The sequence below is a fragment of the Vibrio sp. 1249-1 genome, from assembly GCF_033340495.1.
On record NZ_JAWOWJ010000017.1, the window covers coordinates 1 to 81,738 of the forward strand.

Below are 81,738 nucleotides of genomic sequence, written 5' to 3' on the forward strand. Positions count from 1 at the left end.
TCAGCGAGGTGGCATTATAGAGATTGCGATCACATTGGCAAGCCCTTTTTCTCGTTTTTTTTGATTTTTTTATCGTTCGGATAAATTTGCATCAAAAGCGGTCAAAAGAGCACGTTATTTCTACAGTTCTCTGAATTTATCTGCGAAAAGAGCCACTTTTTCCCAATTGGTGTACTCCACCTCTTTGGTCGTATCAGTTTCGCCACCCGTCATCGACATAATGAACCTAATCATAGTTCTGTCGAACCAGCTGTAACGTGGGTAATAAAGTGCACCAGCAAAAACACCTATTAGCGTTGGTTTCCAAGGCGACTTAATTAGGAACTTGTGAATGTAGGCACTACCTTCAGGTGTATCCTTTCCTTGGTCCTCTTTACGAGCGGTTAGGTTTACGCAGAAAAATGCCACTTTATTTTGCTCCAATTGATTGAGGTTTCGCTCAATAAACTGGTATAGCTTTTTATTAAGATGGCCATAGCGAATAGAGGCGCCTATCAATACTCTGTCGTATTGGCTGAAGTCAATCGTCTCGACATTATGTAAATCCACCAGCTCACAATCGAAGTCTGGAAGTTGTTCATCTATATAGTGGAGAATTTTTTTAGTCTGCCCTTCGCGGGAAGAGTATAGAAATAATGCTTTTGCCACGATTTCCCCTTAGCTACGCCAAAACGTCGGCGTAAGTAGAATAAGTAAGGTAAAGATTTCCAAACGACCAAACAGCATAGAAACTATCAATACCCATTTTGCTTTGTCGTTAACATCACCAAAGTGCAGCGCTACTTCTCCCAAGCCAGGACCGAGGTTGTTCAGAGTCGCAGCCACCGCCGAGAACGCACTGAGCTCATCCATTCCTGTTGCAATCAACCCCAACATACAAACCACAAATACCAATGCGTATGCGGAGAAGAAACCCCAAACTGCATCGACAACACGTTGCGGTAGGGCACTGCCACCCACTTTGATGGTGTAAACCGCACGAGGGTGCACCAAACGTTTTAGTTCACGCGCACCTTGTAAGGTAAGAAGCAGGATACGGATCACTTTCATGCCGCCGCCTGTTGAACCAGCACAACCACCTATAAAGGAAGAGAACAATAACAGCACAGGTAAGAAGAGCGGCCAATCCGCAAAACCTGTTGTCGTAAAGCCCGCTGTTGTGGATATTGATACAGTTTGGAACAGAGCCTGATCGAAAGCATCGTATGTCGATGTGTAAGAGTGATGTTTCAGTAATAATAGAAAGCAAATGATAAATAGCAGCACTTGAATAAACAAGAAGGCGCGAAACTCAGGATCTTTCCAGTAATACTTGGGATGTACGCCACCTGATGCAAATGCAGCAAAGTGCAGTGTGTAATTACATGCAGATATAAGCAGAAAAACCACCGTAATCAGGTTAATCGCGTAACTATCAAAGTATCCGATGCTGGCATCGTGGGTAGAGAAGCCACCAATGGCAATGGTGGAAAAGCTGTGACTGATGGCATCAAATGGCGTCATACCAGCTAACCAAAAAGCCGAAGCACAGGCGATAGTCAGGCTCAAATAGATGTACCAAAGCGCCTTAGCAGTTTCTGCTATGCGCGGCGTCACTTTAGTATCCTTGACTGGACCTGGGATCTCGGCGCGGTAAAGCTGCATACCACCGATGCCAAGTACTGGCAAAATCGCCACCGCTAATACGATGATTCCCATACCGCCGAACCACTGCAGTAACTGTCGATAGAATAGAATCGCTTTAGGTAACTCATCCAAACCAACAATAACGGTCGCCCCGGTCGTCGTGAGAGCAGAAAACGATTCAAAAAACGCATCTGTCACTGAGACGTTCGGATTGTCAGCAATGAGAAAGGGGATCGAGCCTGCACTGCCAAGTACTGTCCAGAATAAGACGACAATAAGAAAGCCATCTCGAGCTTTAAGCTCGTGCTTATACCTGCGGTTTGGGTACCAACAAACGGCCCCACAAAACAGCAGAACAAAAAATGTCGTGACAAAAGGCACACCAGCACCATCTCGATAGATCAGCGCAACGAGTGCTGGCGCAAGCATAGTGACACTAAAGAGTGCGAGCAGTAGCCCGACGATTCGAATAATTGAACGAAATTGCATGGATAAATTGACTAGCGAAGCTGTCCCTGTTGCTTCCTGTTTTTCATTATTGTCCGTCTAGCGGAGTGACAATTGCCTTTGCCCCGCTTTTATTGATGATTGCTTGGGTAAACGCGCTCACTTCTCGAAGCTCAATTTCCACCACTAATACGACCTGATCGCTGTATTCAGCCTCGACTTCTATCGCACCAAATTGCGGCATGATTGATTGTGCGATAGGCATAAACCCATAGTCTAACGTTAGTCTGAGCTTTGTGGTTATTTTTTTCTCAATAGTTTGAAGCAGCTTGAGCGCTTGTTGAACCCCACCCCCATACGCTTTAACCAAGCCGCCTGTACCTAACTTGATTCCACCAGAGTATCGCGTGACCACAGCCGTGATCTCCCCCACCCCAGATCCAGACAGCTGCGCCAGGATTGGTTTGCCTGCCGTACCTGAAGGTTCTCCATCATCACTAAAGCCCCACTTCATCGAATCTTCTGGTCGACCAGCAACAAAGCCCCAACAGTTATGTCTAGCATCAGCGTGTTTAGCTTTGATTTGATCAACAAATGCTTTTGCAGCTTCGATACTTGGCGTGTGTGCCAAATAAGTAATGAAGACGCTCTTTTTAATTTCTTCTTCAAATTGAGCGGGCTCTGCTGGAATCAGATAAGGCTTGTCATTCATAGGATTATGGATTCATGTCTATTTGCCTGAAGTCTATCACGAGTGTGATTTACCCGTCGCATAAGATCTGCCACAGCGCACAATGTTAAACACTTGTTTAAAAAATGTATTGAAATTAAACAATCCACGATCCAAACTAACTTTACTGGTCAAACCAGAACAAAAATAAAACGACTTCCTCGATACCTATTTGCCGAGGTACACGGCGTCGTTGAAATAGGTATACAGACAATCCACGATTGTATGTCATGGAGATAGACAATGATTTACCAAGCCGAAACCCTACAGGTAAAGGAAATACAAGATGGTATTGCAGAGCTAAACTTCTGCTCTCCAAAATCCGTCAACAAACTCGACCTAGCGACATTAGAATCGCTAGATAAAGCTCTTGATGCGCTCATTGCCCATCAAGGCCTCAAGGGGTTGTTGCTCACTTCAGATAAAGACGCATTCATTGTAGGCGCGGACATTACCGAGTTTTTAGGTCTGTTTGCTAAAACGGATGCCGAGCTCGACCAATGGCTGCAATTTGCTAATAGCATCTTTAACAAATTAGAAGACTTACCCGTTCCGACCATCTCAGTGATCAAAGGCCACGCTCTTGGTGGCGGTTGTGAATGTGTGCTAGCAACAGACATGCGTATTGGTGACAAAACCACCAGCATCGGCCTACCAGAAACGAAACTGGGAATCATGCCTGGCTTTGGTGGTTGTGTACGCTTACCTCGCGTTATTGGCGCAGACAGCGCAATGGAAATAATCACCCAAGGTAAAGCATGCCGAGCTGATGAAGCATTGAAAATTGGCTTACTCGATGCAGTTGTAGAGCCTGATGCTTTATACGAATCAGCACTACAAACTCTTAACTCTGCAATTAACGAGAAACTTGACTGGCAAGCACGCCGAGCACAGAAAACATCTCCGCTAACGCTGAGTAAGCTTGAATCAATGATGAGCTTCACCATGGCGAAGGGTCTGGTGGCACAAAAAGCAGGTCCTCACTACCCTGCCCCAATGACAGCCGTTATCACGATTGAAGAAGGTGCTCGCTTTGCACGTAATGAAGCGTTAGACATTGAACGTAAGCACTTCGTGAAACTGGCTAAATCGGAAGAAGCAAAATCACTCGTTGGCCTATTCCTTAATGATCAATACATCAAAGGCATTGCGAAAAAAGCAGCGAAGTCAGCAAGTAAAGACACGCGACGTGCAGCCGTATTAGGTGCAGGTATCATGGGTGGCGGCATTGCTTACCAATCAGCGCTAAAAGGTGTGCCAGTCTTGATGAAAGACATCGCACAAGCGTCGCTCGACCTAGGCATGACTGAAGCATCTAAGCTGCTGAATAAACGCTTATCTCGCGGTCGCATTGATGGCTTTAAGATGGCGGGTATTTTAGCGTCAATCACACCGAGCTTACATTACGCAGGTATTGAGAACTCTGATGTGATTGTTGAAGCTGTCGTTGAAAACCCGAAAGTAAAAGCAGCAGTTTTAAGTGAAGTTGAATCCCATGTCGGTGACGACACCGTTATCACCTCAAACACCTCAACGATTCCTATCAACCTATTGGCAAAATCACTAAAACGCCCAGAAAACTTCTGTGGTATGCACTTCTTCAACCCAGTGCATCGTATGCCTCTTGTTGAGATCATCCGTGGTGAGCACACCTCTGATGAAACCATCAATCGTGTTGTGGCGTATGCTGCGAAAATGGGCAAATCACCAATTGTCGTTAATGACTGCCCAGGGTTCTTCGTTAACCGCGTATTGTTCCCATACTTTGGCGGCTTCAGCATGCTACTTCGTGATGGTGCTGACTTTACGAAAATCGACAAAGTCATGGAGCGTAAGTTTGGCTGGCCGATGGGACCGGCGTACTTGCTTGACGTAGTCGGCATTGATACCGCGCACCACGCACAAGCTGTGATGGCTGACGGTTTCCCTGAGCGTATGGGTAAACAAGGTCGTGATGCGATTGATGCACTGTTCGAAGCAGACAAATATGGTCAGAAAAATGGTAATGGCTTCTACAGCTACACCATAGATAAAAAAGGTAAGCCGAAGAAAACCTTCTCCGAAGCGATCTTACCGGTACTTGCTGACGTTTGTGCCGATAAGCAGGACTTTGACGATCAGACCATCATTCAACGTATGATGATTCCAATGATCAACGAAGTGGTGCTGTGCCTACAAGAAGGCATCATCGCGACTCCGCAGGAAGCAGATATGGCATTGGTTTATGGTCTTGGTTTCCCTCCATTCCGCGGTGGCGTATTCCGCTATCTAGACAGCGTGGGTATTGCTGAATACGTTGAAATGGCAAAACAACACGCCGAGCTAGGTGCGATGTACCAAGTACCGCAAATGCTGATTGATATGGCGGCGAAAGGTGAAAGCTTTTACGGTGCACAACAGCAAGGTTCTATCTAAGGAGGGATTCTAAAATGACTAATCAAACAAGAAATGTTGTCGTAGTCGATTGTCTACGTACTCCAATGGGTCGCTCTAAAGGTGGTGCTTTCCGTCATACACGAGCAGAAGATCTATCTGCGCGCCTAATGACAGGCATTCTTGCGCGTAACCCACAAGTGAACCCAAGCGAGATTGAAGACATCTACTGGGGCTGTGTACAGCAAACACTAGAGCAAGGCTTTAACGTTGCACGTAATGCCGCGCTACTCGCGGGCCTGCCGATTGAAATTGGCGCCGTGACGGTGAACCGCTTGTGTGGTTCATCCATGCAAGCGCTTCACGACGGTACACGTGCCATCATGACTGGCGATGCTGAAATCTGCCTAATTGGTGGTGTTGAGCACATGGGGCATGTGCCAATGAACCACGGTGTAGACTTTCACCCAGGTATGTCAAAGAACGTAGCAAAAGCTGCGGGCATGATGGGCTTAACGGCTGAAATGCTTGGTAAATTACATGGTATTAGCCGTGAGCAACAAGACGAGTTTGCCGCTCGCTCTCACGCTCGTGCGCACGCAGCAACCGTAGAGGGTCGTTTTAAAAACGAAATTCTACCAATTGAAGGCCACGCAGCAGACGGCACACTGTTCACTCTGGATTACGACGAAGTGATTCGCCCTGAAACATCCGTTGAAGGTCTATCTCAACTTCGCCCAGTGTTCGACCCAGCAAACGGTACAGTAACAGCCGGTACTTCATCGGCGCTGTCCGATGGTGCATCAGCGATGTTGATCATGAGTGAAGAGAAAGCCAATGAGCTTGGTTTGAAGATTCGTGCACGTATTAAAGGCATGGCCATTGCGGGCTGCGATCCTTCTATTATGGGTTACGGTCCTGTACCTGCGACGAAAAAAGCGCTCAAGCGTGCCGGTCTTTCAATTGAAGACATGGATGTGGTTGAGCTAAACGAAGCATTTGCCGCGCAGTCTCTGCCGTGTGCTAAAGACTTAGGCCTACTTGATGTTATGGATGAGAAGGTCAACCTTAACGGTGGTGCGATAGCATTGGGTCATCCACTAGGCTGTTCTGGTTCACGTATCTCAACAACGTTGATCAACCTAATGGAAGCGAAAGACGCGAAATACGGTCTGGCCACCATGTGTATCGGTTTGGGTCAGGGCATTGCGACAGTATTTGAACGACCATAACAGTTCAAGACGTTGTTGTAGTGATCGAGCCAACAATCATAAGCAAATGAACTAATAATAAAATTTTTAGTATTACACTTAAGGGCGACAATTGATGTCGCCCTTTTTGTTTTACATCAAACATGCATGAAGAGCATACATTAAATGCTCAAGTTTCATTTTATTCATAGACAAAGAAGACATACACTTAGACCAGTTGATATCTTGCTGCATGTGACCCAGAGTCATGCTACCGCACAATCGGAGAACCTTATGTTTAATGCTCTAGTTCTAAATCAAGAAGACAAACGTACTATCGCTAACATCGAGCAAATCGATGAAACACAACTGCCTGAAGGCGACGTTCTGATTGACGTTGATTACTCATCGTTAAACTACAAAGACGGTCTTGCGATCACAGGTAAAGGTAAAATCATCCGTAACTTCCCGATGGTGCCAGGTATTGACCTAGCAGGTACGGTAGTAAGCTCAGAAGACGACCGCTACCAAGCTGGTGACAAAGTTGTCCTTACTGGTTGGGGCGTGGGTGAAAACCACTGGGGTGGTATGTCTCAGCGTGCTCGTCTAAAAGCGGATTGGCTAGTACCACTACCAAAAGGTCTAGACAGCAAGAAAGCAATGATGGTTGGTACTGCTGGCTTCACTGGTATGCTGTGTGTTCAAGCACTGCTTGATGCAGGCATCAAACCTGAAAATGGCGAAATCCTAGTAACTGGCGCAAGTGGCGGTGTAGGCTCAGTCGCAGTAACGCTTCTAGCACAGCTTGGCTACAAAGTTGCTGCAGTGACAGGTCGTGTAGAGAAAAATGGCCCGCTACTTGAAAAACTAGGTGCTAGCCGCATCATCGACCGTACTGAATTTGAAGAACCAGCACGTCCGCTTGAAAAACAAGTATGGGCAGGTGCGGTTGATACTGTAGGCAGCAAAGTACTAGCAAAAGTATTGGCGCAAATGGATTACAACAGTGCAGTTGCAGCTTGTGGTCTTGCAGGTGGTTTTGATCTACCAACCACAGTGATGCCGTTCATCCTACGTAATGTTCGCCTACAAGGTGTGGACTCTGTTTCATGCCCATTTGAAAAACGCACTGCAGCGTGGGAAAAATTGGTTGAGCTACTACCAGACAGCTACTTCGAGCAAGCGTGTACTGAAGTTGCTCTTGCTGAAGCACCGAAATATGCAGAAGACATCACCAACGGTCAAGTTACGGGTCGTGTGGTTATCAAGCTATAAACACTGACTCAGTGTAAATAGACGAAGAGCCGGCATTGCTGGCTCTTTTTTGTTAGCAGTTCAGTCCCATATCTTCGATACGTTTAGCTATCAGACGGCTACACTCTTCACGCACAATCGTTCTTAACCATTCTTGAGCGGGAGAATGTTCGCAACGCGCATGCCAAATCATCGAGTATTCAAACGGCGTGAATTGGAATGGTAATGGTTTCACCACCAAGTCATAACGCTCGGCAACCAGATACGCCAAATCCGCTGGTACTGTGATGATAATTGGCAAGGTATCCATGATCGCCAATGCGGCTTCTAAATGATAAGCCCGCAGAACCATTTTACGCTTAGGTTTCTCCATCAAAGCTTGTTCGATCAGTGCCTTAACACCATCACTGATGGCGATCATGGCATGTGGATGACTCAGATAATCATCCAAGCTCATTTCTTTATTCGCTAATGGATGCTGTTTTGAAAGCATACACAGCACCCCCACTCGCCCCAACACTTCACTGCGTAGAGGCTCCACCGGGCCTGTCGGGCGACAAATCGCTAAGTCTGCACCTTCATAAGTGAGCTGATCTGATAAACGGTCGTGTTGCAGTGGTAAGAAGTTGAAAGACACGTTTGGTGCTTCTTGGTAAATTCTCGGCAAAGCGAACGGTAAGATCGTTTGCATGGCATAATCGGTGGTCACGATGTTGAAAGTCTGTACGCATTGCAATGGGTCAAACTCAACCGGAGATAACAACTGACGTAAAGACTCTAATGGTTCGCCCAATGAGCGATCGATCTCTAACGCTTTCTGAGTTGGGATCAAATGCTGTCCCTGACGAGTAAACAGCGGGTCTCCCAATAAGTCGCGTAGACGACCAAGCACACGACTCATTGCCGATTGACTCAAGTTCAGACGTGTTGCCGCCTTACTGACACTGTTTTCTTCTATCAGTACTCGCAACGCAACCAGTAAATTTAAATCTCGGCGATAGATGTCTTCCAGTTCCACGAATTAGCCACTTATTTTGTATGTGTTTGGGTAAATTGTACTCTTTAGGCAAAAAAAATCCCGCCTTTCAGCGGGGAAGCCCAAGAAAAATGGGGATAGTGTCGGAATGAAGTGTCGGTAAAAATAGATGAGCGTTATTAAAAGCATTCTGATCCAAGCAAGAAGCGCTAATTTTCTTGCTCAGATGCGCCAGACCATCTGCGCATCTCGATCCAAATCCCAATAATAGTGGCAACCATGCCTACTAGAGGCGTCAAAGAGGTGTCAGCTGGCGTCCTGAGCACCAATGCACAAAACGAGATAAAACACAGCACTGAGTAAATCGTAAGTCTGTCTAACGCTGTTAACATTGCCTCTCCCTTGTCAGTTGTTACCAAATTGTTAATTTAAGGTAAAACAAAAAATTCGGTTTGCCAAGTGGTTATTGAATATTTTTTCAACGAAAGTAAAATTCAACGCTCAGTTAGTTACGAGAATCACACTATGAGCTTTAATCCTGAACTGGCAAACAAGACATTAGAGGCGGAAGGACTGCGCTGCCCAGAGCCAGTGATGATGGTCAGGAAGACAATTCGCAACATGCAAGATGGTGAGATTTTGCTGGTCAAAGCAGACGATCCATCCACGACTCGAGACATTCCGAGTTTCTGCCGCTTTATGGACCACCAGTTAGTTGCGGCACAAACGGAGCAAGTTCCGTATCAGTACCTGATCAAGAAAGGATTGGAATAATCTGGTCGAACTAAAAACGGCAGCCTATATTGGCTGCCGTTTGTTTATTCGTCGTATTCGAGTGTGCGAACTTCTGATTGGAGCTTGTTAAGTTGTTTCTTCATTGCCCGCATCTCTTCATGCATAGGAATGATGTGAGCGACACGAATCCACGCTTCTACTGTCAATCCAGTAAGAACGAACGATCCTGCTACAATCGGTAACCACATATCAGTTAGCACCATCGCTAGTAAACACAGCGCTAAACCAAAAGTGAATAAATAACTCTGACTCTTCGGGGACATCCCCATGTAACGTGTAAGCATAAACTTGCCCTCTCGCTATCATTCACACCATTAAACTACCATGACAAGTATGACACTTATATGTCATCCGTCACGCAACGGAACGATTTAGAGTCAGAGTTTGAACTCGCGCAGCACGCTACTAATGATTGATAACTCACATCATTTCACGTGCAAAAAATCAGAACAGTGCAGCCCCTATTGCCAGAGCAATAAACAAAAATGCGGTGATTTTACGGATCAGCCCTAAAGGCATCTTGTCGGCCGACAATTTACCAATCAGGACCACAGGTACATTCGCCAGCAGCATACCGATTGTGGTACCGATAATCACCAAACTTAACGCATCCGCGTATTGCGCCCCTAAGATGGAAGTGGCGATCTGAGTTTTATCGCCTATCTCCGCAACGAAGAACGCGATAAAGCTGGCAATAAATGGGCCTCGATTAGAAATCTGCTCGTCATCATCCAGTTTGTCCGGGATCAGAACCCAAGCCGCCATCGCGACAAAACTGACCACCAGCACCCACTTTAAAATCTCAGGTGATAGATAGTCTGCGACAACCACACCTAACCATGCAGCCAAAGCGTGGTTGGCAATAGTTGCCAAAAAGATTGCTGCAATAATTGGGATTGGTTTTCGGTAACGACTTGCGAGTAATAGAGATAGCAATTGGGTCTTATCGCCAATTTCTGCTAACGCTACAGTAGTAATTGAAATAGCTAAAACGCTCACGACATGCTCATTGGGGCAGGGATTATTATTTTTAACCGAAGACAAACCTCACGCCCCTACCCCGGTTCGTGATGATTTGTCTAAGGTCTTGCTAAACTTGAAAGGCTTCAAGTCTCGAACGCCATGGTGATTTTGCACCAATTATGTTGACGGACGAACCAGATGAAACAGAAACTTCATCAGGTAAGCTACTCCCCAAAGACAGGCGCAATTCTAGCCACCTTTGTTGCGCTTCTCAAGAGCCAAAGCAGGCGAAAACTCCCTTTTAGGAAAAATACAGCAGATAACGCGGTAAAAATTCATTAAAGGAGAAAATCGCCCACGAATTAATCAAGATTAGCTCTACTCCCATGCTCAATATCTGGTTATACTAGATTGTTAATTTATTCAACCGTAATTACTCTTTATCGCCGTTGTTAGAGTTGAAAAACTCGGCATAGATGACGAATTAACGAGTAACAAGAGAATCGCGCGAACCTGACTTATGCAAAAATACGATATCAAAACCTTCCAGGGAATGATCCTCGCGCTGCAGGATTATTGGGCTCAAAATGGTTGTACCATTGTTCAACCGCTAGATATGGAAGTGGGTGCGGGTACCTCTCACCCAATGACCTGTCTACGAGCGCTTGGCCCAGAGCCAATGTCGACAGCTTACGTACAACCTTCACGTCGTCCTACTGATGGCCGTTACGGTGAAAACCCTAACCGTCTTCAGCACTACTACCAATTCCAAGTAGCGCTAAAACCATCGCCTGACAATATTCAAGAGTTGTACCTTGGCTCCCTTGAAGTTCTTGGTATTGACCCTCTTGTACACGACATCCGTTTCGTAGAAGACAACTGGGAAAACCCAACACTAGGCGCATGGGGTCTAGGCTGGGAAGTTTGGCTAAACGGCATGGAAGTGACTCAGTTTACTTACTTCCAGCAAGTTGGCGGTCTTGAGTGTAAGCCAGTTACTGGTGAGATCACTTACGGTATCGAACGTCTAGCAATGTACATCCAAGAAGTAGACTCTGTTTACGACCTAGTTTGGAACATCGCACCAGACGGCAGCAAAGTGACTTACGGTGACATCTTCCACCAAAATGAAGTAGAGCAATCGACTTACAACTTCGAGCACGCAGACGTGGAATTCCTATTTGGTTTCTTCGAACAGTGCGAGAAAGAGTGTAAAGAGCTGCTTGAGCTTGAAAAGCCACTGCCACTACCTGCTTACGAGCGCATTCTAAAAGCTGGTCACGCATTCAACCTACTAGACGCACGTAAAGCGATCTCAGTAACTGAACGCCAACGTTACATCCTACGCATCCGCAACCTGACTAAAGCAGTTGCAGAAGCATACTACGCATCGCGTGAAGCTCTAGGCTTCCCAATGTGTAAGAAAGAACAAGCGCAAGGGGTAGAGTAACATGGCAAAAGAATTTCTAATCGAGCTAGGTACAGAAGAGCTACCACCAACGCAACTTCGCACTCTAGCTGAAGCATTCGCAGCAAACTTCGAAGCAGAACTAAAAGGCGCTGAGCTTGCTCACGAAGGCGTTAAATGGTTCGCGGCACCTCGTCGTCTTGCACTTAAAGTCGCAGCACTAGCAGACAGCCAGTCTGACAAAGTTGTTGAAAAACGTGGTCCTGCGGTTTCTGCAGCGTTTGACGCGGAAGGCAACCCAACAAAAGCGGCTCAAGGCTGGGCACGCGGTTGTGGCATCACGGTTGACCAAGCAGAGCGCATGGTAACAGACAAAGGTGAATGGCTACTGTTCAAACAAGAAGTGAAAGGTCAGCCAACGTCTGAGATCGTCGTTGAACTTGCAGCGAAAGCACTAGCAAACCTACCTATCGCAAAACCAATGCGCTGGGGCAACAAAACGACTCAATTTATCCGTCCAGTTAAGACGCTAACCATGCTAATGGGCAGCGACCTAATCGAAGGCGAGATCCTTGGTGTTGCTTCTGACCGCACTATCCGTGGTCACCGCTTCATGGGTGAGCAAGAGTTCACTATCGATTCTGCTGAGCAATACCCTGCGATTCTAGAAGAGCGCGGTAAAGTAATGGCAGATTACGAAGCGCGTAAAGCAATCATCCTAGCTGACGCACAAAAAGCGGCAGCAGCGGTTGGCGGTATCGCTGACCTAGAAGATGACTTAGTAGAAGAAGTAACGTCTCTGGTTGAATGGCCAGTAGTACTAACAGCGAAGTTCGAAGAAGAGTTCCTAAAAGTGCCTTCTGAAGCGTTGGTTTACACCATGAAGGGTGACCAAAAGTACTTCCCTGTTTACGACGAAAACAAGAAGCTACTACCTAACTTCATCTTCGTATCGAACATCGAATCAAAAGAGCCTCGTTACGTAATCGAAGGTAACGAGAAAGTAGTTCGCCCTCGTCTTGCTGACGCAGAGTTCTTCTTCAACACAGACCGTAAGCGTCCGCTTATCGACCGTCTGCCTGAACTAGAGCAAGCGATCTTCCAAAAGCAACTGGGTACGATCAAAGACAAAACAGACCGCATCACAGAACTTGCTGGCTACATTGCTGAGCAAATCGGTGCTGACGTTGAGAAATCAAAGCGTGCTGGTCTACTAGCAAAATGTGACCTAATGACCTCAATGGTATTCGAATTCACGGATACTCAAGGTGTTATGGGTATGCACTATGCTCGCCACGATGGTGAAGCAGAAGAAGTTGCAGTAGCACTGAACGAGCAATACATGCCTCGTTTCGCAGGTGATGAACTGCCATCAAACGGCGTTTCAACAGCAGTTGCAATGGCAGACAAGCTAGACACTATCGTAGGTATCTTCGGTATTGGTCAAGCGCCTAAAGGCAGCGACCCATTCGCACTACGCCGCGCATCTCTAGGTGTACTACGTATCATCGTTGAATACGGCTACAACCTAGATCTTGTTGACCTAGTAGCGAAAGCGAAGTCACTATTTGGCGATCGCCTAACCAACGACAACGTTGAGCAAGACGTTATCGAGTTCATGCTTGGTCGTTTCCGCGCTTGGTACCAAGACGAAGGCTTCAGCGTAGACATCATTCAAGCAGTTCTAGCGCGTCGCCCTACGAAACCAGCAGACTTCGACCAACGAGTTAAAGCGGTTTCACACTTCCGTGAACTAGAGGCAGCAGAGTCTCTAGCAGCAGCGAACAAACGTGTAGGTAACATCCTAGCGAAATTCGACGGCGAGCTAGCAGCAGACATCGACCTAGCTCTTCTACAAGAAGACGCAGAGAAAGCACTAGCAGAAAGCGTTGAAGTAATGACTGAAGCGCTAGAGCCAGCATTTGCTACAGGTAACTACCAAGAAGCCCTAAGCAAGCTAGCTGACCTACGTGAACCAGTTGATGCGTTCTTTGATAACGTAATGGTAATGGCAGACGACGAAGCACTTAAGAAGAACCGTCTGACACTACTGAACAACCTGCGTAACCTGTTCCTACAGATCGCAGACATTTCTTTGCTTCAAAAGTAATTCATTACTCTTCGAAGTGATTAAGAAATAACTAAAAGGGAAGCTGATGCTTCCCTTTTTTGTTGCCTTCAAACCGATGAAGGTGACGCTTATTATTCATTTTGTGAACAAGACTAAAATTTGTAGGGTGAGACGCGTTTAATTTGTTGGTGTAGAGCTCGGATTGTAGAGGCACAGTTTTGCTATAACTGGACTGTTTATTCGGGGGAAGGACACAATGAAAAAAACAATTCTCGCACTCTCTATCGGTCTACTGAGCGCCTGCAGCCAGATACCAGAAAATGCCATCGTATTAAACGTTGGTGATGACACTGCTGTTTTTGAGGAAAACTCACAAGGCTTACTTGTCGCTGAGCAAAAACTCGAAAAAGGCAGCTACACCTTTACCATTGCCGACAGTAATCAAAGCTGTGGCAGTAGCTTTGCCTTAGCAGAAGAAGATCGCATCAAATTCAATCGTCCATTAAAAATGGATAACTGCGCCACTGACGCACAAATGCCGCTGCGCATCTTCAAAGCCAATACCTATCAATTTACGCTCAATCCAACCACCAATGAGCTGACGGTAAAAATCAAACCAAAACAGAGTCAGGACATCACCTACTCTTGCCCTGTCGCAACTGACACGCCAAAAACCATCAACGTTGCCCAAACCTTTAATGATGGCACTGTCGTTCGTGATGCCTTAACCGGACAAGAAACCACTGTCGCCAATGGCAGCGTCACCATGCAACCGGGTCCTATGAGCCAAGGTCTATTGCTGCTAGAAGAAGTTGAACAGCAAGCCGACAAACCGTTCAGTTGGGACAATGCGACGGTGTACTTCGTCATGACCGACCGCTTCTACAATGGCAACCCAGACAACGACAACAGCTACGGTCGCAGCAAAGACGGAAAATATGAGATTGGTACCTTCCACGGTGGTGACTTATCGGGTCTAACGAAAAAACTCGATTACATCGAATCACTTGGTGTCAATGCTATCTGGATAACCTCACCACTGGAACAAATCCACGGCTGGGTTGGCGGCGGCGATAAAGGCGACTTTAAGCACTACGGCTACCACGGCTACTATCACCAAGATTGGACCAAGCTTGATGCCAACATGGGTACCGAAGATGAACTCAGAACCTTCGTCGATACTGCCCATAAGAAAGGTATCCGCGTGATTTGGGATGTGGTCATGAACCACACAGGTTATGCGACATTAGCAGACATGCAGGAATTCGGATTTGGTCAGCTTTACCTTGATGACCAAGAAGCCAAAGAAGTCCTTGGTGAAAAATGGACCGACTGGCAGCCAAAATCAGGACAAAGCTGGCACAGCTTCAACGACTACATCAAATACGGTGATAGCGAAGCGTGGGATAAATGGTGGGGCAAAGATTGGATCCGCACCGATATTGGCGACTACGATGCTCCGGGCTACAACGACATCACCATGTCTTTGAACTACCTACCGGATCTAAAAACCGAATCGACTCAGAAAACCGGATTACCAAACTTCTTCCGCAATAAAAACACCAATGCGCAAGATGAGCTACAAACCCCACGTGAACACCTGATTACCTGGTTATCCGATTGGGTGCGTGACTATGGCATTGATGGCTTCCGCGTTGACACTGCAAAACACGTTGAAATGGAAGCGTGGGCAGAGCTGAAAGCCAGCACCACCCAAGCGCTTGCTCAATGGAAGCAAAACAACCCGGACAAAGCCTTGGATGACCTACCTTTCTGGATGACAGGTGAAGTGTGGGCACACAGCGTAGTGAAGAGCCCGTATTTCGATAACGGCTTCGATTCCATCATCAACTTCGAGTTCCAATCTGATGTAGCACCAAAAGCGCTGAAGTGTTTCGCTCAACTTGATAATGATTACCGCCGCTATGCAGAGCGCATCAATACCGATCCTGAGTTCAATGTGTTGAGCTACCTGTCTTCACACGATACACAACTGTTTTGGTCAGCTCGCAGCCGCAGCTTTGATGACCAAGCACGTGCGGCAAATGCTCTGATGCTGGCTCCGGGTGCAGTACAGATCTATTACGGTGATGAGATAGCTCGTGATTTTGGCATTACTGGTTCAGACGCCCACCAAGGCACACGCTCAGATATGCCATGGGATAAGATTCATGGCGAACGAGAAGATCTACTGCAACATTGGCAAAAGTTGGGTGAATTCCGTAAACGCCACCCAGCAGTTGCTCAAGGTAAGCACATCACTCGCCACCAAGAAGGTTACTACGCGTTTGAACGCCAATACCAAGACGACAAGGTGTTGATTGTTTACACCGGTGAGTAAATCACACTCTCTCCACCAGCAAGGGAAGCATAAGCTTCCCTTTTTTATTGTTCTTTTTGCCCTTTTGTCTCGTTCCTCTGGTCTGATGACGCACTTTTTTCTTTTTCGGCTTAATTCACACTTTGTGTTAATTACACATTGAGGTAAGGTCAAGGATTACTCGATAAGCCGATAAAACATCGGCATAAACATACACAAAGCAATCACAATGAATTAGGTATAAGTCAGCATGCAGTTCTCAAAGTTTGGTGAAAAATTTAATCAGTATTCAGGTATTACGCAGTTAATGGACGATTTGAATGATGGTCTGCGCACACCAGGTGCCATCATGCTCGGTGGAGGTAATCCTGCCGCCATTCCTGCCATGCTCGATTACTTTCACCAAGCCAGTGAGGAAATGCTCGCCAGTGGGGAGCTCGTCGCCGCCCTCGCCAACTACGATGGCCCGCAGGGTAAAGACGCGTTCGTCAAAGCGCTAGCTCAGTTATTCCGTGAAACTTACGGCTGGGATATTTCCGAAAAGAACATCAGCCTAACTAACGGTAGCCAGAGTGGCTTCTTCTACTTGTTCAACTTGTTGGCAGGTAAACAGCCAGACGGTTCGCACAAGAAAGTGCTACTGCCTATCGCACCTGAATACATCGGTTATGGTGATGCTGGCATTGATGAAGATATCTTTATCTCTTACCACCCAGAAATCGAGCTGTTAGATAACGGTCTGTTTAAATACCACGTCGATTTTGAGCAGCTAACCGTCGACGACTCTGTTGCGGCAATCTGTGCATCTCGTCCAACCAACCCAACGGGTAATGTACTGACAGACGAAGAAGTACGTAAGCTGGACAAGCTAGCACGTGAGAACAACATCCCGCTGATCATCGATAACGCCTACGGTCTACCTTTCCCGAACATCATCTTTGAAGATGTCGAACCGTTCTGGAATGAAAACACCATCCTATGCATGAGCCTATCTAAGCTTGGTTTACCGGGCGTGCGTTGTGGCATTGTGATTGCGAGTGAAGAAATCACGCAAGCATTAACCAATATGAACGGCATCATCAGCCTAGCGCCGGGCAGTGTTGGTCCAGCGCTGGCAAACCATATAATTGGCAAAGGTGATCTGCTTAAACTGAGTTCAGAGGTGATTAAGCCGTTCTACAAGCAAAAATCACAACGAGCGGTTGAACTGCTCCAACAAGCAGTTACCGATGAGCGATTCCGCATCCACAAGCCGGAAGGCGCTATCTTCTTGTGGTTATGGTTTGATGAACTGCCAATCACAACAATGGAACTGTACCAACGCTTGAAAGCGCGTGGCGTATTGATTGTCCCTGGTGAATATTTCTTTATTGGTCAGCAAGACGAGTGGGATCACGCGCACCAATGCCTGCGTATGAACTACGTTCAAGATGATGAGATGATGCAAAAAGGCATTGCGATTATCGCTGAAGAAGTGGAAAAGGCTTACCGCGCAGGTAAATAGACGGATTGAACTCAGCCGTTCTTCTCTTTGAAATTACAGCTTTAAAATAGCGGATTTGAAAACCCCAAACTAAAAAGAGCGCCCATATGGCGCTCTTTCTCATTCTATAACCGGGTGGTTAACTGATTAGTTGTTCTCAATCAGGTTGTTGCCACCGATAGCAATCTTACGTGGTTGCATGGCTTCAGGGATTTCACGAACTAAATCGATATGAAGCAGACCGTTTTCCATTGATGCACCCACGACTTTTACGTAATCCGCTAGCTGGAATTTACGTTCAAAATCACGTTCTGCAATACCTTGGTAAACGTAGTTTTTGCCTTCTTCTGCTTTACGTTCGCCCTTCACAATCAACATGTTTTCGTTTTGAGTCAGATCGAGCTGTTCTTCAGCAAAGCCAGCAACGGCCATAGTAATACGGTAGTTGTGCTCGTCTTTTTGCTCAATGTTGTATGGAGGGTAACCGCCAGAAGTATTTTTCGCTGTATTCGCTTCCATCAGGTTTAGCAGACGATCAAAGCCAATTGCATTACGGTATAGTGGTGAGAAATCTACATTACGCATAAATCTATCCTCTTAATTAAGCAATAGTCTTAGTTCAGATGAGTTCAATCCTACTGGCGTGTTTATGCAAAAACCAACGCCGAACTAAGAGATTCTTATCATTCCACTGGCCTTGGTTTGGCTCGGAGACATGATATTGAATCTAAAGGTTTAAGTTGTGTGCTAAAACGCCATATCCTCTTCTGAGCGATCTCGTTTTAGCGATTTCAGAGGGCTGGTCTTCTAGTCTCTAGCAAGCCAGTCACCCTCTTCATAACTAGATATAAGGTCGTCAAAAATGACTTTCAAGGGAAAAAACAAAAAATTTTTAAAGCATCCACAATCCCCTTGAACAGCTTAGTTCCTCATCACTTCGCGATCAGTGATAAAAAGCCCGCCGTTCTGGAGGGCTCAATCTACACTTTACTTGCGGGAGGATTTACGCGCTTTTACAACGCCCTTTTCTGCCGCCTTTTCCTGCTTTAGTTTGCGCTTTTCTTTTAGACTCAACTGCGGTTGTTTCTTTTCTTTCTTACTCATGACTTCACCTCTATTTATTGGCACAACAGACAACCACACAGCATTTTCTGAGCTGGTGGTTGCGATTGATGAACAATTTCAGTAATCACAAAGCAGCGTCGCTGATTAAAAATTTCCACTTCGAGCGCATCATTTTTAGCTCGACCTAATAGTCGAGACCCCAAATAAGAATCGACCGCGAGCATACCTGTCATGGGTTGCCCCTTGCGCGAGCTGACCAATGTCATGCGATATTGATAGGCGCGTTCAACATCCACTAAGCGAACCGTGTCCCCAACCGCAATACGAGTTCGGTTACGGCAATGGGCTTGTTGCTCGCAGGTTTCAAATAGCGATAACAACCTTAGTGGTGATTGATAGGTTAAAAAGCGACTGGTTAACCACCAAGTTCGCAGCGCCAAGCAGTACGCTGAGAACCAGCGTTCAAACATGATTATTTCCTTCTTAATGCCTTGTCTTACAAATAAATTCAGTGCATTGAACCGGAAGTGCATCACTTCCGGCTTAGTTCAGGAAAGTCATCACCATTTTCTTAGTCTCCTTAATCATCAGCTCTTCAGCACTATAGCGAGCAGAAAAAAGAAAGCAAAAGCGCTCAAGCGAACAAAATGGCGAGAAAAAAAGAAAACAGATATAAAATGGCAGGCTTGATCGGGTTGTTGGCAGTTAGTACCAGAAAAACATCCGCTTTAGCAGAAAGTGGCGATTTTAGCTGGTGGTACAACAAAAAAAGCAGCGATTTCTCGCTGCTTTTTACTATCACGAAAAGTGTCGTTATACGTCTAGGTTCGCTACTTTCAGTGCGTTCTCTTCGATGAAGTTACGACGAGGTTCTACTTGGTCACCCATTAGCGTAGTGAACAGTTGATCTGCGCCTACCGCATCTTCAATCGTTACCTGCATCATACGACGAGTTTCTGGGTCCATGGTGGTTTCCCAAAGTTGGTCTGGGTTCATCTCACCTAGACCTTTGTAGCGCTGACGGCTTAAGCCACGCATTGACTCTTTCACTAACCAGTCAAGCGCTTCTGCAAAGTTTGCCACTGGCATAGTACGCTCACCACGTTTGATGTACGCGCCTTCTTCCAGAAGTCCATCAAGTGCTTCTGATAGATCAGCCAACTTGCCGTACTCTTTCGAGTTTAGGAAGTCGATGCTAATTGCATGTTCGTGCGTCACGCCGTGAGTACGAACCACAATCTTAGGCAAGTTTAAGCCTAGCTCTTCGTGCTGCTCAACTTCGTAGCTGTACTGGCTTGCACCCACTTCTTTCGCATTCAGCTGTTCAATAAGCTGCTTCGTCCACGCTTCCACAACTGATGCGTCATGGCATTGCTCTGGCGTTAGGCGAGGAGTGTAAATCAACTCGTTTACCAAAGCACTTGGGTAACGACGGCTCATACGTTCCGCCAGTTTAATACCCGCATTGTACTGTTGAACAAGCTTCTCTAGTGCTTCACCAGCCAATGCTGGTGCTTCTGCGTTTACGTGTAGCGATGCATTGTCCAGAGCCAATGATACTTGGTATTGGTTCATCGCTTCTTCATCTTTGATGTACTGCTCTTGTTTGCCTTTTTTCACTTTGTATAGTGGTGGCTGAGCGATGTACACATAGCCACGCTCGATAAGCTCTGGCATTTGACGGTAGAAGAAGGTCAACAGTAGCGTACGGATGTGCGAACCATCGACATCGGCATCGGTCATGATGATGATGTTGTGGTAACGAAGCTTGTCCGGGTTGTACTCGTCACGACCGATACCACAACCTAGTGCGGTGATCAGTGTTGCTACTTCTTGAGAAGATAGCATCTTGTCGAAACGTGCTTTTTCTACGTTAAGAATCTTACCTTTTAGCGGTAGGATCGCTTGGTTCTTACGGTTACGGCCTTGTTTTGCGGAGCCGCCTGCCGAATCACCCTCCACTATGTATAGTTCAGAGAGTGCCGGATCTTTTTCCTGACAGTCTGCAAGTTTACCTGGAAGGCCAGCTAGGTCTAGTGCACCTTTACGGCGCGTCATTTCACGAGCTTTACGCGCTGCTTCACGAGCACGTGCTGCATCGATGATTTTCGAACAAACCATCTTCGCTTCTGTCGGGTTCTCAATCAAGAACTCAGACAGTTTTTCACCCATTGCAGACTCAACAGCTGATTTCACTTCAGAAGAAACCAGTTTGTCTTTTGTTTGGCTTGAGAACTTAGGATCAGGCACTTTCACCGAAACAACCGCAGTTAGACCTTCACGCGCATCGTCGCCTGAAGTCGCTGTTTTCGCTTTCTTCGAGAAACCTTCTTTATCCATAAAGCTGTTCAATGTACGTGTTAGCGCAGCACGGAAACCAGCAAGGTGAGTACCACCATCACGCTGTGGGATATTGTTGGTAAAGCAGAAGATGTTCTCTTGGAAACCATCGTTCCATTGCATCGCCACTTCAACTGAAATGCCGTCTTCACGCTCAGAGTTAAAGTGGAAGATTTTTTCGATGATTGGCGTTTTGTTGGTGTTTAGGTGATCAACGAACGCTTGAATACCACCTTCATACATGAAGTGATCATGTTTGTCCGCTTCACGTTCATCAACCAATTTGATCGACACACCAGAGTTCAGGAATGACAGTTCACGCAGGCGTTTCGCCAGAATGTCATAGTGGAACTCAGTGTTAGAGAACGTTTCGGCACTTGGCCAGAAACGAATTTGTGTACCGGTTTTATCCGTATCACCCACAACGGCTAGTGGCGCTTGAGGCTCACCATGGCGGTAGGTTTGCGTATGGATATGGCCACCACGATGAATCGTTAGCTCAACTTTCTCTGATAGTGCGTTTACTACTGAAACACCTACCCCGTGAAGACCACCCGATACTTTGTATGAGTTATCGTCGAACTTACCACCCGCGTGAAGAACCGTCATGATTACTTCTGCTGCAGAGACATTTTCCTCTGAGTGGATTTCTGTTGGAATGCCACGACCATCATCGCTAACGGAAACCGAGTTATCCTCATGAATTGTCACAACGATGTCTTTACAGTGACCTGCCAACGCTTCATCAATTGAGTTATCCACCACCTCGAAAACCATGTGGTGAAGGCCGGTGCCGTCGTCCGTATCGCCGATGTACATTCCTGGACGCTTACGTACCGCATCCAGACCCTTCAGTACCTTAATACTCGATGAATCGTAATTTTCAGACATGAGTTTCTCTCTTCTAGTTTGACTCTATCCTGCCATGTTCCACATGAAACAATTTACCGTTATCGTCCAACATATCGGCGATTTGGCTTTCAGTGATAGAGCTTACAAATACTTGTGCGCCCGTCTCTTTTAAGCAGTCAGCAAGACGCTTGCGACGTTGGCTATCTAATTCCGACGCGAAGTCATCAATTAGGTAAATGCATTGTTTACCGGCCATCTCTGTCAGGTGTTGCCCTTGCGCTACACGCAATGCACACACCATGAGTTTTAATTGACCGCGTGACAGAACATCTTCAACGGGCGTTCCGTTCACTTTAATGCGCAAATCAGCTTTGTTTGGGCCACTAAAGGTGTATCCCAATGCCTGATCACGCTCAAAATTCTTTTCTAGTATCTCGTGGTATGGGGTGTCTTTATCCCAGCCACGATAATACTTCAATTGGATCTCAAATTCTGGCAAAAATGTCTGACAGATAGTTTCTGCGACAGTTTTCATCTGCTCGATGTAACTTGCTCGCCATTGGCTGATGTTTTCAGCCAATCCTGCCATTTCCTGATCCCAATAACTGAGCTCACGATAACTATTGGCGGTTTTCAACAACGCGTTGCGCTGCTTGTTCAGGCGCTTGAACCTTCCCCATGCTTGATAAAAAGCGGGCTCGGTATGAAACACGCCCCAATCAATAAACGCACGACGATGTTTAGGGCCATCTGTCAGTAAATCAAACCCTTCTGGGTGTATCAACTGCAGAGGCAGAACTTGTGCCAACTGCGCTAATTTTTGTCCAGATTGACCGCCTATTTTAACCTCTGTTGAGCCATCACGCTGCTTATTAATGCCGATAGGTAGCTCAAATTGATCCGAGTTCAAAAAACGACCATGAACAAACAGTTCGTCACACTCATTTTGTATCACTCGTCCGGTGAGAGAGCTCTTGAATGAGCGGCCATGCCCGAGCAGATAAACCGCTTCTAAGACACTGGTTTTACCGCTGCCGTTCGGCCCGATAAGAAAGTTAAAGCCTGCTGATAACTCAATATCACAGGCTTTAATGTTTCGAAACTGCTGAATGATGAGACGAGAAAGAGGCATTCAGTTGGCTTATAGACGAATTGGCATCACCACGTACATGGCACTGTCATCGTCGGCATTTTCAATCAACGCGCTAGCGTTAGCATCCGACATCGACACACGTACATTTTCACAACGCAACGTGTTCAGAACATCAAGCACATAGCTTACGTTAAAGCCGATTTCGATGGCGTCACCTTCAAAGGTTACATCAAGCATCTCTTCCGCTTCTTCTTGTTCTGGGTTATTCGCGGTTATGCGCATTTCAGTATCAGCCAGATTCACACGCACGCCACGGAATTTTTCGTTGGAAAGAATCGCAGCACGAGAGAAGGCTTGGCGCAACTCGTCACAACTTGCTATTAGTGTCTTATTGGTGCTCTGAGGCAATACACGGCGGTAGTCAGGGAAACGACCATCAACCAACTTAGAGGTAAAAGTAAAGTTATTCACCTCAGCACGAACATTGGAGCTACCGATCTGAAGTACTACAGGCTGCTCTGGCGCATCCATCAACTTTACTAATTCTTGCACACCTTTGCGTGGCACGATGATTTGCTTCTGCGCAAAGTCCGCACCTAGCTGAGTTTGCGATACCGCCATACGGTGGCCGTCCGTCGCCACGCTGCGTAGCGTGGTGCCGTCAATTTCAAACAACATGCCGTTGAGGTAGTAACGAACGTCTTGATTCGCCATCGAGAACTGAGTTTTGTCGATCAGCGTACGTAGATCGGCTTGGCTCAGTGATACTTCCACTTCGCTTTGCCAGTCTTCAATATTAGGGAAATCGTTCGCTGGAAGCGTTGCCAATGAGAAACGGCTGCGACCAGAGCGAACTTGTACGCGATCACCTTCTAATACAAATGTGATGATCGCATCGTCCGGTAAACCACGGCAGATATCGAGAAACTTACGCGAAGGAACGGTAATGCTGCCCGCTTCAAAATCACCTTCTAGCGTCACTTTGCTTACTAACTCTACTTCAAGATCGGTTGCCGTCATCGACAATACGTTCTCTTCTACTTTAAGAAGTAGGTTACCCAGGATTGGCAGGGTTGGTCGGCCACCTAAAGCGCCCGAAACCTGCTGTAGCGGTTTGATTAAATGACTACGTTCAATGGTAAATTTCATGCTTGGCTCTTTACGCTGTCAGCTCAATAAATGATTTGCTTAGAATACCGTTATTCTAACCGATTACGAAGACAGGGTGCGAATCAAGTTAGAGTAATCTTCTTTAATGTCGTGGCTCTCTTCACGCAGCTGCTCAATCTTGCGACAAGCATGAAGTACGGTCGTATGATCGCGGCCCCCAAACGCATCGCCAATTTCAGGCAAACTGTGGTTGGTTAGCTCTTTTGCTAACGCCATAGCCAGCTGACGAGGACGCGCTACAGAACGAGAACGACGCTTAGACAGCAAGTCCGCTACTTTAATCTTGTAGTATTCCGCCACTGTCTTTTGAATGTTATCGATTGTCACAAGCTTCTCTTGTAGAGCAAGCAGATCGCGCAGCGCTTCACGAACAAAATCAATCGTAATTGGACGACCAGTAAAGTTCGCGTTCGCGATAACACGGTTCAGTGCACCTTCGAGCTCACGAACGTTCGAACGCAGACGCTTGGCAATGAAGAATGCCACTTCATCAGCAAGGTGGATTTGGTGATCTTCAGCTTTTTTCATCAAGATCGCCACACGTGTTTCAAGCTCAGGCGGCTCGATCGCAACAGTAAGACCCCAACCAAAGCGAGATTTAAGACGATCTTCAACGCCATTAATTTCTTTAGGATAACGGTCAGACGTTAGAATGATCTGCTGATTACCTTCCAATAGTGCGTTGAAGGTATGGAAGAATTCTTCTTGTGAACGTTCTTTATTAGCAAAGAATTGGATGTCATCGATAAGGAGCGCATCCACGCTGCGGTAGTAGCGTTTGAATTCTTCAATCGCATTGTTTTGCAGCGCTTTTACCATGTCTTGCACAAAACGCTCTGAGTGCATGTAGACCACTTTTGCGTTCGGGTTGTTATCCACAATCGCGTTACCCACCGCATGCAATAAGTGGGTTTTACCCAAACCCGTGCCGCCGTATAGGAATAGTGGGTTGTAAGCTGCACCTGGGTTATCCGATACCTGACGCGCCGCAGCCAAACCCAGTTGGTTCGACTTACCTTCAACAAAGTTATCGAACTTGTGTTTTGGGTTCATGTTTGAGCGGTGATTGATAGCCGCAATCGCTTGAGCGTCGTCATCCCAGGTTTTGTGTACTGGCTTACGCGCCTGTAATTGCGCAGGTGCAGATGACTCGGCAGCCACATCTGCAGGCGTACGTGTCGGCGCTGGTTTTGGTGCAGAGACAGGTCGGCTCCCCACTTCAAAACGTAAGTTAGGAATATCGCCACCGCAGTATTCCTGCAGTAAGCGAGTAATATTGTTCAGATACTTATCACGCACCCAGTCCAACACAAAGCGGTTTGGCGCGAATAGAGTGAGAGTATTGTCATTGAGCTCCGCTTGTAGCGGACGAACCCACATGCTGAATTCTGTAGCTGGTAGCTCTTCTTGAAGCTGCTGCAAACATTGCAGCCAAAGCGAAGATGACACGGTGCCCCCACTGAGTAATTGAATTATCGGAAAAGACTGGCAATTTTACCTGTTGATAACCAAGATCGCCAGCGATTGATCGACGATCCAGTGAATAAGATCCAAGTTATTCACAATTATTTCTGCAAACTTGATGAGATCAACACACCTTGCCCCAAATTTGCCCACACAACGATCCACAATTGGGCAAAATTCACAAGATCGAGCGATTGGTGATAAGTCTGTGTATTATTTTATTCCCAATGCTGATTTTGTCGATCATTTCGCTAGGTTCAGTTCGCATTTTCGTCACATTTAACATTCTTCTTCTATTATCTAATAACTCACAGGTCTAGGTTATTGCTCTTGGTTATTTATTTAATTGAGCTAACTAACAGTAGTATTTCCAACCATAAAATTATGGAGATGTATTATGAAAAACTGGATTAAGGTTGCCGTTGCAGCCATTGCACTGTCGGCAGCAACCGTACAAGCCGCTACTGAAGTCAAAGTTGGTATGTCAGGTCGCTACTTCCCGTTTACTTTTGTAAAGCAAGACAAGCTACAAGGCTTTGAAGTCGACATGTGGGATGAAATCGGTAAACGTAACGATTACAAAATCGAATACGTAACAGCCAACTTCTCTGGTTTATTTGGTCTTTTAGAAACTGGTCGTATCGATACGATCTCCAACCAAATCACCATGACTGATGAGCGTAAAGCTAAATACCTATTTGCTGACCCTTACGTTGTAGATGGCGCACAAATTACCGTGCGTAAAGGCAACGACAGCATCAAAGGTGTTGACGATCTTGCGGGCAAAACCGTTGCGGTCAACCTAGGCTCTAACTTTGAGCAACTACTGCGTCAATACGACAAAGACGGCAAGATCAACATTAAAACGTACGACACAGGTATCGAACATGACGTGGCGCTCGGTCGTGCAGACGCGTTTGTAATGGATCGTCTTTCTGCGTTAGAGCTGATTAAGAAAACTGGCCTTCCTCTGGAATTGGCAGGTGAACCGTTTGAGACCATTCAAAACGCATGGCCTTTCGTTGACAACGAGAAAGGTCGTAAGCTGCAAGAAGAAGTAAACAAAGCACTGGCTGAGATGCGCGCAGATGGTACAGTAGAGAAAATTTCCGTGAAGTGGTTTGGCGCTGACATCACGAAATAAGAACTCTTTGTACTTTAGGCCGCAAAGTGGTATCACTCTCGGACTAAAATAAACTTACGTAAAGGTGGAACTTGTTTTCCACCTTTTCTTTTCTCTAGCCTTTAGGTAAGCCGTATGGGATTTGACTTTAATTACATGTTGGAACTGCTGCCGATATTGCTGAAATATCTTGGCACAACCATGGAAATGGCGACATGGGGATTGGTGTTTTCGCTGATTTTATCCGTCATTTTAGCCAATATTCGCGTATTTAAACTGCCAGTTCTGGATCAATTAAGCCAACTGTACATCAGCTTCTTCCGTGGCACCCCACTGTTGGTTCAGCTTTTCCTGCTCTATTACGGCTTACCGCAAATTTTTCCATTGATGGTCGGTATCGACGCCTTTTCAGCAGCGGTTATCGGTTTAACGCTGCACTTTGCCGCTTATATGGCGGAAAGTATTCGTGCCGCCATTATTGGCATTGATCGCAACCAAATGGAAGCGAGCTTATCGGTCGGTATGACGACATCCCAAGCAATGCGCCGAGTGATTTTACCTCAAGCAACGCGTGTCGCACTGCCTTCATTGATGAACTATTTCATCGATATGATCAAGTCAACGTCTCTTGCTTTCACGCTTGGTGTGGCCGAAATCATGGCGAAAGCACAGATGGAAGCCTCATCAAGTTTCCGTTTCTTTGAAGCTTTCCTTGCGGTTGCTCTTATTTACTGGGGCGTGGTGGTGATTCTGACTCGCGTACAAATCTGGGCAGAAGCAAAACTGAATAAGGCGTACGTACGATGATTAAGTTAGAAAATATTCACAAACGTTTTGGTGAGACTGAAGTGCTGAAAGGCATCGACCTCGATATTAAGCAAGGTGAGATCATCGTGATTATCGGCTCAAGTGGTACGGGTAAATCAACCTTGCTGCGTACGGTGAACTTTCTAGAACAAGCAGATGAAGGTCGTATCACGATAGATGACATCTCCGTTGATACTCAAAAACACACTAAAGCCGAAGTATTAGCGCTGCGTCGTCGAACTGGCTTTGTGTTCCAAAACTATGCCCTGTTTGCCCACATGAATGCGCGCCAGAACATTGCCGAAGGTCTAGTGACCGTTCGAGGTTGGAAAAAAGCCGATGCTCTCAAACGAGCGCAACAAATTCTGGATGACATCGGCCTTGGGGATAAAGGCGATAGTTATCCAGCGTCATTATCTGGCGGCCAACAACAACGTGTGGGTATCGGCCGAGCGATGGCGCTGCAACCAGAACTGCTGTTGTTTGACGAACCAACTTCTGCGCTGGATCCTGAATGGGTCGGTGAAGTTCTCTCATTAATGAAGAAGTTAGCTAATCAGCATCAAACCATGCTGGTGGTGACGCACGAGATGCAATTCGCGAAAGAAGTCGCTGATAGAGTGATCTTCATGGCGGAAGGCAATATCGTTGAGCAAGGTTCTCCACAGGATATCTTCGATAATCCACAAGATCCTCGTTTGAAAAAATTCCTTAACCAAGTAGGAATAGAGTAACGATCAAGCATCAGGATCGATTGATCCTTGAGATTTTACTCACACTACGTATAATCGCCCGGCCGGAATTTCGTACTCATTGAGTCATTGACACATTATGTGAGTGTGATTACAATTCCGCCTCTTTGTTGAGAGGCGTCGGTTGTCCTTCTCTATATAAAGAGCTTCTTTATATAAGAAAGCAAATACCCACGCCGGGTTTAACAAGAACCTAAAACTACTGATCAGTAAAGGTAATTATCATGAAACGCACTTTTCAACCTACAGTTCTAAAGCGCAAGCGTACTCACGGCTTCCGTGCTCGCATGGCAACTAAGAACGGTCGTAAAGTTATCAACGCACGTCGTGCAAAAGGCCGTGCGCGCCTATCAAAATAATCGCTAGTTTATTTTGAACACGTACGCGTTTAATCGGGAGTTACGTTTGTTAACTCCCGAGCATTATCAAAACGTCTTCCAGCAAGCTCATCGAGCTGGCTCGCCTCATTTCACCATCATTGCTCGCAATAACAAACTTTCTCACCCACGATTAGGTTTAGCGGTTCCCAAAAAGCAAATCAAAACGGCTGTCGGTCGTAACCGATTTAAGCGTTTGGCTCGTGAAAGCTTTCGTAACAATCAACATCAGCTTCCAAACAAAGATTTTGTTGTGATTGCGAAGAAAAGCGCGCAAGATTTAAGCAATGAGGAAATTTTTAAGTTGTTTGATAAGCTATGGCAACGCCTGTCTCGCCCTTCACGTGGATAGCCATTGGGCTCGTTTATCTGTATCGCTGGTTTATCAGCCCTTTGATTGGTCCTCGTTGCCGGTTCACACCAACCTGTTCCACTTACGCGCTAGAAGCTTTGAGAGCTCACGGTTTTGTAAAAGGATGTTGGTTATCAGGCAAACGTCTATTAAAATGCCACCCTTTGAATGAAGGGGGGTATGACCCCGTTCCACCAGTCCAAAAACAAGACAGAGATAACTAACGATGGATTCTCAACGTAATATCCTGCTCATCGGTTTGGCCCTGGTTTCTTTTTTGCTGTTTCAACAATGGCAAGTTGCAAAGAATCCAGAACCTCAAGCAGTTGAACAGGCTCAATCAAGCAGCACTCTACCTGCACCATCTTTTGCTGATGAACTTGACCCAGTTCCTGGTCAACAGCAAGCTTCTGCAAAAACTATCACAGTAACGACTGATGTTTTAACTCTGTCGATCGACACCGTTGGTGGCGATGTGGTACATGCCAACCTTAACGAATACTCTGCTGAGTTAGATTCATCAGATTCCTTTGTTCTGCTTAAAGACGCTCAAGGTCACCAATTTATCGCTCAAAGCGGTCTAGTGGGTCCTCAAGGTATCGACTTGAGCAGCACAAATCGCCCTCACTACAACGTAAGTGCAGACAGCTTCACAATGGCTGACGGTCAAGATGAACTTCGCGTTCCGATGACATTCACTGCAAACGGCATCGAATACACCAAAACTTACATCTTTAAACGCGGCAGCTACGCGCTTAATGTTGAATACGATGTAGTGAACAACTCAGGCAACAACGCAACATTTGGTATGTACGCTCACCTACGTCAAAATCTAATGGACGATGGTGGTAGCATCACAATGCCTACTTACCGTGGTGGCGCATACTCAACAGAAGATACGCGTTACAAGAAGTACAGCTTTGATGATATGCAGGATCGCAACCTGTCTCTTAACCTAGCCGATGGCCAAGGTTGGGCAGCAATGATTCAGCACTACTTTGCCGCAGCTTGGATCCCACGTAACGAACCAGGTACTAACCTATACACTCGTGTAATTGGCAACCTCGGCGACATCGGCGTTCGTATGCCGAACAAAACTATCGCAACAGGCGATCAGGCTAAGTTTGAAGCAACACTTTGGGTTGGTCCAAAACTGCAAGATGAAATGGCAGAAGTGGCACCTAACCTAGACCTAGTAGTGGACTACGGCTGGTTATGGTTCATTGCGAAGCCTCTTCATATGTTGCTTTCATTCATCCAGAGCTTTGTTGGTAACTGGGGTGTGGCAATCATCTGTCTGACCTTCATCGTTCGTGGTGCAATGTACCCACTAACAAAAGCGCAATACACGTCTATGGCGAAAATGCGTATGCTTCAGCCTAAGCTGCAAGCTATGCGTGAGCGTATCGGTGATGACCGTCAGCGCATGAGCCAAGAAATGATGGAACTGTACAAGAAAGAGAAAGTGAACCCACTAGGTGGCTGTTTACCTCTTATCCTACAGATGCCTATTTTCATCGCGCTTTACTGGGCACTAATGGAATCGGTAGAGCTACGTCACTCTCCATTCTTCGGTTGGATTCATGACCTTTCAGCGCAGGACCCTTACTACATCCTGCCGCTATTGATGGGTGCGTCTATGTTCCTAATCCAGAAGATGAGCCCGACAACGGTAACGGATCCAATGCAGCAGAAGATCATGACCTTTATGCCGGTTATGTTTACCTTCTTCTTCTTGTTCTTCCCATCAGGTCTCGTTCTGTACTGGTTGGTGTCGAACATCGTAACGCTTATCCAGCAAACTCTGATCTACAAAGGATTAGAGAAAAAAGGCTTACACAGCAAGTAACCTTTTAGGAAATGATTGAGAAAGGCGGCCAAAAGGTCGCCTTTTTGTTTTTGGCTGATTACAATTCAGCTAATTAATTGTGATGGCTCCCTAGGTATCTTCCCTATAGCCCAGCTCAAAAGGCAAAATTATGACTACAGATACGATTGTCGCTCAAGCGACCGCGCCTGGTCGTGGCGGTGTCGGTATTATTCGAGTTTCTGGCCCTAAAGCCAACCAAGTGGCGTTAGAAGTCACTGGCAAAACACTAAAGCCCCGCTACGCAGAGTACCTGCCGTTTAAGTCAGAAGATGGCACTGTGCTTGATCAGGGCATCGCACTGTACTTCCCTAACCCACACTCATTTACCGGTGAAGACGTACTTGAGCTGCAAGGCCATGGCGGCCCTGTCGTGATGGATATGCTGATAAAACGCATTCTAGGTATAGATGGTATTCGAGCTGCTCGCCCTGGTGAGTTCTCTGAACGCGCATTTCTGAACGATAAACTCGACCTCGCTCAAGCCGAGGCGATCGCAGACCTCATTGATGCCAGTTCTGAAGAAGCAGCAAAATCGGCACTGCAATCCTTACAGGGCGCATTTTCAGGCCGCATTAATACCTTAGTTGAGTCGCTGATTCATTTGCGTATCTATGTTGAAGCAGCCATCGACTTCCCTGAAGAAGAGATCGACTTTTTGGCCGACGGTAAAGTGGCTGGTGACCTACAAGCCATCATCGACAACCTAGATGCGGTGCGCAAAGAAGCTAACCAAGGCGCTATTATGCGTGAAGGGATGAAAGTCGTGATTGCGGGTCGTCCAAATGCGGGCAAATCAAGCCTGCTGAACGCACTATCGGGTAAAGAGTCTGCAATCGTAACCGACATCGCAGGAACCACGCGTGATGTACTGCGTGAGCATATCCATATTGATGGCATGCCACTACACATCATTGATACAGCAGGTTTGCGTGATGCTTCCGATGAAGTAGAGAAAATCGGTATCGAACGCGCGTGGGATGAAATAGCCCAAGCAGACCGCGTGTTGTTCATGGTGGATGGCACGACAACCGACGCCACCGATCCGAAAGATATCTGGCCAGATTTTGTGGATCGCCTACCAGACAACATTGGCATAACTGTGATCCGTAATAAAGCGGATCAAACGGGTGAAGATATGGGGATCTGCCACGTCAATAACCCTACTCTTATCCGTTTGTCAGCGAAGACTGGTGCAGGGGTTGAAGCTCTGCGCGATCATCTCAAGGAGTGTATGGGCTTCTCTGGCAACAGTGAAGGTGGGTTTATGGCTCGTCGTCGTCATCTCGATGCATTAGAACGTGCCGCACAGCACCTTCAAATAGGCCAGGAGCAGCTTGAAGGCTATATGGCAGGTGAAATATTGGCTGAAGAGCTACGTATCACCCAACAACATCTCAATGAGATTACCGGTGAGTTCAGTTCTGACGACTTACTGGGACGAATCTTCTCTTCATTCTGTATCGGGAAGTAAATAATCGAACGCGCGGTGCTGAGCTTAACTCACACCGCGTTTCTTTTTGTACGGCAAGCCATCCATGAGCTTTAGCCGTCGCATTCAATAAGGAAGAAGTATGATCCACATTATTACAGGCAGCACGTTAGGTGGCGCAGAATACGTAGGGGATCACCTGAGTGATCTACTCAACGAGAATGGATTTGAAACAACGATCCACAACCAGCCTTCCCTCAGTGATATCGAAAATCAAGGTACGTGGTTGGTGATCACCTCTACACATGGAGCTGGTGAGTATCCTGATAATATCCAACCTTTTATCGCAGCATTACAAAATACACCGCCAAAAATGACTGATGTAAAATTTGCGGTGATTGCGATTGGTGACTCTAGCTACGATACGTTCTGTGCCGCTGGTCAACACGCTTATGATTTATTAGAGGATATTGGTGCAACCCCTCTCGCAGATTGCTTTAAAATCGATGTACTGAGCCATGATGTGCCAGAAGACGCCGCAGAAATGTGGTTAAAAGAGAATATCGAACGTTTTTAAACTCACGACTTTCCCTTCAACAGAGTCGAAATTCGGCTCTGTTTTCTCCCATGTGAATAACTCTCCCACCAAATTATTTTGTTTAACCGCTCAAAAACCAACCAAACAGACTGTGGATAACTACAATAAGATCCAGTGATTTTCCTTTAGTTATCCCAATAACAACTTTGATCAATTTCACCCCCTGTGTATAACCACCACTTTTGATCCCAGGTAATCCTCAATCTGATCCAATCATGATCACAAGATATGATCCAAAGAAGATCCATGATCTTGTTGATCATTTTTAGGTTATCCACAGAAACGGTCGATCCTAATAGTAGATCTAATAAAAGATCATATATATAGATCTTATATATATTTATCTTGAAGCTTAAAACGGATAAAACGAGAAAACGTTTTTCTCTCTGGCATAAAGCAGGTAAAATACGGCTCCTTTATCTGTCCATTAAATCCCTTTGAATACCTGAGGTCAGTTCATGCTTTATCACGAAAACTTTGACGTCATTGTTGTCGGTGGCGGACACGCAGGAACGGAAGCCGCGCTCGCATCTGCACGCACAGGACAAAAAACGCTTCTCCTTACCCATAACATCGATACATTAGGCCAGATGTCTTGTAATCCGGCGATCGGTGGTATTGGTAAAGGTCACTTAGTAAAAGAAGTAGATGCTATGGGCGGTTTGATGGCTGAAGCCATCGACCATGCAGGTATTCAGTTTCGTACACTAAATGCCTCCAAAGGTCCTGCAGTACGAGCAACTCGAGCTCAAGCCGATCGCGCTCTGTACAAAGCGTACGTTCGTAATGCATTAGAAAATGCGCCTAACTTAACGTTGTTCCAGCAGTCAGTTGATGATCTGATTGTTGAACAAGATCGCGCAGTTGGTGTGGTAACTCAAATGGGACTTCGCTTCCATGCGAAAGCCGTTGTGCTAACCGTGGGTACCTTCCTTGGTGGTAAGATCCACATAGGTATGGAAAGCTCGTCTGGTGGTCGTGCCGGGGATCCACCATCGATCGCATTAGCGGATCGACTGCGTGAACTGCCGTTCCGTGTGGATCGTTTAAAAACAGGTACTCCACCGCGCATTGATGCTCGTACTGTTGATTTTTCAGTGCTAGAAGCTCAGCACGGTGATAACCCAACGCCTGTATTCTCGTTCATGGGCAAACGTGAACAGCATCCGCGTCAGATTCCATGTTTCATCACCCACACCAATGAACAAACTCACGATGTGATCCGCAGTAACTTGGATCGCAGTCCAATGTACGCAGGTGTGATTGAAGGTATTGGTCCTCGTTACTGTCCGTCTATTGAAGACAAAGTGATGCGTTTCGCTGACAAAAACAGCCACCAAATCTTCATTGAGCCAGAAGGCCTAACCACGCACGAGTTATACCCTAATGGTATCTCGACCAGCTTGCCATTTGATGTGCAAGTACAAATCGTGCGCTCAATGAAAGGGTTTGAAAATGCGCACATCGTTCGCCCAGGTTATGCGATTGAATATGATTTCTTCGATCCACGTGATTTGAAGCAAACGTACGAGACGAAGTTCATCCATGGTTTGTTCTTTGCTGGCCAGATTAATGGCACGACTGGCTACGAAGAAGCCGCAGCGCAAGGCTTGATGGCCGGTCTAAATGCAAGCTTGTTTAGCCAAGACAAAGAAGGCTGGAGCCCACGTCGTGACCAAGCTTACATGGGCGTGTTGATTGATGACTTATCGACCATGGGTACCAAAGAGCCGTACCGCATGTTCACTTCTCGTGCGGAATACCGCCTGCTACTTCGTGAAGATAACGCCGATTTACGTTTAACGGAAAAAGCGCGCGAGCTAGGCTTGATTGATGATGTTCGTTGGGCTCGCTTTAACGAGAAAATCAACAATATGGAAACGGAGCGTCAGCGTTTGAAAGCAACGTGGATGAATCCGAAGTCAGAGGGTGTTGATGAGCTGAACAAGCTGCTGAAAACCCCAATGGCCCGTGAAGCGAGTGGTGAGGATCTTCTGCGTCGTCCAGAGATCACTTATTCGCAACTGACGCAACTTGAAGCGTTTGCTCCTGCACTTGAAGATCAGCAAGCGGCTGAGCAAGTTGAAATTCAAGTGAAATACGATGGTTACATCAAGCGTCAGCAGGAAGAGATCGAAAAATCACTGCGTCACGAAAATACCAAGTTACCTGCTGATTTGGATTACCGCGATGTAAAAGGTTTATCAAACGAAGTCGTTGCTAAACTGAGCGAGGCCAAACCAGAGAGCATCGGTATTGCATCACGCATTTCTGGTATTACGCCTGCTGCAATTTCTATTCTACTTGTTCACTTGAAAAAGCATGGTTTGCTGAAGAAAGGTGAGGAAGAATAATGAGCGCATTGCGAACAAAGCTGGATTCACTGATCGCGAAAACCGATTTGGAAGTGTCAGAACAGCAACGAGAGCAGTTAGTTGGTTATGTCGAACTGCTCGACAAATGGAACAAAGCGTACAATTTAACATCGGTACGTGATCCGCTTGATATGTTAGTGAAACATATTCTTGATAGTATCGTTGTAAGCGCACACCTGCCCGGTGAGCGCTTCATTGATGTTGGTACTGGTCCGGGGTTACCGGGCATCCCTTTGGCAATAATGAACCCTGAGAAAACCTTCTTTTTGCTCGACAGTCTTGGCAAACGCATTCGTTTTATCAAGCAAGTCGTGCACACATTAGGGCTGAAAAACGTGACACCAATTCAAAGTCGCGTCGAAGAATTCCAACCTGAAGAAAAATTTGATGGCGTTTTGAGTCGAGCTTTTGCTTCAATGACAGACATGGTGGAATGGTGCCACCATTTGCCGAAACAAGAGCACGGGGTGTTTCTAGCGCTGAAAGGACAGCACCCTAAAGATGAAATGGATCAGCTTCCTGAATGGTGCAGTGTGACAGAGATCATATCTTTGGCTGTTCCTGAGTTGGAAGGTGATCGTCATCTAGTAATCTTATCGCGCAAGGAAAATTAGCGAGGTAATCGTGGGTAAAATTGTAGCAATCGCCAACCAGAAAGGTGGGGTCGGCAAAACAACAACGTGCATTAACTTAGCGGCTTCGATGGCGGCAACAAAGCGCAAGGTTTTGGTGATCGATCTCGACCCGCAAGGCAATGCTACGATGGCCAGTGGCGTGGATAAGTATATGGTCGATGCCACCGCATACGATCTTTTGGTCGAAGATACACCGTTCGATCAAGTCGTTTGTACCCAAACAACAGGGAAGTATGATTTGATCGCGGCGAACGGAGACGTAACCGCGGCAGAAATCAAATTGATGGAAGTTTTCGCTCGTGAAGTGCGTCTAAAAAATGCATTGTCGTCAGTTCGCGATAACTATGATTTCATCTTTATTGATTGTCCTCCTTCTCTAAACCTTCTTACAATCAATGCGATGGCGGCAGCTGACTCTGTGCTGGTGCCGATGCAATGTGAATACTTTGCGTTAGAAGGTTTAACTGCTCTTATGGATACAATCAGCAAGTTAGCGGCTGTTGTGAATGAAAACCTAAAAATCGAAGGTTTATTGCGTACCATGTACGACCCACGCAACCGCTTATCGAATGAAGTATCCGATCAACTTAAAAAACACTTTGGGAATAAAGTTTACCGTACTGTCATTCCGCGTAATGTTCGTTTGGCTGAAGCGCCAAGTCACGGTAAGCCAGCAATGTACTACGATAAGTACTCCGCAGGTGCCAAAGCGTATCTTGCTCTAGCGGGCGAAATGCTCCGCCGCGAAGAAATCCCAGTTTAACTCTAACCTAAGGAATTCAATCCCATGTCTAAGCGTGGTCTCGGAAAAGGACTGGATGCGTTATTGTCGACCAGTTCGTTTGCTCGTGAAAAACAGCATATTGCATCGCATAGCCAAGAATTATCGGCAGACGGTGAGTTAACCGATTTAGCGATTGGTCAATTGCAGCCGGGCGTATACCAACCGCGTAAAGATATGGCGCCTGAAGCGCTAGAAGAACTAGCGGCTTCGATTCAATCACAAGGCATTATTCAACCAATCGTGGTTCGCCAGGTCGAAAATGGTCAGTTTGAGATCATCGCAGGTGAGCGCCGCTGGCGTGCTGCAAGGCAGGCGGGTTTAAAACGCGTGCCGTGTTTGGTGAAAAAAGTTGAAGATCGTGCCGCCATCGCCATGGCGTTGATTGAAAACATTCAACGTGAAGACTTGAATGTGATTGAGGAAGCCCAAGCGCTTGAACGTCTACAAGATGAATTCACGCTGACACATCAGCAAGTGGCCGATGTGATTGGTAAATCAAGAACGACGGTCAGTAACCTATTACGTCTGAATCAGTTGGAAGTTGATGTAAAAGGTCTGGTTGCAGATAAAAAATTGGAAATGGGTCATGCTCGAGCTCTGTTAGCGTTAGAAGGCGAACAGCAAGTCGAAGTAGCTCAACAAGTGGCTAAGAAGCAAATGACTGTTCGCCAAACCGAACAGTTAGTAAAAAAGTGCTTAGCCCCACAAAATGAGCAAAAAGGGCAACAAGAGGATACCGAAGCCGAGCAAATGTCGCATAAATTGAGTCAGCTGCTTGATGCAAAAGTTTCTCTTACCCGTTCTGCAAACGGAAAAGCGAAATTGACGATAAGTCTTGATGAGCCTCACAAATTGGACCAACTAATTGCCAAGCTTGAGGCCTAGATGAGATAATTGATTTAGGTCAATTAATCTAATTAATCGAATTTTGTGCGAAAGTTGTCGTTTTGTAAACAAAACTGTAAGTTTTTGATGCAATCGAATTGCTTTACGTTGAACTGAACGTATAATTTTCGCCAATTTCCCAGCACAGAGAGTTAAGTGCGAAGTGGATATTACTAGAGGTACGAATACATGGTAGCTGCGTTAGCTAGACCAGGACGAGAGCTCGCAAGGCAATTGTTAATGATCCAGTCTGGCGCGGTTATTTTTGTGGCAGCAGGAATGGCGGTAGCCATAAATCCTGACTGGGGATTTTCAGCGCTGATTGGCGGAGGCATTTTTGTTGTTGCCAATGCAGTATTCGCGCTGTGTGCTTTCATGTTTAGTGGAGCTCGCGCTGCCAAGCGCATCGCTGCTTCCTTCTATACGGGTGAAGTACTGAAAATTCTCATCACGGTTGCACTGTTCTATGTTGCCTACATGTATATGCAGGTGGAACTTGTTCCCCTCAAACTAACCTATTTGCTGGTACTAGGTATTAATATCTGTGCACCAGTGCTATTCATTAACAACAAAAAATAGGATGAGTTATGGCTGCGCCAGGTGAAGCGCTAACATCGTCCGGTTACATTGCCCACCACCTTTCTAACCTATCGCTATACAAGTTGGGTTTAGTAGGGTCGGAGACAAGTTTCTGGAACGTACATATCGATAGCCTGTTTTTTTCTTGGTTTACTGGTTTAATTTTCCTCGGAATTTTTTACAAAGTAGCAAAGAGAACAACAGCGGGTGTACCGGGTAAGCTTCAGTGTGCTGTAGAAATGATCGTTGAATTTGTCGCCGATAACGTCAAAGACACGTTCCATGGACGCAACCCACTGATCGCGCCTTTAGCACTGACTATCTTTTGTTGGGTATTTTTGATGAACGTGATGGACTTAGTTCCTATCGACTTCTTACCATACCCAGCAGAGCATTGGCTAGGTATTCCTTACCTTAAGGTTGTACCGTCTGCTGATGTGAATATCACCATGGCTATGGCTCTAGGCGTTTTTGCATTGATGATTTACTACAGCATCAAAGTAAAAGGTCTAGGTGGATTCGCAAAAGAACTTGCACTACATCCATTCAATCACCCACTGATGATTCCGTTTAACCTACTAATTGAAGTGGTATCGCTATTAGCGAAACCTCTATCACTTGGTATGCGTCTATTCGGTAACATGTTCGCGGGTGAGGTTGTATTCATTCTTTGTGCGGCAATGCTACCATGGTACTTACAATGGATGGGTTCACTACCGTGGGCAATCTTCCATATCTTGGTTATTACGATTCAAGCCTTCGTATTCATGATGTTGACAATTGTTTACCTGTCAATGGCACACGAAGATCCTGATCATTAATTTTTTTAAAGCTTTTTATTTGGGCACTAAGCCAACAACTATAAATTGGAGATAGTAATGGAAACTTTACTGAGCTTTTCTGCAATCGCCGTAGGTATTATCGTCGGTCTTGCTTCTCTTGGTACAGCGATTGGTTTCGCACTGCTAGGTGGTAAATTCCTAGAAGGTGCTGCACGTCAACCAGAAATGGCTCCTATGCTACAAGTTAAGATGTTCATCATCGCGGGTCTACTTGATGCGGTTCCAATGATCGGTATCGTAATCGCGCTACTATTCACTTTCGCAAACCCATTCGTTGGTCAACTAGGTTAATCACCTTTAACTCGGGACGGGCGATTATCGCTTGTCACTGATTAACACTAAGTCCAAATAGAGGGGTAGCTGTTGTGAACATAAACGCAACTCTGCTAGGTCAAGCAATCTCGTTCGCACTATTTGTGTGGTTCTGCATGAAGTATGTATGGCCACCATTGATGCAAGCGATCGAAGAGCGTCAGAAGAAAATTGCTGATGGTCTTCAAGCAGCAGAACGTGCTGCGAAAGACTTGGATCTAGCACAAGCCAACGCTTCTGATCAATTGAAAGAAGCGAAGCGCACAGCAACTGAGATCATCGAACAAGCGAACAAGCGTAAGTCTCAAATTCTTGATGAAGCTCGCGAGGAAGCTCAGGCAGAACGCCAGAAAATCCTAGCGCAAGCAGAAGCAGAACTTGAAGCTGAACGCAATCGTGCACGCGATGAGCTGCGCAAACAAGTTGCTACTCTGGCTGTAGCTGGTGCTGAGAAAATCCTTGAGCGTTCTATCGATAAAGATGCGCAAAAAGATATTCTCGACAACATTACTGCAAAACTTTAAGTCTGGGGGCGCATATGTCTGATTTGACTACTATCGCACGCCCCTATGCTAAAGCAGCCTTCGACTTTGCTTTAGAGAAAGACCAGTTGGACCAATGGGGCCAAATGTTATCTTTTGCTGCTGAAGTGGCCAAAAACGAACAAATGAACGAACTACTAACGGGTTCGGTTTCTGCTGACAAAATGGCAGAAATTTTTGTTGCAGTTTGCGGCGAACAAGTTGATGCGCACGGTCAAAACCTTTTGAAGGTAATGGCTGAGAATGGTCGTTTATCGGCCCTTCCTGATGTTTGTACGGAGTTTTTTACTCTGAAAAAAGAACATGAGAAAGAAATTGATGTTGAAGTAATTTCAGCAACAGAGCTTTCTGATGAACAACTTGCAAACATTGGCAGCAAACTTGAAAAGCGTCTTGAACGCAAAGTGAAGCTGAATTGCAGTGTAGATGAGACCCTACTTGGTGGGGTTATTATTCGAGCCGGAGACCTAGTCATCGATGACTCAGCGCGTGGTCGTTTGAACCGCCTGAGCGATGCATTGCAGTCTTAATGGGGATTGGAGCATGCAACTTAATTCCACGGAAATTAGCGATCTGATCAAACAACGTATCGAATCTTTCGAAGTTGTTAGTGAAGCTCGCAACGAGGGTACTATCGTATCGGTAAGCGATGGTATCATCCGCATCCACGGCCTAGCGGACGTGATGCAAGGTGAAATGATTGAATTACCGGGTGGCCGTTATGCACTGGCACTTAACCTTGAGCGTGACTCGGTTGGTGCGGTTGTAATGGGCCCATATGCTGACCTTAAGGAAGGCATGAAAGTTACAGGTACTGGCCGCATTCTTGAAGTGCCAGTTGGTCCAGAACTACTAGGCCGCGTAGTAAACACGCTGGGTGAGCCTATCGATGGTAAAGGTCCAATCGAAGCGAAAATGACTTCGCCTGTAGAAGTGATCGCACCAGGTGTAATCGACCGTAAATCGGTAGACCAACCTGTGCAAACTGGTTATAAGTCAGTTGACTCAATGATCCCAATCGGTCGTGGTCAGCGTGAGCTTATCATCGGTGACCGTCAGATTGGTAAAACAGCACTGGCGATCGACGCGATCATCAACCAGAAAGACTCTGGTATTTTCTCTATCTACGTAGCAATCGGTCAGAAAGCATCGACTATCGCTAACGTTGTTCGCAAACTAGAAGAGCACGGCGCACTACAAAATACTATCGTTGTAGTTGCATCAGCTTCTGAATCTGCAGCGCTTCAATATCTAGCGCCTTACGCAGGTTGTGCGATGGGTGAATACTTCCGCGATCGCGGTGAAGACGCACTGATTGTTTACGATGATCTATCTAAGCAAGCGGTAGCTTACCGTCAGATCTCTCTACTACTTAAACGTCCACCAGGCCGTGAGGCATTCCCAGGTGACGTATTCTACTTACACTCGCGTCTACTAGAGCGTGCAGCTCGTGTAAACGAAGAGTACGTAGAGCGTTTCACTAACGGTGAAGTGAAAGGTAAGACTGGTTCTTTGACTGCTCTTCCTATCATCGAAACTCAAGCAGGTGACGTTTCAGCATTCGTACCGACTAACGTAATCTCGATTACCGATGGTCAGATCTTCCTACAAACTGAGCTATTCAACGCTGGTGTTCGTCCTGCTGTTGACCCAGGTATCTCAGTATCTCGTGTAGGTGGTTCAGCTCAGACGAAAATCATCAAGAAACTATCAGGTGGTATCCGTACAGCACTAGCTGCATACCGTGAACTAGCGGCATTTGCTCAGTTCTCTTCTGACCTTGATGACGCAACGAAGAAACAGCTAGACCATGGTCAAAAAGTTACAGAACTAATGAAGCAGAAGCAGTACGCTCCAATGTCTGTATTTGACCAAGCTCTAACTATCTTCGCGGCAGAGCGCGGTTACCTTGATGATGTAGAACTTAACAAAGTTCTAGATTTCGAGGCGGCTCTACTATCGTACGCTCGCGGTCAATACGCTGAACTAGCAGCTGAGATCGACAAGTCTGGCGCTTACAACGATGAAATCGAAGCTCAGTTGAAGAAACTGACTGACGACTTCAAAGCAACCCAAACTTGGTAATTAGGTCGGTGGCAGTTTCTGCCACCAACTAACGGAGAGTAACGATGGCCGGCGCAAAAGAGATACGTAATAAAATCGGTAGTGTTAAAAGCACTCAGAAAATTACGAAAGCGATGGAAATGGTAGCAGCTTCAAAAATGCGTCGTTCTCAAGATGCAATGGAAGCTTCTCGTCCATACGCTGAAACAATGCGTAAAGTGATCGGTCATGTGGCTAACGCAAACCTAGAGTACCGTCATCCGTACCTAGAAGAGCGTGAAGCTAAACGTGTTGGTTACATCATCGTTTCGACAGACCGTGGTCTGTGTGGTGGTTTGAACATTAACGTGTTCAAAAAAGCCGTTACAGACATGCAAGCATGGAGAGAGAAAGGTGCTGAGATTGAGCTAGCCGTTGTTGGCTCAAAAGCAACAGCTTTCTTTAAACATGGTGGCGCAAAAGTTGCGGCACAGGTTTCTGGTCTTGGAGATAATCCAAGCCTACAAGACCTAATCGGCTCTGTTGGCGTAATGCTGAAGAAATACGATGAAGGTGAACTGGACCGTCTATATGTAGTATTCAACAAGTTTGTAAATACTATGGTTCAGCAACCAACGATCGATCAATTGCTACCTTTGCCTAAATCGGACAGCGAAGAGATGCAGCGTGAGCATTCATGGGACTACATCTATGAGCCTGAACCAAAACCTCTACTGGATACGCTATTAGTGCGTTACGTAGAGTCTCAGGTATACCAAGGTGTGGTTGAGAACCTTGCTTGTGAGCAAGCGGCTCGAATGATTGCGATGAAGGCTGCAACGGATAACGCAACCAGTTTGATTGACGATTTGGAACTTGTGTATAACAAAGCCCGTCAGGCTGCGATTACACAAGAACTATCAGAAATCGTTGGTGGTGCAGCTGCGGTTTAAGCTTAGGTAAAACGAAATAGTTTAGAGGATTAACGATGGCTACAGGTAAGATCGTACAGATCATCGGTGCGGTAGTCGACGTAGAGTTCCCACAGAGCAATGTACCTAGTGTATATGACGCTCTAAACGTAACGGACTCAAAAGAGCGTCTAGTTCTTGAAGTTCAACAACAGCTAGGCGGTGGCGTAGTTCGTTGTATCGTAATGGGTAGCTCTGATGGTTTACGTCGTGGAGTAGAAGTGGTTAACACTGGCGCTCCAATTTCAGTACCAGTAGGTACTAAAACTCTAGGTCGTATCATGAACGTCCTAGGTGACGCGATTGACGAGCGTGGTGAAGTGGGTGCGGAAGAGGTTTACTCTATCCACCGTAGTGCACCAAGCTACGAAGAGCAATCAAACGAAATTGCACTTCTAGAAACGGGCGTTAAAGTAATCGACCTAATTTGTCCATTCGCTAAGGGTGGTAAAATCGGTCTATTCGGTGGTGCAGGTGTAGGTAAGACCGTTAACATGATGGAACTTATCAACAACATCGCACTACAGCACTCAGGTCTATCAGTATTTGCTGGTGTTGGTGAGCGTACTCGTGAAGGTAACGATTTCTACTACGAGATGCAGGAAGCGGGCGTTGTAAACGTTGAGAAGCCTGAAGAATCAAAAGTAGCGATGGTTTACGGTCAGATGAACGAGCCACCAGGTAACCGTCTACGTGTTGCACTGACTGGTCTAACAATGGCAGAGCGTTTCCGTGACGAAGGTCGTGACGTACTACTGTTCATTGATAACATCTACCGTTACACACTTGCAGGTACAGAGGTATCAGCACTACTAGGTCGTATGCCTTCTGCGGTAGGTTACCAGCCAACTCTTGCAGAAGAGATGGGTGTACTTCAGGAGCGTATCACGTCAACGAAATCAGGTTCTATCACGTCTGTACAGGCGGTATACGTACCAGCGGATGACTTGACTGACCCGTCTCCAGCAACAACGTTCGCGCACTTGGATGCAACGGTTGTACTTAACCGTAACATCGCTGCAATGGGTCTATACCCTGCGATCGACCCGCTAGATTCAACATCTCGTATGCTTGATCCACTAGTCGTTGGTCAAGATCACTACGAAGTTGCTCGTGGTGTTCAGCAGACTCTTCAGCGCTACAAAGAGCTGAAAGATATCATTGCTATCCTAGGTATGGACGAGCTATCTGAAGAAGATAAGCAAGTTGTATCTCGTGCACGTAAGATTGAGCGTTTCCTAACTCAGCCTTACCACGTAGCAGAAGTATTTACAGGTGACCCTGGTATTTACGTACCTCTAAAAGAGACTCTACGTGGCTTTAAAGGTCTACTAGCTGGTGAATACGACGACATTCCTGAGCAGGCATTTATGTACTGCGGTAGCATCGACGATGCTATTGAGAATGCGAAGAAGCTATAAGGCTAACTAGGAGGCGATATGGCAGCAATAACCTTTCACCTAGACGTAGTAAGCGCTGAGAAGAAAATCTTCTCTGGTCGTGTTGAAACGTTTCAGGTGACCGGTAGCGAAGGTGAACTTGGTATTTTCCATGGTCACACACCGCTGCTGACCGCTATCAAGCCTGGTATGGTGCGTATTGTGAAACAGCACGGCCACGAAGAAATTATTTATGTTTCTGGTGGTATGGTAGAGATTCAGCCTGGTACAGCGACTGTACTAGCTGATACAGCTATCCGTGGTGAAGAGCTAGACGCAGCGAAGGCAGAAGAAGCCAAACGCCGCGCTGAGGAGCAAATCCAGAATCAGCATGGTGACATGGACTTCGCACAAGCGGCCAGTGAACTGGCTAAAGCCATTGCTCAGCTACGAGTTATCGAGCTGACAAAAAAGCGTCGCTAAGCTCAATTAGCAACGTTGCATGAAAAAAGGCGGCCAATTGGTCGCCTTTTTGATTAATTTTAGTTGGAAATTTACCTTACTCCATTAACTATTTTAAAAGAGCTGTTTAAAATAACGGCCAATTAACATAAAACGTCAATAGGTTATCAATGAAATTCAGTGCTGTGATTCTTGCAGCGGGTAAAGGTACCCGTATGCATTCGAACATGCCTAAGGTGCTACACACTTTGGCAGGTAAGCCAATGGCAAAACATGTGATTGATACATGTACAGGTCTAGGTGCACAAAATATCCACTTGGTCTTTGGCCACGGTGGTGATCAAATGCAAACCACTCTTGCAGAAGAGCCTGTAAATTGGGTGCTTCAAGCGGAGCAGTTAGGGACAGGTCATGCGGTTGATCAAGCGTCTCCGAAGTTTGAAGACGATGAAAAAGTACTGGTGCTTTACGGTGATGTTCCACTGATTTCAGCTGAAACGATTGAAAACCTATTAGATGCACAGCCAACAGGCGGTATTGCACTACTAACAGTGATTCTAGATAACCCGACAGGCTACGGTCGTATTATCCGTAAGAATGGTCCTGTTGTGGCGATCGTTGAGCAAAAAGATGCAACAGAAGAACAAAAACAAATTAAAGAGATCAACACTGGCGTGATGGTTGCGACTGGTGGGGATCTTAAGCGTTGGTTGTCTGGCTTAAACAACAACAACGCACAAGGCGAATACTACCTAACTGACGTTATTGCAGCTGCACACGATGAAGGTCGTGCCGTTGAGGCAGTACACCCAGTCAATGCCATTGAGGTGGAAGGGGTCAATGACCGCGCACAGCTTGCTCGTCTAGAGCGTGCTTTCCAGTCAATGCAAGCTCAGAAGCTACTAGAGCAAGGTGTCATGCTACGCGATCCAGCACGCTTTGATTTGCGTGGTGAGTTACAGTGCGGTATGGACTGTGAAATCGACGTGAACGTTATCGTCGAAGGTAAAGTTTCACTGGGTGATAACGTGGTTATCGGTGCGGGTTGTGTACTGAAAGATTGTGAAATCGACGACAACACCATCGTTCGCCCTTACAGTGTGATTGAAGGTGCAACGGTTGGTGAAGAATGTACGGTTGGTCCATTTACTCGCCTTCGTCCTGGTGCTGAAATGCGTAACGATTCCCATGTGGGTAACTTCGTTGAAGTGAAAAATGCGCGCATCGGAGAAGGTTCAAAAGCGAACCACCTAACTTACTTAGGTGATGCAGAGATCGGTCAACGTACTAACATCGGCGCAGGTACTATCACTTGTAACTACGATGGTGCGAACAAGTTTAAAACCATCATCGGTAATGATGTTTTTGTTGGTTCTGATAGCCAGCTGGTGGCGCCTGTCACTATCGCTGATGGCGCAACCATCGGTGCAGGCACGACACTAACAAAAGATGTTGAAGAAGGTGAGTTAGTAATTACTCGCGTCAAAGAGCGCAAAATTACTGGCTGGCAGCGTCCTGTAAAACAGAAATAAGCATTACCTACACTCTGTCTCTATATTGTCAAAGCCGCTCAACAAGAGCGGCTTTGTTGTTTCTAGCTAAGGCTTCATCGCTAGTAGCTAGGAATGGCAATACGTTTTTCGAGCCAACGAACGGCTTGAGATACAAATAGGATGAGCAACAAGTACTCCAAAACGAGGAAGGTATAAATCTCTAAGGGTAAGTACTCATTCACCACCAGCTCATTAGCACGGCGAGTGAGATCGCTTAAACCAATCACGCTGACTAAAGAACTCATCTTGAGAATGTAGACAAATTGATTGCCCAGTGGTGGGAGAATTTGCCGAAATGCTTGGGGAAGAATTACCAGGCGCATCTTTTGCCAATAGCTTAAGCCCAAAGATTCAGCCGCTTCATGTTGGCCACGGCTGATAGCTTGTATCCCACCGCGAAACACTTCCGCCATAAACGCACTCTCAGCGATAGTCAGTGCAATAACACCCGCCCAAAAGTGATTGAGTGAGACATCCAATAGTGTAGGCATGCCGTAATACACCCAAAGTAGTAAGACTAAAACTGGCACTGAACGGATCACCTCGACATAAATACGGTTTATCCACTTCAGAGAGGCAGAGTCCGACAGAGCGGGTAACGCAACGATCAGGCCCAAGCTCATCGCAAATAACATACTGAGGAGTGATACCTGAATGGTGTCATTAAACCCAGCGATTAAAAACTTTAGATTGGTGAGCCCTTGATCCGTCGAAGGGTCAAGTACATACCAGCCCCATTGATAATCTGAACAACCAGTGAGTAATAGCAGTGAAAACAGCCATAGAGTTCGAAACGTCACATTTACTCCCTGAATTAACTAAAAAACTTCCTTTGTTACTGCTATGTTATCAGTAGAGCTCTAATAAAGGTTAATTATTAAACCGTATAAGGTCATTATTTTTAAGGGAATAAAAATGAGAAAGATTTTACTAGTGCTAGGAATGTGTTTGCTTGCTGCGACTCAAGTCGCTCACGCTGAAAGCCGTCTTCAATCTATTTTAGACAATGGCGTACTCCGAGTTGGAACGACGGGAGATTGGAATCCGATGACGATGAAAGACCCCGCGACAAACAGTTATCGTGGCTTCGATATCGATGTAACAACAGAACTTGCTAAAGATCTCGGTGTAAAAGTGGAGTATGTTCCCACGGATTGGAAGACGCTAGTTAATGGCATTACCGCCAACAAATACGATATTACTGGCAGCGCATCTCTGAACATGTCGCGCGCGAAAGTAGCTGGATACAGCCAGCCATATTTCTACCTTGCCTTTGTACCTGTGGTGCAAAAGAAAGATCTCGCCAAATTCTCTGATTGGGCGGATTTTAATAAACCAGAAGTAAAAGTCGCGGCGACGTTAGGTACGGTACAAGAAAAAATGGTGAAAGAGTTCTTCCCGTCTGCTCAGCATATTGTTATTGAAGCGCCAGCGCGCGACTTCCAAGAACTACTAGCTCGCAGGGCCGATGTATCGGTGACGTCCAATGTGGAAGCAGCGACGTTGGTGGATAAGTTTAAACAGTTGGCGATAGTGCCAGTGACCGCACCGCGTAAACCAACCCCAATTGCTATGTTGTTGCCGCAAGACGATCAAGTATGGATTAATTACATCAATCACTGGGTAGAGTTGAAAAAGACTCAAGGCTTTTTTAAGCAGACTGCCAAGAAGTGGGGGTTGAAAAGCTTATAAACAGAAAGAGCCGCATTGCGCGGCTCTTTTTATTATCTGAACGATTAAAGTTCGTCTTCACTCACGACTCGGGCGTTGTCAGGAGTCGTAAAGTGCTTGGATAATTCGCGATTCGACAGAATGTATCCCATCCACAGCCCACCCATACAGATGATGATTGCGATGCCAGTAACCATCTGAGCTTGGCTTGCCATTGCGGCTACCAATGCACTTGAGAAGCTACTTACACAGATTTGCAGGCTGTTTTGCAGACCTGCTGCTGTTGCAGGGCTCTGTTGTGCGCTGGCCAGTGCACGGTTTACCACTATTGGGTACAGCGCGCCGTTAGCAACGGCAATCAAACAGAATGGCGCAAGAATAGGCCAAATCGATGACAGCTCCCACTGTGAAGCAATGAAAATCATTAATGCCGCGACACTAAATAGGCCAATCAGTTGGCGCAGAACCTTTTCATCACCAAATTTTCGAACGCCTACTTTACCTAAGTAGCCACCAGCCATAAACGCGATGGTTTGTGGGATAAAGCTCAAACCAATATCTTTTGCTTCGTAGCCCAGTTGCGCCATGATTTCTGGCATCCCAGTTAGGTAAGCAAAGAATGCAGCCGAAGCCGTCGCAAACATAAACACGTTGCCAAGGTATTTTTTAGAACTCAGCAGCGCTTTGATGTCGGCAGACATACTGGTTTGTTTGATTTCTGCTTTCTCGTCTTTTTGGGCCATGGTCGCAAAGACCAAAAAGACACCAACCAGTGTTAGCGTAATAAAGATACTGTGCCAGCCGAAGTTATCTGCCAACACAACCCCTAATTGAGGTGCTAGTGCTGGTGATAGCGCGACGAGTGGCATGATTGTCGCAAAAATTTGTTGGCTACTGCTTGAGTAGCGTTTAATGACCATAGCCTGCCAGATCACGGCTGGTGCACACACACCGATAGCTTGGATAAAGCGCAGTGTGAGTAGTTGCCATACTTGATCACAGAAAGCCAAACCGAATGACGCGATAGTAAATAGCACCAACCCGGCTGCGAGTGTATTACGATGGCCAAATTTATCGGATGCCAATCCCCACATTAGCTGGCCAATCGCCATACCAACGAGGAATACCGTTAAAGAGAGCGCAATTTGCTCAGGGCCTGTTGCAAAGTCGATTTCCATCGCTTTGAATGCTGGCAGATACATATCGGTAGCAACGAAGCCAAGCATCGATAATGCTGCCAGATAAATGAGCTGTAGTTTTGAGATTTTCATGATTCAACCAGTCAAATTATTTAATCATTTTTTAATCAACATCAGTTGGCGCCAACCGTGATTTATTTACCTTATTATTCTATTTTTCGATTTTGAGAAAATAAAACGCTAAAATTGTTGGTTATCAATCAAATTTTTTGAAAGGTTAAATCATGTTCTCTAAAGCGTCTTTGGAAATGCTGGATACGGTTGCCCGTTTAGGCAGTTTCACCGCTGCGGCTGAGGTATTGCATAAAGTCCCCTCAGCCATCAGCTATGGAGTAAGGCAGGTCGAGCAAGATTTAGATGTGGTGCTGTTTCGACGTTTACCAAGGAAAGTCGAGCTAACTCCAGCGGGTGAACTTTTTATGGCCGAGGCGCGCTCTTTGCTGCGTCAAATGGAAGAGGTGAAAGCACAAACGCGGCGAGCGGCTCAAGGATGGAAAAGCACGTTAAAGCTGACCTTAGATAACGTGGTGAAGTTAGAAAAACTCAAACCTTTGGTGGAAGATTTCTATCGCGAGTTTGAATTTGCTGAATTGCAGATCAATATGGAGGTCTTCAATGGTTCTTGGGAAGCCATAGCACAAGGTCGAGCCGACATTGTCGTTGGCGCGACATCTGCGGTTCCCGTTGGGGGAGATTTTGAAGTCAAAGATATGGGCGTATTAGATTGGGCATTTGTAATGTCACCCGCTCATCCTTGCGTTCGACAACAAGTGCTTACTGAAGTGTTTGTGAGTCAATTTCCGGCGATCTGTCTTGATGATACTTCGAACGTGCTGCCAAAACGCCATACTGGCCATTATCCGCAACAGCGCCGATTATTATTGCCCAATTGGTATAGTGCGATTGAATGTTTAAAAAATGGGGTGGGCGTGGGTTACATGCCACGTCATATTGCAACACCCTTAATCAATGATGGTGTGCTGGTGGAGAAGGTCATGCCGGATGATAAACCGCTCAGTCACTGCTGCTTAGTATGGCGCAAAGATGATAATCATAAATTGATCCAGTGGATGGTGGACTATCTTGGGTCGCCTAATCAGCTACATAAAGATTGGTTACAGTCATAAAAAACACCTCGCATTAGCGAGGTGTTTTCATTGATATGTTTAAAATGTGGCGTTTTATGACAAGAAAAACTTATACGATGGGTTGTCTGTCTCGTCTTTGCATTGATAGCCAAGTTCACGTAAATGTGCAGAAAACTGAGCTAAATCGCTTTCATCTAACTCGAAACCACATAAAACACGTCCGTAGTCAGCGCCGTGGTTACGGTAGTTGAACAAGCTGATATTCCAATGAGTACCGAGTGTGCTTAAGAACTTGAGTAGCGCTCCCGGATATTCTGGGAATTCAAAGCTGTAGAGGCGCTCTTTAAGCGGCTTAGACGGCTTACCACCAATCATGTAGCGCACGTGCAGCTTCGCCATTTCATCATCAGACAAATCAACCACTGGGTAGCCACCATCACGTAAGTCGTGAATGATATGTTCTAGCTCTTCCTGACCGCCTTGCAAACGCACACCGACAAAGATATTTGCCAATGCGTCATCGTTGTAGCGGTAGTTAAACTCCGTTACGGCGCGGCCGCCAATGAGGTTACAGAACTCAAAGAAGGCACCTTGACGCTCAGGAATGGTGACGGCAAGCAAACCTTCACGTTTCTCACCAAGCTCGCAACGCTCAGAAACATAACGTAAGCCATGGAAGTTAGTGTTGGCACCAGACAGCACAGTACCTAAATTCTTACCTTGCAGTTTGTTTTGCTCAGCAAACTTCTTCAAACCCGCCAGAGCAAGCGCGCCAGAAGGCTCTGCAATCGCACGGGTGTCTTCAAAGATGTCTTTTACTGCTGCGCAGATTTCATCGCTAGAGACGGCAATATGGCCATCAATGTACTTTTGGCATAGACGGAAAGTCTCTTCGCCAATGCGTTTTACAGCGACGCCATCGGCAAACATGCTGACTTGGTCTAGTACTACTGGCTCACCAGCATCCAAAGCAGCTTTGAGGCATGACGAATCTTCTGGCTCAACTGCAATCACTTTGATTTCTGGCATGAGCTGCTTCACAAGTACCGCAACACCCGCAGCCAAACCGCCACCACCGACAGGGACGAAAATGTAATCAAGGTGACCATTTTGCTGCAGCATTTCCATGCCGATGGTGCCTTGACCTGCAATCACCAGTGGGTGATCGAAAGGAGGGACAAATGTGTACCCATGCAGATCAGAAAGGCGTTCCGCTTCCGCTTTTGCCTCATCAAAGTTGCTGCCGTGCAGCACTACATTGCCACCGAAGCCACGTACCGCATCGACTTTGATGTCTGGTGTGGTTTTAGGCATCACGATGGTGGTTTTGATGCCTAGCTTAGTACCAGAGAGCGCCATGCCTTGAGCGTGGTTACCTGCCGATGCTGCAATGACACCAGCGGCTTTTTGTGCTTCAGATAAACTCGCCACCATGTTGTATGCACCGCGCAATTTGAACGAGTGTACGGGTTGGCGATCTTCACGCTTGATCTGCACGTTATTCCCGATACGTGCAGATAAACGAGGCATTTCTTGCAGTGGCGTCACTGTTGCTACTTCATAAACAGGTGCGCGAAGGATTTGGCGCAGATAATCTGCGCCAGTTTGGTTCACTTGTTTTTCGGGTTGAGCTTCCATCATTGCTAGCCCTCTAGCTTCGACTTGTCTCGTACTGCACCCTTGTCAGCACTGGTTGCCATACTCGCGTACGCTTTGAGTGCAAATGAAACTTCACGTTGGCGGTCAACTGGTTTCCAGCCTAGTTCGTCTTGTTTTGCACGGCGCTCAGCAAGTTCTTGTTCAGACACTTGGAGTGAAATTGAACGGTTTGGAATATCAATTGCGATCATATCGCCTTCTTTTACCAGGCCAATTGCACCGCCGTTTGCTGCTTCAGGAGAGGCGTGGCCGATAGAAAGACCTGATGTGCCGCCAGAGAAACGGCCGTCAGTCAGAAGTGCACACTCTTTGCCAAGGCCCATCGATTTTAGATAAGTGGTTGGGTAAAGCATTTCTTGCATGCCCGGACCACCTTTAGGGCCTTCGTAACGGATAACAACCACGTCGCCAGCTTTTACTTTGCCGCCTAAGATGCCTTCTACGGCGTCTTCTTGGCTTTCGAAAACTACGGCTGGGCCAGTGAATTTATGAATGCTCTCATCCACACCAGCAGTCTTAACGATACAACCATCTAATGCGATGTTGCCTGATAGAACGGCTAGGCCACCTTCTTGGCTAAAGGCATGATCGATAGTACGAATACAGCCTTCCGCACGGTCGTCATCAAGGCGATCCCAGCGGCAATCTTGTGAGAACGCTTGAGTAGTACGAATACCCGCAGGACCTGCGCGGTAGAACTTAAGTACTTCTTCGTCTTCAGTTTGGATGATGTCGTATTTCGCCAGCTGCTCTTTCATCGAAAGGCCAAGCACGGTGCGCGCATCATTGTGTAGAAGACCTGCACGATCTAACTCACCAAGAATCGCCATGACGCCACCTGCGCGGTGTACGTCTTCCATGTGATATTTCTGGGTAGATGGTGCCACTTTACATAGGTGTGGTACTTGACGTGATAGGCGATCGATATCTTCCATATCGAAATCCACTTCACCTTCTTGCGCCGCGGCAAGTAGGTGCAGAATGGTGTTGGTTGAACCGCCCATTGCGATGTCCAATGCCATTGCGTTTTCGAACGCATCAAACGTAGCGATGTTGCGCGGCAGTGCTGATTCGTCATCTTGCTCGTAGTAACGACGAGTCAGTTCAACGATACGACGGCCTGCATTAAGGAACAGTTGTTCACGGTCAGCGTGCGTTGCCAGCATAGAACCGTTGCCTGGTTGAGAAAGACCCAGTGCTTCCGTTAGACAGTTCATTGAGTTTGCAGTGAACATGCCTGAACACGATCCACACGTTGGACATGCGCTGCGTTCGATCTGCTCGCTTTGCTCATCAGACACTTTTGGATCCGCGCCTTGGATCATCGCATCTACAAGGTCTAGTTTGATGATCTGATCAGAAAGCTTGGTTTTACCCGCTTCCATTGGACCACCAGAAACAAAGATAACCGGGATGTTGAGACGCATAGATGCCATCAACATTCCCGGAGTGATTTTGTCACAGTTAGAGATACATACCATGGCATCGGCACAGTGCGCGTTGACCATGTACTCCACAGAGTCTGCGATCAGTTCGCGTGAAGGCAGTGAGTACAGCATGCCGCCGTGACCCATTGCGATACCATCATCAACCGCGATGGTGTTGAATTCTTTTGCGATGCCGCCGGCTTTTTCGATTTCACGCGCTACAAGCTGGCCCATGTCTTTCAGGTGTACGTGACCCGGAACAAATTGAGTAAACGAGTTTACAACGGCGATGATTGGTTTACCGAAGTCTTCTTCTTTCACACCCGTTGCACGCCACAGTGCTCGTGCACCCGCCATGTTACGACCATGTGTGGTGGTAGCTGATCTATATTTTGGCATTTCCTAATCCTTCTTACTTCTGTTCTGGGTACACATAGTCTAACCAGCCCCACTTATCTTCCGTGGTGCCGTCAAATAGGCCAAAGTAGGCTGCTTGTAGTTCTTTAGTGATAGGGCCGCGCTTACCAGTGCCCACTTCAATCTTGTCGATGGTTGCCACAGGCACAACTTCTGCTGCGGTACCGGTCATGAATACTTCATCCGCAAGGTAAAGGGCTTCACGAGCAATGTTCGCTTCACGGACTTCGTAGCCTTTATCGCGTGCAATTGTCATGATCGAGTCGCGAGTGATGCCCGGTAGAATCGCGCTAGTTGCTGGTGGTGTGGTGATTACGCCATCTTTGATAACGAAGATGTTTTCACCAGCCCCTTCCGATAGGTAACCATCTACGCTTAGCGCAATACCTTCGTCGTAACCGTGACGACGCGCTTCACCACCAACCAGTAGTGAAGATAGGTAGTTACCGCCTGCTTTAGCTGCAGTTGGGATGGTGTTTGGCGCAGCGCGGTTCCAGCTTGAAATCATCGCATCGACACCTTTTTCTAGCGCTTCTTCGCCTAAGTAAGAGCCCCAAGGAAATGCTGCAATGATTAGATCCATCTCAGTGCCAACTGGTGGACATACGCCTAAGCCAACATTACCGACAAAACCCAATGGACGAATGTAAGCGCTGTCGAGTTTGTTTTGGCGCAGTGTTTCGCGGGTCGCTTCCATGATTTCTTCTACAGAGAAAGGGATCGGAAAGCGGTAAATCTTGGCAGAATCTTTTAGACGTTGTGCATGCTCACGGTGACGGAAGACAATTGGGCCTTTTGGTGTGTTGTAACAGCGCACGCCTTCAAACACGGATGTACCATAGTGCATTGCGTGAGTCAGAACGTGAACGTTCGCCTCTGCCCATGGAACCATCTCACCATTAAACCAAATGAAATCTGCAGTTTTCGTTGCCATTTGTTGCCTTCCTTATGCACTTACGTGTTGTTGTAAGTTGTGATTTGGCAGTTCATCGTTGCGGATTTTTAGCACCTCAACCTTACGAACGTCCCACAACTTCTCTATTTGATTGATCAAAAACGAGATTGGTCGATCGCTGTCGACGATGATCTCGACGCTGGCTACTTTGCTTTCGTGGTTTTGCGTAGCAGCGACTTGTTTGATCACGAAGCCTCGGTGACGAATCACACGTAGAACGCGCTCCAACAGTACCGGTTTGTCATCGGCTTTGATGTCGAGTAAATATCTGTCCATGCGATTGTCTCCTATGTATTTTCCAACATATCACTGTTTGATGCGCCAGGTGGCACCAATGGCCACACGTTTTCTTCTTCATCAATCAAAACGTGAAGCATGTAAGAAGTTTCACTCGCTAGCATCTCTTTGAGAGCAGGTTCGACTTCTTCTTTCTTGGTGATGGTTTTGCCCGGGATATCGAACGCTTTTGCTAACATCACGAAATCTGGGTTGTCATCAAGAATGGTTTCACTGTGGCGACCGTCAAAGAACAATGACTGCCATTGGCGAACCATGCCAAGACGTTGGTTATTAAGAAGGACAATCTTCACTGGAATCTGACGACGCTTCAGCGTGCCCAATTCCTGAACGTTCATCATAAATGAACCGTCACCTGTAATAAGGATAGACTGATCATCAGGACGTGCGACTGCAGCACCCATCGCCGCTGGCAAGCCAAAGCCCATGGTGCCAAGGCCAGCAGAAGTGATGAAATTTTGTGGTTCGCGTGGCTGGATATGTTGCGCTGCCCACATCTGGTGCTGACCGACGTCGGTCGAGACAATTGAGCTATCTGGCATCATGTCAGACAGCTGTTTAAGCAATAGCGGTGCGTAGATTAACTCGCCCGGGTGGTCGTAACGCCACTTAAAGCCGCTGCGCAGACTTTCACTGTGATGAACCCACGGTGAGATATCTTGAGTCAGCTCTAGCTGAGGAAGAATGGTGTTGATGTCGCCACGTAATGGTGCGTTGGCGTGGCGCAGTTTATGAATCTCCGCAGCATCAATGTCGATATGAATCACTTTCGCATTTGGTGCAAACGTGTCGAGCTTACCCGTCACACGGTCATCAAAGCGCGCGCCAACCACGATCAATAGATCGGCTTCTTGAACCACTAGGTTAGCGGCTTTGGTGCCGTGCATACCCAACATACCAAGATAGTGAGGATCATGGCGTTCAATGGTACCGAGGCCTTTTAATGTGCTAACTGCAGGCATTGGGTTTAAGCGAAGAAATTCGCGTACTGCATCGGTTGCTTTCGCAAGTTGCACGCCACCACCAACATACAACACTGGGCGAGTAGATGCTGCCAGCACATCTTGCGCACGTTTGATATCTTCAGCGCTGACATCTTCGATTGCTGGTGCTATGTATGGAGGAAGAAGGTCTGTAGGTGCTTGAGCGAGTTGAACGTCTTTGGCGATATCGACAATGACAGGACCCGGACGACCGGTTTTTGCGACCTCAAAGGCTTCGGCAAGTGTCGGAGCTAGATCTTCAATTTCAGTCACGAGATAGCTGTGCTTAGTACAGGCTAGGGACATTCCGATCACATCCATTTCTTGGAATGCATCGGTACCGATATGAGAGCTAGCAACCTGGCCTGTGATGGCAACTAGAGGTACGGAGTCAAGGAAAGCGTCGGCAAGGCCGGTAACAAGGTTAGTGGCTCCTGGGCCGGAAGTTGCCATGCACACAGCAACGTCTTGAGTGGAACGAGCCATCCCGATAGCTGCCATAGCGGCCCCTTGCTCGTGACGGCATAGGATGTGTTCCACCCCACCGTCATACAAAGCATCATAGATTGGCATGATGGCCCCGCCGGGGTAGCCAAAAACGGTTTCGATGCCTTGCTGTCTTAAAGCGGCTACGACAAGTTGTGCACCAGTCATCGTAAACCTCCTTTGCTACGTTGTGGCTCGTAGCGATTGCCATATTTATTGCACTTCATGTGCACTCCCATTCTTCCCGTTAAACTGTCCGAGGGTTAGACAGATGACAACTTGTAGTTGTAAAAAAACCCCCGGACTTTTCAGTGCGGGGGTTTTTTGTAATTTGTGGTTACCTTTCGCCCACAATACCCCGCGCGGTGCCAATAATGACCACGATAATCAGGGCTAGCAGTGCGTTGATATGAGCGAAAAGGTTCATCTGTCTGTCGTTCTTTTTTCGTTAAAAAATGTTGTGTAATGTTCTACGAAATTGTTTGCGTCATTAGTGGTATCACACAATTCCGCTGCATGACAAGCAAAAAGTCATTCTTTTTTCACATTAACTCTCAATTGGGACGCGGTATATAACATAACCAACTAGATAAAACATTTGTTTACAGAGTGTTCAAAAAATTGAGGAACGTATGGGGCTGGCAATCATTCATAGTCGAGCAAGCGTCGGGGTGCAAGCGCCATCGGTTAGTGTAGAAGTTCATATCAGCAACGGCATGCCAGGGTTTACCTTAGTAGGCTTGCCAGAGACAACGGTAAAAGAGTCCAAAGATCGCGTACGCAGTGCGATCATTAATTCTAACTTTCAATTTCCTGCTAAGCGGATCACCGTGAACTTGGCTCCGGCAGATCTACCCAAGGAGGGAGGACGTTTTGATCTTCCTATTGCATTGGGAATTTTGGCCGCTTCGGATCAAATCGCGACAGATAAGCTCAAAAACTACGAATTTGTTGGTGAGTTGGCGCTATCTGGTGGTCTAAGACCTGTAAAAGGTGTGCTGCCTGCTGCGCTGGAAGCCAGTAAGATTCAACGTCATTTGGTCGTCCCACATGTGAATGGCGATCAGGCGGCGCTAGTGGGGAAGGAACAACATAAATCGGCCCAATCATTACTGGAAGTATGTGCCGAGCTTTGTGGTCAACATCGACTGAATCTTTTTCAAACGCCTAAGCGAAAAACGATCGAAAAACATGGTCGAGACTTACAAGATATTATTGGCCAACAACAAGGTAAGCGAGCACTGGAGATTGCTGCCGCTGGAAACCACAACTTACTTTTCCTTGGCCCGCCAGGTACTGGAAAAACGATGTTGGCTTCGCGTTTGTGTGACTTATTACCGGAAATGAGTGACGAAGAAGCAATGGAAACCGCTTCGGTGGCATCGTTGACTCAGAGTGAAATTAATGAGCATAACTGGAAGTCGCGTCCGTTTCGTTCTCCGCATCATTCAAGTTCAATGGCGGCATTAGTCGGCGGTGGTTCGGTACCCAGACCAGGGGAGATCTCTTTAGCCCACAACGGGTTATTGTTTCTCGATGAAATGCCCGAATTTGATCGTAAAGTTCTAGACTCGTTACGCGAACCGCTCGAATCTGGCGAGATCATTATCTCTCGAGCGCAAGGTAAAACACGCTTTCCGGCTCGCTTCCAATTAGTTGGAGCATTGAACCCAAGCCCGACAGGATATTACGAAGGCAATCAAGCACGCACCAATCCACAAGCTATTTTGCGCTACCTTGGTCGATTATCTGGACCACTGTTAGATCGCTTTGATATGTCTTTAGAAATCCCAGCTTTGCCCAAAGGGACATTAGCAGAAGGAGGTGATCGCGGTGAGCCGACTGCTATCGTAAAAGCGCGTGTGAGCCATGCGCGTAACAATATGCTAAACCGCAGTGGTAAGGTCAATGCACTGCTAGGTAGTCGAGAAATTGAGGCGTTTTGTCCCTTGCATAAGAGTGATGCTGAGTTTCTTGAAACCGCTTTGCACCGTTTAGGACTCTCGATTCGTGCGTATCATCGTATTATCAAAGTGGCGCGAACAATCGCCGATCTGGATGGGGCGGAGCAAATTGAACGAACGCACTTGGCCGAGGCACTTGGGTATCGAGCGATGGACCGTTTACTGAAACAGCTTACGGCGCAAGCGGTATAGACAGCAAAGTGTCATCGCAACAAGTGTTGTAAGCACCTTGTTGCGATGAAGGACGTTAGAAGGTGTAGTTGAGACCAAGCGACAATAGGTACTCTTTCTCCTCATAAAACGTGATATTCGAGTCAGTTTGGCTATAGCCGGCTAAAGAAATGAACGACCAGTCTTGCCAGTCAAATACGTTTTGATATTCGTAGGCCGCAAATAGGCTGATGGTGTCGTCATTTCGTGTTTTAGCAAAAGTTTGGCTAGCGGCTTGATAGTCTTTCCATGCATAACCCGCTGTGAGGGCCAATCGATGGCGGTTGATAAATTTAAACCAGCTAATGTCAAATCCGTACGAATCAAATGACTCCGCTTTACCGTCGGCATCTTGATTGATGTAGGTGAAAGCGGGTTGCAACATAGACGTTTGGTTGAGTGGAATGCGATAGTCGCCTTTGACATAGTAAAGGTTAGCATCGCGAGCAAGTGAGCGGTCTGTCACTTCCTCCTGCTCGATGTCTTTATCAGCATAAGCAAGATCAAGGTTGAAGTTCTTATCAATTAACCCTTTGATCTGAAAGCGATACGCATTGCCGTCAACATCCGTCTCTTTACGTGCGGTTCCTACTTGATAAGGGTTGCGCCAAGTTTCGCCTTTGAGTACCGTCGGCAGATAGGAAACATCGAGCACGGTGCCAGATTGTAGCTCGTGTTGATAGCCCAACTGAAAAGCGAGTGTACCTACCGCGACATCTGAGCGTGTGGTACCGGCGTAAACTTGGTGGTTGAGTCGGCTACCAAAGGTGTATGTCACACTCCCTAGCGGTGCAGCGATAACAGAACTGTCACTATCGGCACGCTTATCGAGAGAATCGATGGTGTTACTATTTTCTGTATTGAAATTGGATTCTGATGATATGAATCCGGCATTCAGCGAAATTTCACCGCCAAAACCTGCGGTTTCAGCGAGTTGAGCCTGAGCAGAACTGACGACAAAGGCCAAAGGCAAGATAAGTAGCCTTGGTTTCATTCGTTATCTCCTTGTTGTCGAATGAGTGGTGCACATATTGGTTACGGTAACAAATCTGACCATTCCCACGCATGTTCCAATGTGGCAAAGGCGCAGTATAATTACACGCTGTTTTATTCTTCACACATTATCACTGTTGTTTGACTATCATGTTGGCATATTTGTTATTTTTTTTTAACGCTTCTTTTGTGATTCTCAATTCTGCGGTTTGTTCACTCGCAATTTGTGTTATCGCTGTATTTAAAATATTGCTTCCTGGCGTAAAGCTAAAAGCGATAGCGACCGCTTGTGCCAATAAGGTGATGTGGTTATGGGCTACCGTTAATGCGTGCATTCTGGCGGTATCTAACCGTGTTGAGTGGGATGTTCAGGGCGGTGAAGCGCTTAAAAAAGACGGGTGGTATCTGCTGATCAGTAACCATCTCAGTTGGACAGATATTGTTGTGCTTTGCTGCGTGTTTAAAGACCGTATTCCCATGCCGAAGTTTTTCCTCAAGCAACAACTGCTGTATGTGCCTTTCATCGGGATGGCGTGTTGGGCGCTCGATATGCCATTTATGCGTCGCTATTCGCGAGAGTATCTGATCCGCAACCCTCATAAGCGAGGTCAAGATTTAGAGACGACACGTCGCTCGTGCGCTAAATTCAAACACACTCCAACCACAGTGGTTAACTATGTCGAAGGAACCCGATTTACCGAAGAAAAGCAGCGTAAGAGTAAAGCAAACTATCAATATTTGCTGCAACCAAAGTCGGGCGGGATTGCGTACACGTTAGCGGCGATGGGGGAACAGTTCGAGAGCATTATCGACGTGACGTTGGCGTACCCAGAAAATACGCATAAACCGTTCAAGGATTTATTGATGGGCCGCATGAGCAAGGTGGTTGTGCGTGTAAATGTGTTACCCGTTGATGAAAGAGTGCTTGGTGATTACTTCAACGATAAGCCCTATAAGCGACAATTTCAGCAATGGTTGGGGGATGTGTGGCAAGAAAAAGATCGGTTGCTACAAGAGATTTACAAATAAACAAAAGGGGAGCGACGTGCTCCCCTTTTGATTGATATCGATGTGCTTATTTTAGTGTCAGCAAGTAGTTCACCAGAGAGAAGTACTCATCCATCGTTTTGATGCTTTGTGCTTGAACTAGGTATTTGTTGTTAACGATAACCGCAGGAACGCCGGTTAGACCGCTGTTTTCAAATTGCTTGTCCATACGGCGAACCATTGAATCAACCGCGAAGCCTTTGAATGCAGAATCGAATTTTTTCGCGTCTACACCTTCATCAAGGAAGATTTGACGAAGTTCTTCATCATTACGTGGTGCTTTCTTTAGATTGTGGATGCGGTTAAACATCACTGGCACCATTTTGTCTTCCACTTTTAGTGCAACCATCGTTGCGTAGGCTTTGCTCATTGATGGGCCCATGTTGCCACCCATGAAAGAAACGTGGTTTTTTAATAGCTTAGTACCTTCTGGCAACTGCTTTTTCAGTTGCTGGATAACTGGTTCAAAGCTATTACAGTGCGGGCAGTAGAAAGAGAAAAACTCCGTCACAAGAGGTTTTTTTGATGCCTCAAGATCCAATACTTTGTAATGTTCACCTTCTTTGAATTGCGCTGCATGTGCCGACAGGCTTAACATCAGCATAGAAAACAGTGCGAACAGTTTTTTCATCGAAATATCTCCATTTTTGAATTTTTGGCCTGACTTACCATTGAGGCATTAAAGACAGCGGTGCTTCTTCTAAAGCGGCGATCTGCTCTTTAAATGCAAGGACCTGACCTTCCCAGTATTTTGGCTCATTAAACCATGGAAAAGCGAGAGGAAATGCAGGGTCATGCCAACGTTTTGCTAGCCATGCCATATAGTGCACCATTCGTAGACCGCGAAGTGGCTCGATTAGTTTCAATTCTGCAGGATTAAAGTCGCAAAACTCTTGGTAAGCCTCTAAAACAATATCCAACTGCATCAGTTTGTCTTGGCGTTCACCGTTCAGTAGCATCCATAAGTCTTGTACTGCAGGGCCGTTACGAGCGTCATCCAAATCAACAAACATAGGGCCATCTCGCCACAAAATATTGCCTGGGTGGCAATCGCCATGCAAACGAATCATATTGAAGCCTTCTTGCCAGTGGCTTTCAATTGATTTGATCAGCATATCCAAGTCATTGAAGAAGCTGTTCTCCAAGTGCATTGGAATCATATTGGCGTTTTGCAGAATCTCTCTTGGTTGATACAGGTATTCTTGTAAGCCGATCGTAGGGCGATGTTGGAAGGCTTGGCGGTTGCCAACTTTATGGATGCGGCCAAGGAAACGCCCTACACCTTCGAGCTGATCTAAATTGTCAACCTCGTATTGGCGACCACCCACGCTATCAAACAGCGCAAAAGCATAGCCTTGATAGTGATGCAGGGTTTCACCGTTGATGCGCACAGGTGGTGCGATGGGGATCTCATTGCCAATCAGCTCTAAAGTAAAGTCGTGCTCCTCTTGGATCTGTTCATTGCTCCAACGTTCAGGACGGTAAAACTTGACGACATAACGACGACGCTCTTCGTCAGTAAATTGATAAACACGGTTTTCGTAGCTATTGAGGGGAAGAAAGCCTGATTCTGCGCGAACGCCGATGCTTTCTAACGCGTACCACATAAAGTCTGGGGTAAGGGCGTCAAAGTTAAACATACTTTGGGACATATAAACAAAAAGGCTCATTACTGAGCCTTTTTCCGTTAGTCACTGAAGTAGCGCTATAGTTTTTTAATAAAACGGCTTTCTACTTCAATAGTGAATTCGTTGCTCTTATCGGTGAGTATAAACTGAATTGTCGTAATCGCAGAGTTTAGCTTGTCAGGATCGGCACCAAGACTCATTGGCAGGTTCAATACCTCACCTGGCTGGACCTGAATTGTCTGCTTACCATACCAGCTTACATCGGATAGCCCTTCAACATCCAACGAGTACTCTTGCACTTGCTGAGTTTTGTTGATCACCTTGAGGGTGTAGGTGTTTTCTACTTCTCCCGAGCCATTAACGCGGAACAGTTGGTTACGGTCGCGAATAACACTCATGCCGGCTGGGTCTACCGCTGCAATTTGGGCAAAGAAAAGACCGACCATGACGAGTAGTACGGCACCATAGCCTAACAGCTTCGGACGCATGACTTTGGTACTCTTACCCGATAAGCGATGCTCGGTGGTGTAACTAATTAAGCCTTTCTCGTAGCCCATGCGATCCATGGTGTTATCACACGCATCAATACAGGCGCCACAGTTGATACATTCATACTGCAAGCCGTCACGAATATCGATACCTGTTGGGCACACCTGCACACACAAATCACAATCAATACAATCACCCAAACCAAGTTGCTTTGGATCGGCTTTACGCGGACGTGGGCCACGTTTTTCCCCACGTTTTACATCGTAGCCAACGATGAAGGTGTCTTTATCAAACATGGCAGACTGGAAGCGCGCGTAAGGACACATGTGAATACACATGATGGAACGCATCCAACCAGCATTACCATAGGTACAAATGGCAAAGAACATTACCCAAAAGACGGGCCAGAAGTTGGCGTTAAAGGTGAAAAAGTCGATAACCAATTGCTTCATTGGCACGAAGTAGCCAACAAAAGTAAAACCAGTGGCGAGTGCAATGGCAAACCAAGCTATATGTTTGACGGTTTTACGCATCGCTAAATTCGCCGTCAGCTTATTGGAGTCTTGTTTACGGCGTTTATTGGCACTACCTTCGAGCTTCTCTTCAAACCAGATATACATGAAGGTCCAGACGGTTTGTGGGCAGAGATAGCCACACCAAACTCGACCTAAGAAGGTGGTAATAAAGAACAACCCAAACGCCGCGATCACAAACAGCAAGGCGAGTAGGGTAAGATCTTGTGGGTACAGTGTGGTACCGAAAAAGTTGAACTGCTGGTTGCCAATATCAAGCAAGATCGCTTGACGTTCACCGTAAGGGATCCACGGTATCAAAGCGAAGAGAAGCAGTAAGAACCAACCACCGTAACGACGCAGTTTCTGGTAAGTCCCTTTGCTTTCGCGTACATAGATGCGATTACTTGGGTTGAACCGATCCCCGTTTCCTTTATGGGTTTTGGGATTATAGGTTTTAGGAGTCACATCTTTGATATCGATCTTGTCCTGACTCATGCACTCATCCTTCTTAGGCTTTTATAATGTACGGCGTCATTTCTATTGATGTCGCTCGATGACATTGCTGCTCGTTCCGTCATAAAGATGACCGAACATAATTATTTTAGTAAATACTGATGAACGGCGATTATACAATCAATAACAATTCCGTTTCTTTAACGCAGTCAATGTTTAACAACAAAAATCAGTACAGTTAACCTGATAATTGGCTGAACAGTTATAACCAATTGTGGGACTAAAAACTTTGGTTATAAAAAAGCGACTCACAGAGAGAGTCGCTTAAAGAATACTGGCTGTTGAGCTGGTTATTTGATGATGCCACGAGCGCGTAGGATCGCCGTTTTAAAATCGTCCTCTTGGTCTTTTTTGAGTCCAGGGATCATTTCATCTTTGCTGCTATTACGCATTTTAAGGTGGTAGATCAGTACATCGTCGGTCAGATCTTCTAGCTTTCCTTCATAGCCTGCTTCTTTTGCCAGCTTAACGATGAACTGTAATAGGTTCAGCTCTTGCTCTTTATGCCATTCAGGCTCTAGTAGCTCAAGCAGCTCTTCAATGCGATGACACTTCATTTCTTTCTCCACAGAATTTATAGGTGTAATTAGCAGTAAAGGTACCAAATTGCTTTGCGAAGACCAAATAGGAAAAACTATCTCTTTCACTGTAGTTTGTTCTAAGTCTTTGAAGCTTTATGAGTCGCGTGCAAAGAAAAAAGCGCAGCTGGCGCCGCGCTTTTGATTAAGCTGCTTTGATAACTTTGGCCGGAACACTCGACATCATTGCTGTCTTCTCAACCAATGTCATTGCTGGCGCAACTTGCTTTGCCTTTGGTGCAGTAGTAAAGCCACTGCGGCGGCGCATTGCACTAGTATTAGTGTGTGCGAACCTGACTGTTGTTGGGCGCATTAATTTACCTAACTGTCAGGCATATCCATTGCCGATGTAATGGCCTGAATCATTATGAGCTAGGCTCCAACAAGATTGAAGAATCACTCTTCTGGCTCTCGCCAATCCAGTTAATGAGTCAGGAATACCGATATGCATGCATATCAAGTGTAAGATTAGCATCCTTGTAATAATTGGTCGATAGTTGAGCAATTGAATTGTTTAGATTTTGTCATTTTGTCGCGATGTTCGAGGCAATTTTTGTTTGATCCCACGATCAGCAGTAGTAGTATGAGATCTCGATGAAGGAGGTGCCTATGTCATTTTTGAAGAAGACACTTGCCAGTTTTGGGATTGGGAGCGCGAAGGTAGACTCAATCTTAAACCAAGACGTGCTATACCCAGGTCAAAGTGTGGATGTGTCGATCCATGTATATGGTGGTGCGACTGAACAAGCGATCGACAACATTGATTTAAAACTCTGTTGCCGCTACATCGCAGAAGCCCCTGATGACCGTGGTGCGCGAGAAGGACACAGCATGCGCCGAGTACCTCAAACTCATGTGCTTGCTAAGTGGAGTCTCCCTTACGCATTTACCATCCATTCCGGCGAAGAGCGTACCTTCGATGTTAAGCTCGATGTGCCTTGGAACACGCCTGTCACCATTGGTGATGCCAAAGTATGGTTAGAAACCGGCTTAGACGTTGCTGCTGCTTTGGATCCGACTGATAAAGACATCCTCACCGTTCGACCTGATCCACTGATGGATGCGGTACTATCTGCATTTGAAGCGCAAGGTTTACGAATTCGCCAGGTGGAATGCGAGGAAGTGAAAGGATTCGATCTACCATTTGTGCAAGAGTTTGAACTGGTGCCAACCGACGGACCTTACCACGGCGTGTGGCGCGAATTAGAATTTGTTGCCCACCGAAGTGAGCAAGAGCTCAAGTTGTGGTTTGAAGTTGACCGCACACGCAAGGGGCAAGGTGGCATGCTCGCGAGCTTACTGGGTAGTGGCAAACTCAAGCGAGAGCTGACCATCCCTGCCACGACTAAGCCAGATCAAGTTGGCGAACTTGTCCTCAATTATCTCGATCAAACTACTGCCGTTCATGAGTCTTAATTTAAGCTTACACGTGTAAGCCTAATGTGCCATACTAGAGCAAATTTCAAACTCTAGTATAGGCGCATTGATGTCCGAGCTGCAGAAACCTCAATACAGTCAACGTGAAGAACTGGCCAATACCATCACCCACGGTATAGGGATGATTTTTGGTATTGTTGGCTTGATACTGCTGTTAGTTAAAGCCATAGACCATCAAGCTGACACTTTAACGCTTACCAGTATGACGATTTATGGTGCGAGTATTATCGTGCTATTTTTGGCCTCGACGCTCTATCATGCGATCCCTCATCCCAAAGCGAAACGTTGGCTAAAAACCTTCGACCATTGTGCTATTTATCTTTTGATAGCAGGCAGCTATACCCCTTTCTTGTTAGTCAGCTTAAGAACACCTCTAGCATTTGGGTTGATGATCGTTATTTGGAGCATTGCGTTGATCGGCATCATCATGAAAGTTGCGTTCGTCTATCGATTTAAAAAGCTTTCTTTGATGACGTATTTGGTGATGGGATGGTTATCGTTGATTGTGATTTATCAATTAGCTATTAACTTGGATGTCGGCGGACTTACACTGCTTGCTGCTGGTGGAATTGTGTATTCACTAGGGGTAATTTTCTACGTCGCGAAGCGCATTCCCTTTAACCATGCGATTTGGCACGGCTTTGTTTTGGCTGGCTGCGTGTGCCATTTCTTTGCGATTTATTACTTTGTTGAGCCTATCTAACCGATAGGCTCAACAAAGAATATTAAACACGTATTAGCGAGTTTTTACCTCTAGCACTTTGGCAGAAAACTGATATTGCTGTGATTGCGGTACAGCCAATTTAATGCTCTTACCTTGTTCCGCTTGCTGTGGTCGCAGGTAGGTATCCGCCATGCGCTTGATGGATTGCCAAACTGTTACGTTTTCTTTTGCCAGTTGCTGACCAGACATATCAAACACTTGCACCTCAACTTCCACTTGAATGACAGATTGAGAGCTTTGGTTGGTGATTGATGTAGGTAAAACAAGCTCACCGCTTTGATAGCTTGCTGAACCAATCAATACATCCACACCTGAATCTGATAGCTGCATGGTTGGCTTTTTGGCGTTTACCACCACGGTCGTGCCAACGGTTTTCGTTACCACTGGAATTGTCGCAATCGCAGGAGCTGCGATTGTTTCAACTACGCTTGCTGTTGTTTGTGTCTCCGTCGCTTGCTGCGCCGGTTTTTTCATGACGTACTCCCAGGTAAAGTCATCGTTCAACTTCACTTCTCGACCATCGGCTAAAGTGATGACCTCGGCGGCGTATGTGGATGAGGCGGCAAGTAGGGTCGCCAGAGTAATCCATGTTTTCATTGTTATACCTTTTAATTAGAGTCTGCTTAGCGGCGCCAAAACGCAGGAAAGAACAGTACAAGAATAGTCAGAATTTCCAAGCGGCCCATTAACATCCCAAAGCTTAAGAGCCATTTGGCAGTATCGGGCAGAGGCGCGAAGTTGCCTGTCGGGCCAATCACACTGCCCATACCAGGGCCAACATTGGCAACGGCGGTGATTGAGCCAGAAATACTGGTCACAGGGTCGAGGCCAAGAGCACTTAAACAACCCGCGATAAAGATAATGGTGATAAAAAACATCAAGCCAAATGCCACCACTGAGCGAACAATATCATCATTCACCGGTCGCTGGTTATAACGCTGTACAAACACCCCTGAAGGGTGAATCAACTTCATCATTTGTTTGTTTAGCAGCGTCATCGCAATTTGGAAGCGGAAGATTTTGATCCCGCCAGACGTTGATCCTGAGCATGCTCCCGCCATCATTAAGAATGCGAAAAGAGTGGTGGGTAATGCGCCCCATGCGGTGAAGTCTTCTAAGCCAAAGCCAGTTGTGGTGACGACAGAGACAATATTAAACATCGACACTCGCAGGGCATCCAAAATGGTGTACCCATCTCGAATCACTAGCCAAGCTGAAATCACTAAGCTTGAGAATACGAACAGGTACGCAAATCCTCTAACTTGAGCGTCGTTAACCAACGCATCAATACGGCGTTTACGTAATGCGGCGATAAAGAGCAAAAACGGCAAACCACCTAAGAACATAAATGTAGTGGCCACCCAATGTGCGCCATTAGAGAAGTGGTTCATTGACCCATCAGATGTAGAGTATCCACCCGTCGATAGCGTAGTAAAGGCATGGTTGATTGCTTCGAACAGGTTCATGCCGGTGATCAAGTAGCCCAAAATACATAGGCCCGTTAGCATCAAATAAACCGCTACGATGTTTTTGGCGACCGTTTTCGCTCTTGGACTACTTTTATCCGACCAATCTGATGATTCGGTTTGGAATAGCTTCATACCACCGACATTCAGCATAGGTAGCACTGCTACCGCCATCACGATAAAACCAATGCCACCAAGCCACTGTAAAATAGAGCGCCACAACAATATGCTCGGCGCCATGTTGTCTAGGCCACTGAGCACCGTTGAGCCCGTCGTGGTGATACCCGACATCGTTTCGAAGTAGGCGTCGGTGAAGCTGATGTGGTTGATAAACACAAATGGCAAGGCGGCAAACGCACTCGCGATGGTCCAAACCAAACTGGTGATGAGGAACATATCGCGTACGCTGAGTTTGAACTTGGCGGTTCGACCTATCGTTAGGCAGATGAAGGCGGCAAGGTGCGTGATCACAACGGCTTGGGCGAAATCGAGGAATCCCCCCGTACCGGTAAAGAAAGCGACCAAAGTCGGCACGTACATAAACAGGGCCAGTTTGGATAAAACCAGCCCGATAACAAACAGTACGGGACGTAAGTTGACCATAGGAAAATCCTAGAGGAAGAATGGACTCGGCTGGAATAGCGCTTCGACGTCTGATACGTATTTTTTGTTGACCAGGAACATCACCACATGGTCATCCTGCTCGATGACCGTACGGTCGTGGGCAATAAGAACTTCTTCGCCACGAACGATAGCACCAATGGTGGTCCCAGGTGGAAGCTTTATATCTCCAATCGCACGTCCAACCACTTTAGATGTACTTTCATCACCGTGAGCGACGGCTTCAATCGCTTCCGCAGCGCCGCGGCGAAGTGAGGATACGTTTACGATATCAGCGCGACGAACGTGCGTTAGCAAGGCTGAAATAGTGGCTTGCTGAGGTGAGATTGCTACATCAATTACGCCGCCTTGTACCAGGTCTACATAAGCGCCACGTTGGATCAGCACCATCACTTTTTTAGCGCCCATGCGTTTTGCCAACATTGCAGACATGATGTTGGTTTCATCTTCGTTGGTCAGCGCGATGAAGACGTCGACTTGGTCGATGTTCTCTTCCGAGAGAAGCTCTTGGTCTGCCGCATCACCGCAGAACACGATGGTGTTTTCTAGTTGCTCAGAGAGCTTTTCTGCACGCTGGTAGTTACGCTCAATCAGCTTCACGCTGTAAGTTTGCTCTAGGCGTTTTGCCAAGCTTGCGCCAATGTTACCCCCGCCAACAATCATGATGCGGCGGTACGGTTTTTCTAGGCGCTGAAGCTCACTCATCACTGAGCGAATATGATTACTTGCTGCAACGAAGAACACTTCATCGTCGGCTTCAATAATCGTGGTGCCTTGTGGGCGAATCGGGCGACCCTGGCGGAAAATCGCCGCCACACGGGTATCGATGTGCGGCATGTGCTCACGCAAAGCAGACAGCGCGTTACCCACCAACGGGCCACCATAGTAGGCTTTCACCGCCACTAGGCTGACTTTCTGTTCAGCAAAGCTCACCACTTGCAGCGCGCCTGGGTATTGGATCAGACGTTCGATGTAGCTCGTGACGAGTTCTTCTGGTGCGATAAGGTGATCAACAGGAATAGCGCCAGATTTAAACAGGGCTTCTTTTTCTGCCAAGTATTCTGGAGAGCGAATACGTGCAACGCGGTTTGGGGTATTGAATAGAGTGAACGCGACCTGACAGGCAGCCATGTTGGTTTCATCAGTGTTGGTTACTGCGACGAGCATATCGGCGTCTTGCGCGCCAGCTTCATGCAGCACGTCTGGGTGGCTCGCATGGCCATTGACCACACGCAGGTCGTATTTGTCCTGCAATTCACGCAGTCGGTCGGCATTATTGTCGACGATGGTGATGTCGTTGTTTTCACCCACTAGGTTTTCTGCCAGTGTGCCGCCAACCTGACCTGCACCAAGAATAATGATCTTCATACTCTTTTCTCGTATCTGAAAAAGGCGATTGAAATCACTCCAATCGCCCTATTTAGCATGCTGTTACGCGTGTGTTTTAGTTAGCACTGCGTAGTAGAAACCATCCATATCTTCTTCGCCTGGTAGAATTTGACGACCAGGCTGGTCGGGATCAGAATCCAGCAGTTGCGCATCCGCGGTACGTGCTAAAAACGCTTTTACTTGCTCCACGTTTTCTTGCGGTGTGATTGAACAAGTCGCGTAAACCATTGTGCCGCCGGGTTTCAGTTGCGTCCACATGGCATCAAAAATTTCACTCTGTAGCTCTGCTAATGCGGCGATGTCGTCTGCACGACGTAGCCATTTGATGTCTGGGTGACGACGAATCACGCCAGTCGCAGAACATGGGGCATCCAGCAAAATGCGATCAAATTGCTCGCCTTGCCACCATTCTTGTGGATTACGCGCATCACCGCAAACCACTTTTGCCTGAAGGTTGAGACGCTTCAGGTTTTCATGCACACGTTTCAGGCGTGTGTCGTCGCAGTCAATCGCGACCACTTCACTGCCCGACGTGCGCTCTAGAATATGCGCCGTCTTGCCACCTGGTGCAGCACAGCAATCTAAAATCAGTTCGCCGTCTTGTGGTTTTAGGTAGTTGATCGAAAGCTGCGCCGCCGCATCTTGTACCGAAACCCAACCTTTCTCAAAACCAGGCAGCTTCATCACATCACATGGTGCGGCCAATTTTATGGCGTCCATTGCTTCTGTGTGTGGCGTGCTATCAATGTTTTCATTTTTGAGCAGCGCAAGGTATTCATTTCGAGTGTGGTGTTGGTGATTTACACGGAGCCACATTGGTGCTTTCTGGTTGTTTGCTTCAACAATGCTTTCCCATTGCTGTGGGTAGGCCTCTTGCAGCAGTTTTAGTAACCAGCTTGGGTGACCGTACTTGCCAGCGTTGTTGCTGACGGCCATTTGGTCGAGTTCTTCTTGGTTGCGCTGGTAGTTACGCAATACAGCGTTAATCAAACCACGCAGACGAGGACCTTTCAGCTCTTTAGTGCCTTCAACCGTTTCACCGACAGCTGCGTGCGCAGGAATGCGCATGAAGCTCAGTTGGTAAATACCAACCAGAATTAGGTGATGGAATACACGTTGTTTGCCTTTTAGCGGCTTATCCATCAATTGGTTTGCGATCATTTCTAGGCGAGGTAGGTAACGTAGCGCACCGTAACAGATCTCTTGTAACAGAGCGTGGTCACGAGGTCGTACCGTTTGTTGAGCCGCTGGAAGAGCGCTTGAAAGTGAGTGGCCCTTGTCGACGACAAGATACAGGACGTTAGCAGCCGCAGCGCGAACATTCATGATGAGTACCTTAAAGTAAAGGAGGGCATCTCTGCCCTCTAAAAGTTCGTATAATTGGGGATAATAACCCCTAGTATGGCTTAAACCAGCAGAGTGCCAACTTCAAACCAAGCCGCACGCGAATTCAGAATATCCTGAACTGACATGGCTTTTTTGCCAGGAACTTGCAGTTGCTCTAGCACCAGTACGCCGTTGCCTGTCGCAACATAAATACCGGTTTTATCTGCTTGTACGATGGTGCCGGCTGGCTTGTCACTGGTTTGCTCTGCCACACGGCTTTGCCATACTTTGATGCTGTTTTCTGCCGCCTCAAAGTGGCTCATTGGCCATGGGTTAAATGCACGAACGCAGCGCTCAATGTGCGCCGCATCGTCGTTCCAGTTGATGCGTGCTTCTTCTTTGCTGAGCTTTTTCGCATAGTTCGCTAGCTCATCGTCTTGCTTCACTGGCACTGCTTTACCCGCAGCAATGTCTGCTAGGCAGTCAATCAGGGCTTCTGGACCAAGCTCAGCCAATTTTTCGTACATTGAAGCGCTGGTATCTGTCGCTTCGATTGGCAGAGTTGCAATCTTCAGCATATCACCAGTGTCGAGACCGATGTCCATCTGCATGATGGTCACGCCAGTTTCTGCATCGCCCGCCCAAATAGAGCGTTGGATTGGAGCCGCACCACGCCAACGAGGTAGGATAGAACCATGTACGTTGATACAACCCAGTTTAGGGGTATCAAGAACCGCTTGTGGCAGTAGCATACCGTACGCCACGACAACCATGAGGTCGGCGTTCAGATCGGCAAGTTCTTGTTTCGCTTCGTCGGACTTAAAGCTTTCAGGTTGGTAAACCGGGATGTTGTGTTCCAGCGCCAGTTGTTTTACCGGTGGCGCAGCCAATTTCTTGCCACGACCCGCTGGACGATCTGGGTTTGTGTAAACCGCGATGACTTCATGCTCCGAAGACAACAACGCCGCCAAGTGACGGGCGGCGAAATCCGGAGTACCTGCAAAGACAATACGTAAAGACTGACTCAAGGTAGACTTCCTTCTAATTGGTATGGTTCGAGATTAAGCGTTTTGCTGCTTCTCGTTAAAGCGTTTGATTTTTGCTAGCTTGTCCTGAATGCGTTTGCGTTTCAGTGGTGATAGGTAATCCACAAATAGCTTACCTTGTAGGTGATCAAGCTCGTGTTGAATACAAATCGCTAGCAGGTCGTCGGCTTCAAAGGTGAACTCTTTGCCATCACGATCCAGTGCTTTAACGGTAACTTCTGCAGCGCGAGGCACAAGTGCGCGTGCACCTGGTACCGACAGACAGCCTTCTTCGATGCCATCTTCGCCACGCTTTTCCAGAATCTCAGGGTTGATTAGCACCATCGGCTCATCGCGAGTTTCTGAAATATCAATCACTACGATACGTTTGTGGATATCAACCTGCGTTGCAGCAAGGCCAATACCTTCTTCGTCGTACATGGTTTCAATCATGTCATCGACGATTTTTTGAATCTCAGGTGTCACCGCTTCAACAGGCTTTGCGACTGTGCGCAGGCGATCATCCGGGAATGTTAATACTTGTAATACAGACATATTCACTCGAAATATTGAACTGTGCCGAAACAGCACAAACCTTGTTGGCTCAATTCTAGACATTTTATAGCCTAAATGACAGCATCCTTGCACCAATTTCCATTCTGGTTCCTGCTTAATAGACCAAGGACGAGGGTCATGAATCGAATTTTCCGCAACGTTGCCAGTGTTACGTTGCCGTTACTTTTCTCTTTCAACGCTGTAGCAAATGTGGATGCGAACCCACTGACAGTTAAAGATGATGCGCCACAAACGTATGTAGTCGTGAAGGGCGATACGCTATGGGATATTTCGGCCATGTACTTGGATAGCCCGTGGTTGTGGCCTCGTTTATGGCAAGTAAACCCGGAAATCGACAACCCTCATTTAATTTATCCTGGAGACAAGCTGTCTTTGGTGTGGATTAACGGTCAGCCCGTGTTGAGCCTAAAACCGGTTAAGAAGCTGAGCCCGAAAGCTCGCATCACAGAAAAGAAAGCCGTACCAACGGTCGCGGAAGGTTTGGTGATGCCTTACCTCAAATCGGATCGGTTGCTAGATAAAGATTCGTTGAACAGAGCAGCAAAAGTGATGGGTAGCAGCAAAGGCAGTAAGTATCTGACTGCAGAAGATGTGCTGTATATCAATGGCAATCAGACCGCGACAGGTTGGGCTATTTACCGACCAGTAGCTACCTTTTCGCGTGACGATGTGTCCGAAGAGATTACCGCGCTGCGTTTGATTGCCAAAGGCGAGCTCGTTGAAGCTTCGAGTGATTATTCAGGTTTGAAGCTTACATCGCAAATGCAAGAAATCCTACGTAACGATATCGCGTTGCCAAATCAATCGGTTGAGAATACTGACTTCACGACTACGTTCTATCCGCTGCCGTCGCCACAAGGCAGTTCTGCAAAGTTGCTAGGTAATATCGAAGGTATTCGCTTTAGTTCAACTAACCAAGTCGTGGTGATTGATAAAGGCACGTCAGACAATCTCAAGCAAGGCAGTGTGTTTGATTTAAAAGAAGACGCGCACCCAGTTTACAAAGACGGCGATGAGTTCAAGAAAGAGTTTGGCGTGCTTGATAAGAAAATCACTTTGCCTCAAAGCAAAGTTGGTGAGTTGCTGGTCATTCGTCCTTATGAGTACTTTAGCTTGGCACTGATCACTAACAGTACGAAACCCATTAACCAAGATATTTCGGTGGTGTCACCGTTGGCGGACGAATTAACCATCGATGAATCGACGAAATAACGATGATCTCGCTGCCTGGTTAAAACTGAGTTGTTTACCAGGCATTGGCGGCGTCAAAATGAATAAGCTACTGGCAAGAGACACGCCATGTAACATCGTAAACTTCTCTCCTGAACAGCTACAACAACTTGGGTTAACAACTAAGCAAATTCAAGCTTGGGCTTCAACAGATAAAGAAGTCGATGCTTGTTTAAGCTGGCTTGAGGCTTCTACAAACCATCATATCCTGACACTGACTGACCCGCGTTATCCACCTCAACTCAAACAAATCGTTGCACCGCCACCTCTACTTTTTGTTCAAGGAAACCCTACTTGTCTTTCTCAGCCACAAATCGCGATGGTTGGAAGTCGAAATGCGAGTATTGATGGATTACAGCATGCACGTCAGTTTGCTGCAGAGTTTGTTCAGCACGATTTTATTGTCACCAGTGGTCTCGCTTTAGGCATTGATGGTCATGCGCATGATGGTGCGTTGCAAGCGGGTGGTAAGACGATTGCGGTGCTAGGATCTGGCTTAGAAAATATTTATCCGGCACGTCATCGTGGTTTAGCGCAACGTGTTATTGAACATGGGGCTTTGGTGTCTGAGTTTCGGCCTAATGCCAAGCCGCGCCCAGAAAACTTCCCGCGTCGTAATCGTATTATTAGTGGATTATCGCTTGGTGTGCTGGTCGTCGAGGCGGCGAAAAAGAGCGGCTCGTTAATTACAGCTCGTTACGCGCTTGAGCAAGGTCGAGAAGTATTTGCGCTGCCAGCGTCAATCAATGCCCCCAATGCCTGCGGTGGAAACCAGTTGATACGTCATGGCGCTTGCCTCGTAGAAAAGACGAAAGATGTCTTAGATGAAATACAGTCCTTGCTTGATTGGTCTATTAATCAGAGTACCGATTTATTTTCTACGTTAAATGATGAAGAAGAATTGCCATTTCCTCAGCTGTTAGCTAACGTAGGAAGTGAAGCTACACCGGTTGATATTCTTGCAAACAGGACCAATATACCTGTCCAAGAAGTCATGATGCAGCTCTTAGAGTTAGAACTCTCTGGGCATGTCGTTGCGGTTTCAGGTGGCTATATTCGAAAGGGGAGGGGCTAGCTATGATGATGGATATACTGATGTATCTATTCGAAACCTACATCCATAGCGATGCAGAGTTACAGGTCGAACAAGACGAGTTGGAAGAAGAATTGCTTCGCGCTGGCTTCCAACAAAAAGATATCTATAAAGCCCTTGTCTGGTTAGAAGAGCTCGCAGCGCTGCAGCAAAGTGATACATCTTCTGCGATTTCGGCTTGTATCGCGTCATCATCGACTCGTATCTACACTGCGAAAGAGATACCGCGTTTGGATTTGGAGTGCCGAGGTTTTTTATTGTTCCTTGAGCAAATCAATGTATTGACGACAGAAACTCGTGAAATGGTGATTGACCGAGTGATGGGGCTAGAAACGAGCGAGTTTGAGCTTGAAGACCTCAAATGGATCATTTTGATGGTGCTGTTTAATGTGCCTGGTAATGAAAACGCTTATACGCTAATGGAAGAGCTGTTGTACACCAAAGAACAAGGGATTCTTCACTAACCCAATCTAGGCAAGTTCGAGTTTAGCTAGCAAGAACGCGAGCTTGTCTTTTGGTGTGTTTTTCACGAAACGGTAAGTATGAGTAGTAAAATCGACAACACCCTTTTCTCTGCCCATGAACACGCTTTGGAACACGAGCCGTGTCCAAAATGTGGTGGTGAGCTGACCCTCAAACATGGCAAACACGGTCCCTTTCTTGGCTGTAGCCACTACCCAAGCTGTGATTACATCAAAGCCCTGCACAACAATGATGGACACATCGTGAAAGAGTTGGGTGTGCCTTGTCCTGAGTGTGGCAATGAGTTGGTACTCCGCCAAGGGCGCTACGGCATGTTTGTTGGTTGCAGTAACTATCCGGCGTGCCATCATATTGAGTCGATTAATCAACCAGAGCCAGAAAAACAGTCGCAAGAGCATCAAGCGTGTCCTGAATGCGGTAAAGGTCGTTTAGTTGAACGTAAGACGCGTTTTGGTAAAACCTTCTACGCATGTGACAACTACCCTAAATGCAAATTTGCTGTGAACCTTGCTCCGGTCAAGGGGCGATGCGAAGAGTGTGGTTTTACTCTGTTGGTGGAGAAGAAACTTGCCAGTGGTGTGAAATTGCAATGTGCCAACCGTAAGTGCCAGCACACCCAACAAGGGTAAATGAATTAAAGGAATTGAAAAGGGTCGCATCGTGCGACCCTTTTGCTATTTATTCTGCTGCTTTTCTAGGCTTGCCACTGCTTGGCAAATTCATGCACAGCAGGGAAAGTCTGTTCATCCAAAACATCTGCTAATGCACAAAGTTTGCGATTAAGTTCGCCAGTGTAGTCACCACAGACGTTGATGTGGCCCATCTTGCGACCCGCACGTTTTTCTTTGCCGTACCAATGAATGTGGCAACCATCCATCGCTAGCAATGCTTCTGGTAGTGTATCTTCACCAAGAATATTAATCATCGAGGTTTCACGAACCAACTTAGTGCTACCCAAAGGCATGCCACACACGGCGCGTAGGTGGTTCTCAAACTGACAGGTTTCTGCACCCTGTTGAGTCCAGTGACCAGAGTTGTGTACGCGTGGTGCGATTTCATTAACTAGCAAAGTACCGTCAACATCGAAGAACTCCAGCGCTAGCACACCAACGTAATTCAAGCTGTTGGCAACGGCCGTGAACATCTGTTTTGCTTGCTCTTGCAACTCTGGTGCATCAATCGCAGTAGAAAGGCTCAATACACCATTGGTGTGGACGTTCTCTGCGAGAGGGTACACTTCAACGCTCCCATCTTTACCGCGAGCACCAACCAGTGATACTTCGCGGTTAAAAGGAACAAACTCTTCAGCAACAATCGCTTGAGTTGGTGTTGCCGCGATGCACTCTGCCATCTCAGTCCAAATGTCTTCGACTTGAGAAGTTTCTTTTAAGCGCCACTGGCCTTTACCATCGTAACCACCCAATGCACTTTTCAGAACCATTGGCATACCAACGTGTTCAATTGCGCGGTCAAAGTCTTCACGAGTTTCAATGACGTAGTATTTCGCGTTGCGCACGCCAGCATCATCAAGCAGTGCCTTTTCAATACGGCGATCACCACCTGCTTTGATGGCTTGCGTACTTGGTAGGAACTTGCCGCTCGCTTCGCAAACTTTGAGCACGTCATGTGGAATATGCTCGAACTCGGCAGTAATCACATCAACTTGCGTAATCGCATTTTCCAAACCATGGCCAAGTACCTGTTGAGTTAAAGGGTGAACGACATCACCGTTGGTGACATCGTAAGCTGAAATTTGAATATTCAGTGGCGCACCAGCCAGAGACATCATACGAGCCAACTGACCCGCACCAAGAACCAGTACATGCATCTGATTAATCCTCTGCAGGGTTTGGATTTGCGAGAACTGTTTCCGTTTGCTCATTACGGAATGCTTCTACCTTCGCCATGATGTTTTCATCATGAGTGCCTAGGATTTGCGCTGCTAGGATACCGGCGTTTGCTGCGCCCGCTTCGCCAATCGCCAATGTACCAACCGCAATTCCCTTTGGCATCTGTACAATAGAAAGCAGTGAATCCATACCTTTCAGTGCACGAGACTGAACGGGAACCCCAAGCACTGGCAAACTAGTAAACGCCGCCGCCATACCTGGTAGGTGGGCTGCACCACCTGCGCCTGCGATGATAACTTTGATGCCGCGTTCTTTTGCGCCACTAGCGTAGTCAGCCAGTAATTGAGGAGTTCGGTGTGCTGACACGACTTTTGTTTCGTAAGGCACGCCAAATTGGTCTAGCATGTCCGCTGCTAGTTTCATGGTTGGCCAATCGGATTTAGAACCCATGATGATACCGACTTTCATCTCAAACTCCTTTAAGCTGCAAAAATTAGGTGAGCTATAAATTTGTGCGCATTATACGGGGATTTTTATCTCAAGCAAACGTTTGCGCCTTGTTGTTGGCGCTATTGATACATTTTATAAAAAAATTGCTTTAGTGTCTGAGAATGAATATTTGTACACTTAGTGAAAACAACACAGTCAAACAAATAGGAAGTAATCGGTGGATAACTTTGAACAAGTGCTCAACGCACTCAAGCAAGGCGAAGTGATTGCCTATCCAACAGAAGGGGTTTTTGGTGTCGGATGTGATCCAGATAACCCAGAAGCAATTCAAAAGCTATTAGAGCTCAAGCAGCGTCCGGTAGAAAAAGGGCTGATTCTCATCGCGGCAAGTTATGATCAGCTCTTGCCTTATATTGATGAATCTCAGTTGACTGGAGAACAATTACAGACTGTTCATGCCACTTGGCCAGGCCCATACACTTGGATCATGCCAGCGAGCGATAAAGTATCCAACTGGGTTTCAGGGCAGTTTGATTCAATTGCGGTTCGTGTGACTGATCATCCTTTGGTGCAAAAAATGTGTAATGCATTCGGAAAGCCGTTAACCTCTACCAGCGCGAATCTTTCCGGCTTACCACCGTGTATGACCACGGAAGAAGTCGAAGAGCAGTTGGGGGATAAGCTGGTCGCCATTCTTCGTGGCGAGACCAGCGGTCGTGATAAACCCAGCGAGATTCGTGACGCCAAAACTTCACAAATATTAAGACAGGGTTAACCCTGCTAGCCAGCCATCATTAGGTTTCACGTAATAGGTAATAACGTATGTCAGCGATCGATAAGCACGCCGTAAAGCAGTTCTTGATGTCACTTCAGGACTCCATTTGTCAGCAGTTAGAACAAGAAGATGGAAAGGCCGTCTTTGTCGAAGATGCATGGCAACGTGAAAAAGGAGAGCGTCTGGGTGGCGGTGGTCGCTCACGTGTTTTGCGTGATGGCCTTGTTTTCGAGCAGGGAGGCGTGAACTTCTCGCATGTGGAAGGGAAAGAAATGCCAGCATCTGCGACAGCGCATCGTCCAGAGCTAGCGGGTCGTCGTTTTGAAGCGATGGGTGTTTCTTTGGTTATTCACCCTAAAAACCCTTATGTACCGACTTCACACGCCAATGTCCGCTTCTTTATTGCAGAAAAAGATGGCGAAGACCCAATTTGGTGGTTTGGTGGTGGTTTTGACCTAACGCCGTTCTATCCATTTGAAGAAGATTGCCAATCATGGCACGACACTGCAAAACTGCTTTGTGCGCCATTTGGTGACGATGTTTACCAAGAGCATAAAGCATGGTGTGACAAATATTTCTTTCTACCACATCGTAATGAAACTCGCGGTGTTGGCGGTTTGTTCTTTGATGATCTAAACCAGTGGGAATTTGATAAGTGTTTTGCTTACATCAAAGCAGTCGGTGAAGGCTATTGCCAAGCTTACTTGCCGATCGTTTCTCGTCGTAAAGAGATCGAGTATGGTGAGCGTGAGCGTGAATTCCAACTATATCGTCGTGGCCGTTACGTAGAGTTCAACTTAGTGTATGACCGTGGTACCTTATTTGGTTTACAAAGCGGTGGGCGTACTGAGTCGATTCTGATGTCAATGCCGCCGCTCGCTCGCTGGGAGTACTGCTACGAGCCAGAAGCGGGATCGCCAGAAGCTGAACTTTACGAGCGATACCTAACGCCACGAGAGTGGTAAGCACGGAATCTCCTTTTCTATATAGATAGATAGTGATAGGGTCATCTGTAATCAGGTGGCCCTGTTTTCTCTATATCTAAGTAAGGAACAAAGGTAAGGAAATGACCCAGCAAATCGATCGCTATGCCGTGTTTGGTAATCCTATCGGACACAGTAAGTCGCCATTCATTCACACCTTGTTTGCTCGTCAAACTAATCAATCTTTGGTGTATACCGCAGAAAGTGCACCTGTTGATGGTTTTATTGACGCGGCGAAGGTGTTTTTTGCTGAAGGTGGCAAGGGGTGCAACATCACTATGCCATTTAAAGAAGATGCTTATCAATTTGCTAGTCGATTGACAGAACGGGCTCAGTTAGCAGGCGCGGTAAATACCCTCAAGAAGTTAGACGATGGTGAAATCATCGGTGACAACACTGATGGTGCAGGTTTAGTGCAAGATCTGCTTCAGCATCAGGTTGTATTGGAAGGCGCGCGAATCCTAATTATTGGCGCTGGTGGTGCAGCTCGTGGTGTTATTAAGCCACTACTCGATCAAAAGCCGACCTCTTTAACCATTACCAACCGTACCTTTAGTAAAGCACAGGAGCTTGCAGAGCTGTTTGTCTCTCACGGTCCTATCCGCGCCAAAGAGATGGCAAGTATTGATGAAGAGTATGATGTCATCATTAACTCCACATCCGCTTCTCTAAGTGGTGAACTGCCGACTATTTCATCCTCCATCTTTGCCGCTAACAGTACAAGCTATGACATGATTTATGGCAAAGGGGTGACGAGCTTTAACTTATGGGCAAAAGAGAATGGTGCCGCTCATGCGTATGACGGTCTTGGAATGTTAGTTGGGCAGGCTGCGGAAAGCTTTATGCTTTGGCGTGGCTTACGTCCTGGTGCTAAACAAGTTCTCAGAGAACTAAGAAAGAACCTTGAAGGTCAATAAGCGATGAATCAATCCATCTTATTCCCAGATATTCAATCATGGGATGAAGTATCACAATCGGTAAACTTTTCGGCGCAACAATCAGGCGCGCTAATAGAGTGCTTTGTGACGAAACAAAAGTTAGAAAAGCTCAGTGGTTCACTGATTGAAACTGAGCAAGCGGCAATTAAAGTGTTTACTGATTACCGATTCGACCTAGAAGAAATGGCTGAAGAGCTAATAGAAGATGAAGCCTTCAACGAAGAAGGCCATATCATCATCGGTTAACAGGGTTTTAGTTCAAGTCTTTTACTTCATTTAAGTAGTCGTTTTTGTTCTGCACATAGTTGTTGGCAGACTTTTGCAAGAAAGCTCGTTCTTTTTCTGATAGAGGGCGAGCTTGTTTTACTGGGCTTCCAACATATAAGTAGCCACTTTCTAATACTTTCCCAGGTGGCACTAAACTGCCTGCTCCGATCATCACCTCTGACTCAATTACAACAGCATCTAAAACAATAGCTCCCATACCAACCAAAACACGATCGTGGATCTCACAACCGTGCAGCATCACTTTGTGGCCAATCGTAACGTCATTACCAATAATCAATGGGTAGCCGTTTGGGTTTTCGGCGTTCTTATGGGTGACATGCAAAACACTGCCATCTTGAATATTCGTTCGATCACCAATGTGAATGTGGTTTACATCGCCTCGCGCTGCTACCAATGGCCAAATGCTAGAATCATCGCCAATTCGGATATCACCGACTAAAACAGAGGTTGGGTCAACGTAAACACGCTCACCAAGTTCAGGCTTTATACCTTTGTAGCTTCTCATTGAGCTCATCTTTTTTCCTTATTCAGGGCGATTACAGGGTGTATGGAGGTAGAATAGTAGTGAAAACTCGCCTTTTAGAATAAAAAACACCCAAACGATAAAAAAATCAAAAAAAACGAGAAAAAGGGCTTGCCAATGTGATCGCAATCTCTATAATGCCACCTCGCTGA

Annotated in this window: 80 protein-coding genes; 45 read left to right on the forward strand and 35 right to left on the reverse strand. The window is 46.6% G+C overall.

Features of this window, described 5'->3' with window-relative positions:
* Nucleotides 1-120: 120 nt before the first annotated feature.
* The 3 genes from hemG to R7Z50_RS20870 are packed head-to-tail and all read right to left on the reverse strand — an operon-like array spanning nt 121 to nt 2,785.
* A complete protein-coding gene (gene hemG, locus R7Z50_RS20860; protein WP_054577148.1) occupies nt 121-648 on the reverse strand; it encodes a menaquinone-dependent protoporphyrinogen IX dehydrogenase in 528 nt (175 codons plus the stop codon).
* A gap of 9 nt (nt 649-657) precedes the next feature.
* The gene (locus R7Z50_RS20865) at nt 658-2,115 is read right to left on the reverse strand and encodes a TrkH family potassium uptake protein (protein WP_005378893.1); all 1,458 of its coding nucleotides are present in this window, start codon (nt 2,113-2,115) and stop codon (nt 658-660) included.
* A gap of 46 nt (nt 2,116-2,161) precedes the next feature.
* Complete coding sequence (locus R7Z50_RS20870; protein WP_005378891.1) at nt 2,162-2,785, reverse strand: YigZ family protein; 624 nt, start codon at nt 2,783-2,785, stop codon at nt 2,162-2,164.
* Nucleotides 2,786-3,046: 261 nt separating this feature from the next.
* Between R7Z50_RS20870 and fadB the strand changes: the two genes are divergently transcribed.
* The 3 genes from fadB to R7Z50_RS20885 all read left to right on the forward strand — a co-directional run bounded on the left by fadB (nt 3,047) and on the right by R7Z50_RS20885 (nt 7,641).
* On the forward strand, nt 3,047-5,218 hold the full coding sequence (gene fadB / locus R7Z50_RS20875; RefSeq protein ID WP_065274983.1) for a fatty acid oxidation complex subunit alpha FadB: 2,172 nt from the start codon (nt 3,047-3,049) through the stop codon (nt 5,216-5,218).
* A 14-nt stretch (nt 5,219-5,232) separates the two neighbouring features.
* Nucleotides 5,233-6,408 (forward strand): acetyl-CoA C-acyltransferase FadA, encoded by a 1,176-nt coding sequence (gene fadA, locus R7Z50_RS20880; protein WP_005378883.1) that lies wholly within the window; start codon nt 5,233-5,235, stop codon nt 6,406-6,408.
* 252 nt (nt 6,409-6,660) lie between these two features.
* Nucleotides 6,661-7,641, forward strand: coding sequence for an MDR family oxidoreductase (locus tag R7Z50_RS20885; RefSeq protein ID WP_054577151.1), 981 nt, complete (start codon nt 6,661-6,663; stop codon nt 7,639-7,641).
* A gap of 52 nt (nt 7,642-7,693) precedes the next feature.
* Here R7Z50_RS20885 and R7Z50_RS20890 read toward each other — a convergent pair whose 3' ends face one another.
* Nucleotides 7,694-8,638: a LysR family transcriptional regulator gene (locus R7Z50_RS20890; RefSeq protein WP_017821924.1), complete on the reverse strand. Its 945-nt coding sequence runs from the start codon at nt 8,636-8,638 to the stop codon at nt 7,694-7,696.
* Between the two features lie 167 nt (nt 8,639-8,805).
* Nucleotides 8,806-8,988 (reverse strand): hypothetical protein, encoded by a 183-nt coding sequence (locus R7Z50_RS20895; protein WP_005378880.1) that lies wholly within the window; start codon nt 8,986-8,988, stop codon nt 8,806-8,808.
* A 133-nt stretch (nt 8,989-9,121) separates the two neighbouring features.
* Between R7Z50_RS20895 and tusA the strand changes: the two genes are divergently transcribed.
* Nucleotides 9,122-9,370: a sulfurtransferase TusA gene (gene tusA, locus R7Z50_RS20900; RefSeq protein ID WP_005378879.1), complete on the forward strand. Its 249-nt coding sequence runs from the start codon at nt 9,122-9,124 to the stop codon at nt 9,368-9,370.
* Between the two features lie 44 nt (nt 9,371-9,414).
* Here the strand turns inward: tusA and R7Z50_RS20905 are convergent, their stop codons facing one another.
* Both R7Z50_RS20905 and R7Z50_RS20910 read right to left on the reverse strand, forming a co-directional pair.
* Complete coding sequence (locus R7Z50_RS20905; protein WP_005378878.1) at nt 9,415-9,675, reverse strand: hypothetical protein; 261 nt, start codon at nt 9,673-9,675, stop codon at nt 9,415-9,417.
* A 160-nt stretch (nt 9,676-9,835) separates the two neighbouring features.
* Nucleotides 9,836-10,390, reverse strand: a complete 555-nt coding sequence (locus tag R7Z50_RS20910) for a TMEM165/GDT1 family protein (RefSeq protein ID WP_005378877.1) — start codon at nt 10,388-10,390, stop codon at nt 9,836-9,838.
* 484 nt (nt 10,391-10,874) lie between these two features.
* Between R7Z50_RS20910 and glyQ the strand changes: the two genes are divergently transcribed.
* The 4 genes from glyQ (at nt 10,875) to R7Z50_RS20930 (ending at nt 17,657) form a co-directional block, all read left to right on the forward strand.
* A complete protein-coding gene (glyQ, locus tag R7Z50_RS20915; RefSeq protein WP_064376850.1) occupies nt 10,875-11,804 on the forward strand; it encodes a glycine--tRNA ligase subunit alpha in 930 nt (309 codons plus the stop codon).
* A 1-nt stretch (nt 11,805) separates the two neighbouring features.
* Nucleotides 11,806-13,872 carry a glycine--tRNA ligase subunit beta gene (gene glyS / locus R7Z50_RS20920; protein WP_005378875.1) on the forward strand — a complete coding sequence of 689 codons (2,067 nt, stop codon included), beginning with the start codon at nt 11,806-11,808 and terminating at the stop codon, nt 13,870-13,872.
* Nucleotides 13,873-14,089: 217 nt separating this feature from the next.
* Nucleotides 14,090-16,174, forward strand: coding sequence for an alpha-amylase (locus tag R7Z50_RS20925; protein WP_065274982.1), 2,085 nt, complete (start codon nt 14,090-14,092; stop codon nt 16,172-16,174).
* A 229-nt stretch (nt 16,175-16,403) separates the two neighbouring features.
* Complete coding sequence (locus R7Z50_RS20930) at nt 16,404-17,657, forward strand: valine--pyruvate transaminase (protein WP_318149245.1); 1,254 nt, start codon at nt 16,404-16,406, stop codon at nt 17,655-17,657.
* 126 nt (nt 17,658-17,783) lie between these two features.
* Here R7Z50_RS20930 and R7Z50_RS20935 read toward each other — a convergent pair whose 3' ends face one another.
* From R7Z50_RS20935 to dnaA, 6 genes are all read right to left on the reverse strand, one after another.
* Nucleotides 17,784-18,221, reverse strand: a complete 438-nt coding sequence (locus R7Z50_RS20935) for an Hsp20 family protein (RefSeq protein ID WP_005378857.1) — start codon at nt 18,219-18,221, stop codon at nt 17,784-17,786.
* Between the two features lie 533 nt (nt 18,222-18,754).
* Complete coding sequence (locus tag R7Z50_RS20940) at nt 18,755-19,171, reverse strand: GreA/GreB family elongation factor (RefSeq protein ID WP_017821918.1); 417 nt, start codon at nt 19,169-19,171, stop codon at nt 18,755-18,757.
* Nucleotides 19,172-19,514: 343 nt separating this feature from the next.
* Entirely contained in the window at nt 19,515-21,932 is a 2,418-nt protein-coding gene (gene gyrB, locus R7Z50_RS20945; RefSeq protein WP_005378841.1) for a DNA topoisomerase (ATP-hydrolyzing) subunit B, read from the reverse strand.
* Nucleotides 21,933-21,945: 13 nt separating this feature from the next.
* A complete protein-coding gene (recF, locus tag R7Z50_RS20950; protein ID WP_005378839.1) occupies nt 21,946-23,025 on the reverse strand; it encodes a DNA replication/repair protein RecF in 1,080 nt (359 codons plus the stop codon).
* Nucleotides 23,026-23,034: 9 nt separating this feature from the next.
* Nucleotides 23,035-24,135 (reverse strand): DNA polymerase III subunit beta, encoded by a 1,101-nt coding sequence (gene dnaN / locus R7Z50_RS20955; RefSeq protein ID WP_005394106.1) that lies wholly within the window; start codon nt 24,133-24,135, stop codon nt 23,035-23,037.
* Between the two features lie 63 nt (nt 24,136-24,198).
* Nucleotides 24,199-25,605 (reverse strand): chromosomal replication initiator protein DnaA, encoded by a 1,407-nt coding sequence (gene dnaA, locus R7Z50_RS20960; protein ID WP_005378835.1) that lies wholly within the window; start codon nt 25,603-25,605, stop codon nt 24,199-24,201.
* 412 nt (nt 25,606-26,017) lie between these two features.
* Between dnaA and R7Z50_RS20965 the strand changes: the two genes are divergently transcribed.
* The 23 genes from R7Z50_RS20965 (at nt 26,018) to glmU (ending at nt 46,269) form a co-directional block, all read left to right on the forward strand.
* Entirely contained in the window at nt 26,018-26,764 is a 747-nt protein-coding gene (locus R7Z50_RS20965) for an amino acid ABC transporter substrate-binding protein (protein ID WP_005378831.1), read from the forward strand.
* A 114-nt stretch (nt 26,765-26,878) separates the two neighbouring features.
* On the forward strand, nt 26,879-27,550 hold the full coding sequence (locus R7Z50_RS20970; RefSeq protein WP_318149246.1) for an amino acid ABC transporter permease: 672 nt from the start codon (nt 26,879-26,881) through the stop codon (nt 27,548-27,550).
* On the forward strand, nt 27,547-28,284 hold the full coding sequence (locus tag R7Z50_RS20975) for an amino acid ABC transporter ATP-binding protein (protein WP_054730019.1): 738 nt from the start codon (nt 27,547-27,549) through the stop codon (nt 28,282-28,284). The genes R7Z50_RS20970 and R7Z50_RS20975 overlap by 4 nt, the downstream gene beginning before the upstream one ends.
* 242 nt (nt 28,285-28,526) lie before the next feature.
* Nucleotides 28,527-28,661 (forward strand): 50S ribosomal protein L34, encoded by a 135-nt coding sequence (gene rpmH, locus R7Z50_RS20980; RefSeq protein ID WP_005378825.1) that lies wholly within the window; start codon nt 28,527-28,529, stop codon nt 28,659-28,661.
* A 46-nt stretch (nt 28,662-28,707) separates the two neighbouring features.
* On the forward strand, nt 28,708-29,031 hold the full coding sequence (rnpA, locus tag R7Z50_RS20985) for a ribonuclease P protein component (protein WP_005394102.1): 324 nt from the start codon (nt 28,708-28,710) through the stop codon (nt 29,029-29,031).
* Nucleotides 28,998-29,255, forward strand: a complete 258-nt coding sequence (yidD, locus tag R7Z50_RS20990) for a membrane protein insertion efficiency factor YidD (RefSeq protein ID WP_005378822.1) — start codon at nt 28,998-29,000, stop codon at nt 29,253-29,255. Before rnpA ends, yidD begins: the two co-directional genes overlap by 34 nt.
* Before the next feature lie 2 nt (nt 29,256-29,257).
* A complete protein-coding gene (gene yidC, locus R7Z50_RS20995) occupies nt 29,258-30,880 on the forward strand; it encodes a membrane protein insertase YidC (RefSeq protein ID WP_005383834.1) in 1,623 nt (540 codons plus the stop codon).
* Between the two features lie 130 nt (nt 30,881-31,010).
* Nucleotides 31,011-32,372 (forward strand): tRNA uridine-5-carboxymethylaminomethyl(34) synthesis GTPase MnmE, encoded by a 1,362-nt coding sequence (gene mnmE, locus R7Z50_RS21000; RefSeq protein WP_005383836.1) that lies wholly within the window; start codon nt 31,011-31,013, stop codon nt 32,370-32,372.
* A 100-nt stretch (nt 32,373-32,472) separates the two neighbouring features.
* Nucleotides 32,473-32,907, forward strand: coding sequence for an FMN-binding protein MioC (mioC, locus tag R7Z50_RS21005; RefSeq protein ID WP_005378900.1), 435 nt, complete (start codon nt 32,473-32,475; stop codon nt 32,905-32,907).
* Between the two features lie 479 nt (nt 32,908-33,386).
* Complete coding sequence (gene mnmG, locus R7Z50_RS21010; protein ID WP_005378901.1) at nt 33,387-35,282, forward strand: tRNA uridine-5-carboxymethylaminomethyl(34) synthesis enzyme MnmG; 1,896 nt, start codon at nt 33,387-33,389, stop codon at nt 35,280-35,282.
* The gene (rsmG, locus tag R7Z50_RS21015) at nt 35,282-35,917 is read left to right on the forward strand and encodes a 16S rRNA (guanine(527)-N(7))-methyltransferase RsmG (RefSeq protein ID WP_005378902.1); all 636 of its coding nucleotides are present in this window, start codon (nt 35,282-35,284) and stop codon (nt 35,915-35,917) included. The genes mnmG and rsmG overlap by 1 nt, the downstream gene beginning before the upstream one ends.
* Before the next feature lie 10 nt (nt 35,918-35,927).
* Entirely contained in the window at nt 35,928-36,701 is a 774-nt protein-coding gene (locus R7Z50_RS21020) for a ParA family protein (protein ID WP_005383838.1), read from the forward strand.
* A gap of 24 nt (nt 36,702-36,725) precedes the next feature.
* Nucleotides 36,726-37,607 (forward strand): ParB/RepB/Spo0J family partition protein, encoded by an 882-nt coding sequence (locus R7Z50_RS21025; RefSeq protein ID WP_005383840.1) that lies wholly within the window; start codon nt 36,726-36,728, stop codon nt 37,605-37,607.
* A gap of 189 nt (nt 37,608-37,796) precedes the next feature.
* Entirely contained in the window at nt 37,797-38,186 is a 390-nt protein-coding gene (locus R7Z50_RS21030) for a F0F1 ATP synthase subunit I (protein WP_005378921.1), read from the forward strand.
* A gap of 8 nt (nt 38,187-38,194) precedes the next feature.
* The gene (gene atpB, locus R7Z50_RS21035; protein WP_005378922.1) at nt 38,195-39,007 is read left to right on the forward strand and encodes a F0F1 ATP synthase subunit A; all 813 of its coding nucleotides are present in this window, start codon (nt 38,195-38,197) and stop codon (nt 39,005-39,007) included.
* 57 nt (nt 39,008-39,064) lie between these two features.
* The gene (gene atpE, locus R7Z50_RS21040) at nt 39,065-39,319 is read left to right on the forward strand and encodes a F0F1 ATP synthase subunit C (protein WP_002540812.1); all 255 of its coding nucleotides are present in this window, start codon (nt 39,065-39,067) and stop codon (nt 39,317-39,319) included.
* Nucleotides 39,320-39,393: 74 nt separating this feature from the next.
* On the forward strand, nt 39,394-39,864 hold the full coding sequence (gene atpF / locus R7Z50_RS21045; protein ID WP_005378929.1) for a F0F1 ATP synthase subunit B: 471 nt from the start codon (nt 39,394-39,396) through the stop codon (nt 39,862-39,864).
* A gap of 14 nt (nt 39,865-39,878) precedes the next feature.
* Complete coding sequence (gene atpH, locus R7Z50_RS21050; RefSeq protein ID WP_053350671.1) at nt 39,879-40,412, forward strand: F0F1 ATP synthase subunit delta; 534 nt, start codon at nt 39,879-39,881, stop codon at nt 40,410-40,412.
* 13 nt (nt 40,413-40,425) lie between these two features.
* A complete protein-coding gene (gene atpA / locus R7Z50_RS21055) occupies nt 40,426-41,967 on the forward strand; it encodes a F0F1 ATP synthase subunit alpha (RefSeq protein ID WP_005378931.1) in 1,542 nt (513 codons plus the stop codon).
* Between the two features lie 44 nt (nt 41,968-42,011).
* Nucleotides 42,012-42,878, forward strand: a complete 867-nt coding sequence (gene atpG / locus R7Z50_RS21060) for a F0F1 ATP synthase subunit gamma (RefSeq protein WP_005378932.1) — start codon at nt 42,012-42,014, stop codon at nt 42,876-42,878.
* 35 nt (nt 42,879-42,913) lie between these two features.
* The gene (gene atpD, locus R7Z50_RS21065) at nt 42,914-44,317 is read left to right on the forward strand and encodes a F0F1 ATP synthase subunit beta (protein ID WP_005383849.1); all 1,404 of its coding nucleotides are present in this window, start codon (nt 42,914-42,916) and stop codon (nt 44,315-44,317) included.
* A gap of 18 nt (nt 44,318-44,335) precedes the next feature.
* Nucleotides 44,336-44,758: a F0F1 ATP synthase subunit epsilon gene (locus R7Z50_RS21070; RefSeq protein ID WP_005378937.1), complete on the forward strand. Its 423-nt coding sequence runs from the start codon at nt 44,336-44,338 to the stop codon at nt 44,756-44,758.
* Nucleotides 44,759-44,907: 149 nt separating this feature from the next.
* On the forward strand, nt 44,908-46,269 hold the full coding sequence (gene glmU, locus R7Z50_RS21075) for a bifunctional UDP-N-acetylglucosamine diphosphorylase/glucosamine-1-phosphate N-acetyltransferase GlmU (RefSeq protein ID WP_047102566.1): 1,362 nt from the start codon (nt 44,908-44,910) through the stop codon (nt 46,267-46,269).
* Nucleotides 46,270-46,349: 80 nt separating this feature from the next.
* Here glmU and R7Z50_RS21080 read toward each other — a convergent pair whose 3' ends face one another.
* On the reverse strand, nt 46,350-47,090 hold the full coding sequence (locus R7Z50_RS21080) for an amino acid ABC transporter permease (protein ID WP_005383852.1): 741 nt from the start codon (nt 47,088-47,090) through the stop codon (nt 46,350-46,352).
* A gap of 115 nt (nt 47,091-47,205) precedes the next feature.
* Between R7Z50_RS21080 and R7Z50_RS21085 the strand changes: the two genes are divergently transcribed.
* Complete coding sequence (locus tag R7Z50_RS21085; RefSeq protein WP_005378944.1) at nt 47,206-47,982, forward strand: transporter substrate-binding domain-containing protein; 777 nt, start codon at nt 47,206-47,208, stop codon at nt 47,980-47,982.
* Between the two features lie 44 nt (nt 47,983-48,026).
* Here R7Z50_RS21085 and punC read toward each other — a convergent pair whose 3' ends face one another.
* Entirely contained in the window at nt 48,027-49,232 is a 1,206-nt protein-coding gene (punC, locus tag R7Z50_RS21090; RefSeq protein WP_005378946.1) for a purine nucleoside transporter PunC, read from the reverse strand.
* Nucleotides 49,233-49,384: 152 nt separating this feature from the next.
* Here punC and punR point away from each other — a divergent pair, with 152 nt between their 5' ends.
* The gene (gene punR, locus R7Z50_RS21095) at nt 49,385-50,287 is read left to right on the forward strand and encodes a DNA-binding transcriptional activator PunR (protein WP_318144652.1); all 903 of its coding nucleotides are present in this window, start codon (nt 49,385-49,387) and stop codon (nt 50,285-50,287) included.
* Nucleotides 50,288-50,341: 54 nt separating this feature from the next.
* On the opposite strand, the gene ilvA is transcribed toward punR, so the two are convergent.
* From ilvA to ilvG, 5 genes are read right to left on the reverse strand one after another with little or no spacing between them, the layout of a single operon-like run.
* On the reverse strand, nt 50,342-51,889 hold the full coding sequence (gene ilvA / locus R7Z50_RS21100; protein ID WP_017635600.1) for a threonine ammonia-lyase, biosynthetic: 1,548 nt from the start codon (nt 51,887-51,889) through the stop codon (nt 50,342-50,344).
* 2 nt (nt 51,890-51,891) lie between these two features.
* Nucleotides 51,892-53,733, reverse strand: a complete 1,842-nt coding sequence (gene ilvD, locus R7Z50_RS21105; protein WP_005383859.1) for a dihydroxy-acid dehydratase — start codon at nt 53,731-53,733, stop codon at nt 51,892-51,894.
* Between the two features lie 13 nt (nt 53,734-53,746).
* Nucleotides 53,747-54,685 (reverse strand): branched-chain-amino-acid transaminase, encoded by a 939-nt coding sequence (ilvE, locus tag R7Z50_RS21110; RefSeq protein ID WP_017821566.1) that lies wholly within the window; start codon nt 54,683-54,685, stop codon nt 53,747-53,749.
* Between the two features lie 12 nt (nt 54,686-54,697).
* Nucleotides 54,698-54,982, reverse strand: a complete 285-nt coding sequence (gene ilvM / locus R7Z50_RS21115; RefSeq protein WP_005378958.1) for an acetolactate synthase 2 small subunit — start codon at nt 54,980-54,982, stop codon at nt 54,698-54,700.
* An 11-nt stretch (nt 54,983-54,993) separates the two neighbouring features.
* Nucleotides 54,994-56,640, reverse strand: a complete 1,647-nt coding sequence (gene ilvG, locus R7Z50_RS21120; RefSeq protein ID WP_005378960.1) for an acetolactate synthase 2 catalytic subunit — start codon at nt 56,638-56,640, stop codon at nt 54,994-54,996.
* 464 nt (nt 56,641-57,104) lie between these two features.
* Here ilvG and R7Z50_RS21125 point away from each other — a divergent pair, with 464 nt between their 5' ends.
* Nucleotides 57,105-58,628 carry a YifB family Mg chelatase-like AAA ATPase gene (locus tag R7Z50_RS21125; protein WP_115386379.1) on the forward strand — a complete coding sequence of 508 codons (1,524 nt, stop codon included), beginning with the start codon at nt 57,105-57,107 and terminating at the stop codon, nt 58,626-58,628.
* A gap of 55 nt (nt 58,629-58,683) precedes the next feature.
* Here the strand turns inward: R7Z50_RS21125 and R7Z50_RS21130 are convergent, their stop codons facing one another.
* Entirely contained in the window at nt 58,684-59,640 is a 957-nt protein-coding gene (locus R7Z50_RS21130) for a DUF2860 domain-containing protein (RefSeq protein WP_285400266.1), read from the reverse strand.
* Nucleotides 59,641-59,789: 149 nt separating this feature from the next.
* Here R7Z50_RS21130 and R7Z50_RS21135 point away from each other — a divergent pair, with 149 nt between their 5' ends.
* On the forward strand, nt 59,790-60,668 hold the full coding sequence (locus R7Z50_RS21135) for an acyltransferase (protein ID WP_005379035.1): 879 nt from the start codon (nt 59,790-59,792) through the stop codon (nt 60,666-60,668).
* 46 nt (nt 60,669-60,714) lie between these two features.
* Here the strand turns inward: R7Z50_RS21135 and R7Z50_RS21140 are convergent, their stop codons facing one another.
* The 5 genes from R7Z50_RS21140 to R7Z50_RS21160 form a co-directional block, all read right to left on the reverse strand.
* Nucleotides 60,715-61,317, reverse strand: a complete 603-nt coding sequence (locus tag R7Z50_RS21140) for a thiol:disulfide interchange protein DsbA/DsbL (protein WP_005379036.1) — start codon at nt 61,315-61,317, stop codon at nt 60,715-60,717.
* 34 nt (nt 61,318-61,351) lie between these two features.
* Nucleotides 61,352-62,338, reverse strand: coding sequence for a serine/threonine protein kinase (locus R7Z50_RS21145; protein WP_065275093.1), 987 nt, complete (start codon nt 62,336-62,338; stop codon nt 61,352-61,354).
* 53 nt (nt 62,339-62,391) lie between these two features.
* Nucleotides 62,392-63,813 (reverse strand): cytochrome c oxidase accessory protein CcoG, encoded by a 1,422-nt coding sequence (gene ccoG, locus R7Z50_RS21150; protein WP_318149247.1) that lies wholly within the window; start codon nt 63,811-63,813, stop codon nt 62,392-62,394.
* Nucleotides 63,814-64,121: 308 nt separating this feature from the next.
* The gene (locus R7Z50_RS21155) at nt 64,122-64,388 is read right to left on the reverse strand and encodes a YihD family protein (RefSeq protein WP_033906580.1); all 267 of its coding nucleotides are present in this window, start codon (nt 64,386-64,388) and stop codon (nt 64,122-64,124) included.
* A 166-nt stretch (nt 64,389-64,554) separates the two neighbouring features.
* A complete protein-coding gene (locus R7Z50_RS21160; RefSeq protein ID WP_005379043.1) occupies nt 64,555-64,722 on the reverse strand; it encodes a hypothetical protein in 168 nt (55 codons plus the stop codon).
* 296 nt (nt 64,723-65,018) lie between these two features.
* Between R7Z50_RS21160 and R7Z50_RS21165 the strand changes: the two genes are divergently transcribed.
* Both R7Z50_RS21165 and trhA read left to right on the forward strand, forming a co-directional pair.
* Nucleotides 65,019-65,825, forward strand: coding sequence for a sporulation protein (locus R7Z50_RS21165; protein WP_005379045.1), 807 nt, complete (start codon nt 65,019-65,021; stop codon nt 65,823-65,825).
* Nucleotides 65,826-65,895: 70 nt separating this feature from the next.
* Nucleotides 65,896-66,549, forward strand: a complete 654-nt coding sequence (gene trhA / locus R7Z50_RS21170; protein ID WP_195723066.1) for a PAQR family membrane homeostasis protein TrhA — start codon at nt 65,896-65,898, stop codon at nt 66,547-66,549.
* A 33-nt stretch (nt 66,550-66,582) separates the two neighbouring features.
* On the opposite strand, the gene R7Z50_RS21175 is transcribed toward trhA, so the two are convergent.
* The 6 genes from R7Z50_RS21175 to def all read right to left on the reverse strand — a co-directional run bounded on the left by R7Z50_RS21175 (nt 66,583) and on the right by def (nt 72,952).
* Nucleotides 66,583-67,167 (reverse strand): DUF3157 family protein, encoded by a 585-nt coding sequence (locus R7Z50_RS21175; protein ID WP_054575337.1) that lies wholly within the window; start codon nt 67,165-67,167, stop codon nt 66,583-66,585.
* A gap of 26 nt (nt 67,168-67,193) precedes the next feature.
* Nucleotides 67,194-68,639: a TrkH family potassium uptake protein gene (locus R7Z50_RS21180; protein WP_213987832.1), complete on the reverse strand. Its 1,446-nt coding sequence runs from the start codon at nt 68,637-68,639 to the stop codon at nt 67,194-67,196.
* 9 nt (nt 68,640-68,648) lie between these two features.
* Nucleotides 68,649-70,025, reverse strand: a complete 1,377-nt coding sequence (gene trkA, locus R7Z50_RS21185; protein WP_005379062.1) for a Trk system potassium transporter TrkA — start codon at nt 70,023-70,025, stop codon at nt 68,649-68,651.
* Between the two features lie 63 nt (nt 70,026-70,088).
* The gene (rsmB, locus tag R7Z50_RS21190; protein WP_206949716.1) at nt 70,089-71,372 is read right to left on the reverse strand and encodes a 16S rRNA (cytosine(967)-C(5))-methyltransferase RsmB; all 1,284 of its coding nucleotides are present in this window, start codon (nt 71,370-71,372) and stop codon (nt 70,089-70,091) included.
* 80 nt (nt 71,373-71,452) lie between these two features.
* A complete protein-coding gene (gene fmt, locus R7Z50_RS21195) occupies nt 71,453-72,400 on the reverse strand; it encodes a methionyl-tRNA formyltransferase (RefSeq protein ID WP_005461453.1) in 948 nt (315 codons plus the stop codon).
* A 33-nt stretch (nt 72,401-72,433) separates the two neighbouring features.
* A complete protein-coding gene (def, locus tag R7Z50_RS21200) occupies nt 72,434-72,952 on the reverse strand; it encodes a peptide deformylase (RefSeq protein ID WP_064368875.1) in 519 nt (172 codons plus the stop codon).
* A gap of 138 nt (nt 72,953-73,090) precedes the next feature.
* Between def and R7Z50_RS21205 the strand changes: the two genes are divergently transcribed.
* From R7Z50_RS21205 to R7Z50_RS21220, 4 genes are all read left to right on the forward strand, one after another.
* Complete coding sequence (locus tag R7Z50_RS21205) at nt 73,091-74,185, forward strand: LysM peptidoglycan-binding domain-containing protein (RefSeq protein WP_017821578.1); 1,095 nt, start codon at nt 73,091-73,093, stop codon at nt 74,183-74,185.
* Nucleotides 74,169-75,278, forward strand: coding sequence for a DNA-processing protein DprA (gene dprA / locus R7Z50_RS21210; RefSeq protein ID WP_054579448.1), 1,110 nt, complete (start codon nt 74,169-74,171; stop codon nt 75,276-75,278). Before R7Z50_RS21205 ends, dprA begins: the two co-directional genes overlap by 17 nt.
* 2 nt (nt 75,279-75,280) lie before the next feature.
* Complete coding sequence (locus R7Z50_RS21215) at nt 75,281-75,760, forward strand: DUF494 family protein (protein ID WP_318149248.1); 480 nt, start codon at nt 75,281-75,283, stop codon at nt 75,758-75,760.
* Between the two features lie 78 nt (nt 75,761-75,838).
* Nucleotides 75,839-76,408 (forward strand): type I DNA topoisomerase, encoded by a 570-nt coding sequence (locus R7Z50_RS21220; protein WP_318149249.1) that lies wholly within the window; start codon nt 75,839-75,841, stop codon nt 76,406-76,408.
* Between the two features lie 65 nt (nt 76,409-76,473).
* Here the strand turns inward: R7Z50_RS21220 and R7Z50_RS21225 are convergent, their stop codons facing one another.
* Together R7Z50_RS21225 and purE are read right to left on the reverse strand one after the other, a co-directional pair.
* A complete protein-coding gene (locus R7Z50_RS21225; RefSeq protein WP_193837684.1) occupies nt 76,474-77,607 on the reverse strand; it encodes a 5-(carboxyamino)imidazole ribonucleotide synthase in 1,134 nt (377 codons plus the stop codon).
* 4 nt (nt 77,608-77,611) lie between these two features.
* The gene (purE, locus tag R7Z50_RS21230) at nt 77,612-78,097 is read right to left on the reverse strand and encodes a 5-(carboxyamino)imidazole ribonucleotide mutase (RefSeq protein WP_005379082.1); all 486 of its coding nucleotides are present in this window, start codon (nt 78,095-78,097) and stop codon (nt 77,612-77,614) included.
* 199 nt (nt 78,098-78,296) lie between these two features.
* Between purE and R7Z50_RS21235 the strand changes: the two genes are divergently transcribed.
* The 4 genes from R7Z50_RS21235 to R7Z50_RS21250 all read left to right on the forward strand — a co-directional run bounded on the left by R7Z50_RS21235 (nt 78,297) and on the right by R7Z50_RS21250 (nt 81,021).
* The gene (locus R7Z50_RS21235) at nt 78,297-78,854 is read left to right on the forward strand and encodes an L-threonylcarbamoyladenylate synthase (RefSeq protein WP_065274970.1); all 558 of its coding nucleotides are present in this window, start codon (nt 78,297-78,299) and stop codon (nt 78,852-78,854) included.
* Nucleotides 78,855-78,901: 47 nt separating this feature from the next.
* Entirely contained in the window at nt 78,902-79,819 is a 918-nt protein-coding gene (hemF, locus tag R7Z50_RS21240) for an oxygen-dependent coproporphyrinogen oxidase (RefSeq protein ID WP_065274969.1), read from the forward strand.
* Nucleotides 79,820-79,920: 101 nt separating this feature from the next.
* Nucleotides 79,921-80,754 carry a shikimate dehydrogenase gene (gene aroE, locus R7Z50_RS21245; protein WP_065274968.1) on the forward strand — a complete coding sequence of 278 codons (834 nt, stop codon included), beginning with the start codon at nt 79,921-79,923 and terminating at the stop codon, nt 80,752-80,754.
* 3 nt (nt 80,755-80,757) lie between these two features.
* Nucleotides 80,758-81,021, forward strand: a complete 264-nt coding sequence (locus tag R7Z50_RS21250) for a DUF1488 domain-containing protein (protein ID WP_005379090.1) — start codon at nt 80,758-80,760, stop codon at nt 81,019-81,021.
* Between the two features lie 7 nt (nt 81,022-81,028).
* Here R7Z50_RS21250 and R7Z50_RS21255 read toward each other — a convergent pair whose 3' ends face one another.
* Nucleotides 81,029-81,577: a gamma carbonic anhydrase family protein gene (locus tag R7Z50_RS21255; protein ID WP_005379096.1), complete on the reverse strand. Its 549-nt coding sequence runs from the start codon at nt 81,575-81,577 to the stop codon at nt 81,029-81,031.
* Nucleotides 81,578-81,738: the final 161 nt, after the last annotated feature.

Bases quoted from the DNA above. Each gene is read 5' to 3' on its own strand.
- R7Z50_RS20925 (WP_065274982.1), top strand. From the start codon at position 14,090: ATGAAAAAAACAATTCTCGCACTCTCTATCGGTCTACTGAGCGCCTGC.
- ilvG (WP_005378960.1), bottom strand. From the start codon at position 56,640: ATGACTGGTGCACAACTTGTCGTAGCCGCTTTAAGACAGCAAGGCATC.
- R7Z50_RS20930 (WP_318149245.1), top strand. From the start codon at position 16,404: ATGCAGTTCTCAAAGTTTGGTGAAAAATTTAATCAGTATTCAGGTATT.
- yidD (WP_005378822.1), top strand. From the start codon at position 28,998: ATGGCAACGCCTGTCTCGCCCTTCACGTGGATAGCCATTGGGCTCGTT.
- glmU (WP_047102566.1), top strand. From the start codon at position 44,908: ATGAAATTCAGTGCTGTGATTCTTGCAGCGGGTAAAGGTACCCGTATG.
- R7Z50_RS21130 (WP_285400266.1), bottom strand. From the start codon at position 59,640: ATGAAACCAAGGCTACTTATCTTGCCTTTGGCCTTTGTCGTCAGTTCT.
- trhA (WP_195723066.1), top strand. From the start codon at position 65,896: ATGTCCGAGCTGCAGAAACCTCAATACAGTCAACGTGAAGAACTGGCC.
- yidC (WP_005383834.1), top strand. From the start codon at position 29,258: ATGGATTCTCAACGTAATATCCTGCTCATCGGTTTGGCCCTGGTTTCT.
- ilvM (WP_005378958.1), bottom strand. From the start codon at position 54,982: ATGGACAGATATTTACTCGACATCAAAGCCGATGACAAACCGGTACTG.
- punR (WP_318144652.1), top strand. From the start codon at position 49,385: ATGTTCTCTAAAGCGTCTTTGGAAATGCTGGATACGGTTGCCCGTTTA.
- glyQ (WP_064376850.1), top strand. From the start codon at position 10,875: ATGCAAAAATACGATATCAAAACCTTCCAGGGAATGATCCTCGCGCTG.
- glyS (WP_005378875.1), top strand. From the start codon at position 11,806: ATGGCAAAAGAATTTCTAATCGAGCTAGGTACAGAAGAGCTACCACCA.
- purE (WP_005379082.1), bottom strand. From the start codon at position 78,097: ATGAAAGTCGGTATCATCATGGGTTCTAAATCCGATTGGCCAACCATG.
- mioC (WP_005378900.1), top strand. From the start codon at position 32,473: ATGATCCACATTATTACAGGCAGCACGTTAGGTGGCGCAGAATACGTA.
- R7Z50_RS20965 (WP_005378831.1), top strand. From the start codon at position 26,018: ATGAAAAACTGGATTAAGGTTGCCGTTGCAGCCATTGCACTGTCGGCA.
- R7Z50_RS20935 (WP_005378857.1), bottom strand. From the start codon at position 18,221: ATGCGTAATGTAGATTTCTCACCACTATACCGTAATGCAATTGGCTTT.
- R7Z50_RS20970 (WP_318149246.1), top strand. From the start codon at position 26,879: ATGGGATTTGACTTTAATTACATGTTGGAACTGCTGCCGATATTGCTG.
- atpA (WP_005378931.1), top strand. From the start codon at position 40,426: ATGCAACTTAATTCCACGGAAATTAGCGATCTGATCAAACAACGTATC.
- R7Z50_RS21140 (WP_005379036.1), bottom strand. From the start codon at position 61,317: ATGAAAAAACTGTTCGCACTGTTTTCTATGCTGATGTTAAGCCTGTCG.
- mnmG (WP_005378901.1), top strand. From the start codon at position 33,387: ATGCTTTATCACGAAAACTTTGACGTCATTGTTGTCGGTGGCGGACAC.
- fadA (WP_005378883.1), top strand. From the start codon at position 5,233: ATGACTAATCAAACAAGAAATGTTGTCGTAGTCGATTGTCTACGTACT.
- R7Z50_RS21165 (WP_005379045.1), top strand. From the start codon at position 65,019: ATGTCATTTTTGAAGAAGACACTTGCCAGTTTTGGGATTGGGAGCGCG.
- punC (WP_005378946.1), bottom strand. From the start codon at position 49,232: ATGAAAATCTCAAAACTACAGCTCATTTATCTGGCAGCATTATCGATG.
- R7Z50_RS21030 (WP_005378921.1), top strand. From the start codon at position 37,797: ATGGTAGCTGCGTTAGCTAGACCAGGACGAGAGCTCGCAAGGCAATTG.
- R7Z50_RS20940 (WP_017821918.1), bottom strand. From the start codon at position 19,171: ATGTTTGAACGCTGGTTCTCAGCGTACTGCTTGGCGCTGCGAACTTGG.
- aroE (WP_065274968.1), top strand. From the start codon at position 79,921: ATGACCCAGCAAATCGATCGCTATGCCGTGTTTGGTAATCCTATCGGA.
- R7Z50_RS20905 (WP_005378878.1), bottom strand. From the start codon at position 9,675: ATGCTTACACGTTACATGGGGATGTCCCCGAAGAGTCAGAGTTATTTA.
- R7Z50_RS21215 (WP_318149248.1), top strand. From the start codon at position 75,281: ATGATGATGGATATACTGATGTATCTATTCGAAACCTACATCCATAGC.
- dnaN (WP_005394106.1), bottom strand. From the start codon at position 24,135: ATGAAATTTACCATTGAACGTAGTCATTTAATCAAACCGCTACAGCAG.
- mnmE (WP_005383836.1), top strand. From the start codon at position 31,011: ATGACTACAGATACGATTGTCGCTCAAGCGACCGCGCCTGGTCGTGGC.
- R7Z50_RS21225 (WP_193837684.1), bottom strand. From the start codon at position 77,607: ATGCATGTACTGGTTCTTGGTGCGGGTCAGTTGGCTCGTATGATGTCT.
- ccoG (WP_318149247.1), bottom strand. From the start codon at position 63,813: ATGAGTCAGGACAAGATCGATATCAAAGATGTGACTCCTAAAACCTAT.
- ilvA (WP_017635600.1), bottom strand. From the start codon at position 51,889: ATGATGGAAGCTCAACCCGAAAAACAAGTGAACCAAACTGGCGCAGAT.
- R7Z50_RS21085 (WP_005378944.1), top strand. From the start codon at position 47,206: ATGAGAAAGATTTTACTAGTGCTAGGAATGTGTTTGCTTGCTGCGACT.
- def (WP_064368875.1), bottom strand. From the start codon at position 72,952: ATGTCTGTATTACAAGTATTAACATTCCCGGATGATCGCCTGCGCACA.
- atpH (WP_053350671.1), top strand. From the start codon at position 39,879: ATGTCTGATTTGACTACTATCGCACGCCCCTATGCTAAAGCAGCCTTC.
- R7Z50_RS21175 (WP_054575337.1), bottom strand. From the start codon at position 67,167: ATGAAAACATGGATTACTCTGGCGACCCTACTTGCCGCCTCATCCACA.
- R7Z50_RS21180 (WP_213987832.1), bottom strand. From the start codon at position 68,639: ATGGTCAACTTACGTCCCGTACTGTTTGTTATCGGGCTGGTTTTATCC.
- atpG (WP_005378932.1), top strand. From the start codon at position 42,012: ATGGCCGGCGCAAAAGAGATACGTAATAAAATCGGTAGTGTTAAAAGC.
- R7Z50_RS20975 (WP_054730019.1), top strand. From the start codon at position 27,547: ATGATTAAGTTAGAAAATATTCACAAACGTTTTGGTGAGACTGAAGTG.
- R7Z50_RS21250 (WP_005379090.1), top strand. From the start codon at position 80,758: ATGAATCAATCCATCTTATTCCCAGATATTCAATCATGGGATGAAGTA.
- fadB (WP_065274983.1), top strand. From the start codon at position 3,047: ATGATTTACCAAGCCGAAACCCTACAGGTAAAGGAAATACAAGATGGT.
- trkA (WP_005379062.1), bottom strand. From the start codon at position 70,025: ATGAAGATCATTATTCTTGGTGCAGGTCAGGTTGGCGGCACACTGGCA.
- R7Z50_RS21255 (WP_005379096.1), bottom strand. From the start codon at position 81,577: ATGAGCTCAATGAGAAGCTACAAAGGTATAAAGCCTGAACTTGGTGAG.
- R7Z50_RS21145 (WP_065275093.1), bottom strand. From the start codon at position 62,338: ATGTCCCAAAGTATGTTTAACTTTGACGCCCTTACCCCAGACTTTATG.
- recF (WP_005378839.1), bottom strand. From the start codon at position 23,025: ATGCCTCTTTCTCGTCTCATCATTCAGCAGTTTCGAAACATTAAAGCC.
- R7Z50_RS21155 (WP_033906580.1), bottom strand. From the start codon at position 64,388: ATGAAGTGTCATCGCATTGAAGAGCTGCTTGAGCTACTAGAGCCTGAA.
- R7Z50_RS21125 (WP_115386379.1), top strand. From the start codon at position 57,105: ATGGGGCTGGCAATCATTCATAGTCGAGCAAGCGTCGGGGTGCAAGCG.
- R7Z50_RS21025 (WP_005383840.1), top strand. From the start codon at position 36,726: ATGTCTAAGCGTGGTCTCGGAAAAGGACTGGATGCGTTATTGTCGACC.
- R7Z50_RS21220 (WP_318149249.1), top strand. From the start codon at position 75,839: ATGAGTAGTAAAATCGACAACACCCTTTTCTCTGCCCATGAACACGCT.
- rpmH (WP_005378825.1), top strand. From the start codon at position 28,527: ATGAAACGCACTTTTCAACCTACAGTTCTAAAGCGCAAGCGTACTCAC.
- R7Z50_RS21160 (WP_005379043.1), bottom strand. From the start codon at position 64,722: ATGCGCCCAACAACAGTCAGGTTCGCACACACTAATACTAGTGCAATG.
- tusA (WP_005378879.1), top strand. From the start codon at position 9,122: ATGAGCTTTAATCCTGAACTGGCAAACAAGACATTAGAGGCGGAAGGA.
- R7Z50_RS21135 (WP_005379035.1), top strand. From the start codon at position 59,790: ATGTTGGCATATTTGTTATTTTTTTTTAACGCTTCTTTTGTGATTCTC.
- dprA (WP_054579448.1), top strand. From the start codon at position 74,169: ATGAATCGACGAAATAACGATGATCTCGCTGCCTGGTTAAAACTGAGT.
- atpE (WP_002540812.1), top strand. From the start codon at position 39,065: ATGGAAACTTTACTGAGCTTTTCTGCAATCGCCGTAGGTATTATCGTC.
- ilvE (WP_017821566.1), bottom strand. From the start codon at position 54,685: ATGGCAACGAAAACTGCAGATTTCATTTGGTTTAATGGTGAGATGGTT.
- atpB (WP_005378922.1), top strand. From the start codon at position 38,195: ATGGCTGCGCCAGGTGAAGCGCTAACATCGTCCGGTTACATTGCCCAC.
- R7Z50_RS20865 (WP_005378893.1), bottom strand. From the start codon at position 2,115: ATGCAATTTCGTTCAATTATTCGAATCGTCGGGCTACTGCTCGCACTC.
- hemF (WP_065274969.1), top strand. From the start codon at position 78,902: ATGTCAGCGATCGATAAGCACGCCGTAAAGCAGTTCTTGATGTCACTT.
- atpD (WP_005383849.1), top strand. From the start codon at position 42,914: ATGGCTACAGGTAAGATCGTACAGATCATCGGTGCGGTAGTCGACGTA.
- R7Z50_RS20895 (WP_005378880.1), bottom strand. From the start codon at position 8,988: ATGTTAACAGCGTTAGACAGACTTACGATTTACTCAGTGCTGTGTTTT.
- R7Z50_RS21070 (WP_005378937.1), top strand. From the start codon at position 44,336: ATGGCAGCAATAACCTTTCACCTAGACGTAGTAAGCGCTGAGAAGAAA.
- gyrB (WP_005378841.1), bottom strand. From the start codon at position 21,932: ATGTCTGAAAATTACGATTCATCGAGTATTAAGGTACTGAAGGGTCTG.
- ilvD (WP_005383859.1), bottom strand. From the start codon at position 53,733: ATGCCAAAATATAGATCAGCTACCACCACACATGGTCGTAACATGGCG.
- R7Z50_RS20870 (WP_005378891.1), bottom strand. From the start codon at position 2,785: ATGAATGACAAGCCTTATCTGATTCCAGCAGAGCCCGCTCAATTTGAA.
- rsmB (WP_206949716.1), bottom strand. From the start codon at position 71,372: ATGAATGTTCGCGCTGCGGCTGCTAACGTCCTGTATCTTGTCGTCGAC.
- R7Z50_RS21205 (WP_017821578.1), top strand. From the start codon at position 73,091: ATGAATCGAATTTTCCGCAACGTTGCCAGTGTTACGTTGCCGTTACTT.
- rsmG (WP_005378902.1), top strand. From the start codon at position 35,282: ATGAGCGCATTGCGAACAAAGCTGGATTCACTGATCGCGAAAACCGAT.
- R7Z50_RS20885 (WP_054577151.1), top strand. From the start codon at position 6,661: ATGTTTAATGCTCTAGTTCTAAATCAAGAAGACAAACGTACTATCGCT.